The sequence below is a fragment of the Nesterenkonia natronophila genome, assembly GCF_003595215.1.
Taxonomy (GTDB): domain Bacteria; phylum Actinomycetota; class Actinomycetes; order Actinomycetales; family Micrococcaceae; genus Nesterenkonia; species Nesterenkonia natronophila.
In genome coordinates, this window is sequence record NZ_QYZP01000001.1 from 285,575 (window position 1) to 399,984 (window position 114,410).

A 114,410-nucleotide genomic window follows, 5' to 3' on the forward strand; every position below is an offset into this window, starting at 1 on the left:
GGGGCAGATTCGAATCACGCAGAAGGGCGAATCGGTCGGGATCGATGTGCGCGGCCCAGTCCGGCTGGGAGCCGGAGAGCAGCTCAAATCCTAGGTCGACGCCCCGCTGCGCTCGCAGGCCTTCAGTGAGCTTGAATCTTCAGCCTGTTGTCGAGCGACCTCACGATGGAGGACGCCCAGGTCGCTAGGCCTGCTTGTTTCTTCTCGGCAAGGGATCCGACGTGCCCGGTGAGGATGGCAGTATGACCGATAATGGTGATGCGGATGGCGCTGGAATCGAGCATTGGATTACGCAACATGGCATGCCGTATGTGCTGCTCAGCGTTCTTGATGGGGGAGCGGATGATGAGGGTGATGCGGTTGTCCACCGACTCCACGTCATCTAGTCGCCGTATCGCTTCTTCGGCCGCGTCGCGCTGCAGGTAGGAATCCACCGCGCCGGTCAGTGTGACATGGCGACCGCTGATGTGCGCCATGACAGCGTTGGGGACCATGGGAGAGCGTCTCAGAGTGCGGTTGACGATCTCCGTGAAGTCACCATCAGTAATCCTCTGCGAGGTCGTCGGGGTGGGACTGTTAAACATGGGGCAATAGCCTCCTGTGGTCCTCGGTCTGGATTAGGGTGCTTCCAGACTGGACCAGTTTGGGCGGGGTTGAGTAGGGTCCAAAGTCCCATGGGCCGTCGGGTCGTCAGATCAGCCGCCCTCGGAACCCTCTCTGAGCTTCCGCTCCGGATACGCCCCCGTCGAATCCTCCCTGAGTCACTTCTGGTGGGATGTGGGGACCACCAAGACAGGGCAGGCTGAGCGGTTTAGTACCGCTTGGCTCACGGAGCCGAGCAGCAGCCCGGCGAACCCGCCGTGCCCTCGAGTCCCGACTGCCACGAGTGCTGCGGTCCGAGAGGCCTCCGCAAGGACCCCTGCCGGTGATCCGTTGAAGAACTGCCATCTGACCGCCATTCCGGGGTTCTTGTCCCCCAGCTCGCCTGCAAGTCTCTCCATGTGGTCGATGTATCCGCGGCGAATGTTCGACACTTCGATGCGGTGGTGCTCAGCATCGGGGTACCAACCGTGCGCATTCAAGGTCTCTGCGGCGATGAGGGTCAGTGGGCGATCTGTCAGCGCAGCAGCTTCTGCGGCCAGGTGCACAACCTCCGTCGCTGCGGCTCTGACATCGACCCCGACCACAATTTCGGAGTCAAAGTTGAGCTCCTCGGCCACGTTGGCGAAGGTGCGGCGGTGATCTTGCTGGGGGACGGACTGCTCCAGCACAGAGAGCGGCTCGTCCGCGGCCTCGTCCCCGCTGGCCAGGTGTTGAGAGGGGGCGAGCAGCTCTTCGGCGAACTCACTCTCCCACTTCTCCGGCACAACAAGTGTGGGACAGTGCGCGTGCGCGGCGAGCTTTGCTGAGGAGCTGCCCAACAGTCTTCCGGCAAAGCGATTCCGGCCTCTCTTGCCCACTATGGCCAGATGCGCGGAGCGACTTTCCTCGACTAGGACTCTGCCGGCATCCCCTTCAAAGGTTCGGGTGGTGGCATCGACGCCTGCCTCCGATGCTCGCGCGGAGTAGTGGTCTAGGCGGGCCTGCACCTCGTCGGCGGCACCGTGCAGGTAGTACTCCAGGGCTCGAGGATTGTATTCGTCGATCACCACTGGTCTCATAAAGGCTCCCACCAGGCGGAGCGGCCAGTTCCGCTGTTGGGCCACCATCAGCGCTGCGACAAACGCGCGATCCGCGGCGGGCGATCCGTCGAGGCCCACCAAGACGCCAGGTGCATGGTCCTCATCCATTCCATGTGTGTGTGCCATACCGTAACGATACGACTGCAAGAGGAACTTGGAAAGAGTTTCTTACCAGCTTCTGTGGGATTTATAGAATGACAATTATTGCGATGTCGCCTTCATCGATTGTCAGTGGGGGCAGCACGTCCATCAATGGAGTTGGTGGCTGCGTCTATTCGCGCCATGGCGTCATCGAACCGGTGGACAGTAGTCCAGAGTTCCGGGTGTTGCTCCCGGACCTCCTCTAGATTCAAACCGCCAGCCCGGAGGGTCCCCAAATCGAAACTCACGTTGGTGCGGGCACCTGCCACGGCGGCCCGCAGCGCACCGAAGGCGACCACGACGTCGGCGACCAGAGCGGAGTTGCCGTTCTCGGTGAGCCAGGTCAGGTCGTCGATCGCGCCGATCGCGTGCTCCCCCAGCACCGCCGAAGACTCAGCTGCCTCAACAGAGGCCTTGCGGATCGCTTCGTCGCGTGCCCGGCCGCGCTCCAGCTTGAAGGCGGCTCCAAAGGCGTGGGATGCCGCGGCGTCGTCGTCAGCCAGCTGCAAAGCTGTCTGCCTCAGGTTCTGCGCTCTGATGAGGACACTGTTGAGCTGATCCTCCTCACCAGCGTCCGGTTCGGTGTAACCGGCCACCATGGAAGTCAATGATGCGGCGAGGGAGAGCATGACCCCGGCCCCCGCCCCGCCACCGGGGGCACCGATGGGTTCTCCCAGGGCGCGAGTCCAATCCGCGACCGTCGATTCCTGTGTGGTGATCTGCTCAGAGGTACCCATCACCCCAGTGTGTCAGAGGACCGGACGCAGAGGCTTCAGTGCCAATTCCGTCACCCTCGCCATGGGGTGGCGTGCTCGCCACGCCTGGGGCCGGACATCCTCGCAGTGTGCCATGTCGCTGCGAAAGACTCTCTCCATCTCCTGGGCGAACCCGGGATCAACGACCTCAACATTGGACTCGTAGTTGAATGACAGCGAGAGGCGGTCGATGTTGGCGGTGCCGATAGTGGACCACTCTCCATCAATGGTGGCGGTCTTTGAATGCATCATGCTGCTGGCATAGAGCAGGATGGTGATGCCGGCGTCGAGCATCTGGCCGAAGAAGCCTCGGGAGACCCAGTCGGCAATCACATGGTTCGACTCCTTCGGCACCATCACTTGGACATCGACGCCTCGCTCTGCAGCGAGAATCAGCGCCCTGAGGATCTGCTGATCCGGAATGAAGTACGGTGTGGAGATCCAAATCCGGTTCTGCGCTCGCTCGATCGCCTTGAGGTACATGTTCCGAACCGGGTAGACGAGGTCCACAGGCATATTCGCCACCACCCGCACTGTGGGGTTCCAGCTGTCCGGGGCTGTCCAGGGCACTTGATCCGCGGGGTCGCGACCCTCATTCCAGAGCCGAGCGACCGTCTGCCGGAGTCCCCAGACTGCTGGTCCGGCGGCACGCAGATGAGTGTCCCGCCATTTCCGTGCGTAGAGGCGGCCGATGTTGTAGCCCCCGACGAACCCGATTTCGTCGTCGACAACCAAAATCTTGGAGTGGTTGAACCCTGTGGAGCGCAGCGGCGCCTTCCAGAAACTTCTCCCAGCGGCAGGCATGCGGTAGATGTGGACGTCATCAGTCAGCTGACGGTAGAACGATGGAGGTACCACCAGGTTGGCGAATCCGTCATAGATGATGAAGACATCCACGCCGCGCGCGGCAGCGGCGTTGAAGGCATCGATGAACTGCTGCCCCACCTCATCGCTCTTCCAGATATAGGTCTTCATCAGGATCGAGTGCTGTGCGGCGTTTATGGCCTTCAGCATGTCCCCGTAGAGGGCTTCGCCGTCGGTGTAAATGGTGAGTGATGATTCTTCCACGTGGGACTCAAAGGTGCCGGGCCGGGGCGCGTTGCGCTCTTTGCGTTTGCTCCGCTTCAGCAGGTCCAGCGTCACCACGGACACTGCGGCACTCAGTGGCACCCCTACCGCCGTTCCCGCCAGGGCCAGGCTTAGTGACTTGGGCGAACTCTTGCGGCGGCCGAGGCGCCTTCTCATTCTGGAACGACTCATGAGCCCACCCTAATGTGCCGGAGTGAAGACGCCGGGTGAGTGGCATCGGAACCGGCCCTGACCCCTCTTTGTGGCTCCGCCAGGTTCGCAGCCAAGGAATGATGCAGGACGCCGAGAGGTTGACTGTGGAGAAATGTCTCGAGGAGTTCGTCCGTTGCGGGCTTCCCGTTCAACCATAGGTCGGAGAACAACATGAACCTTTCCACACTGGCACTGCGCACTCTTCCCGGCGCCTTCATTCTCAACGCGGGTATCAGCAAGCTGAAGTTGGACACTGAGTCGGCAGCCGGCCTGCAGGGCATGGCAGCGACCGGCGTCCCCGCCGTAGAGAAGCTTCCCCCCGAAACGTTCGGGAAGGCCGTGGCTTGGGGTGAGATCGCGGTCGGCACTGCGCTGCTGACCCCCTTTGTGAGCAACCGGCTCGCTGGTCTGGCACTGGGCGGTTTCTCAGCCGGGATGCTCAGCATGTATTTCCGCAATGACGACATGACCCAGTCTGACGGTGTTCGGCCGTCACAGGACGGGACTCCCCTGGCTAAGGACATCTGGCTGGCGGCCATCGCCATTGCGCTGGTGACCAAGCGACGCAAGAGCTGAACTCTCGAAGCGCTCAGGGGGACTCAGTGCGTGAGCAGCTGAATCCCGTCGAGAATTGCCTCGTGGACGCGGTCGTCACCAAGCGGAAGGAAGTGCCCACGGGTCTCCAGCTGAACATTGTGCGCCCCGTCCAGATGACTGCCGCCCGGGATGTGCGGGTCGAAGCGTCCGTAAATGGAGACGATCTCCCGATGCACGTGGTGGTTGGAACCTAGTTCAGTCAACTCTGGGGAACGCGGCAGGAATGTGCGAATGGCTGGCAGCGGCAGCAAGCGGGCAAGCGGTGACCCTTCGAAGGGTGTGTTGAGCGTTACGAGCCCGTTAATCAGACCAGGCTCATTGTGGCGAGCCAGCATGAGCTTGCCAATCAGCCCGCCTTTGCTGTGTGCGACCAATACGCAGTTGCGGATGCCCGCTTCGCGAATGTGTTGCTGCACCAGGTTCGTCATGTCCTCGAGCGTGCCACCGTTGTATCCCAGCTCGACGACGGCGCGGACGTCATATCCGTGCGCCCGCAGTAAGTCTGCCACCGGGAGCATGAAAGCCCAGGTTTCGTAGATCCCTGGGAGCAGAACGATCGCAGGCTTGTCCGGAGTGGGCATACGGTACTGTTCAGGGTCTGGCGGGCGCACCAACCCGTTGGCCTGCCAGCGGAGAGCGTAGCCATAATCCCGGACCCAGAAAGTGAGATTGGTGGCGGCCTCAGAGAGCCGCTCCGGCAGGAGACTCCGGCCCCTGGAAAATGGGGCGTCGTCCTGATCCATGGAACTCGTCAGCTGTCCCGTGAGGTCGCACGCGGCACGGCGCCGGGGCCGGTGCGGGCGGCGATGAAGGGCGCGCAGGCCTCCGCCAGCGCCTGGGACTGATTGTGCTGGAGGGCGTGAGGACCCTCAGGTACCTCCCGCAGGCTGGCGTCTGGAGCAAGACGCACTAACTGGCGCACCCATGCGGCGGAGGCTATGGGGTCGCGGGCTCCGCGAACCACAAGCCCCGGAAGCCGGCACTGTCGAATGGTCTCCTCTGGTCGGTCGGCGAACATGTATCGAAGCGTCCGCAGGTATCGCAACGGGCCCATTCGCAGGTAATTCCGGAAGACCACTGCATTGGTGGCGAAAGGTTCGGCCAGGGTGTCGCGGAACAGACGCCAGGCTTGGGCGGGGAGGCTGCGCGCGGCTGGGTCTACGGTGGGCCCGATCAATACGTAGCCGGCGCCGAGGCTGGGATTGTTCGCGACAGTGTTCGTCACGATCTGACACCCCATGGAGTGGCCTATGAGAACTGGCGCCTTCAACCCCAGCTGTGCACACACTTCTGCGACCACCTCACCGAGTTCCGCAACCGTCAACGCACGGGGTGGATTGGGAGTGCTGCCGTATCCCGGAAGGTCGAGGGCATATACGTCATAGGTCGCTGCGAGCACGTCCGCGTAGGGCAGGAAATACTCGCCTGACATACCGATCCCATGCACCAAAACCACCGCCGGGCGCTGCAGATCGAAGGATCCCCGCACATCCACCGCATGGGCGCCCACGTACAGACGCTGAGTCTGGAACCCGGTGTCATGCTGAGGCGTTCGGGGCAACGTCGTCGCTTTCGCTTAGTTGAGCAGTGTTGAACAGGAACTCGCGGCGCGGATCCTTGGGAACTTGAGGTTACTGACAAGTCACACACCGACGCAAGATGGGTTCCATCCAGTGCCGTAGGAGTCTGCCAGGCAAGTCCTTGGTCAGAGCGGGGTGGTGTAGGCTCCCGAGATGCCTCCGTCGACGAGAAAAGTGGAGGCGGTCATGAAGGAGGAGTCGTCGCTGGCCAGGAACGCCACGGCGGCGGCCAGCTCCTCCGGTTCGGCGAATCGCCCAAGCGGCACGTGCACCAGGCGACGGGCCGCTTGTTCCGGGTCCTTGGCGAACAGTTCCTTCAGCAGGGGAGTGTTCACCGGCCCGGGGCACAAGGCGTTGACCCGGATGCCCTGACGGGCAAACTCCACCCCCAGTTCACGACTCATGGCCAGCACTCCGCCCTTGGAGGCACTGTAGGAGATCTGTGATGTGGCAGCCCCCATGACCGCTACAAAGGAGGCGGTGTTGATAATGGAACCTTTACCCTGTTTCTGCATGTAGGGGAGCGCGTATTTGCAGCAGTGGTAAACAGAGGTCAGATTGACCTCCTGGACCTTGCGCCACGCATCGATTCCGGTCTCGAGTATGGAGGCGTCGTCGGCGGGGGAGATGCCGGCATTGTTGAAGGCGATGTCTACGCTGCCAAATGTCTTGTGGGTTTCAGCGTAGAGATTCTCGACCTCCTCGGCGTTGCTGACGTCGGTCCTGACGAACAATCCCCCCAGTTCGGAAGCTGCTGCCTGGCCAGTGACTTGGTCGATGTCGGCGATGACCACGTGGGCTCCTTCGGCGGCCATCCGGCGAGCCGTGGCCAGCCCAATTCCACTGGCGCCCCCGGTGATGACGGCGCTGCGGTCGATCAGACGGGAAGCGTTCACGTCCATGGAGTCTCCTATGTCTTTGGGGGTGGGGATCATACTTTTTCAGCCGATCTGCGGCTTGGATCGGGCTCAGGTGTTGGAGATGAAGACGTTCTTGGTCTCTGTGAACGCCTCGGCCGCATCGGGGCCCAGTTCCCGGCCGAACCCTGACTGCTTGAAGCCACCGAAAGGCGTCCAGTAGCGCACCGAGGCGTGAGTGTTCACCGATAAGTTGCCCGCCTCGACCCCGCGCGAGACGCGAAGGGCGCGTCCGACGTCGCGGGTCCAAAGGGACCCAGATAATCCGTAGTCGGTGTTGTTGGCCAGTCGCACCGCGTCGGCTTCGTCCTCGAAAGGCAGCACAGCGATCACGGGACCGAAGATCTCCTCCTGAAATGCCCGTGAGTCCGCGGTGGGAGTGATCACCGTCGGCGGAAACCAGTACCCCGGACCTGCCGGGGCTGAGCCCTGAAAGGCGATGGGGACGTCGTCGGTGAGGTAAGAGGCCACAGAGTCGCGGTGGGAGGAAGAGACCAGCGGGCCCATCTGGGTTTCCTCCTGGTGTGGGTCCCCACAGGTGAAGTCCCGCACCGCTGGTTCGAGCAGCTCCAAGAAGCGGTCAAGTACAGAGCGCTGCACCAGGACCCTGGAACGAGCGCAACAGTCTTGGCCGGCGTTGTCCAAGGCTCCGCCGGGAGTGGCGGCGGCGGCTTCTTCAAGGTCGGCGTCTGCGAATACGATGTTGGAGTTCTTCCCGCCCAGCTCCAGGGTCAGGCGCTTGACCTGGTCCGCACATCCGGCCATTATGCGCTTGCCCACCGCGGTGGAGCCAGTGAAGACTACCTTCCGCACGGCCGGGTGGGTGATGAAACGCTCCCCTACCACCGAGCCCTTGCCGGGAAGCACGGTGAGTACGCCTTCAGGCAGCCCGGCCTCCCGTGCTAGTTCGCCCAGGCGGATGGCGGTCAGCGGCGTAATCTCCGCCGGCTTCAGCACCACGGTATTTCCGGCGGCCAAGGCTGGAGCGAAGCCCCAGGCAGCGATGGGCATCGGGAAGTTCCAAGGAACGATCAAGCCGATGACTCCCAGGGGTTCGTGGAAGGTGACGTTGACCCCTCCGGGGGCTGGAATCTGGCGGCCCGAGAGCCGTTCCGGGGCTCCTGAGTAGAAGGTCAGCACGTCGCGGACATTTCCTGCCTCCCACCTCGCGTTACTGATGGTGTGCCCTGCATTCTGCACTTCCAGGGATGCGAGGTTTTCCAAGTCGGCGTCAACGAGGTCGGCGAAGCGGCGCAGCAGACGTGCCCGGTCGGCTGGATCTACGGTGCGCCAGGACTCAAACGCCCGTTGGGCGCGGGTGATGGCGGCGTCCGTCTGTTGCAGGTCTGCCAGTTCGATGGTGTCAATGATTTCTTCGCTGGCGGGATTGATGATGTGAGTGATGGTCATGGGAGCGCGTCCTTTCGGTCGTGGGCGAACTGCCGGGCGACGTCGATGAACCCTTCGAAGAGGCGTGAATCCCTGCGGTTCTCCTCGGGGTGGAACTGGACCCCCAGAGTCCAGCTTTCGGTGGTGGTCTCAACGGCCTCGATCGTGCCGTCCGCGGCCCGCGCGGTCACGACGAGCCCCTCCGCCAGCTCGTCGAGTGCCTGGTGGTGATAACACGGGGATTCTGCAGTCTCGCCCAGCAGTTGTGCGCAGCGGCTGCCCGGTTCGGTGGTGAACCGAACTTTCCCAAACTGGCCGGGCTTGGGCTGGTACTGATGTGCGTGTGGGTTGATGTCGGGCAGGTGCTGGACCAGGGTCCCACCGAGGGCCACGTTAAGGATCTGGGCTCCCCGACAGATGGCGAAAAGCGGCAGACCCAGATCCAAAGCTGCTCTGGTGAGCGCGATATCGTGCTCATCCCGAGAAGGCTGTGAGACGGTCCGCTCGTGCCGTTCGGCGCCGTAGAACTGCGGATCGACGTCAACTCCGCCGACCACAATCAGCCCATCTACCAGTCCGAGCACTGTGGTGTCCGTACCGACCGGCGGTAACAACACCGGGGTCCCACCAGCTGCGGCAACACCCTCCACGTAGGCCCCGGGCACGATCGCGGCTACGGAGTTCCACACGCCCCAAGATCCCTCCTGATAATAGGTGGTCAGGGCAATACGGGGCCGGTAGCCGGGTGTTGACTCGGTCGTCTCAGAGGCGCTCGAAACCACGGCGCAGCTCCCAGTCGGTGACGGCGGCCTCGAAGGCCTCCAGCTCCACATCGGCGTAGTGGAGGTAGTGCTCGACCACGTCTGAACCGAACAGCTCGCGGGCCAGCTGCGAGCTCGCCAGAAGGTCACGGGCCTCCCGCATGGTAGCGGGTACGATCTGTGCCCCAGACTCGTAGGCGTTGCCCTCCATCATGGGTTCCAGCTCCAGCTCGTGCTCTATGCCGTAGAGGCCTGAAGCCAACATTGCCGATAGGGCTAGGTAGGGGTTTACATCGCCACCGGGGAGACGGTTCTCCATCCGGGCCGAGTGCCCCGTCCCCACCAGTCGCACGGCGCAGGAGCGATTGTCGATGCCCCATGCCACGGCAGTCGGGGCGAAGCTGCCCTTGGTGAATCGTTTGTAGGAGTTGATGGTCGGGGCGTAAAAAATGGATAGTTCCCGCATGCCGTTCAGCACCCCGGCGATGAACCGGTCGTAGGTGACGCTGCGCTTCCCGCGCTCCTGATCCCAGAAGCTCAGCTCACCGTTGAGACCGCGCAAGGACATGTGGATGTGACATGAGCTGCCCTCGCGCTGGTTGGGTTTCGCCATGAAGGTGATGGACTTACCCTGCTGGTGAGCGATCTGCTTGGACGCCAGCTTGTAGACCACATGGTTGTCTGCGGTCACCAGGCCCTCGTCAAAGCGAAAAGCGATCTCGTGCTGACCAAGGTTGCATTCACCCTTCGCGCTCTCCACTGTCATGCCAGCGTCATACATTGAGTTACGGATTTCTCTTATGAGCGGCTCGACGCGCTGGGAGCCGAGAATGTTGTAGTCCACGTTGTACTTGTTGGCTGGTTCCAAGTTCTGGTAGTTGGCATCCCAGGCCGACTCATAGCTGGTGTTGTAGACGCAGAACTCCAGCTCGGTGCCAGTGAGCATCTGGTAGCCCATTTCCCGGGCGTGGTCTAACTGGCGACGGAGCATGGCTCGCGGGGACATCGGAATCAGCTCCCCGTCGTGGCCGGTGAGGTCGCATTGGATCATGACCTGCCCGGGGTTGTGGGGCATCAGCCGGATGGTGTTCAGATCCATGGCGAAGCTCATGTCTCCGTAACCGGAATCCCAGCTGCTAATGGCGTAACCTCCCGGTGTGTTCATTTCGGTGTCCACCGCCAAGAGGTAGTTGCAGCCTTCCGCGCCCTCATCGAGCATGGAGTCGAGGAAGAACTGACCGTGGCAGAGCTTGCCCTGGAGTCGGCCCTGCATATCGGTGAAGGCAAGCACCACGGTATCGATCTCGTCTGCGGTGATCTTTTTCCGCAACTGTTCGACAGTGAGCATGCGGTCGTTGCGGGGATGTTTGGATGATGTGGTCACGTGATCTGATCCTTGGATTGGCTGTCCACCTCTTAAGGTAGGAATCGACGAGAACAACTCCAAAGGACTAGTTTCAGTCCATGTCGCTAAATGGAAGTGTCGCACCTCACTATAGGCTCGTCAAGAGGTGACAACATGGCAGCGTCCCAGTTTCTGGACACGTAGCCCGTGGTGCACTGGGAGAGTCGACGGAGGATCAGGATGACGACGGAGAACTTTGGGCACCCCTACGCGGTCCTGCGCCCAGTGCGTTTGGGCAACGCGTTCGAGGAGACGATTGAGCGCCTGCTTCAAGCGATCACGGTCGGCCTATTTCCCCCGGGTCAGAAGCTGCCATCCGAGCGCGACCTTGCCGGGCACCTGGGGGTCTCGCGAGCCACCCTGCGCGAGGCCCTGAGTGAACTTCAGAAGGCAGGTTATCTGGAGGTTCGCCGTGGGCGCTATGGCGGAACATACCTCCTTCAAAACGCGGGGGTGGCGTCCGACGGGGCGGCACACATCGATCCGGAAGAGCGTTGGGATGTTCTGGTCTTCCGTGGTGTGATTGAGCCGGCTGCCGCTGAGTTGGCCGCCGAGGCTGACTTGCCGGCATCTGCCCGTCAGCACCTGCAAACCTGTCTTACAGATCTTCTGGAAGCGGATCACGCTACCTACCGCACCCGGGACGCCAGATTTCACATTGCCGTCGCTGAGCTGACGAGCTGCCCTTCGCTCATCACCGCCGTCACTGAGAATCGCGCCCGAGTCAGCGCGCTGCTTGACGAGATTCCGCTGCTGACGGCCAACCTCGAGCACTCCAACCAGCAACACTTGGCGATCACAGAGGCGATACTGCGCGGCGACGCGGCTGGCGCAAGGGCTCTGATGATCGACCACCTCGAGGGGACAGCCGCCCTGCTCCGCGGGTTCCTTCACTAGCAACAATGGAGCTGGGATCATCTTCAAAGGTTCACCTAAAGACCTTTGAATACGGTCTTAGGGTGGACTCTTGCGCTGCGGTCAGTCTTCCGGTCACTTTGGTGTAGCCGATGAGGCCCTCGCATTCTTTTGCTTGCCGATATATCGTTAAGTGTGATCGGACTCAGTATGGGCCCGGCGCTTGAGGAGGTTGTCATGAGTGATTCAACTAGGGGAGAGCCACGCGGCAGGGGTCTCTTCGGGGACTGTCGACCACCCGTGGGAGGCCCCCCGGGAGACATCTGGGACGCTCTGGACCAATTGCGTGGTGCCTTCAAGAACAAGACGACTCCGCGAGCCAGCCGTGGTGATGTCCGGGCCGCAGTTCTTTCCCTCCTGACCGAACGGTCTATGCACGGATACCAGATCATCCACGAGATCGACCAGCGCAGCGGAGGATCATGGAAGCCCAGCCCGGGCTCGGTATATCCCACTCTTCAGCTTCTCGCCGACGAAGGTCTCATCCGCGCAGAGGCAGAGGGCGGACGCAAGACATATTCGCTGACCGAAGAAGGACGTGAAGCCGCAGCCGCAGCCGATCAGTGGCCAGCACAGTGGCACGGCTCGGATCACCGCGGACATTCTGTGCGGTCCCTGTCTAAGGCTGGGATGGAATTGGCTCAGGCTGCGGCACAGGTCGGTCGCTCCGGCTCTCCTGAACAGATCCACCAGGCGGAGCAGGAGATAGACCAAGTAAGACGCAAGCTGTACTCCATTCTTGCTCAGGACTGAACGGCGTGCCCGCAACATATGAGCAGTGGGGTTGCGGCCTCCAGGATGTCGAGTGAGGTCTCCGGCCAAGCCGCTGCGTACCCGGTACCGTCGAATTCTGCGATTCGCCGCGCTTCACCTGATCCAGGTGTGGTGGTTTGAACTTCTCTTGCCACGCATAGGATTGTCCTGGGTCGCGGCTCAGGGACGGTCACAACGAATGCGTCGGTTCGCGCAGCGCTTTCATGCCCTCGCCGTTGATCTTGGTGGGCTGATGATCAAGGTCGGCCAGTACCTCTCCTCACGTTTAGACGTCTTGCCTCCAGAGATCACCAAAGAGTTGGAAGGGTTGCAGGACGAGGTAAGTCCTGTGGCGTTTCCGGCCATCAAGGAGGTCGCGGAAAATGAACTCGGAGTGCGCCTTGAGCACGTGTACCCACACGTTGATCCGACCCCAGTGGCGGCTGCCTCACTAGGTCAAGCACACCGTGCCACACCCACGGCCGAGGATGCCGCGTTGGCGGGGTTCAACGTCGCGGTGGTAAAGATTCAACGCCCCGGAATTGAGGAAGTAGTCGATGTTGACCTGGCCGCGCTCCGGCGGGTGAGCCGCTGGTTGTCGCGGATCCGTCTGGTGAGGGCCCGGGTGGACGCGCCTGCCCTGGTTGAGGAGTTCGCCGCGACCAGCCTGGAGGAAATCGACTACCTCCAAGAGGCGTCCAACGCTGAACGGTTCGCCGCGAACTTCACCGACGATCCGCGCGTCTTCATCCCGGAGGTGATGTGGGAACGCACAACTCGAAGGGTCCTCACGCTGCAGGACGTCACCGCGATCAAGGTCAATGATGTCGAGAAGCTCAAAGCTGAGGGGATCAATCCATCCGAAGTCGCCACAGAATTCGCGAACGTGATGTTCGATCAGCTGTTCGTCCACGGGTTTTTCCACGCAGACCCGCATCCTGGAAACCTCTTCGTCACGCCATCTTCCCCGCATGAGGAGATCACCACAGAGACCGGCCAGTCTCTGCCCTGGCACTTGACCTTCATTGACTTCGGCATGATGGGGGAAATCTCAGATACTCTGCGCAACGGACTTCGACGGGTGTTTATCGCCGCAGCGTCTCGTGATGGCAAGAGCTTGGTTGAGGGCATCCAAGAGGTGGGGGTGTTGCTCCCCTCGGCTGACACTGCCGAGCTGGAACGAGCGATGACACAGCTCTTTGCCCGATTCGGGGGGATGGGCTTCGCAGAGCTGAAAGAAGTCGACCCCCGCGAATTTCGAGACTTCGCTGACGAATTCGGCGAACTGGTGCGATCCCTGCCATTCCAGCTGCCAGAGAACTTTCTGCTGATCCTAAGAACGGTTTCTCTTACGTCTGGCGTCTGCAGCACCCTGGATCCTCGATTCAACATTTGGGACGCTATCGAACCCTACGCGCAGAAACTCATCCGCGATCAAACCGGGCCCGCGGTTCAGGACGCTGCCCAGCGAGCAGCTGCCCTCGTCACTACCGCGCTTCGGCTTCCTGGTCGGCTCACGGAAGTGGCCGACGGAATCGAAGCCGGTCGCATCTCAGTGCGCACCCCAGACCTTGATCGGCGGATTGGAGGCCTAGAACGCATCGGTCGGCGGCTCATTTCGGCGGTTCTGTTCACTGGCCTGCTGATCACGGGCACACTGCTGGTCCCCGACCATAATGTTGTCGGCTACACCCTGATTGCCGTTTCCCTGGTCCCGCTGCTGCACTCGATCCTCCCGTCGCGGAGAGTCAGAACCTAGCGAGGGTCCTTGCAGAAGAGCTTCCTGAACGATCCTCTCAGAACGGCCCACTCAAGAGGGGAGGGCGGTATCTGAGTCTCGCTCCGGCAGCACGCCACCGTACCAGTGCGCAATCAAGGCATGCGATATGGAAGATCGCGGCGGCAGTGCGATAGCACCACTTAGGATCTCGTGGCGGAGTCTTTCGCGCGTGAACCAGCGGACGTCGCGGATCTCTTCCTGGTCGGCGGTGGCGCAGACATCACCGGTGTGTGCCAGGAAGCCCAGCATGAGGGAGCGTGGAAATGGCCACGCTTGAGAGCTGATGTACTCCACGCGGTCGACGACGACGCCGGCTTCCTCCTTCACCTCACGGACTATGGCGTTCTCCAATGACTCCCCAGCTTCCACGAAGCCGGCGAATGTGGAGTAGCGGCGCCAGTCCCACCGCATTGCCGAACCCAGCAGCAGGCAGTCATCCGCACCAATCACTGCGGTGATCACGGCCGGGTCGGTGCGGGGGAAGTGCACGGTCTCACAACGTATGCATGCTCGCGCCCACCCGGAGCTGCGTGCTTCAGTAACACCACCGCAAGCTGAACAGAACGCCGAGGAGGTGTGCCAGGCGATGAGGGCCGTGGCGTGAGTGAGCAACTCAGCTTCTACGGCTGGCAGCAGGCTGCCTATGCTGCGCAGGCTCTCCCAGATGGCCGTCCGTGGGGGAAGAACGCACTCATTATCTGCTGGGGAGCTGCTCCGTGGCACTGCCACGACGTGACCGGGCCCAGTGCCTTTGGGGTGACGTTCCAAGTCCTCAGCGCCGACTTCGCCAAGATAGACCGCCGTGTCCGGCAGGTCCCCTTGGGGTGCTGTCAGTAGCAGGCGCGGTGCAGTGGTGGGATGAGTATTCGTTGTAGGGTTGCTCGTCTCGCCAATAGGAGCTTTGCCGCGACTAATGCAGAGCACGCGCGTGTTTGGCTGCTGCCATATGCGAGTCAGCCAGTCGCTGTCTTGGCGCTCCTGGTCGTGTCGATGGAGTCGAGGAGCGGACAGTGGGCGGACTCGGGATCGAGAATCAGGCGACACCGCCACACGGTATCGTGCCCAGCTGAACGAACCAATGCTGCAAAGCGGGACGGGGCTCCACGAGAGGGAAGTCCAGTGGCCGAATGCATAGTCCCCTTTGTTGTTTCTTCGCCTATCCAGGTTGCTTAGACGGGATAGCGAAGCAAGGCTGCGACCTGCGTGGTTGTTGGCATATCTTCTGCGCGGACGGCGAGAACCCGAGCACCAGTGGCCATGGCGCGGCGTACGATCTCGTCACCGACACCGTAGGTGTTAGTGCCTTCTGCGCCGAATGTAATGGTCCCGGTGGACTCTTCCAGAGTCCCGGGCTCATGGGCATCGATATCAGCCAACAAGACGTCGATGGCCCCGAATGTTGCCGCTCGGGCGACCTGTTGCAGGTCTAGGGCCACATGGTCGCGAGGATAGTCGTCGGTGATGTGTCGGCGAATCTTACCGAGGTCTTCCCTGTATCCCTGATCGAGAATTTCTCGAGCTGCCTCAGCAAGTTCGGCATCCGAATGTGCTTCATGGTTACCGTGGATGACCCCTTGGGCCAAGTTTGGCAGGGAACTGACGGAGCGGAAAATGCTGGCTAGGGGTTCGGCTGCGGCGAGGATCACCGGGGTGTCCCCGCTTGAAGCCAGCGGACGAAGTGCACGGTCCACCACCCGGGAAAACTGTTGAAGCCGGACCTTGTGACGCTCACTTGCTGTTCCCCGGTTGAGTTGCGAGCGTTCCTCGCTGACGCCAGGGACAGCCTCATCGATGGTTCGAGGCAAGCCCGGGATGCGGGTGTCTGCAGGTGAAGAGTCTGGGAAGATTTCCACGAGGCGCACTGCGTTGGGTGACAGGCCTAAGACAAATCCCGCGTGAGGAAAAGTCACTGCACGCACTAACGGCTTGAGGTGGAACCTGTCTGAGACCTCGAGATGGCTGCCAAGTTTGTTCGGGAGACGGTACGTCCGAATCTGCCCGGGGGTGATGAAGACAGCGAGACTATTGGATAAGTAGCTCCAAAACCGCTGGTCACTGACTAGGCCTTGAGCGGAGTCCCTGATGGATTGGCTGGCTTCACGACTGAGCCCGTCCTGCTCCGCCTTCGACAAGGCCTCCCAAACGGCGCTCTTGAACTCCAGCCGAGAAATCTCGGTCTCAGTTGAGATAGGCGAAGTGGGCACATAGATCGAAAGAGAGGGGCTCTCACGGTGCAAAGCTAGCTGCTTGATTTCCTCCACACTGGGAACGTCGGTGTGCATCGCCATTAGGTTTCCCCCACTACTTCTCTAGAACTGTGGATTTCTCACGCCGAATAAACATGAACGGACCCTCTCCCTCGCCAGAACTCCGCTGAGGAGTCGAGTCGAACGAGGTCTCGGAGAACTGAGCGCTGTGCAGCGTGTTTGTCGTGGTGTTAGTCGTGGGACACCCAAAGCCAACAAGGAGACTATGCCGCTCGGCTGAGTTGGACGGAATGCGGCTAGGAGTAGCATAAACGGCTTTGTTCATCTCAGCCCTCCTGCAAGGTGACCGGGGTTCGAGTGATCCCCTCCATCATTCTTGATCATATCAACCGCCTTGCGGAACGGAACCAGTTCCGCTTGAGCTGGGCTGATCCCCGGAGAAGGCCCGTGGGGAGGCGCTCCAAGACTCCGGAGGGAGAACGGTTCTTCCCCCCGGGTCAGGCTCAGAACAGAATGAGGAGGCCTGGGATTCGTTACGAGTCTCACGAAGGAGAGTGAGTAACGAATCCCAGGCCTGCTCAGTAATCCTGCCGAGAGGTTACCAGTAGTGGCGCCTCCCTCCGACAGCGCGGCCGAGAGAGCCCAATATCCAGAGAATTGCACCAACCACAACCAATATGATCCCAATGCTCCAGAGGATCGGGATGTCGATGATGGCTCCCAGAATGAGCAGAATGATGCCTAGAGTAATCACGCGGTAGTTCCTTTCTGTGGGGGCTCGGAATTCACCCCGCACCCATTGAGGCTACCCGGTCCCGATAGTCCTTGGGCTCCGTGGGAACATTTGGCGGTGTCGAGCTGGCTTGGCGCGGGTATTCAGCATGTGATGCGGGTCTCACAAGGAGACATCAGGCGAAACTGCCAATTCCGAAACCTTTACAGCACACATCGGTCCATAGTAGGACTAATACTGTAATGCTGGCATAACTTCTACCCGCAGGGGCGGCCATGTCGGATCGAGCCGAAGGTTCACTTGGTCATCCAGAGGGTCGCGGCACCGATTCGGAGGAAGTTGTCGCGGAAGTGCGCGCCGATGCAACCGTGGACAAACAGGCGTTAGTGCAATTGATCCAGGCGAGCCACCTCGTGACAGAGGACCTGGACCTAGATCATGTCCTCCGGCAACTGCTCACAGCCTCTCGCGCACTAGTCGAGGCACACTTTGCAGCGCTCGGGGTCCTCGATGATGATGGCGAGATAGGGCGTTTCATCCACGTAGGAATGTCACCGGAGCTCGTCGGGCGCATAGGAGACCCTCCGAAAGGAGAGGGGCTTCTCGGCGCAGTCCTCAGTGGGGAGACCCTCCGGCTGCAGAACCTCAGTGATGATCCCCGCTCCGTTGGCGCACCGCTGGACCACCCCGCAATGGAGGCGTTCCTCGGGGTGCCCATTACGATTCAGGGAAGCACTTACGGCGCCCTCTACCTCACCAATCCCTCCACGGAAGCCTTCACCACCGAAGACGAGGTTCTGATCGAAGCCCTTGCCGGGACCGCGGCGACAGCGATCACCAATGCCTGCCTTTTCGAGAGGACCCGCCGGGCCCAGAGGCTCCATGCCACGCTGAGCGAAGCCACCGCCAAGTTGCTCGCTGTCGAAGACGGTGAAGTATTTGGCGTTCTGGCGGAGAGTTTGGTTTCTCTTCTAGACGCACAATTGGTCTTGGTGGCGGTCTCTGAGTCTGTGGGCAAGGAACTCTATGTCGATACTGCCCGCGGGGATAGAGCTGCTCAAATCCAGGGTTCCTCAGTCCCGTGGATGAACTGTGTTCTATCACGTGCTATGGAGGGTGAACCTGGAATCACCCCCGTGCGAGGTGATGAACCCGCCCCTTTCACCGATGATCTTCCAAACTCCTCGATGATTGCAGTGCCGCTCACGATCTCCGGGGAACGGGTAGCCGCACTGTGCGCCAATCGGGCCGCGGATGAGACTCCCTTCACCAAAGACGACCTCGAGCAGCTCGGCGATTTCGCCGCTCAAGCCAGTCTCGCGGTTGCCCTGGCCTGGGCCAGGGCTGACCGATTGCGTATGGAGATGGTGGAAGAACGAGCCCGCATTGCCAGGGATCTCCACGACCACGTCATCCAGAAACTCTTCGCCACCGGTCTAGAACTCCAAGCCCTGGCTTCAACGGATCCGGCGCTCACCGACGCCCTCGGATCCCACGTGACGCGGATCGACTCGGCAATCTCAGACATTCGCACCGCGATCTTCGCCTTGCAGACTGAAGCATCGGCCGACGAAATCAGGCACCGTGTTCTTGAGGTCGTCACTGAGATTTCCCCCACCCTCCCCAGCATTCCGCGCGTGACGTTCACCGGTCCTATCGGCCTCATACTGGAAGGCGAACTCGCCGATGATGCCGTCGCAGTGATGCGTGAGTTACTGAGCAATGTCGCACGCCACGCCCACGCCGAGACCGTGTCAGTGGAGTTCGCCGCATCCGACACTCAAGTCATCATCACCGTCGACGACGACGGCATGGGGCCGCCCTCCGAATTGGCCAGACGCAGCGGTACCCGCAATCTAGACGCACGGGCTCAAGCCCACGGCGGTGAGTTCACATTGTCTCCGCGCAGCAACGGAGGCACCCGAGCCCAATGGCAAGTGCCGATCACTCCTGGAAAGATGTCATGATCCGAGTTTTCCTTGTGGATGATCACGAGATAGTGCGCCGCGGCATCGCCCAACTCATCAACGCCGAACCAGGCCTAAGGGTCGTCGGCGAATCCGACACCGTTCGGAGAACCCTCGCTCGCGTCGCGGCCACCCGCCCAGACGTGGCCGTATTGGATGTACAGCTGCCAGATGGAAGCGGTATCGAGCTGTGCCGCCGCATCCGATCATCGCACCCAGAGATTGCGTGTTTGATGTTCACTGCTTACGACGACGATGAGGCAACCATCGCGGCTGTGGTCGCTGGTGCATCTGGGTATGTCATCAAGAGTATCCGTGGCCGGCGCCTGATCGAGTCGATCCAACGGGTCGCTCGTGGAGAGAACCTGATCTCTCGCGATCTCGCCCGTCGGGTGCACTCCACCCTGAACGCGCAATCAACCCCTCCACACGCTCAGCTTCGCCCACAACCACGGCCACAGGGGTCGGACGGATCAGAGGGAAGCCAGAACGTGGAGCTGACTCTTCGCGAAGCCCAAATCCTGAAGCTCATCACCGAGGGACTAACCAACCGTCAAATCGGTGAACAGCTGAAACTCAAAGAGAAGACAGTGAAGAATTACATCTCTGGGCTGCTATCAAAACTCGGGATGACCAGCCGCACCCAGGTTGCCGTCTACGGTGCGACCAAGAACAACAACGCTTCTAAGTGACTTCGTCTTAATAAGATCCCCTGATTGCCGGACCATCACGGGTCCCCTTCCCAACTACAGCCGGGCGTCTGACCACTTGGCGCGATGTTTCTCAGGTGCGGAGGGTCTGGCTAGGAGCAGCAGCAAACCGATCCAGCCAAGGACAGGGATTGCAACGAGAAAGAATGTGGGCCCGGGGAGACCGACGTCATGAAGACGCCGCCACGTCACGGCGATAAGCGGCATGATTGTCACGACACCGATGATCACGTGCAGGCCTACCAGCCCGAAAGCGAACACTGCGCCGGCGCCTTCAATCCCAATATTGAGCAGTATGGGGTCGGCGCCCAATGGAATGCTTGTATGACTGACCAGATCATCGGCGAATGTCGTGCCGATAACAATAAGACCCGTTGCAGCGATGGCCAAATGAAGCGTCAATATAAGAACGAACGGCCACCAGAACTCTGCACGAGTGGCGAACCCTTTGAACTTGGCGAAGTCTTCAAGGAAGAGGGTCAGTGTCCTGTCAGGACCGTAAGGCAGGGCAGCGTGGGGCAGGGCAGCGTGGGCGTGATATGTCATGCAGTGTCATCGGTTCTCTGTGAGCTATTGGACGTGTTTGAAGTGCGAAGCGGTGGTAGAGGTCCGCTACCTTTGTGCCGATCAGGCGGGAGCTAGGGCTTGGCGACTCATTGCTTGTTGGTAGTGTTTGCTTCCACAGCCTGCATTCTTGTGCGGAGTACCCGGAGAATATCCTCCTCGGGTACATCACATCGGGGAACTTCCATCCCCAAGAAGCTGTCGAATCGCACCAGTGTTTCTGTCATGCCAAGTCCTAGTTTCTTGTGACGTTGAACCGGCCTAAGGCTCGGGGTGGCCGGAGGGTGTTGTGAACCCACATTCAACTCTCCGTCTTGGGGCGCAAACTCACTAGGGCCATAGGTCCCATGACCTGGGCGAGCCGTACAAACCCCGACCTCGGGATCAGTCTGAGTCCCTCGGTCATGGGATTTCCTTGAGCATCCCCGGCGAACTGAAACCGCGAACTTGATGGTCACCCAGGAAGGACCCCCAGAGAGGCAGGGCTTCGGCGAGTTAGTGGTTGATGGCGTCTGCGGCTCACTCACTTCGGCTGCCTTCCAGGTATGGTGGGACGATTGTCTTGATTAGCGCCCTCCAGTCGTTCCCCAATGAGGAGCACATTCCACAGAGAGAGCACCTTTGACCGACGCAGCTGGTTCTTCACGTTCGCCCCGTCCTGTGCGAAACCGCAACCCACGCCCTGGGCCCTACCTCGGCAAGAAGTTCGATCGTCGTAGTGCGCTTGGATTGCTTGGTGTCGGTGCTGTAGCTTCAGTGGTCGTTGCCTGCTCGGAGCCGACCACCGGTAAGACCTCGGGCCCTGTTGCTGCTAAGACCCCTTCGCCCTCGGCCAGCCCATCACCGTCTGGGAACCCGTCGCCTTCTGGTGTTCATGGCGATGGAGAGTCAGGCAGTGACTCGCTTCCTTCGCGAGACCAGATAGTTGAGGAGTATGAGGGTGTTTCTCCTGGCGCGTTCGGTTTGGAGGTCTCCGGGGTCAAGCTCTCTCTGCCACAGGGCAGTGAGGCGGTGGCTCTGACCCTGGATGCCTGCGGTGGCCCCCAGGGATCTGCTGTCGATGAGGCCCTGCTGGAGACTTTGCGTGATTTGGCGGTCCCGGTGACGCTGTTCATCAATCAACGGTGGGCACAAGCCAACCCCACCACCATGGAGGGCCTTGTTGCCGAGCCACTTTTCGAGATTCAAAACCATGGCACCGACCATCTGCCACTATCGGTGAACGGCCGCTCCGCATATGGGCTGCAAGGCACAACCTCGGTGGCAGGCGTCTATGACGAGATCATGGGCAACCAAGAGTTTCTCTCCGCAGAGTACGGTGTCACGTGCCGATACTTTCGCTCTGGGACAGCCCACCTAGATGAGGCCTCTGCCCAAATCTGCCACGACCTTGGAATCACACCCGTGAACTTCACCATCAACCTGGACAAAGGGGCCACTCTCCCCGCCCAGACCGTGGGAGCCCAGGTTGCGAGCCTCTCTTCAGCGGATATTGCACTGGGCCACGTCAATGACCCCGCCTCCGGCACCGGACCTGGCCTCGCACAAGCCCTACCTCAACTGCTTGCCGATGACGTCCGATTCATTACCTTAGAAGAGGCGCACTGACGAAGATCTGTGTGTGCCACATCGGCGCCCCTGGACACATCCGCCCCTGACCATTCATAACGTCAACGGCACAACCTGGACGTACCGTACGAACCGTCCGGTGAAATCTTCGATGACGGGGGCCTACGCTGGACTCGTTGGGATGCGTCGAGATAACTCTTTGAGTGGAATTGCTACTCGCCCAACGCTGCAGAGACGGTGCCGGCGGCTCTCACCAGTGCCTCGCCGCAGGCGGAGCGCCTTTGCTCGCTGAGTCGGTATGTGGGCACTAGTGTGCTCATGGCAGCGACCACTCTGCCCCCCGCGCTGATGGGGGCGCTGATGGCCGTGACATCTTCCTCGATCGTGTTCTCCAAGGCCACATAACCAGATTCGGGGGTTTCAGAGCGCAGCACCTTTCCCGCAGCGGAGCCTTCCAACGGAACTGTTCTACCGACCCAGTTGGTGTGGCGCACTGAAAATGTGCCTTCCTCGATGCTGATATAGAGCGCTGTCTCGTCAGCGCCAGGCACTGACAGATACACCGACTCGCCAGTTGCCGCCACCACCTCTTGCATGGGTTCACGACTCAGCGGCACCAGCATCTCCCGCGAAAACGCTTTAGCCCCCAGCTGGATGAGACGGGGTCCCGGCTGATAGTTGTTGTCGTCACCCCGGGATAGAAATTCCGCTGTCTCCAGGGTTCGCATCAGGCGCAGGGCGGTGCTGGGAGGAAGGTCAGCTTCGCGGGCCACCTCAGCCAGAGTCGTACTGCCGCGGTCACATACCGACGCCAGCAGGGTAAGCGCCCGCTGAACGGTCCGCGTAGAGGGTTCAGTCATTCTGGAATCCGTTGTGAGGCTCGACCATCAACACAGTCCGCACCGCCTCGTCGATTAGTCGGGCGGCCGTCCTGGCGGTGCGCCCCTGCTCGTCGAAGGGGGGGTTAAGCTCGACAACGTCGACCAAACGGAGTTTCCTCGTAGCCGCCGCTGCCCGTACTGCAGCGAGCACGAGTGCGGTGTCGACCCCGAGGGCGGCCGGGGCCGAAACTCCGGGGGCTACTGCTGCCGGCAGCAGGTCTAGATCGATGGTCAGGTAGAGCACATCCAGGTTGGCGGCGAAGTCGGCTATAAACCGGGCAATTCCACCCGCCCCGGCTCCAGCGCATTCAACATCTGTCATCCATCGAACGCCCAGCCTACGGGCTTGGGCGAAGAGTGCGCCTGTGTTGGCCGGTTCAGCGATGCCCACGACCGCATAGCGCAGATCCGGAAACCCGGCCGCCTGTTCGGCCTGGGCGATCTGTAGGAAGGGGGTGCCGGAGGTGGGCCGTGACTCCTGCCGAAGGTCGAAGTGCGCATCGAGATTCAGCACTCCCCACTGTGGCCTGCGACCATCCTCAGCGCGCATGTGGGCCGAATTCATCAATCCCTGGTACGAAGCCCAGGCGGTCTCATGCCCTCCACCGAGTACCACAGCGAGTTCAGCGCCTGGAGCGTCCAGCGCCCCAGTGATGGCCTGCGCCGCCGCGGCCTGCCCAGCCTCCAAATCCTCACCCTCGGTGACGACGTCTCCGTAGTCGGTGAGGCGCACCTGGCCGTCCGCCATTTGACCGTGCAGCGCGAATGGCGCGAGGGCTCGGCGCAGGGCGGTGGGCCCATCGGCGGCGCCCACGCGGCCATTGTTCCGTCGAATACCCTCATCGGTTCTGAAACCGAGCAGACTGACTTGCTGGGCAGCGTAGGAGTCGTTGTCAGTCTGGTGAGGATCCTTGACCCGCACTGCTTCATGCCAACGGGTGTGGTGGGGTCCCTCTCCGTCCTGGCGACCTGTCCAAAGTGCCGAAACAGGCTCCGTGTCCATCGGTTCAGCTCCTGGTCGTGGGTGTTGTGCGGCCCCGATTCTCGGGGCGTCGCTCTGAATGTATCACCCCAGAGGGGTTGCATATGTGACAGATCACAGTTTTACTGGATGAAACTCACACACCAACTAATGAAACATTCATGGTGAGTGATGACAAGTGCCGCCACCCATCGAATAGGACCTCGAGATGACGCAGAACTTCACCCAGCACGACCCCGGTCGCAGGATCCAAGCTGCCCGCGGCACCGAACTGACCGCCAAGTCCTGGCAAACTGAGGCGCCCCTGCGCATGCTGATGAACAATCTCGATCCGGAGGTCGCTGAACGGCCCGAGGACCTGGTCGTCTACGGGGGGACCGGGCGGGCAGCGCGGAGCTGGGAGGCATATGACGCGATTGTGGAGACCCTGGAGGGTCTTGATGACGATGAGACTCTGCTGGTCCAGTCCGGCAAGCCGGTCGGGGTAGTGCGCACCAACCGCTGGGCGCCCCGCGTGCTGCTGGCCAACTCCAATCTGGTCGGCGACTGGGCCAACTGGCAGGAATTTCGACGCCTGGAGGCGGAAGGTCTGATGATGTACGGACAGATGACCGCCGGCTCTTGGATCTACATCGCCACTCAGGGGATCCTGCAGGGCACATTTGAGACCTTCGCCGCCGTCGCCCAGAAACGCTTCGGTGGGACTCTTGCCGGCACACTCACCCTGACCGGAGGTTGCGGGGGCATGGGCGGGGCCCAGCCGTTGGCGGTCACGCTCAACGGAGGTTCGGTGCTCATTGTCGATGTTTCCGAGGATCGGCTGCGCCGCCGCCAGAGAAAACGCTACTGCGACGACGTCGACACTGACTTGGACTCCGCCCTTGAGAAGCTGATGTCGGCCAAGCGGCAGAAGCAGCCCCTCTCAGTGGGCTACGTCGGCAACGCCGCCGAAGTCTTCGAGGAGCTGCTGCGCCGCCACCATGCCGGTGATATTGAGGTCGACATTGTCACGGATCAGACCTCAGCCCACGATCCTCTCGCCTACCTGCCGGTGGAGTACACCATTGACGAATGGGAGTCTGAGGCGGCAGCCGATCCCCAAGGATTCACCAAGAAGGCCCAGGAGTCGATGGCCCGTCAAGTGCAAGCGATGGTGGAGTTCCAGGACGCCGGAGCTGAGGTGTTCGACTATGGCAACTCCATCCGCGATGAGGCTCGAACTGCAGGTTACTCCAGAGCCTTCGAGTTCCCCGGATTCGTTCCGGCCTATATCCGTCCGCTGTTCTGTGAGGGCCTTGGGCCTTTCCGATGGGTCGCCCTCTCTGGTGACCCTGAGGATATCCGCGTCACCGATCAGGCCATCAAGGACCTCTTCCCGGAGAACACCCATCTGCACACCTGGATCGACGCCGCCCGAGAGCACGTGGAATTCGAGGGACTCCCCGCTCGAATCTGTTGGTTGGGCTACGGCGAGCGTCACCAGGCTGGGCTGCTGTTGAACCAACTGGTCGCCGAAGGCAAGGTCAAAGCCCCAATCGTAATCGGCCGCGACCACTTGGACTCCGGTTCAGTGGCCTCCCCCTACCGGGAGACCGAAGCAATGCTGGACGGTTCTGATGCCATCGCGGACTGGCCTCTGCTCAACGCGCTCACTGCCGCCAGCTCTGGAGCTACCTGGGTCTCGATCCACCACGGCGGCGGGGTGGGCATCGGGCGTTCCATCCACGCCGGACAAGTAGGTGTGGCTGATGGTACCGATCTGGCGGCAGCAAAGTTGGAGGCGCTGCTGACCAATGACCCGGCGATGGGAATCTTCCGCCATGTCGACGCCGGCTATGAGAAGGCCCAAGAGGTCGCCGTGAACCGCGGCGTACAAGTACCCATGAACCCCAAGGGTTGAGTTCCGCAACTCTGACAACATTCTTTGCCAGGAGAAGTGTATGAGCAGAAGCGCCAGCAGCCCAGACCAAGCCGAGCAGCCTCACACTAACCGCGATCCTGAAGAGACCGGCTACGCGCAGCAGAATCGGCCGAGACCCCGAGGCACCTGGAGATTCTTCCTCTACTCCGGAATTGGGATCTTCATGTTCTTTGTGCCGATCCGCATCGGTGACGACACCACGATCCCGCTGGATCACTTGGTCAACTGGATCCGGGACCTTCTCGGCGACGCCGCGCCCTGGGTGGTGTTAGTCATCATTGCTGGTGGTGCTGTCTATCCCTTTGCCACCGGCCGCTGGCGACGCAACACCACATACCTGATCTTCGCGGTGCTGAACGTGGTGGGCCTAGCGGCTGCGGTGATGCTCGTGTTCGGCTTCGGACCAGCATTTCTCTTCAATCCCGACCTTGGACCGTTCCTGTACGACTCGTTAGTGATACAGGTTGGGCTGATTGTGCCCATCGGAGCAATCTTCCTGGCCCTACTGGTCGGTTATGGGCTCATGGAGTGGATCGGCGTAATGGTCCAACCGTTGATGCGTCCACTGTTCAAAACTCCCGGCCGCTCCGCTGTGGACGCCGTGGCCTCATTCGTAGGCAGCTACGCACTGGGCCTGCTGATCACCAACCGCCTGTATCGAAACGGCGGCTACACCGGACGCGAGGCCGCAATCATCGCCACTGGCTTCTCCACTGTCTCGGCCACATTCATGGTGATCGTGGCGCGCACCTTGGAGATCATGCACCTGTGGCTCTGGTACTTCGCGCTCACCCTTGTGGTCACCTACGCAGTTACAGCTATCATCACCCGGCTGCCTCCACTGACCAGGATCACGGATGAGTGCTTCCCCGGCACAACCCACCGGCCGGAACAGTCGCCGCGGGGCGGTCGGTTCCAGGCCGCCTGGCGCGCGGCTGGTGAGACCCTCCAAGGCGCCCCCAGCCTGCCACGGAACCTCTATACCACTGTGCGCGACGGTCTGATCATGGTCATGCAGATCTTGCCGTCGATCATGTCCGTGGGACTGATCGCTCTCTCGGTGGCCATGTTCACTCCGATCTTTGAGTGGATCGGATACCTGTTCTATCCCTTCACCTGGCTTCTGCAGATCCCGGAGCCGCAGCTTGCTGCCACTGCCTCAGCGCTAGGTGTGGCTGAGATGTTCCTGCCGGCGACCCTAGTGGCTGGGGCGGAGTCTGAGGTACTGCGCCTGGTCATCGCTGTTATCTGCGTCTCTGCAGTCATCTTCTTCTCCGCTGTCGTTCCATCCATTCTGGCCACTGACATCCCGCTGAAGGTATGGCAGCTTGTCGTCATTTGGGCTCAGCGGGTGATCCTGTCACTGATCATTGTTGCCCCGCTAGCACACCTGATTGTCTGGATTACCTGAGCGGCCAATGACCGTCGTCTACTGCTGGACCCACGCTGAAGAAGGAGCACCTAGTGACAACCACCCTGATCACCAACATCGGCGAGCTGAGGACTGTCGACCCCGAGCAGCGGGTGATCCGAGACGGCGCGGTAGTCATTGACCGTGAACAGATCGCCTGGGTCGGTCCGGCCGTTCATGCGCCCGCGGCCGACAAGCGGTTCGACGCCGCAGGAAGGGCACTGCTGCCCGGTTGGGTGGATTCACACACCCACCTGGTATTTGCCGGGGACCGCAGTGCCGAGTTTGAGGCTCGCATGGCGGGTCAGTCCTACGCCGCCGGTGGGATCAACGTGACCACAGAAGCTACCAGGAATGCCTCGGACGCAGAGCTCGCTGATCTCATCCGGCAGCGAGTTGCCGAGGCTGTTGCCGGGGGCACCACTTACCTGGAGACGAAGACCGGCTATGGGCTCGGCGTTGAGGAGGAGGCCCGGCATGCCCGGTTGGCCGCCGACTATGTCGACACCGCTACTTTTCTGGGGGCGCATCTGGTGCCGAAAGGGGTTGATGCGGCTGCCTACATCGACTCGGTCACCGGACCCATGTTGGAGGCCGCGCTGCCCTATGTGGACTGGGCAGACGTCTTCTGCGAGACGGGCGCCTTCTCCGAGGAGCAGTCGCGCACGGTGCTGCGGGCCTGTGCTGAAGCCGGGCTGGGTCTGCGCGTTCACGGCAACCAGCTGGGGCAGGGACCCGGCGTGAGATTGGCCGCCGAGATGGGAGCGGCCAGCGTCGACCACGTCAACCACCTCAGCGAGGATGACGTTGCCGCGTTAGGCGCCACCTGGGCCGAATGGGACAGCGCCACCGCCTCCGGTACGCCCGGAACCGTAGCCACCTGCTTGCCTGCGTGTGACCTCTCCACTCGGCAACCGCTGGCTCCGGCCCGCCGGCTCCTAGATGCCGGGGTGGAGGTTGCGTTGGCCTCAAACTGCAATCCAGGCACCAGCTATACCTCCTCGATGAACTTCAACGTCTCCACAGCGGTGCTCCAAATGCACATGAGCCTGAGTGAAGCCGTACGTGCCGCCACGCTTGGGGGTGCATTGGCCCTGCGTGCACAGGAATGGGTCGGCTCCATCGAGGTCGGCAAGCGAGCTGACCTGCATCTGCTTAACGCCCCGGCTGCCATCCACTTGGCCTACCGGCCCGGCATGCCTATGACCGCCGCAGTCTGGCGCGCCGGCCGTAGGGGCTGAATCCCCTCTGACTCAGTGAAACCCCACAGAAAAGGACAACTATGACCACCGTCGCCCTTGATCCCGACACGCTGAGCCTGACAGATGTGATTGCCGTTGCCCGGGATGACGCAGAGGTGATTCTGACAGCTGAGAGCATGCAGCGCGTCGCACGCTGCAGGTTTTCAGTGGAACAGCTGGCTGGGGCGCAGCGCCCGGTCTACGGTGTCTCCACCGGATTCGGGGCACTGGCTCAGCGTCACATCCCGCACGCTCTGCGCGCCCAGCTGCAGAAGTCGCTGATCCGGTCCCATGCCGCCGGGATGGGGGAGCCGGTGGAGCGTGAGGTGGTTCGCGCCCTGATGCTGCTTCGCGCCAGGACCTTGGCCACCGGCCGAACAGGGGTCCGCCCGGAAGTTTTGACCACCTACGTGGAGATCCTCAACGCCGGAATCACCCCGGTGGTCTACGAATATGGTTCGCTGGGCTGCTCTGGAGATCTTGCGCCTTTGGCTGCCTGTGCGCTGGTCCTGATGGGGGAGGGTGAAGTCCTCGACTCCAGCGGTCGGGTCACTGACTCTGCGGAGGCACTCGCCGCTGCCGGGATCACCCCGGTAGAACTTGCGGAGAAGGAGGGGTTGGCACTGACCAACGGCACCGACGGGATGCTGGGCATGCTCCTGCTGGCCCTGGCTGACCTTGAGAACCTGCTGACGGCAGCCGACCTTTCAGCGGCGATGAGCGTTGAAGCTCTCCACGGCACGGGCCAAGTCTTTCTGCCCGAACTCTTCCACCCACTGCGACCGCACCCCGGTCAGACCCTCAGTGCGGCCAATATGCTGACCGCACTGAAGGACTCCCCGATCGTCGCCTCGCACCAGGATTCTGATCACCTGGTGCAGGATGCCTACTCGCTGCGCTGCGCCCCGCAGGTCACTGGCGCTGCCCGTGATGCATTAGAGTTCGCCCACCAGGTCGCCAGCCGGGAGCTCAGAGCCTCCATCGACAACCCTGTGGTGCTGGACTCAGGAATGGTTTCCTCCAACGGAAACTTCCACGGCGCGCCGCTGGCTCACGCCTTGGACCTTCTGGCCATTGTGTCTGCCGACGTCGCCTCCATCGCCGAGCGACGCACTGACCGGATGATGGACGTTCACCGCAGCCAGGGGCTGCCGCCGTTTCTGGCCGACGACGCCGGCGTCGATTCTGGGCTGATGATCGCCCACTACACTCAGGCCGCCATGGTTGCGGAAAGCAAACGGCTGGCTGCCCCCGCCAGTGTGGACTCTATCCCCAGCTCTGCGATGCAAGAGGATCACGTCTCCATGGGGTGGGGTGCTGCCCGGAAGCTGCGTCGTTCGTTGAGCAGCCTGACCTCAGTGCTTGCAGTGGAGCTCTATGCGGCCGCCTGGGCTATTGAGCTTCGCGAGGAGCCCGGATCCCCGGTCACAACCGCCGTGGTGCAGCAGCTCCGCACCCGCGTGCCGGGCCCCGGACCGGACCGCTTCCTCTCACCTGAACTGGCTGCTGTCACCGAGCTGACCGCCGACGGGTCGGTGGTTGCCGCAGCTGAAGCTTTAGCTTCAATGGAGCACACCCTCCCGATTGAGGCTGCGGGGCCGAGTTGAGGCGCCACGAGCGAGCTGCTGAAAGCGTTAGTCATATCGGTTCTGGTGCTGGTTGTCACACACACGTCCTCCTGCCCGCCCAGACGACTCAGACGGGCTGCGTTGGGCGGCAGGAGGTGACCCCGCTGAGCCGCCGAAGAATCTGACGGTTTCCGATCGCCGTGCTCGTGGTCAGCAGCAAGGTTGCTGGCAGAGCACAGACGACTCCCTGGACGCCGCAATATGACTGGCCGGGTGCGGAAACGCCTATACCTCGGTGCCCATGCCAGCTAGGCGGTCGCTAGTCCGGGCCGACGAGCGGTGCAGGGCATCCTGCGCGTCAGACGAATCGCATAATCCGATTCAGCATGTCGACGCTGGGGTAGAGGTCAGCATTGACCCGGTCCATGAGCATCTCTACGTATGCCGGCAACTCGTCCGGCACCAGCAGAGACTCGATCTTATCGAGCATGGTCACAGACGGATAAGGCTCTGCCTCGATTCTGTCCAGCAATTGTTGGACAAGGGTCGAACGAAGGTCGTTCAGCTCAGCGGTGGGCATGTCGATCTCCTAACGCGCGCGGATCATCCTCTCTGTCACTCGTCATGCTATATCCACGGGGCGAACGCCGTCGAGGTTCGTCGACCGAACGGTCCCAGATCGGGGAGGGGGTGCTAATCGTCTGCGCGGGGAACAAGAACGTTGCCCTTAGTCTGCTGGAGGGCCATCAGACGAGTCGGCAAAACCTGAGGGACCGAACTCCAGAGGGTTAGTTCTCGTGGATGATGTCGAAGCCCTCGCCACCGTCGGTGCTGTGCAGAATGCTCCCCCCAACAGCGGCCCATACTTCGTCCTGGTCCACAGCGTGGAGCGCCTCAGGGTGGCCCTCCACACCCGCATGGACCTCCCCGACGTGTTCCCAGGTGACGCCGTTGTCCTCACTTCGGTGTACCCCGGCATCGGGATCGAGTGCGAAGATCGTTCCGTCCGGGGCCCAATCCACATGGTGAAGGATCGGAGCGTCAGCCTTAGTAGTGAAACTTTGTCCCCCGTCGGTGCTGATGACTGGACCACTCTCGGTGGTACCCAACACGGTGTCGGCATCGCGAGGATCTATGGCGAGGCTTGCCATCGCAGGCGCACCCGAACTCTGCCAGGTTTGGCCGGCATCGTCACTGATCAGCAACTCTTGCCCTGAGGCGGCATCCACCCCGTAAACGCGGTCTCCCATCGCATCCAGCGCATGGAAGTCTGCTTCACCGCTCAGTGAGACCTCCTCCCACGTGGCACCTCCGTCCGCGGAGGAAATCAACCCCAGGTTGGCTGGAGCGTCCTGCCCTTCGCCCGGGTGGCCGCTGGCCAGCAGCATGTCCTCATCTACCACCGTGAAGCCCATGAAATCCTGGACCTCGGAGACGCGGCGGGGCCCATCATCGTGAAGCTTAAACAAGCCGTAGTGGCTGGCGATCATCAGCGAACCATCGGAAGGGTCGACGTCCAAACCATGTACATGCTCCAGGTTCTCACCCTCCCCGCCCTCCGATGGACCTGCCGGATCGGCACTGTCGGTTTCAGCACCGCACGAGGTAAGCGCGAGAGTCGAGACGGCGACTAGCGTCACTGCCCGCGCACCCGACCAACCTGTTGGGTTCCACAAAGATGCGGGCCTCCGGCCGGGTGCTTTGCTGCTCATGATCAGCTCCTCCATCTGGGGACGTCCGATCCCCAATTCTATGCAGCGTAGAAAACACCATCCACTTCCAGGCTGATTGACTGATCAGCAGTCTCCGGGCCCGCGCCCTCTCTGACGGTGCGGCTGAACTAACTGTTAGAAGGAACGCGGACGCACACGAAACAAGCCTAGCGTCACTCAAGACTCAACAATTGCGGAGACTGAGATGCGGGTGCCACGAAACTAAAAATACGACGCGAAGTCCTAGAACCCACAACAAGTGTAGAATCCCGCGGATCTTGTCACACGCGATAGCCGCTGACATGGGGAGTGACATTTCGTTGAGACGCGGTCTGTCTCACGAACTTGTCGTAATCCTTAGAGATGTTGGCGCCGGTCCCGAGTTCGGAGATCGGATTTGTCCAGCCGGGGACCAATTCGAGCATGACGAAACAGTGGACCTCGCCATCACGAAGGAAGATCTAGGCACTCATGGGCAAGGCGCAAAGAACCGGGTTGAAGGCCTCGGGATCGTCGTCATTGCTTTCCTGGGCACTGACGAAGGGATCTCCTCACCCGAACGCTCGCTCTTCTCGCTAGGTTCCCTGTTCTCAAGGGACCTTCGGCAACGATTTCACCGGGTCAGCAACCTAGCTGTTCTCGTAGGAGCGCAACGTCAGCCCTTCCACGGTCTCCCACGGCGTCGCTGAAGTGACTCGGAGCTCGAGGTCGCCCGTGCCGAAATGCCCGATGTTTCTGACGTCTCGGGTGAATCCCTCCGTGAGTTCCACGCTTGGGGGATGGACTTTCAGGTAGATCAGCAAGTTGCCGCTACTGGGGTGGACCTCCACGCAGGCGAAGTTCTTTATCCGCCGGAAGGCGAAGTAATTGTGCCGAATGTTCTTCACGACGTCATCGCCTAAGCTCAACGCATATGCCTCGTACTTTTCATAGAGCCGTTGGATGTCCGGGGACGCTCTGCTTAGCAGGTCCGATACGCTGCTTCCGCGTGCCGTGTTGGGCTTTGTGACGGCGGGGATGGTGTTGTGTGCTGTGGCCGTCTGCTCTGTCGATGTGGTGGTCACCAGCTCGATGCTGATCAGGTCGGAGTTGAAGTCTCGGTAGCGAACCAGTTCCACGTTGCGGTCAATCTGCCTGACGGCGTACTCGTCGTAGCGGGTGAAGTCGTTGGCCACGCAGATCAATCGGGGGGCTTCCCAATCCACCTGGTCCGAGGCGTCAGGCCCTAGTTTCTGAGCGACGATTTTCTCGAAGTCTCCGCGGTGATCGACCAACCAGTCCAAATAGAACAGTCCCTGGTTGATGACGTTCTCGTTTGTGCTGCGCTTGTACTCAAAAATGACGGGTGAGTTGTTTTCGTCTAAACCCAACGAGTCAATTCGGCCCCTGTGAATTTTTCCTGTTGAGTGCTCACTGGCCAGGAAGCGGACACCAAACATTGCCTCCATGTTGCTCTCGATTAGTTGCTGGAGGTGCTTTTCGAGCACGACTGCTCGTGAGGGTAGCTCTGAAACTGCGCCGTCGGAGATTCTGAAAAGCTTAAGATCCGCCATGATGCAAGTTTGTCAGACGTGAACGTGCACCTCACCAAAGGCGCTACGGCGCTGGACCAATGACATCGCAAGGGTCCGCAGCATAGCACTCTGCGTAGACCAGAGTCTCCATCAAGCCCAGGGCGGTTCACACCGTGGTGTTGGGCAGAGTCAGGTCCTGCATGATGTGCAGGGAAGTGAACGTCTTAGCGGTCCCGCAGGCCATGATCAGCTTGCCCCGGTCAGAACTCTGGAAGCCGGCGGCCACATCAGCCATAGCTTGGCGCTGATACGGGAAGGGGGTCTTCTTCCCTCCTTTCTGCACCATCCTGTCCGGGTACTCAACCTGGAACTCCGCCCAGCGGATATCCGCCCGGTCCATCTGATGCGGATCCAGCACTCGCACAGGAGGGTCCTGCGACTGCAAAGTCTTCTGCGCGGTGGGGCCGATCTCAGCGGTATGGGCCAAGAGTCGGGTGGAGAACTCCGGCTTAGGCGAAGCGGAAATAAACGAGTCAATGTCGCCCTTGGACACCGTGTTCTCGGGGTCTAAAAACTTGCACTGGATCGCTGTTAACTCGCCGGTGAACTTGTCTTTCGCGACCAGATCCACGCCCGTATCCGTGCGGGTCCCGCGGTCTGGGTAGTCCTGCCACAGCCACACATCAGAAAATTGGAACGCCCACGCCGGATCAGTCGTCAGATAAGACCGCACCAGCCGTTCGAACTTATCCCCACGGTCACGGTAGTCATTGGACTCCCGGTAATAGGTCTCTAGCAAGTGCCCGAGCGTGATCTCCTGCGTCCCCATCAGGCCATTATCCAGGTTGTCTGGCACATCACAGAAAGACGTTACGGCTCCTGTGTGACTCGTCGAAGACCTTGCTACCGTCCGAGGGGTTACGGAATAACGGCGGTGCACGTAAAGTTGAGTATCAGTGACTCAAGTTTCGTTCAGCGTTGAAAGGGGGCCGCGAGGCCATGGACATCAAACTCACCACAAAGTCCCAGGAGGCCGTCAGTGCGGCGGCCATGAACGCCAACACTGCAGGTAACCCGCAGGTCGAACCCGCCCACCTGCTGAAGGCCCTCATGGACAGCCGCGAATCCGTGGCCGTTGCCGCTCTGAAGGCAACAGGTGCCGATCCGGACGTTGTTTCCACCCGTGCCTCAACAGCCATCAAGGACCTTCCCTCATCCACTGGCTCCTCGGTCGCCAATGCGCAGTTTTCCCGCAACGGACTCAGCGTCATGCGCAACGCTCAAGCAGAGGCCGAACGGATGGGCGATGACTATGTCTCCACCGAACATCTTCTGCTGGGTATCGCCGGAGGCAACGACCCTGCCGGCCAGGCTCTGAAGGACAACGGTGCCGAGGTCAAGGCGTTGCGCTCAGCCGTAGACTCAGTCCGGCAGGGCCGCAAAGTCACCACCGAGGATCCTGAGGGCACCTTTGAGGCGCTTTCCAAGTTCGGCAGCGACCTCACCGAGCTCGCCAAAGAAGGCAAGCTTGATCCGGTGATCGGCCGCGACGCCGAAATCCGGCGCGTGGTCCAGGTCCTCTCCCGCCGTACCAAGAACAACCCCGTGCTCATCGGCGAACCCGGCGTCGGCAAGACCGCAGTGGTAGAAGGACTCGCCCAGCGCATTGAAGCCGGTGACGTCCCCAACGCCCTGAAGAATAAGCGGCTGATCTCCCTGGACCTGGGCGCCATGGTGGCCGGCTCCAAGTACCGCGGCGAATTCGAAGAGCGGCTCAAGGCTGTCCTGGACGAGATCAAAGCTGCCGAGGGCGAGATCATCAGCTTCATTGACGAGGTTCATACTGTCGTTGGCGCTGGAGGCACCTCCGACGGGTCAATGGACGCCGGCAACATGCTCAAGCCCATGCTCGCCCGCGGAGAGTTGCGCATGATCGGTGCCACCACCCTGGATGAGTACCGCGAAAACATTGAGTCCGACGCCGCCCTGGAACGCAGGTTCCAGCAGGTCTACGTGGGAGAGCCCTCAGTAGATGACACCGTGGCGATCCTGCGCGGCATCAAAGAGAAGTACCAGGCCCATCACGGGGTTGAGATCTCTGACGCCGCACTGGTGGCGGCCGCCGAGCTCTCCGACCGTTACATCACCGGACGCCAGCTGCCAGACAAGGCAATCGACCTGGTGGACGAGGCTGCCTCCCGGCTGAAGATGGAGATCGACTCCGACCCGGTGGAGATCGACGAACTTCGCCGTGCCGTGGACCGGCTGGAAGCCGAGCGCCAGTGGCTGACCCAGGAGACGGACGCCGCCTCCAAGGAGCGGTTGGCCGCACTGGAGGAGGAGCTGGCCAATAAGCGTGAGGAGCTCGATGCGCTCAATGCCCGGTGGGAACGCGAGCAGGGCGCACACAACCGCGCCGCCGAGCTCCACCGGAAGCTCGACGAGCTGAAATCCGCCGCCGAGCGCGCCGAGCGTGAAGGTGACTTCGGTGAGGTCGGACGTCTGCGGTATGGCGAGATTCCCCAGGCAGAAAGGGCGCTGGAAGAGGCAGAGGCCCAAGAGGCCGAACCCGAAGCTGAAGACCGGATGGTCTCTGAGAAGGTCGACGCCGACGCCATCGCCGAGGTCATCTCCGCCTGGACCGGCATCCCCACCGGCCGCCTCATGCAGGGCGAAACCGAGAAGCTGCTGCAGATGGAGGAGCTCATCGGCTCCCGGCTGATCGGTCAGACCAAAGCCGTCACTGCGGTCGCCGACGCTGTCCGCCGGGCACGCACCGGAATCTCCGACCCTGACCGTCCCACCGGCAGTTTCCTGTTCCTGGGCCCCACCGGCGTAGGCAAGACCGAACTGGCCAAGGCGCTCGCCGAGTTCCTGTTCGAGGACGAACGGTCCATGATCCGCATCGACATGTCCGAGTACTCGGAAAAGCACTCAGTGGCCCGGCTGGTCGGTGCCCCTCCGGGCTATGTGGGCTTCGATGAAGGCGGTCAGCTCACCGAAGCGGTGCGGCGGCGTCCATACTCAGTAGTGCTGATGGACGAGGTGGAGAAAGCCCACCACGACGTTTTTGACATCCTGCTTCAAGTCCTCGACGACGGCCGGCTCACAGACGGCCAAGGCCGCACAGTGGACTTCCGGAACGTGGTGCTGATCCTCACCTCCAACCTGGGCTCACAGTTCCTGGTGGACCAGTCCACCGACGACCGCACCAAGCGCGAAGCCGTGATGGGGGTGGTGAACTCCAGCTTCAAGCCCGAGTTCCTCAACCGTCTCGATGACATCGTCATGTTTGACGCCCTCTCCATGGAGCAGCTGACCAAGATCGTGAACCTGCAGATCCACGGCTTGGCCGAGCGGCTCGCCACTCGGCGGCTGACTCTGGAGGTCACCGACCCCGCGAAGGAATGGTTGGCGCTGACCGGTTATGACCCTGCATATGGGGCCCGCCCGCTGCGCCGGCTGGTTCAGCGGGAGATCGGCGACAAGCTCGCGAAAGCCCTGCTGGCCGGCGAGATTGAAGACGGATCCACAGTGGTGGTTGACCGCGAAGACTTCACAGTCGAAGGTGACGCGCTCCAAGGGTTGAGCGTGAAGCAGCTCGCTTGAGCGATTGTGGGGAGGTCAGTCGTCGTCTGAGTCTTCATCTGACTCGGCGTCGCTGTCCTCCCCATTCGCACTGTCTTCCTCACGGTCTTCATCGACCACATCGACATCGGCGTCCTCCGCGTCGGTGTCGGAGTCATCGACAGCGAGGAAGTCGCCGCTGAGCCGTTCACCATCAGCGCGGGAAAGGAAACAGCTGACCAGGCGGTCGTCGTCATTGTTCCAGGTGGACTCAGAGGGGTGCCACAGTTCAATCTGCAGCTCAGCGTCCACCGCTTCCACAGCCTCAGGGCTGAGTTCGATCTCCTCATGGCACCACTGATTGGCATTCCCAGCCACAATGTCTTCGCCCGGGTACTCGCCATCAGTGACGTCGTCGTCCATCTCACGCCGTAGGAGAACTTGGACGTCATAGTTGCGCTCACAGCTGATCACATTGGCCGGGGAGTCCTCATCAGAGAAACCGGTCAGACACCATCCAGCTTCCCAGTCCTCCGGGGGCACATCGCGGGCGTGGACCCCATCAGCGGGCTCCTCCGTCCAGGTCCACTCTGATGCCTCTTCAGCGTCTTCGCGGCCCAAGAACCACCACAGCGCCCCTACTGTGAGAATGACCACCACCACGCCGGCAATCACAAAGGGCACCGCGTTGAGCCGGAATCCAGTGTCACCGGCAGCCGCGCGGCGTTCCCGCCGTGACAAAGGCTGCTCAGGGGCATCGTTGCCCTGCGGTGTCTCGCTCATCGGTGTGCGGCCTTCCCCGTTCGGTGCGACGCCATGCTGGCACTCATGTTAACCTAGAGAGCACCAACCACTTCATCCAAGAGTCAAGCCGGCGATGAATGTTCATCGTGAGGCCATTTCGAGACGACGTTAAGGGGGTCCCGCTCATGGGGCGTGGCCGTCAGAAGGCGAAAGCTACGAAGCAGGCGCGGGAGATCAAGTACTACACCCCGAACACCGATCTGTCCGCCCTGGAGCGGGAGCTTGCCCAGGCACGGGGAGAGATCCCAAGCCCAAGCAGCGACGACGCTGACGAAGATCCCTCTGGGGATTGGGACGATGACTACGACCGCTGAACGGTCAGGTGCTCAACCAACAGGCTGAGCGGGCCCACCGCGCGGCGCTGAGGTCTATTGCGCGCACAGTGGGTGAATCCGCGCCGCCGCATGATCCTGAGACTGCCAAAGCTGGCATCCTTGAACAGCTGCGCAGCGGTTCGGTGCTGTGTGTCACCGGCGCTGGAATCTCCACCGACTCCGGTATTCCTGACTACAGGGGGCCTGCCGGATCATTGAAGAAGCACAGGCCCATGACGTACCAGGAGTTCAGGTACGACGCCGCTGCTCGCCACCGCTACTGGGCTCGTTCTTTTGTGGGCTGGCGACACCTGGGGCAAGCCAAGCCGAACCGGGGCCACGAGATTCTGGCTGGTTGGCAACGGTCAGGACTGCTCACCGGTCTGGTCACTCAAAATGTTGACGGTCTGCACGCGGCGGTAAGCGCTGCCGATTCCACCCTGGTGCCGCTGCACGGGGATCTCTCCCAGGTGGTGTGCCTGACCTGCGGTCATTATGAGTCACGCACCGCATTGGATGAACGGCTGGAGGAAGCCAACCCCGGCTACGCAGAGGCCGCCGCCGTGGCGGCGGAGAACGTCAACCCGGATGGGGATGTCACCTTGGATGAGCAGTGGGTGCAGAGCTTCAATCTGGTCACCTGCTTGGTGTGCCGAGCGGCCACCCTTAAGCCGGACGTCGTCTATTTTGGGGAGAGTGTTCCCGCAGAGCGCAAAGCCGCGGTGGACCGGCTGGTCAACGAATCGTCCTCGCTGCTAGTGGTCGGCTCCTCCATGGCAGTTATGAGCGGGTACTCCATAGCGCTAGGCATGGACCGCGCGGGCAAACAGGTCACAGTGATCAATGGAGGCCCCTCCCGGGTTGATGCCAAAGCCACCTGGCGTTGGCGCACTCCCATCACTCCCGCGCTGCAGAGCCTGGGCGTCGAACTCTGAACAGCCCCTTCAAACTGTACCGAACGTACGGTACAGTTTGGTGAGTGGTGGTGAACAGAAGACTGCACGGCGACCCGACTACCGACACTGGAGCGCTGCGTCTGGCCGGGCTCGCTGAGACGACGTCCGCACCGGACCGCTCCCTGAGCCGGTGGCAGCGGTGGATGGTGCTCGGCATCGTCTCCTCTGCACTGCTGCTGATCGCCCTGGACAACACCATCCTCTACACCGCGCTGCCGATTCTCTCCAATGAGCTGGGCGCCACCAACTCTCAGCAGCTGTGGATCATCAACGGATATCCGCTCACCATGGCGGGGCTGCTCTTGGGCTCCGGGGCCCTCGGCGACAGGTTCGGGCATAAGCGAGTCTTTCAGATCGGGCTGCTCATCTTCGGGTCTGCCTCCTTGGCGGCCGCTTTCTCCGCCAATCCGGAGGCGCTGATCATCGCGCGTCTGCTCAAAGGCGTCGGAGCAGCGGCCATGATGCCGGCCACGCTGGCCCTGATCCGAATCAGCTTCGCCGCTGAGCGTGAGCGCAATGTCGCCATCGCAATTTGGGCAGCCACCGCCACTGTCGGCATGGCTGCCGGACCGGTGGTATCCGGGGCACTGCTGGAATGGTTCTGGTGGGGGTCGGTCTTCCTCATCAACGTTCCCATCGTCGTCGCCGCCAGTATCCTGATCATCGTCATCGGACCGCGCAACCTCACCAACCCTGCCCGTCGCTGGGACGCGGTGTCCTCTGCTCAGGCGCTAGTCGGCATGGCGGCCACTGTGCTGGCTCTCAAGACTTGGGCCGAGGCGCCGCTGAATCTCCCCCTTGCGGTGATTTCCTCAGTGATCGGCGGGATAGTGCTCACCCTGTTTGTGCGGCGCCAACTGAGGCTGATGCGCTCGCCGACCGAACCCCTGGTCGACTTCACCGTGTTCCGCAACCGCGGATTCAGCGGCGGCGTGGTGGCAGCAGGGGCGTCCATCTTCACCATCATGGGGCTCCAACTGGTCATCACGCAGCGCTACCAGCTGGTGGAAGGGTTCACTCCCCTGGAGGCGGGCATGCTGGTCACCGCGCTGGCAGTTGCCTCCATGCCCTTCGCTATCTTCGGTGGCGCGGTGCTGCACCGTGTGGGACTGCTGGTGCTCATCGCCGGGGGCATCGGCACCGCCGCGATCGGTTCAGGAATCGTCATTGCCGCAGCGCTGGAGGACTCAGTGCCCATGCTCATTGCAGGGCTCGTGGTGTCCGGTATCGGGTTGGGGGCCTCTATGTCGGTGGCCTCCACCGCGATCATGGGCAATGTGCCGCCCCGCCGCGCAGGAATGGCAGCCTCCCTGGAGGAGGTCTCCTACGAATTCGGCGGACTGGTGGCTGTGGCGACCATGGGCTCCCTGCTGACCTTGGTGTACTCCCGCGCACTCACCCTCCCAGAGGGAAACCCGGACATGGTCGGCAGTGCCCCGGCCATAGCACTCTCCAGCGACGACGCCGCGGTGGTCTCTGCGGCCACAGCTGCCTTCGACTCCGCGTATCTCGCGGTTCTGGTGGCCACATGCGTCGTCGTCACTCTGGGTGCTTTTGGCTGCGCGTGGCTGCTGCGGCGCTACACTCCTGGCACAGAATCACAGGCGTATCCAGACAACCACTAGGGTGGAGGACCAATGAGGGAGTCCAAACGGGAAGCAGCGCTCGAGGCTGCCAAGCGCATCGTCCAACGGGAAGGTGTCACCGCATTGTCCTACGAGGCAGTCGCAGCGGAGGCTGCACTGACCAAGGGTGGACTTCTCTACCACTTCCCGTCCCGTGAGGACCTGCTGCTGGCGCTGCATCAGTATGTGGCCGACCAGTGGGAGCAGTGCATGGTCCGCGAAGTGGGACAGGACACCGTCACTGGACTGGATGAGGACACCAGAACGGCAGCCTACGTGCGGGCCTCACAGAACCCTGACCGGGCCGAACTGCTGCTGACCCTGGAAGCAGCCACACAGAACACGGCCGCCAACCAGGTGTGGAACGGGGTCTACCAGCGCTGGGCCGCCCAGGAGCCGACGGCCGCCGAAGATGACGAGGCGGTGCGCCGCTTCATCGCCCGGCTGGCCGCCGACGGTCTCTGGTTCTACGAGTCAATCGCTGACAGCGAGCTCAGGCCGGAGGTCCGCGCGCGATTGGTGGAGGAGATCATTGCCCTGGGTCAGGAGCCCATCCCGTAGCTGGGCTCGCGGGACTTCAGCATCCGCACTACACCATAGGTGAGTGGGAACAGCAGGAACTCCACCAGACACTTGTAGATGACGCCGAACACAAAGTAACTGGCGAACTCTGTCCAACTCATCATCACGAACAGGTCTACTCCGGGCAGCACGTTGAGGAACAGTGGGAAAGCAGTAAAGGCGATCAGCCCGAAGACGAAAGTATCTGCGACTTGGCCGAACACCGTGGAAGACATGATGCGGGCCCAAAGGTTGGATTCGCCGAAGCGTTCCTTAACCTTAACGATCACGATGGAATTCATCACCTGCCCGAGCACGAAGCCGATCAGAGAGGCTGCCAGGATCCGGATGTATACGCCGTCCCAGCCAAAGAGGATCTCGAAGGCTTCCTGGTTGTATGAGTCGCCCAGCGCCGGGGAGATCGTCACCAGGCCGAAGACGACTGCACCGACCACCATCACGGCGAACCCGACGAACACCGCTCGCATCGCAGCCCGGAAGCCGTAGACCTCAGAGATGATGCCGCCGAGCAGATAGGTCAGTGGGAAGAGGAAGACGCCGCCGTCCACGACCCAGCCGCCGAAGTCCATCTGTTTGGTGGCGGCGATATTGGAGATCAGGTAGAACGCGGCGAGCAGTGAGACCAGAACTGCGAAGTACTGGCTACCGGGGTGGGCAAAGCGGGCTTTTCGGGTTTCTCCGGGGGCCGCAACGTGTGCGGACCCCTGCCCAGATCCGTTATCGGGCGTGATCATAGGTCGGTCCTCTCGTCAGGGTGGTTTCCAGGTGATGAAGAAAGCTCTCCGCATCGATCCGGCGAACAAGCTCGGCATTGGGGGCAGCGCCCCAGCGTCCCAGCCAGTCTGCCACAGTCTCGCCGCGGGTCAGCGAACCCTCCAGCTCCACATCGATCGCCGCACGGGTGCTCTCCGCCCACGGAATCGGGACCGTGGGATCGGGGTGGCGAGCCCATTGCAGGGCGGCAGCCAGCACATATGGGTCATGGACTTGGGCCACATAGCCGTGGCCGTCGGAGGCGTGGAACTCGAAGTAGAAGCGCAGAGCTTCCCCCAGGTGCTCCAACCAGGTCCGCCAGCGGGGATCGCTGGTCCCGGTCAGGATCCGCCCGAGGCGTTCTGGCGTGATCACAACGGCCTCGGTGGCTTCGATCGGCCCCACCACTGGGAGGTGCTGCGCAGCAGCGAACCTGTTGAACACGCAGGCTGCCGCCTCCGGATCGTGGTCGATGTTCCACTCGGTGGTCGGTTTGGTGTTCCCGCGGTAGTTGAACGCCCCTCCCATGACAAAGATCCGCTTGGTCAGTCGCGGAAGATCAGGCTCCAGCTCCAATGCCATGGCCAGGTTGGTGCACGGGCCGGTGACGACCCCGATCAGCTCACCAGGGTGGGTGTGGGCGGCATTCACCCACGCTTCTGCAGCGGAGACGGGCGGGGGCGTCGTCCTCGGAGTGGGCAAGGCCGCGTGGCCTGTGCCGACGGGCCCATGAGTGTCATCCGCGTAAACCGGGGGAGTCAGGGCACTCGACCGGTAGGGGGCCTTGTGCGCCAGGGGCAGCTGGGCACCTGGGTGGACTGCAATATTGCTGCGCCCGGCAAGCTCCAACCAGCTCAAAGCATTGCGCACGGTCTGTGCGGTGGGAACATTACCGCCTGTGGCAGCGATGCCCACCACCTCGACATCCGTCTGGCACACCATGTAGCCCAGGGCGACGGCGTCGTCGATGCCCGGATCGCAGTCGAGGAAGAGGGGAATCATGGGTCCATTCCATCTCCGGCGCGCAAGCCGGGAACTTGAGTCAGCGTGCGTAGTGACCAGTCAGCAGCACACCGCCGCCGTCCACGCCCTTGGCGCCCTGCACGAAGTCATCGCCCGCCCCCGCTACATCCTGCGGTGAGTATTCGCTGACCTCACCCATCACCCACGCACGCTGCCCCGCAGTGTTCAGATGCGCGACGACGCCGCTGGCCTCTTCAGCGGCCACCACAGCTATCATTCCCACGCCCAGATTCAGTGTCCGTTCCAGGTCCGCCTGCGGGACCCGACCGAGCTCAGCCATCACAGAGAAGACCTCCGGCCAGGCCCAGCTGGACCGGTCCACGGTGGCCATCAGGCCATGGGGCAGTACGCGGGCAAGATTCGCGGCCATACCGCCGCCGGTGACATGGCTGAAGCCGCGCACTGGAGCATCGGGTGCAATCTGCTGATCCGCCGGGTCTCCATTGAAGGTGGTCACCAGGTCCAGGCAGGGCGCCGTGTAGAGCTTGGTGGGCTCCAGCAGCTCCTCACCCAAGGTCCGGCCGAACTCCGGGACATCCCGAGTGAAGTCCCAGCCAGCGTCCCGGACAATACGCCGGATCAGTGAGTACCCATTGGAGTGAATACCGGAGGACGCCATGGCAACAATGACATCACCGGCCTGCACCCGCTCGGGGCCCAGCACGGCGGAGGCGTCCACCACTCCGGTGGCTGCCCCGGCGACGTCATACTCATGCTCGCCCAGTAGGCCCGGGTGCTCCGCTGTCTCGCCACCCACCAGGGCCGTTCCGGCCTCGGCGCAGGCTTTGGCGATCCCAGAGACGATGCCTGCAATGCGGGCAGGCTCCACCTTCCCGCAAGCGATGTAGTCGGTCATGAAAAGGGGTTTGGCGCCGGCGACCACAATGTCATCCACCACCATGCCTACGAGATCAAACCCGATGGTGTCGTGGATATCCATGGCCTGGGCGATAGCTACTTTGGTGCCGACACCATCTGTGGAGGTCGCCAGCAGCGGCCGCGGCAGGCGCTTGAGCTCGGACGCGTCGTAGAGTCCCGCGAAACCGCCGAATCCGCCGACCACCTGTGGGGTATGAGTAGCCTCAATATGGGCTTTCATCAGTTCCACGGCGCGGTCGCCGGCCTCCACATCCACGCCTGCAGCCGCGTAAGTGATGGGTGAAGTGTCAGTCACCGCTTGCCCTTCCTGACAGCGTCGGCTCGTAGATCCCGGTCTCTTCAGCCTCGAGGTCCGTCTCCTGGGTCAGCGGGATCTCGGTTTCGTCCAGCTCGAACTCCGCGTCCGGGCCGGGCTCGCAACCTGTTTGCGCTCGTCGGTGCGGCATACCCGGAAGTGCGGGCTGCTCCAGCAGCATCTTTCCCCGGCGCTCTTCAGGAGGCAGCTCAATGGGGTACTTCCCGGAGAAGCAGGCCGTGCAGAGGGTGCTGCGTGGCTGTCCGGTGGCGGCGACCATGCCCTCTTCGGAAATGTACGCCAGGGAATCGGCCCCCACTGCGTTGGTGATCTCCTCCAAGGTGGCGCCGTTGGCGATGAGCTCGGCCCGGGTGGCGAAGTCGATGCCATAGAAACAGGGCCACTTGATGGGTGGGGAGGAGATCTTCACATGGATCTCCACTGCGCCGGCCTCCCGGAGCATCCTGACGATCGCACGCTGAGTGTTGCCGCGGACGATCGAATCGTCCACCACCACCACTTTCTTGCCGCGCACCACATGGTCCTGGACGTTGAGTTTCAGCCGAATGCCCAGTTGCCGCAGTGTCTGGCTCGGCTGGATGAAGGTTCGGCCCACATATGCATTCTTGATGAATCCTTGGGCGAACGGAAGGCCGGAAGCCTCTGCGTATCCCACCGCGGCAGGTGTGCCGGACTCGGGCACCGGGATGACGATGTCGGCGTCGTTCGAGTCCTCCCGCGCCAGTTGCCGGCCCATCTCAACCCGGGATTCATAGACGCTGCGGCCGTTGATGTTGGCATCAGGCCTGGCCAGGTAGACGTACTCGAACACGCAGCGGGCCGGTGCGGACTCAGCGAACTGATGGGAGCGCACGCCGTCGGCGTCAATGGCGATCAGCTCACCCGGTTCGATCTCCCGAATGATGGAAGCGCCGACAGTTGCGAGTGCTGACTGTTCTGAAGCCACAACCCAGCCGTTGTTGAGCCGGCCAAGCACCAAGGGACGAACCCCCTGGGCGTCACGGGCGGCGTAGAGCGTGTTCTCGTCCATGAAGACCAGACAGAAAGCGCCCTTGAGTGTCGGCAGCAGCGCCAGGGCCTGCTCCTCCATAGAGTCCCCGGGCTGATCCCTCAACAGTGCGGTGACCAGGGCGGTGTCGGTGGTGTTGCCCTGGGCCAGCTCCCCGGACTTGGTGGCGTCGGGACGGGAGGTCACTTGCTCGTAGAGGTCCGCGGAGTTGGTCAGGTTGCCATTGTGGCCCAGAGCGACTGTTCCGTGGGGGGTGGCTCCGAGTGTGGGCTGAGCGTTGGACCATTGGTTTCCGCCGGTGGTGGAGTAGCGGCAGTGACCGATTGAAATGTGCCCGCGCAGGGCATTGAGCGTCGCTTCGTCGAAGACCTGGGAGACCAATCCCACATCCTTGTAAACGTGGATGTTGTTCCCGTCTGAGGTGGCGATGCCGGCCGACTCTTGGCCTCGGTGCTGCAGGGCAAAAAGCCCGTAGAAGGTCAGCTTAGCGACCTCTTCACCTGGTGCCCATACGCCGAAGACCCCGCACTCGTCCTGGGGGAGGGGGTCCTCGTCAAGAAGGTTGTGATTGAGGCGACCGTCTGCACGGACCATGCTCAGCGCTCTCCTGCCGGTTTGATGTCATAGGTGGTGCTGCGCCGTCGGAGCACCTTGTCCAACACCAGCCAGGCCGTCGCCGCGAGCGCCAGGGCCGGCATGCAGAGCACCAGCGTGATGTATCCCAGCGAGGATGCGCGGGAGTAGTTGGGGTCTTCCGGCGTGTTGTACACCACGATCACCGCTGTGGTGAACGCCACCAGAACCGCGCCTACCAGGAACGGTACGAGTTTGGGGGCGGTACGCACGCTCACCTTGCGGTGCTGCGTCTCAGAAGGCATGTGTCAATTCTACAGGGGAAGCACAGGGCTCAAATCCGCCCGAGTGCCTGAGGATGAGATCCTCCCCTCCCGCTGTGCCTGCTCCCAGCTGCTTGCGCCTGTCGCCACCTCCAGCCACGCAGTGGGGCTCAGCTCCACCACATTGGGCGGAGTGCCGCGGCAGTGCGCCACGCCTGTCATGCACTGGGTGACACCGAAGGGTGGCACCCGCACCTCCACGGCGCCTCCGGGCACACGATCACTCAGTTCCTCAAGAAGGTAGCGCACAGCCGTAGCGATACTGCCACGGTCCGTGTGGCCTGCAGTCCAGGCCTGCACCGCTGCCCGGCCGTCCTGGTGGGTGATGCGGCGTCGTGCCATCACTCTCCCTCAATCAGGTGGTTGTTGGGATATCAGGTTCCTATAGGGTGCTGAAAAATCAAAAGAGACCTGACAATTGGGGCTGCTGGTGCAGGCAGTGTCGGCTCGCTGCTGCGCACAGGGCTCAGCCAGGACACAAGATCACAGTTGGGAGGTCACGGCCTCGGACAGTCGCAGGTCACCGGCTGGTCGTTTGTCTGCGCCCCCGGTGATCGGGGGGACTAGGATCTTCAGCGTCCGATCCAGGTCGTCCAGGTCAACCTTGCCCGCTGCGGCCAGCAGACTCAGTGCCACCAAGTGGTTGGGCCGTCCAGAGCCGTCCAAGGTCTTCACCGCAGCGGTGGTGCCGTCGGGTGCCGCGACGACCAGGACACCTTCGGCCCCTGATTTGGTGAGCAGGCCGAGCTGCTCTATGACCACGGTGTCCGGTTCGCCGACACCTCGCACAGCCCACGGATAGTCGAGCATGGCTTGGGCGACGGTGAATGCGTGCACTTCAGCATCGCGCTTGGTGAGTGCCGAACTGAGCCGCCCGATGCCGCGGGCGAGGGAGGTCAGGCTCATGGCCGCTGCAGGGGCGCCGCAGCCGTCGACCCCCAGGGTAGTGGGCGCTTCACCGCAGTACTCGGTGTAGACCTTGGTGACCATCTGCTGGAGCGGATGCTCTGGGTCGGTGTAGGTGGCCAGACGAGAGCCCTGTGTGCGGGTGGCAGCTAAGAACACTGCGTGCTTTCCGGAGCAGTTGTAGGCCAGCGGCGTCTCGATCCTATCGGCACGGATATGGGCCTCGAGGTCCGCACTGCGCGCAGGGTAGGCAACCGGGCACTTCAGATACGACTCATCCAGACGCTCTCTGGCGAGGATGGTCGCGGCAGCATTCTGGTGCCGCTCAGAGCCCACGTGCGACCCGCAAGCCAGGGCAACCGCCTCCGGGCTGACCAGCGCGCCGACCCTCAGCGATGCCAACGCTTGCAGAGGCTTGAGGGAGGAGCGCGGGAACATAATGCCCTCTGGCGCCCCAACACGTGTCATGACCTCCCCGTCGGGGCCAACCAACACCGCGGACCCCACGTGACGGGACTCTGCGAGACCCGCCCGCGTCACCACGGCGAGTTCGGCGGACTCAGCGGCAGTGGTGGTATGGGGCGCAGTCGCAGCATGGGTGCTCATAGCTTCCACCATACGGCCAGTCGGCCGAGCCCGCACCAGTTATGCCGGTGCTGCGCGGCTCCTCCACGCTGCGGCTGGAACGCTTTTGAGCGGCGGACTGCACGGTAAGGTAAGGAACCGTGAAGATCTTGGTGCTGGGCCCCGGGGGTCGAGAACATGCCATTGTCCGTGCGCTGCTGCGCGACCCGGCGGTCGAGACAGTGGAGGCCGCTCCGGGTAATGCCGGAATCGCCCGGGATGTGACCTGCCGTCCGGTGGACGCCACAGACCCCGAATCGGTGGCCGCGCTTGCGGCTGCCGGCGCATACGATCTGGTGGTGATTGGGCCCGAGGCGCCCCTGGCTGCAGGAGTAGCCGACGCCGTCCGCGCCGCTGGAATCCCCGTCTTCGGTCCTTCCCAGGACGCCGCCCAGCTAGAGGCCTCCAAAGCATTCGCCAAGGAGATCATGGCGGCCGCCGCCGTACCCACCGCGGAAGCCATCCACATCACCACAGCCGCCGAGGCCGCGGACGCGCTGAACCGATTCGGACCCCCCTACGTGGTCAAAGATGACGGACTCGCCGCCGGCAAAGGTGTGGTGGTCACCGAAAACCGCGACGAAGCCCAAACCCACGCGGAAGCCTGCCTCACCGGCGGAAGCACCGTGGTCATCGAAGAGTTCCTGGACGGCCCCGAGGTCTCCCTATTCGTCATCTGTGACGGCCAGAACTTGGTGCCGATGTCACCCGCGCAGGACTTCAAACGCATTTATGACGACGACGCCGGCCCCAACACTGGTGGCATGGGTGCCTACACACCGCTGGACTGGCTGGAGGGTTACACCGAAACCCACGGGGGAGTGCCCCGGAACTTCACCGAAATCGTGGTGGACCGGGTCGCGCGCCCCACGGTCGAGGAGATGGCTCGCCGCGGCACACCCTTTGTCGGCGTGCTCTACTGCGGCCTGGCGATCACCTCCCGAGGTGTTCGGGTGGTGGAGTTCAACGCCCGCTTCGGCGACCCAGAAATCCAGGCCGTCCTGGAACGCCTCGCCACCCCGCTGGGAGCGCTCCTGTTCGACGCCGCCACCGGCCAGTTGGGCACCGGCCGTCACCTTCGGTGGTCCGACGGCTATGCAGCGGATGTGGTGATGGCTGCCGAGAACTACCCCGAGGCGCCCCGCAAGGGGGATGCCATCACCGGCATCGCGGACGCTGAAGCACTTGATGGGGTGGCTGTCCTGCACGCTGGCACCGCTGAGAAGGATGAGGGACTGGCGACTGCCGGAGGCCGCGTCCTGGCTGTGGTCGGCACAGGAGGCACGCTGCGCGAGGCCGTGGACCGCGCCTACGCCGGTGTGGACCGTATTGAGTGGTCTGGTGCCCAGCACCGCACGGACATTGCGGCCAAAGCACTCGCCGGCCAGATCAACCCTGGCAGCCCAGCGCCTGAAGGGCCTCAACAGTGACCGCGACCGGCCTCCCAGGGTGGCGGCATCTGAGCTCCGGCAAGGTCCGGGACCTCTACACCCCGGACGCTGGCTCCCCGTGGGATGGGGAAGATGTCCTGCTCATGGTCGCCACCGACCGGATCAGCGCCTATGACCATGTGCTCAGTCCCGGCATCCCCGGAAAAGGCATCATCCTCACGCAGCTCAGCCTCTGGTGGTTCGAGCAGCTGGCCGCTGAAGGAATCGGGAACCACCTGGTCAGTACTGAGGTGCCGGAGGAAGTGGCGGGCCGCGGCGTCGTCGTGCGTTCCCTGGACATGGTGGAAGCCGAAGCGATTGTGCGCGGCTACCTCACCGGCTCCGGTCTGGCCGAATACCGTGAGACCGGCACTGTGACCGGCATTGTGCTCCCCGGAGGACTCACCGACGGATCCGCGCTTCCCGAACCCCTCTTCACTCCCTCCACTAAGGCGGAGCAGGGTGACCACGATGAGAACATCAGCTTCGAGCAGCTCCAGCAGAGCATCGGGGCGGACCTGGCGCGGCGGCTGCGGGATGCGGCCCTGCGGGTGTACGCGCTCGCCGAGGCGAAGGCACGTGCCGCCGGGATCATCTTGGCCGACACCAAGTTCGAGTTCGGACTTGATGACCAGGGCGCCCTCGTGCTCGCTGATGAGGTGCTTACCCCAGACTCGTCGAGGTTCTGGCCGGCAGAGGATTGGGCGCCGGGTAAGGCGCAGCCCAGCTTCGACAAGCAATTCGTCCGCAACTGGCTCACCAGCGACGCCTCAGGGTGGGACAGGAATTCCGACGACGCCCCACCGGAGCTTCCGGCGGACATCGTCGCCGCGACCCAGGAACGCTACCTGGATGCCTACCGGCGCCTCACCGGCACAGAGCTCCCGAACTTCATTTAGCCGGGCCCGAAGCCCGATGCTGGGGGCTCACTTGTGCGTCCGCTGCGTGGCCTCAGCCGTGCCGATCGGCACCTTTGAGCTGGGCGGAGAGCTCGGCGACGTCGGCGCGGAGCTCTCTGATCTCCCGGTACAGCAGATGGTGGTCGTCGGATGCCACGCTCGGATCGCCGGTGGAGGTCCGGCGTTCACCTGAGGTGTCGTCGTCATACTCATTACCAGTGCTTAGGACGGCCGCCGAAGGCATATCGTGCAGGGTGTTCATGGCGTCCACAATCACAGCGATGATGAGGTTCAAAGCCGTGAAGGCGGCGAGAATGATGAAAGGTATGAAGAATGCCCACGCCCAGGGATGTTCCTCCATGGCGGGCCGGACGATCGTCTCCCAGCTGGACAGGGTGGCAATCTGGAACAGGCTGAACAGCGAGGCGCCGAAGCTGCCGAAGAACTCCGGAAGAGTCTCACGGAAGAACGTGGTGGCCATGACAGACGCCACGTAGAAGATCAGCGCCAGCAGCGCGCCTGTGGACAGGATTCCGGGCACCGCGTGCAGCAGCGCGCTGACCACTTTGCGCAGCTGAGGTAGGGCGGAGATCAGTCGCAGCACGCGCAGGACGCGCAGGGTGCGGAGCACCTCGAACCCTGCACCTGCTGGCACCAGGGCAACCCCCACCACGATGAAGTCGAAGACGTTCCACGGATTGCGGAAGAACTTCCACCCGAAGGCCACGAGCTTGAGGCTGATTTCCAGCACGAAGATCGCCAGGCAGGCGGCGTCGATCCCGATGAGCAGGCCTCCGAAGGCGTCCATCAGCGCTGGAGAGGTCTCCATGCCGAGCACCACAGCGTTGATCAGAATCACGGCGACGACGAACCGCTCCACGGCGGTGGATTCAACCCAGGTGCCCAGCCGCTGTCGCCAGTGGGGGACGTCCGTGGAGGTCACAGGGGTGACAGGGGAAGCAGCTTCTGACATTGCACCAATGGTACTCGGTGGAGATGTGCGCAGATTCTACGAGCCCATGGTGGCTGACCATGCGGAGTGCAGCTTGGAGAAGTAGCCGCCAGCGGCGATGAGCTCATCCGGTGACCCATCCTCCACCACGCGCCCCTCATCAATCACCAGCACCCGGTCGGCGATCGCCACAGTGGAGAGCCGGTGCGCGATGATCAATGCCGTCCGTTCGCCGAGCAGCCGCTCCAGGCCCTGCTGCACCAGCTGCTCGGAGGGAAGATCCAACGACGACGTCGCCTCGTCCAGAATCAGCACGGCAGGGTCGGCAAGAAACGCCCTGGCGAAGGAGACCAGCTGGCGCTGACCCGCGGAGATCCGCCCTCCGCGCTTATTGACGTCTGTGTCATAACCCTCTGGGAGACTCATGATGAACTCGTGGGCGCCGACGGCCTTGGCAGCCTGGATGACCTGCTCATCCGTGGCATCCGGCTGGGAGAGTGCGATGTTCTCACGGATGGATCCGGAGAACAGGAAGGCTTCCTGAGTCACCATGGCCACATGCCGGTGGTGGTCATCCTCAGCGAGTTCGCGCAGCTCGACTCCGTCCAGTGTCAGCGATCCGGAGGTGACGTCGTAAAACCGGGCCAGCAGCTTCACCAGAGTGGACTTCCCAGCGCCGGTGCGTCCCACCACAGCTAGGGTTTGGCCTGCCGGGATGTGCAGGTCCAGCTTCTGCATCACCACTGGGCCGTCGGCGCTGTACTTGAACTCGGCGTCACGGAACTCAATGTCTCCGCGGCACTCCGGCAGCCGCTTCGGTTCCTTCACCTGACGGACATTGGGCGTCTCCTCCAGCAGTCCGGACACCTTCTCCAGGGCGGCGGTGGCGGACTGCAGCGAGTTGTAGAACATGGCGATCATGTCCAGCGGCTGGAAGACGCGCTTGGTGGAGAGCACTATGCCCAGCAGCAGCCCCGGCCCCAGATCGCCCTCCAACACCCGGTAGCCGCCCCAGAGGAGCACGGCCGCCACCGAGAGGTTGCCGATCAGCATCAGGGAAGGTTGCAGCACACCGAAGAGGCCGATGGAGCGCACCATGTCATCGCGGTAGATCTTGGCCAGTTTCCGGTACTGCCGGGACCGGGCGTCTTCGCGACGGAAAGCCTGTACTGCGCGGATGCCGGTCATGGACTCCACGAAGTGAACGATCATGCGGGCTGAGGAGATGCGGGTGCGTCGATAGGCAACCTCGGCGTTCCTCTGATACCAACGACCCAAGAAGTAGATGGGGACTACCGCGCACAGCAGGACCAGCCCGGAGCGGATGTCGCTGATCCAGATGTACACCGTGGTGAAGAGCATGAACATCACGCCCTGAACCAGCTGGTTCACCCCGCCGTCTAGGAGCTCCCGCAGCGCCTCCAAGTCAGAGGTCTGCCGCGAGATCACTTTGCCTGAGGTGTAGTCCTCATGGAAGTCCAGACTCAGTGCCTGCGTCTTCCGGAAGACCTCGTCACGAAGCTTATAGAGCATGGCCTGCGAGGCTTCGGCAGTCATCCGGGTGTACCAGTACAACAGGCTTCCGGCTGTCACCGCGCATATGAGGTAGAGCGCAGCGGGGACCCATAGGCCCGATGTGTCACCGTCAAGTAGACGTGGAAGTCCCCAATCGATGGCAAGACCACCAGCGATGAACGGGGTGGCCGCCTGTGCTGCCTGGGAGATCACCACCGCGATGGCGGTGAGCAGCAGTTTGCCGCGCACTCCGCCCGAGGCTCTCCACAACAGAGCAAGCGAACGGCGGCGAATGAATTTCCGCTCCGCTTTGTCGAAGGAGACATCTTCTTCCGCGGCAGTGCCGCGCAGGTGAGCGAACTCATCCTCCTCGCGCGGGGGAGCCATCTTGGAGAGGTCCAATGCCGCTGTGTCATTCAGCAGGGTGGCGTCATCAAGAGGGACTGGGCGTCCGTTGCGGTCCTGCTCGCTCACCGTTTGGCCTCCTGAAAGTCAGCGGGGGCAGCTGAGGCGGCCGCGTCGTCGCGCTGGTCTGCCGGAATGGCATCCATAAGTTCTTCGCCACTGGGCGGGGTGGGTCTCATAATGCCGGCATAGATGCTGCTGCGGGCCAGCAGCTCGGTGTGGGTGCCTACGTCCACCACCCGCCCCTGATGGAGCAGAGCGACGCGGTCGGCCATGGCCACCGTGGAGGGCCGGTGCGCCACAATCAGCGTGGTGGTGCCTCGGAGAACTTCTCGCAGCCGGTTGGTGACTCGCTCCTCAGTGCGGACATCCAATGCAGACAGCGGATCATCCAGCAGCAGGACCGAGGGCTTCGCGGCGATGGCGCGAGCCAGGGCCAAGCGCTGACGTTGGCCGCCGGAGAGGCTCATGCCCTCTTCGCCGATACGGGTGTCGAGACCCTCTGGAAGATCGTGCACGAACTCTGCATCGGCAGTGTGCAGTGCCTCCGTGAGGGTTTCATCCAACTGCTCCGAACGTGGTGTCCTCTCCCGCTGCGGCTGGGGAGCGTTCACTTCCTCAGATGGTGCGTCATTCCTCTGGTGATCGGTGCCCAGCAAGACATTGGATTTCACCGTGGCGGAGAACAGGGTGGGGTCTTCGAATGCGACGGCGATGCGCGACCGCAGGTCAGGCAGGCTGTACTCGCGGACGTCCACGCCGTCGATGAGCACGCGGCCACCGGTGACATCGTAGAGTCGGGGCACCAGGTTCAGCAGCGTTGAGGTGCCTCCACCGGTGGCGGAGACCAAGGCCATGGTTTCGCCCGGCTCCACCCGCAGAGTGGCGCCCCTGATGAGGTCGTCCCCGGCGTCCGGGTAGCGGAAGTGAACGTTCTCCAGCTCAACGAGACCCTGCTCCGGGGCGGTGCGAGACCGGTCCGGGGAGACAACGTCGGGCTCAACATCCATGACGTCGATGTGCCGGTCAATCGAGGTCTTGGCCATGAACACCATGCCGATGAGCATGCCGATGCCCTCAATGGGCTGCTTCAGGACCACAGCCATGGCGAAGAAACCCGCGAGCGAACCGGGCGTTATGTCTCCCTGGGCGGTCAGGTAGAGGCCGGTGAAGATGCACAGCGCGAGCACTGACTCAGGCAACAGCACCATGAACATCTGGAACTTGGCCAGGGTGCGCATCTTGGACACTTCAAGATCCCGCAGGGTGGCAGCTTCCTCTTTGAAGCTGGAGCGAGCCCAGTCGCCGCGTCCAAAGGCTTTCAGCACACGGATGCCGTGGACGGACTCTTCGACCTTCGTGGCTACCTGGCCGGCTTGGTCCTGCGCTGAGCGTGAGTAGTGAATGAACTTCTTGCGGAAGGCGGGTCCCAGCACGATCACCGGGATCGCAGCACAGAGGAATAGGCCACCAAGAATCGGTGACCAGCTGAACATAACGCCTACCCCCACCAGAACAGTGATGGATGAGGTCACCAGCATCAGGGAGCCGAAGGCGAAGAAACGCCGCAGCATGTTCAGGTCAGCGATCGCGCGGGACTGCAGCTGGCCAGCTTCCCATGCGCCGTGGAACGAGGCCGATTGGTGGATCAGTCGGGTGAAGAGGGAGACGCGCATGTTGGTTTCGGCGTCTGATGCTGGAGGAATGACGAAGAACCGGCGAAGGAAGACGAAGAAGGCCTCAAGCACGCCGAGCCCCAGGACTATGGCGAAGGCGGTCCACACCACCGCAGTGGCTGCATCGGCAGCTGCGATGTCATCCACCAGGCCACCGAGGACTACCGGGACTGAGAGCGCAATGATGCCAGCGCCGATGGCTGCGAGCATGCCAAAGAACCACCGCAGCTTCAGTCCCTCAAGGTAGGGGGTCAGGCGTGCGAGAGCCTGGATGAGAGTGCGGCGCTGCCCCGACTCCACGCGTTGCCGGGCCGCCCGTTCCTGGGCTCCGAGCTGGCGGGCCGCATCGACGCTGCTCTTCTGATCAGATTGTTGCATGCTGCAACTACTTTACTCCTCGATGCGGGGATGACCAAACGTCACTGGTCAGCTGCCTCGTACGGTGAGCAGCGTGGCCTCAGGGGGGCAGAACAGACGGACAGGGGCTTTGGCGGAGGTCCCGAGTCCGGCCGAAACATGGATGTGAGCGTCCCCGCCGTCAGCACGACGCCGGGTGTGGAGCCCCTTGGCATGCCGGACCGGAAGGTCGCAGTTGGTGACCAGGGCTCGGCCGTGGGTCTTGGTGAAGGTCGGTAGACAGACCTGGCCTCCGTGGGTGTGACCGGCGAAGATAAGGTCGGCGCCGGCATCAGCAAAGGTCTCGAGCACCCGGAGTTGGGGCGCGTGTGCCACGCCGATCTTCAGCTGTGCCCCGGTCTTTGGCCAACCGGAGAATGCGTCGAGTTCCAAGTGTGGATCGTCCACGCCAGAGAACTCGAGGTCTAGCCCAGCCACATTGGTCGCTGAGTGGGCATTGGAGAGGTTAGCCCACCCGGCTGATTCGAACGCTCCAAACATGTCCTCCGTCGGCAGAGTCCTGGCGGCAGGGTGGAGGGTGGAAGGGCCCCTGAAGTACTTTAGGGGGTTCTTCCACCGCGGAGCATAGTAGTCATTGGACCCTGGGACGAAGCATCCCGGCAGGTCCATCAGGGGTTCGAGTGCGCTGAGCACTTCCGGGACCGCCCGGTGGTCGGAGAGGTTGTCTCCGGTGTTCACCACTACATCGGGTTCCAAGGTGGCCAATTTCTGCAGCCAGTCGTACTTCTGCCGCTGCCCCGGCACATAGTGGAGGTCAGAGATGTGCAGGATTCGCAGCTGACCCTCCAGCTTCGGAACCGTCACCTCGGCACGCTGCAGGGTGAAGCGGTTCAGCTCAACCCGATTGGCATACGCCAATATGCCCAGGCCTGCGGCTCCGAGGACCCCAGCCGAAGCGGTCAGTCCAGGCAGCAACGGTCGTCGCCTTCACAATCCCTGCCCGGCGGGCACGCACTAGTCATCGTCGTCATCATCATCATCATCGTCGTCGTCGGAGCTGCTGCCGCTTCCGGGGCCCAGTTCGGACATGGCGTAGCGTTCACCGTAGCCGGAGCGACGGTCATCGAACGGTGAATCATCGGCCTCAGGGAAGTCTCCGGTTGCTCGGGTAGGAGCAGCGTCCCGCATGAAGTCGTACCAGAGGGGGAAGGCCACAGAGCCGGCGTACGAATCGTCGGGCACGTTCCCTTCATCCCACATCCGGTTGTTGTCGTTCATACGCGTGACATACGCGCTGGTGGCCACTCCTTCGGTGTACCCCTGGAAGGACATGCCTGACACGTTGTGGTTGGTACCCGTCTTGCCAGCCATGGGGAAGGGCGCATCGCCGTCGCGTTCTCCGACGTAGAGGTTCTGCTCAGCGATGTTGATCATGGTGTCGTTCACCTGCGCCACAACATCCGGCTCCACAACCTCCTCACAGTCCGCATTCGGAAGGTCATACTCGTTTCCATGAGCGTCCGTAACCTCGAGGATTGAGCGTGGAGTGCACACGGTGCCATCGTTGGCGAAGGCAGCATAGGCGCGGTTCATGACCAACGGTGTGATGGATGCCGATCCCAACACAAAGGATGGTGTGTCGGGGCGGAGTGGTCCTAGTTCGATTCCCTCACTGGTTCCCACAATGCCGAGCCGGTCTGTCAGGTCCGTGATGGCGCACAGGTCCATATCATTTGCGGTGGCCATTGTGGCGGTGTTGATGGAGTGGAAAAGTCCCCAGTCCACCGTCATCTCACGCTCGGTGTCGTCCAACACGTTGGAAATCCTGTAGGCGTCTGGCTCGCCTTCTCCCTGCAGCAGAGTGACGGAGCCTCTGGGCATGCAGCTTGCCTCCCACCGTTCCCCGTATCGGTACTCGGTTCGGTCCGCGTCGACGTTGTCGTCCATTGAGTTGCCCTCTTCAACCCAAGCTGCTGACACGAAAGGCTTCAGGATGGACCCTCCCTGGAACCCCAAGCCGCCGTTGTGTGAATTACCCACATTGAGGTTCAGCGAGGTGGAATTCCAGTCCTCAAGCTCGTCGTTCGGGTCGTAGGTCGTGGACTGTGCCATCGCTAATATGTCGCCCGTCTCGGGGTCCATTGAGTTGAGCAGCGCAGCCGCTTGACTACCACGTGGCTGGTGATCCCAGACGGTGTCTTCAGCTTGGCGCTGCATGTCCGCATCCAGAGTGGTCACTATTCTCAACCCTCCGCGTGCGAGCAGCTCAGCGCGATCACCAGGGTCTTCGCCGAAGGCGTCGTTCTGCAGAAAATCCTCAGTGACGTAGTCACAGAAGTACTCTGCGAAATCGGCAGCAATGCAGCCCACCTCGTTGGACTGGATGTCCAGGCTCTCACCCAGATCCACTGCCACTGCTTCCTCGTACTCTTCCTCGGTGATGAAGTCGTGGATCATCATGTTGCGCAACACGGTGTTGCGCCGAGTCTCCGCGCGCGCCACATTGTCCTCAAGGTCCGGACGGTAGTAGTTCGGCGCCTGAACGATTCCGGCCAGGGTGGCGGCCTGCTGATGATCGAGCTCCGAAGCAGTAGTGTCCCAGTAGTACTGCGCGGCGGCCTCAACACCGTAGTTCCGACCGCCGAGCATCACGATGTTCAGGTAGCCCTCAAGGATCTCGTCCTTGGTCATCTCCTGCTCCACCTGCACTGCCAGCTTCATTTCCCGCAGCTTATCGGCGTAGGTCTTCTCTTGGATGCCGGCGGCCAAGAAGTTCCCCTCACCGGAAACCACTGCCGCATTGTTCAATACATTGTTGACGTACTGCATGGTCAGCGTGGAGGCGCCCTGCTGAGTGGAGGCCGTCACATTGTGGACCGCGGCACGGGCCACACCCTGGGCGTCGACGCCGCCGTGCTCATAGAACCGCTCATCCTCAATGGCGATGAGCGCGTCCCGCATCTCCTGGGAGACATCCTCGAGGTCCACCGGTACGCGGTTTTCCTCATAGAAGGTGGCGATGCGGGTCTCGCCATCACTGGCGTACATATGCGACGGAGTCGACAAAGGCTCCTCCTGCAGCTCTGCAGGTACCTCGTGGAGAATGTCGCCTCCCGCTGAGGCGGCAGCCCCACCGGTAGCCGCTAGGGGGAAGACAAGCCCAGCTGCGAGCAAGCCGCAGAGCGCGCTCACGCCCAGGAAAGACATGATTTTGCCCACGGTGGTAGCCGTGTCAAAAAGGGGGGATTTGCGGGACGCCATGATCTATATGATATCGAGGCCGTCAAACTGTGCTGAGCAGAGGCTCAATCCCAACCTGAACGCACGGTGACAGGTGCTGAAGTGGCGAGCTCCCATGGCGTCCCCCTGCCGATTCGGCGCATCCCATCAGCACACCCGGCGCCCCTCCGTTAGCATGAGTCGGTGACTTCACACGATGTTCGAGCGGCTCAGACTGCAGGTTTCCTCCCCATCATCCTTGGGACAAATATCCACGGATACACCCACGCCAGGAGTTTCCACGAAATCTACGGCGTGAAGCCGCTAATGATCGGAAAGATCAAACTGGGGTTCACCTGGGACAGCAGCATTCTTGACGTAGAACTGCATGAGGACATCACAGACGACGCCGCCTTCCTCAGTATCCTCACCGAGAGGGCTCGTCAGCTCAGCGCCGAATACCAGGTGCCGCTGCTGCTGGTGCCCAGCACAGACATCTACGTAGAGCTGGTGACTCGGCACCAGCAAGTGTTGTCGGACCACTACCGGATGAACACCCCCGCTGAGCCGGTACGGCAGAAGTTCATGGACAAGGAGCGCTTCTACGAACTGGCGGCCGAACACGGTGTGGACATCCCCGATACCCAGGTCCACCAAGTGGGCGAACCTTTCGAGCTCGAAGTCGATCGATTCCCGGTCATCATCAAGCCCGCCAACCCCAACCAATGGTGGATGAACCAGCACAAGATAGCTGGCCACAAGAAGGTCTACCGACTCAACACCGCCGCCGAGGTGGCCGATGTGGTCTCAGCAGTGGAGGCCTCCGACTACCGCGGTGCGCTCATCATCCAGGAATTCATCCCCGGCGACGACACCAACATCTGGGACTCCGTGCTGTACGTCAACACCGAAGGAGTCTGCGAGCTGGTGACCTTGGGGCGGGTCGCTCTGCAGGAGCATGAGTCGCACCTAGTAGGTTCCTACACCGCCATTGTCTCTCGCTACAACGAGCAGCTCATGCGGATCTACAAGGATTTCCTCGAGGCCGTGGGGTACACAGGCGTTGCCAATGTGGACATCAAGTTCGACCCGCGTGACGGGAAGTACAAAGTGATGGAGATCAACGCTCGCCCCGGCCGGTCCAGCTACTACACGGCACTCCTGGGTCACCCCGTGATGCAGTACCTGGTGGATGATCTGATCTACGGCCGGCGCAAGGAACTGACATTGGCACAGGGTGATGCTCTCTTCCATGTGGCGCCGCGTTACATCCTGCGCAAGTACGTGACGAACCCGGAAGTCCGCAGTGAGGTGAAAAGGCTCATCAAGCAGGGCAAGGCAACAAATCCCCTGTGGTACCGGGCAGACCGTTCGCCCAAGCGGGTTGCCTACCTCGCTGGGCGGCACTTCCGCCAAGGCAAGAAATACTCTGCCTCCACGTGGAGGGACGGTCTGAGTTAGGCTGAGGCTATGGCTGAACAGACACAGTGGGAGTACGCCACCATTCCGCTCATCATTCACAACACCAAAGGCATCCTTGATCAGTGGGGAGACGACGGCTGGGAGCTGGTGACGGTGTTGCCTGGACCGGATGGGAATGCTCCGGTGGCATACCTGAAGCGACCCAAGCAGTAGATCAGGAGACGGTTATGTCCACGGTAGAAGAACGTCTTGCCGAGCTGGGACTCACCGTCCCTGAGGTCGTCCCGCCGGTGGCTTCCTATCAGCCTGCGGTCCTCGTAGACAAAGTGGTCTACGTCTCCGGGCAGCTGCCGCTGGTCGGAGGCGAGCTGCCCGCTGAAGGCCGGGTGGGTGCCGAAGTCACCCACGAGCAGGCCTACGAGATGGCCAAGCAGTGCGGCCTGAATCTCATCGCGGCGCTGAAGACGGTCGTTGACCTGGACAGCATCACCCGCATCGCCAAAGTTGGGGGTTTCGTGGCGTCTGCGCCGGACTTCAAAGGACAGCCGCAGGTTATCAACGGAGCCTCCGAGGTTCTCGGGCAGGCATTCGGCGACGCAGGGATTCACGCCCGCAGCGCCGTCGGAGTGTTGGTTCTGCCGCTGAACACCCCTGTCGAAGTGGACCTGATCGCGCACATTGGCTGAACATGATTTCCTCCCGGTGATCATCGGGACTGACCTCAACGCATATCACATGGCTGCCTCCTTCCATGAGGCCTATGGTGTGAAGCCGCACGTGATCGGAAAAGTGCAACTAGGATTCACCCACTATTCGACCATCATCGCTAGCACCACGTTCGTTGAGGATCTCGACAAACCGGAAGTGTTCGTCCCGGCTCTGCGTGACTACGCCGAGGCCCTGCACACACGGCAGCACGCAGGGGGCACGGCCCCGACGCCGCAGCCTCCACTTCTGCTGGTGGGCACCAGCGATCACTATGTACGGCTGATCATTGAGAATGCCGCGCAGTTGGAAGACCTCTACCGCTTCAACTATCCCACCGAAGAGCTGCTCAACGCACTGCACGTCAAGGACGCCTTCTACCCTTTGGCCCAGAAGCATGGTTTGGACATTCCTGAGACCCAGATCCACCATGTGGGCGAGCCAGTTGGCGAGCTTGAGCAGGCCATCACTCGATACCCGGTGATTCTCAAACCCGGCAACAGCGTGGAGTACTACCGCAACAAGTTTCCTGATCAGGAAAAGGTCTACCGACTGAACTCTGCAGAAGAGGTGGCCGAGGTCGTCGCCCGAATCAGTGACTCCGGCTACCGGGGCACCTTGATTATTCAAGACTTCATTCCCGGTGATGACACCTTCATCTGGGATTCGGTCCTCTATCTGAATACTGCGGGTCGGGCTGAGTTTGTGAATTTTGGGCAGGTGCTGCTTCAGGAGCATGAAGCTTCAGCGATCGGCAACTACACCGCGATCATCTCTCGGTTCAACCGGGAGGTCATGACGCAGCTGAAGGACTTCCTGGAGGCCATCGAGTATACCGGGATCGCCAATTTCGACATCAAGTACGACCCCCGGGACCAGGTGTTCAAAGTGTTGGAGGTCAACGTGCGCCAGGGCCGCTCCAGTTGGTACGCCACCGCGCAGGGGCACAATTTGGCCGGGTACCTTGTGGAGGACCTTATCCATGGCAGGCGTCGGGAGCCCGGGGAGTGCGCCTACGTGGATCACGACGTGCTGTTCACCGTGGTTCCGCAGTACATTCTGCGCAAGTACGTGACCGCTCCTGGGGTGCGCGACGACGTCGCCCGCATGATGCGTCAGAGGAAGGTCAGGAACCCGCTCTACTACAAGGGGGATACCTCCCTGCTGCGGCGCGCGTGGCTGGCCGTCAGGGCAGTGCGATACCGCAAGAAGTACGCCAATGCCACCTGGGCAAACGCGATATAGCTCAACGGTCACTCAGCAGAAGCGCTGAGTTGATGCGCGCGGAAAGGCTGGACGCGGCCCCAGTGGGGCAGCGGATGTCTAGCGGGAGCGCTGGCGGATTCGCTGGATGTCGAGGATAACCACCGCTCGAGCCTCCAACCGCATCCAGCCTCGCTGAACGAACTCGGCGAGCGCCTTGTTCACTGTCTCGCGAGAGGCTCCTACCAGCTGAGCGAGCTCTTCCTGAGTGAGCTCGTGAGCCACCAGGATGCCGTCTGGGGCCGGACGCCCGAAGCGGTCGGCCAGGTCCAACAGAGCTTTGGCCACCCGGCCTGGTACGTCGGAAAACACCAGGTCCGCCAATGATTCATTGGTGCGGGTCAGCCGTTGCGCCAGCGCCTGCAGAAGCTGAACTGAAATTTCCGGGTTATCCGTGATCAGATCGCGGAGGTCCTGGTGTTTGAGACCAGCCAACCGCGTCTCAGAGACAGCCGTCGCCGTGGCGGTTCGTGGAGCCGGATTGAAGAGTGCCATCTCACCGAAGATTTCTCCAGGGCCGAGGACTGCCAAGAGATTCTCACGGCCGTCGCTGGTGGAGCGGCCCAGCTTGATCTTGCCGGAGACGATGAAGTAGAGCTGATCGCCTTGATCTCCCTCGTGGAACACGGAGGCTCCGCGGGAGAGCTCCACTTCCGCGAGCTTGTTGCTGAGTGCTACGAAGACGTCATCGTCTAGCGTGGCGAACAGTGGCGCGCGGCGCAGCACTTCGAGATCCATAACCGTTCCGTTCATGAGGTATGAGGTTGATCAATAGGTTTGGCATAGAAGTTACCAGGTTGGAGTCCTGTCAGGCTAACCTAAGGGATCGTGACTTTACTGGACATCATCCTGGTGTTTGTCGTGCTTCTCTTTGTGCTCGCTGGGTTCGCTCGCGGAGTCTGGGCCACTGTGGGGGGCGCCGCAGGCTTCCTCGTAGGCGCAACCGCCGCATTTTTCGCGATCCCTCTGGTGGCTTCCTGGGTGCCGGACTCTCCGTGGCAAGTGGTGGCGGTGATCGGCTGCGTACTGGTGCTGGTTGTTGCCGGCCATGCCCTAGGTTCAGCTGCGGGCGCAGAGGTTCAGCGCATGTTCCGTTCGCCCGCCATCCGGACCGTCTCCGCATTGGTGGGAGCAGTGGTCAACCTTGCGGTGGCATTCCTCGTCATTGCGGCGCTCAGCTTCTCTGTGCAGGCTATGGGATTCCCCCAGGTGAATCAGCAGATGAAACAGTCCACAGTGCTGCAGGGCATCAACGCGGCCATGCCTGATCAGGTCGAGTCGGTCTTCGCCGACCTCCGCTCCACGGTGATGGCCTCGGACATCCCAGAGATTGCTCAGCTGCTGGTCCCGGAAGCTGAGGAGGCCCCGGTGACCGGTGAGCTGACTGAGGCTGCCTCCGCCACCGTTCAGTCGGTGGCCCGGATCACCGGCGTGGCTCAGCAGTGCGGTCAGTCCCAATTCGGCTCAGGGGTTGCCGTCTCGCCCAACCGTGTGATGACGAATGCGCACGTGGTGGCGGGAGTCAGCGAACCCTCCGTAGAGATGCCCGATGGGCAGGTCGCCACTGCGCGGGTAGTGCACTTCGACCCTGGCAAGGACCTGGCGCTGCTTGCGGTAGATACGCTGAATGCTCAGCCTGCTGAGGTGGGGGACGCTATGGATCCGAATGCAGAAGGATTCGTGATGGGCTATCCCTCCGGTGGGCCGTTCGCGGCAGGGCCTGCGGTGGTGCAGGCCCGGGACGTCTCCCAGGTGAACAACATCTACGGGGCGTCAGCCGCTGACTTGGAGATTTACCAGCTCAATGCGGACGTGCGGAGAGGAAACTCCGGCGGTCCGCTGGTCGACCAGGACGGAAACGTAGCCGGTATCGTTTTCGCTCGCGCTTTGGAAGGCAACGCAGTGGGCTTCGCGGTGACGGCTGAAGCTGCCGGAGAGCCCCTCACAGATCCCGATATGTTCACCGAGACCGTGTCCACCGGCCAATGCCTCGACCGGTCTTAGGCGAAGTACTCGGCTTCCAGGTCTCCCCGGTGCACCGGCAGCGGAAATACCCTGCGTTTTCGTCATCACCCTGCGCTATGACGCCGGGTGAGGCCTAGAACCTGAAGGGCTCCGAGCAGCACGCGCCAGGAGGCGCCACGAGGTACCAGTTGGCGGCAGAGTCTAGTCGCGAAGCAGGGCGGTCAGGTGCTCCACCGCGAACCGGTACCCCTGAATGCCTGCGCCGGCGATCACGGCCGAGGCGTGCGGTGAGACGTAGGAGTGGCTGCGGAACGGTTCGCGGGCGTGCACGTTGGACAGGTGCACCTCCACTAGGGGCAGCCCCACAGCCGCCAATGCATCGGCGATCGCCACCGAGGTGTGCGTGTATGCCGCCGGATTGATGACAATCCCCTCGGCGGTCCCCTGGGCGGCCTGGATGGCGTCCACCAGCGCACCTTCGTGGTTGGACTGCACAATGTCCACGGCAAAGTCTGCCGCATCGGCAGCCGCGCGGCACACCTCGTTGGCGTCTTCCAATGTGGCTGGCCCGTAAATGGCCGGCTCGCGGGTCCCCAGCAGGTTCAGGTTCGGCCCGTGCACGATCAGTAGTCGCCCAGTCATGATTCGCTCACTTTCCAAGTCTTCAGCAGCTTCACCGGGAACCCGGTACGCCTTTCGCTCAGACTACTCGACACGCAGTGGGGCGCCCGAAGGACTCGTCCTCCGTGCGCCCCACTGCGTGTGACCGGATCTCAGCTCGCGTGCTTGGCCCGCATATCTTCTGCGATCTTCTCCATGACGGACGGATCGGCCAGGGTTGATGCGTCACCGACTTCATCGCCGTTGGCGACGTTCTTCAGCAGGCGGCGCATGATCTTGCCCGAGCGGGTCTTCGGCAGCTCTGGCACTACCAACACATTGCGTGGCTTGGCGATGGGACCGATTTCCTGACCCACGTGCTGGCGCAGCTGCTGCTCCAAAGCCTCGATGTCATTGGTGGAGTCAGAGGCTGAGCCGGTGAGCATCACGAAGGCGACCACAGCCTCGCCGGTGGTGGCATCCTTCGCCCCGACCACGGCTGCCTCAGCTACGGTCTCGTGCGCCACCAGGGCGGACTCGATCTCAGTGGTTGACATGCGGTGGCCGGAGACGTTCATCACGTCGTCGACTCGTCCCATGAGCCAGATGTCACCGTCGTCATCGTACCGGGCGCCGTCTCCGGCGAAGTACAGGTCGCCGAACCGTGACCAGTAGGTCTCTTTGTAGCGCTCGGGGTCCTTGTAGATGCCGCGCAGCATAGCCGGCCACGGCTCGTTGAGGACCAGGAGCCCGGCCTCACCCTTGCCGAGGGGCTTGCCCTCTTCGTTGACGATGCCCACTTCCACACCAGGTACCGGGGTCTGGGCCGAACCCGGTTTGGTGTGTGTGACTCCGGGCAGTGGAGCGATCATATGGGCCCCGGTCTCGGTCTGCCACCAGGTGTCTACGATCGGTGCTGGGTGCTCCTTGGGAGGTTTGCCAGGCCCGTTGTTGGAGCCGATCACCTCACGGAACCACATCCATGCCTCTGGGTTGATTGCCTCACCCACGGTGCCGAGGACACGCAGTGAGCTGAGGTCGAACTCGTCGGGGATCTCCCGGCCCCACTTCATGCAGGTGCGGATCATGGTCGGTGCTGTGTAGAACTGGGTGACACGGTACTTCTGCACGATCTCCCAGAGCCGCCCTTTGTGGGGGGTGTCGGGGGTACCTTCGTAGATCACCTGGGTGGCGCCGTTGGCCATCGGTCCGTAGACGATGTAGCTGTGCCCGGTGACCCAGCCGACGTCTGCAGAGCACCAATAGACGTCCTGTTCGGGTTTCAGGTCGAAGCTGTCCCGGTGAGTGACTGCGTTCTGAGTCAGGTAGCCGCCGGTGGTGTGCAGAATGCCCTTCGGCTTACCCGTGGTGCCTGAGGTGTAGAGAATGAACAGCGGATGCTCAGAGTCGTGAGGAACATAGGCGTGTTCGGCGGACTGCTTAGGCACCAGGTCGTGCCACCAGATGTCGCGTCCGGACTCAAAGTCCACATTCTCGCCGTTGCGCTGAACGACGACCACGTTCTCCACCGTGTGCCCTGGTCTGGCCAGCGCGGAGTCCACATTGGGCTTCAGCGGGGATGGCTTGCCGCGGCGGTATGAACCGTCGGCGGTCACCACCAGCTTGGCTTCGGCGTCGTCTACGCGGGAGCGCAGGGCATCGGCGCTGAACCCGCCGAAGACCACAGAGTGGATGGCTCCGATGCGGGCGCAGGCGAGGATGGTGACGATGGTCTCGGGGATCATCGGCATGTAGATCGCTACTCGGTCGCCCTTGGCCACCCCGAGGGACTCGAAGGCGTTCGCGGCACGGGCCACCTCGTCCTTCAGCTCTGCGTAGGTGATTTCCCGGGTGTCGCCGGGCTCTCCCTCAAAGTAAAGTGCCACGCGGCTGCCGTTTCCGGCGTCAACGTGCCGATCCACACAGTTGTAGGCCGCGTTGAGCTTGCCGCCGACGAACCATTTGGCAAATGGGGCTTCCGACCAGTCAAGGGTCTCGGTGAAGTCGGTGTCCCAACTCAGCGTGCTACGAGCCTGGTCAGCCCAGTACCCAAGCCGGTCGGATTTGGCAGCCTCGTACTTCTCAACCGTGGCTACGGCGTCTCGGGCGAACGCATCGCTGGGTGGGAAAGTCTGAACGCTCTCATCATCATGCGTGGTGGTCATGAACGTACCTCCTTGAGCTTCACGGCTGTGTCTAGGCTCACAATAGCGCGGGGGCGCCTCTTGGGGCGAGAGTGATATGGCGGAGTGTCCGGCATCACAGGTGAACGGTTGATATACGACGACGAGCGGCAACCAGTGATGATGCTCGCCGGGGCTGAAGTCTCCATGATCCCGCTTAGGATGGGGGTGATGGATAAGACACTGATCGGGAAGAAGCGCCGGGTGCGCAAGGTCAACCGGATTTTGGGAGAGACGTATCCCTATGCGGTAGCTGAGCTGGACTTCGGAAACCCGTTTGAGCTGCTGGTGGCGACCGTACTGTCGGCCCAGACCACTGATGTGCGGGTCAACTCCATCACCCCGGAACTCTTCTCCCGATACCCAGACGCCGCCGCAATGGCCGCAGCGGAGGAGTCGGAGCTATCCGAACTGATTCGTCCCACAGGCTTCTACCAGGCCAAGACTCGGTCCTTGCTGGGATTAGCTCACGCTCTGGTGGAGGCTCACGACGGCGAGGTTCCTGCTGATCTGGAGGCGCTGGTCAGACTTCCCGGAGTGGGCCGCAAGACAGCGTTCGTGGTGCTGGGGAATGCGTTTAATAGGCCCGGGCTGACCGTGGACACGCACTTTGGGCGGCTGGCGCGGCGACTGGGCATGACGGAGCAGACCGATCCGGTCAAGGTGGAGCATGCTGTGGCGGAGCTGTTCGAACCAAAGGACTGGACAGACCTGAGTCATCGTTTGATCTACCACGGCCGGCGGGTCTGCCATTCGCGGCGCCCGGCGTGTGGGGCGTGCCCTGTGGCGCACCTGTGCCCAAGCTACGGCACTGGAGAGACTGACGCGGAGGCCGCCCGCCAACTGTTGAAGTACGAGCTCGCCCCGGGTCGTGAGGAGCTGCACCACAAGCTGATGCAGGGGTTCACACGCCGCCAGCTCCGGTCTGAAGGGTATCCGCTCAGTGCCTAACAGGTTCCCGAACGACGACGCCGGAGCGAACCAAGATGCCAGGGGAGCCGAGCGCCTGCCACGGAGTCGTGCCGAACTCACTGACTCGTTGAGCGGACTGGTGGGTCTCGGAAACGAGTATGTTGCGCAGAATCCGGAGCAGGCGTCATCGGGCGTGTGGTGGTGGGGGGTGCCGTCCACCGAGGTGCACCGACACGTGAAGGTCACCGAGCCCTCCCGTGAAGCGGCAGTCCTAGCCCTGTTCTGGGTGGGAGAGGGAGGGCCCCGGGTGCTGCTGACAGAACGCAGTCCCGCATTGGCCAAGCACCCCGGACAGATCGCGTTTCCTGGTGGCGGAGCAGAACATTCTGACGCGGACTTGCCGGAGACTGCACTTCGCGAGGCTCATGAGGAGACAGGATTGGACCCCGCCCGCGCGAGGGTGCTGGGCACGCTGCCGGTGGCTCCCATCCTGACCAGCGGGTTCAATGTCACGCCGGTGATCGCCGTGGCCGAAGATCCCGGTCTCCTGGCTCCGCAGACGGGGGAGGTCTCCCGAGTGTTGAGAACCCGGGTAGCGGACCTCGTGGAGCCGGCGCATCGCTACACCGCTGTGGTGGTGCACCGCGGACCGCGCCTGCCCTCTCCGGCATTCCTCTACGGGGTCCAGCAGCCCGGACAGCAGTCCTCGATCAATGCTCGGGCCCATGCTGAGACCGGATCGAGGACACACGAACTCGACCAGACCGGAGCTTTCGTCTGGGGGTTCACAGGAACCCTTCTGGACCGGATGCTCACCCAGTTGGGCTGGGCAGGGGAGTGGGACCGGGCGCGCGAGATCGACCCCCGGCACTTTCGGCGTCACCCGCTGGACTGACCCAGGGCTCTCCACAGGTACGCACGTCGGAGATTGACGCGCGTGACTCTCCGCAGCGGGGGCTCTGGGCTCGTTGCTCGTGCCACACACCCGCCAGGCTTCTTGCCATGACACGAAACGGACGAGTCGCCCCGCGTCCGGACTCACCCAAACGTCAGTCCAGCGGAGAGCCTCTTGTAGTCCTTGTCGCGGAGGACCAGCGCCTCCGCGACGACATTGCCCTGATCGCGGCGGTGGTGGGTGCACGTTTAGAAACCTTCAAGGACTGGACGCAGGTGGCGCATTCCACCGTTGATTCGGCTGTGGGCGTCCTCTGTTCACCACGCTCGGTGCCGCAAACCGCCCTACGGGTTGAGCAGTGCCTCTTGGTAGGGCATGAGGCTGAGTCGGTGTGGTTGGCGGCAGCGAAGACTCCGGGTCTGCGGCCGGTGCCTCTGCCAGCGGGGGAGAAGTGGCTTACAGAGCATCTCGCCGCCGAAGTCCTCCATCGGGCCCAGGGCCGTATCTTCGCCGTTGCGGGGCCCACAGGCGGAGTGGGGGTGACCACGTTCGCCTATCTCTGTGCTGCTGAATTGGTTGCCCGCGGAATGACCCCGCTGTTGTTGGATGCGGCTGGCGGGCCCGGCAGCGGTCTCGCCGATCTGGTCCGCACGGCCCGCAGCCGGGGTCGAGTGAGCGGGGGCGCGCTGGATTGGCAGGAGCTGGAAGCCGTTGAAGGGGAGTTGTCGGCCCCCCAGCTGCGGGACGCTCTGCCCATCTGTGAAGGAATCAGCTATCTCACCGGTCTGACTGCGGGTCCTCGGAGGGACTCCACCCTCCGCGCAGCGGTGGGCGCGGCCCGGCGGACCTACGACGTCGTCGTCATTGACAGCGGCCATCAGGTTGCACCGCTGGAGAGCCTCGCCGAGCAGGTGGAGGACCTGTTGGTAGTGGTGCGGGCGTCCCGCAGAGGAGCTGAAGCAGCCCGGGAGCTGATTCAGGCTGTCCCACAGCGCCGAACGTATGTGGCGGTCAACGGCTCTGCGTCACCGGGATGGTGCGCTGCCGATGTAGGCAAGGCACTCGATCTGCCTGTGGTAGCCGACTTGCCCCAGCAGAGGTGGCTTGCCCGCAGCGATGAGCTGGCCCAGAGCTATGAGTTGTTGCGCAGTCGTCGGGGTGCAGAGCTGCTGAGCGGGCTTCTGAGCGGCGTGGGGATGGCGGATGCGTGAGCAGCAGCTCGAGGCGGTTCGGGAAAGGTTGACCTCTACGGCCGAACCAGTCACCGTGGAGCGGATTGCCGAAGCGGTTCGCGCCGAAGGTCTGGCGTTGGGCACGGGGACGACGGCGCAGCTCGTCAAGGCTCTGCGGAACGAGCTGGTTGGGCTGGGGCCTCTGCAGCAGTTCGTCGAAACGCCTGGCGTCACTGATGTTGTGCTCGACGGTCAGGGCCGGATTTGGACCGACGGGGAGCAGGGGCTGACCAATACCGGGGTCCAGGTCGGCTCCGAGGAACAGGCCCGTGCACTTGCGCGACGGTTGGTTTCTGTCGCCGGTGGTCGGCTCGACGAAGGCCACCCGTGCGCAGACGGAAAGATAGGCAGCTGTCGCATCCATGCGGTGATCCCGCCGATCGCCGTAGAGGGAACCATGATCTCGGTGCGGGTGGCTCGCGGCTCTACCGCGGGACTTCACGAGTTGGCTCGACACTGGAGGGAGCCTCACCATTGGTCCTCGGCGCTTCGTTCTCTGGTGTCCCAACGACGAAATTACCTCGTCTCCGGGGCTACAGGGTCCGGCAAGACCTCTTTGTTGGCGGCGATGCTCAGCGAGGTCTCCAGCGGTGAACGAATTCTGATCGTCGAGGACACTACGGAGCTGGCGCCGGACCATACCCATGTGCTTCATCTGCAGAGTCGGGGCGGCAATGTGGAGGGCGCCGGTCGGGTGGATATGGGGCAGCTGGTCCGTGAGACGCTGCGGATGCGGCCTGACAGACTCATTGTGGGTGAGTGCCGCGGCGCTGAGCTGCGCGATTTCTTAGCCGCGATGAACACCGGGCACGCCGGAGCCGGAGGAACCGTGCACGCGAATTCTCCACAGGCGGTGCCGGCCCGCCTGATCGCGATGGGCGCGCTCGCTGGCCTGACCCCGGAGGCCGTGGCTGTTCAAGCCGCTGCAGCTTTGGACGCGGTCGTCCACGTTGAGCGCCGTGCTGGGCGCCGCATGCCGGTGGCGCTCTCTGCTTTGCAGTACCACGACGGCAGACTCGCCATGGTGCCCGCGCTGACCACCGGTGGTGATGGGGTTGAGCGGGGGTCGGCATGGGAGGAACTGCTGGGATGATGCCCGTGTTGGTCCTCACCGCTGCAGGCTTCGCGGCTGCGCTGGTATTGGTCGTTGTTCCGGCTGGTGAGCACCCGAATACTGCCTCCCCCAGTTCGCCGAGCCTATGGCGGAGGTGGGGAGGGCAGCTGGAAAAGCGCTTCGGGCCCAGACCCGCACGGATGCGTAAGGAAGTTGCGGAGCTACTGCGGCAGTTCTCCGCGCTCCTGGTCTCAGGCCGCGGCGAAGGCCAGGCTTGGGAGGATCTGCGCCGCACTTGGCGGAGCAGAGACCCGGACCACACGTTGTTTCGTGTGAGCGCGCAGATTGCGGCCTCTGAAGCAGCCGGAACTGGCACCGCCGAAGGGCTCCGCCGCTATGTGGCGACACACTCCGACTCAGACCCGGAGCTGACTCGTCTGCTCAATCGACTCATAGCGGTGACGGCCCTCTCTGAGCAGACCGGCGCGCCGCTGTCGGAGTTGGTAGAGCAGCTCGCGGACTCCATTGACGAGGCCGCCGAACTCGCCGCTGCGGTGGAGACCGCGACGGCCGGTCCCAAGCTCACCCAACTGATCCTCACGCTTCTCCCTGCGGGCGGGTTGGTGTTGGGTCAGATCATGGGCGCCAGCCCCCTGGCGACACTTCTCGGCAGCAGCGTAGGCATCCTGTGCTTGACCGCGGGTCTGTTCCTCTTAGGTACAGGGAGACTGTGGAGTCGGCACATGATCCGGAAGGTGACGCGACGTGCCTGACCTTTTGGTTCTGCTGGCATCCCTAACCGCAGGGGTGGCTGCGTTGTTCGTACTGCCACCAGTTTCAGTCTCCAGAAGCTCTGTCAACCCCCTGAAGAGACTTCATCGGCGACGCCGGCGCGGTGGGAAATCTGGCGAGATGGCTGATGCTGGACTGCTGCTCGAGCTCACCGCGGCGCTTCTCTCGGCAGGGGTGGGCATTGAGGCGGCCCTGGCACGGCTTTCTGCCACCGTCCCAGGCACGGAGCCTCTGGCCGGTGTGCAACGGGCGCTCGCGGCGGGGGCCTCCTGGGAGCAGGCGACTGGAATGACTGCTGAGTACCCGCAGCTCCGTGTTTTCTGTGATCACCTGGGTTTCGCCTACGCTACCGGTGCTCCCAGTGCGCGCATGCTTCGAGCCGCCGCCCGCAGGGTCAGGTCCGAGCTCCGCCACGAGGCAGAGGCTGAAGCAGAAAAACTCGGGGTGAGAATGATGCTCCCCCTAGGTATGTGCTTCCTGCCGGCGTTCGTGCTGGTGGGTGTGGTGCCGGTAGTGGCGAGTATGCTCCCTGATGCCCTCGGATTCTGAGCCCAGAGGTCCAGTCACCAAGTGCACAAATCATGGTACTGGCCGCCTGCGAACCGGCATTACCTCCGGTATCGATCAGAAGCGGGATGAACAGGGCCAGCACCACTAGCCACATCGCTCGTCTTCGGGCCAGTCCGAGGACGGTAGCAGCCAGATAGGGCCTGGCAAGCGGTTCTGCACCACCGGCAGGGTAGGCGTTCTCAGCCCATAGGAGCCTTCATCGCGTCTGACTTGGGGATTACTATGAGAATTAGGACTGTTTGCGCGAGACGGGGGAGGACTCAACTGTGTCGAGATCCTTTCCCGTGGAAACGTCCTGTCCCCGCACCAGGTCCTTTCGGCCGTGGTGGTTCCTGGCTCTTACCTTTGTATGGACGTGGTCTTTCTGGTGGGCTGCTGTCTTGTCGGGTGGGAGTTGGGCCGATCCCCTTAGCTTTGGGCTTTTTGCGCTGGGCGGGGCGGGGCCGCTCCTGTCGGCCGCACTGTTGTTGCGGGTTGCTGGACGACGGCGGGAGGAGATGGACTTCTGGCGTCGGGTGGTCGATGTGCGCGTACTTGGGGTTCGAGAGTGGAGTCTCGTCGCAGTGGTGGCGCTCTTGCCTTCCGTGGTGGGGCGGGTCGTCTCCGGGAGTGACGGCCGCACGATCGTTCCCGGGGCCGTGCTGGTCTTGGTCGCTGCTGTGGTCGCTGGGATCCTCGAGGAGCCCGGGTGGCGCGGGTACGGCCTGGACGCATTCAATGACCGACACGGTGCTTTGGTCGCGGCGGGCATCATAGGCTGCGTCTGGGCTCTGTGGCACCTGCCGCTGTTCTTCCTCCCCGGGTCTTACCAAGCGGGGCTGGGCCTCGGGTCGGGCGGTTTCTGGTTGTTCGTATTTGGGCTGTTCGCGCTGTCATTCGTTTACGCGGCCGTCTATTTCGTTACCGGACGCAGCATCCTGGCGGTGGTCGTGTTGCATGCGGGGTCAAACGCGGCAGGGGAGTTAGTTTCCGCACCGGGTGAGCGGACTGTCGAGTCGGTCGTCACGTTGCTCATGACCCTGGTGGCAGTCATTGTGCTGGTGCGCCGTGTCCCGGGGTGACCGCGGCCCCGAGGCGCGCGGAGTCGCCCCGAGGTCGGAGAGGTGATGAGGATGAGGCCCTGCGCGCCAGACACCGGGTGGGTGCCGTGGTTTGGTCTGAGCCTGTTTGTGGCCGCCGCCTCGGCTGGGTATTTCTACAATCTCACCTTTGTGCAGCTGGGGTTGGTCGACCTGGGTGCACGGGTACTTGAACTGTCGGAGGGGAGAATCGCCCGGGCGATGGCCCTGTTGGCAGGTGTGACTCTATTCGTGGCGGTGGGCACGGGGTTGGTGATGCACCGTCGACGCTGGAGTGAGAGCTTCGAAATCAAGTTGCGACTGTTGGCTGTCGTGGTGGTTCTGCAGACACTTCTGACCGCCTTGGCTCCACTGCTGAGTAGTGAGGTGGGATTGATCGTTTGGATCGTGATCGCTTCGGTTGGTTTGGGTCTCGGAGTACCCAGCCTGTTCGGACTCACCTGCGACCTGGTGCCCACCCGTCACCGCGGCACTGTCGCAGCCGCGGTCACATCGGTGGCATTCCTGCCTGCTGCGGTCTTCTCCTCAGACTGGCGAATCGAACAGTTCGCCGCCCAGCTCTTGTGGTTAATGGTCCCCAGTGCGGTGGCCTTGGTTATTCTTGCGTTCGTTCCGTGGCCGGTGACGGCTGCACTCTCTGGACAGCACCGCTTGCCCCGTTACGGGCCCGGGCGTTTCGTGACTCAGGACGCGCGCGGAGGGCTGAGACGTGCGTTCACACTCTCCCTGGTGCTCATGTTCGGCCTTTACTTCGTCGACAGCTTGGGGTTCTTACGCGTTGTCGATACCCCCGTCTACATGGGTTCTGCATGGCACTCGACGGATTCTGGCACACTGTGGGCGATCGGAATCACGCACGTGATTGCTGCTGTACTCGCCGGAATTCTCTATCGAGCTCTGCCTCAAAGAGTCCTGCTGGGTTGGGTCTTCGGACTCTTCGCGCTTGTCCAACTCAGCTACGTGTTGCACGCGCTGACCACCCCGGAACTGCCACCCACCCTGGGTCTCCCACTGCTCTACGCAGTGGCGGTAAGCATCTACACTGTGCTGAACTTCTCGCTCTGGGCGGATTTTTCCACCCCGGCCACGATCGCGCGCAACACCGCCATCGGGGTCGGGGTTTCTGGCTGGCTGGCGACGTTTCTGAGCACCTCATTGTCGATCTGGTGGTCCGCGATTGAGCTTCCGTTCGCCGAGCACCTGAGGGCGGTGGCTGCGATCAGCCTGCTCTTGTTCAGCCTTTGCGTCCTTCTGTTCCTCCTCCCGGAGCGGCAGCGATTTCATCAGGAGGAGTCTTCATGACTACGGTTCCAGGCCCTCGCCTGCGGCCTCTACTTTCGATAGTGCTGGGGCTGGGGTTCTTGCTCGCTGGATGCGGGATGCCCGCAGAGGCAGGCCGTTACTCAGTGACGGTGATTACTCAGCAGCACCACGTGGTCGAAGGCGGTCAGGTTCTGTTCGGGGATACCGTGGTGCTCGGCGGGACGGTGGTTCTAGCCGAGGGGGCCGAGAACCGAGGGCCCGTGACCGTCCTCGCGGGTGAAGCGCGGATCAGCGGGGAGGTTAATGGGGACCTCACGGTGCTTGGCGGGGACGCGATTCTCACCGAAACCGCGGAGGTCAGCGGTGACGTCACAGCGACCGACGGTGCCCTCACCCTCGACGCCGGGGCCGTCATCGGGGGGAGCACCACAGACCAGCCCAGTCCGGTCACGGCGTTGGAAAGCAGCAGGCAACCTCTCGCCCCTGCGGAACGGGTGCTGAGGTTCGTGATTGTCATGATGGTCATGGCGGGTTTCGCTTGGCTCGTCGCTCACCTCGCGCCGCGACCGCTGCGCCGCACGGCCTCCGCAGCGACGGGTTTTCCGCTGACCAGCGGGGCGTTGGGTGCCCTGGTGCTTATCTCAGCCCTTCCACTCGTGGTATCGATGGTATTCACTCTGTTTCTAATCCCTGTCGCCGGTGTCGTGCTGATCGGCTTCGGGTTGACGTTGGCTTACGGTCTACTGGCCGTCGGATGCACGCTAGGAGCCCGCATCGCCCGCCATCTCGGGTGTTCTTTGTCGGCCCCCTGGGCAGCGGCGCTGGGCACCGCAGGACTTGTCGCGTGCCTGCAGATAATTGGTCTCATCCCGTTCCTGGGAGTTGCCGTAACAGGGATCGTGATCGTGGTCTCCATAGGGGCGGTCTTCCTCACTGGCTTTGGTATTCGCGGATATAACCCTCCTGATGACGAGCTCGAGCAGGGCAGCCCACGAGGTGTCAGTTCCTGATGGCACAGGAATCACGCTACCGGCTTCGCCAAACTCACTTGAGAGTGGCGAAGCCAAGGAAGCGCTCCGAACATCCCCCGGTCCCAAGATGGTGATCGAGCTCGCACCTACGTGGAGGGTGGAGATGCTGCGGCTGGAAGAGGCACGGTGGGGAGCACCCGAGGGAGTCTGCGAACTGGTGCAGGGACTCGTATCCGCGTCAGATGGGTGCTCCTAGTCGAGACTTTCCCTGGGTATGTGCTTCCTGCCGGCGTTCGTGCTGGTGGGTGTGGTGCCGGGAGTGGCGAGTATGCTCCCTGATGCCCTCGGATTCTGAGCCCAGAGGGCCAGTCACCACGCTCCGGCTACCAACTGTCTCCGCCCATCCATGAGCCTGTCGCTTACCACACCGCCAATGCTGAGGCGGCAGTGGCCAGCTGGTCACCTAGTACTGCGTTGGCGATCAGGAAGTAGATGATCAGACCGGTTGCGTCCACCAAGGTTGTCACCACTGGTGCGGAGAAGACCGCCGGGTCAATCTTCAGCCGCGTGGCGATCAGCGGCAGGATGCCTCCGACGCTGGAAGCCCAGAAGCAGACCACCAGCAATGTGAGCGAGATGATCAGCCCAATGTCAGTCCCATAGAAGATCGAGGCGATCGGGAACCCGATGGCTGCCAACATCACGCCTAGCAGCACTCCTACGCGGGCTTCCCTCCACAGGATTCTTGGCAAGTCTCGGAAGCGAACTTCACCCACCGCCAGTGCACGAATCATGGCACTGGCCGCCTGGGAACCGGCATTGCCTCCGGTATCGATCAGCAGCGGAATGAACAGAGCCAGCACCACCATCGATTCGAGTGTTTCCTCGAAGAACTCCAGGACGTTGACGGTGAGCACTGCGGCCAGAACCAGCACCAACAGCCACACCGCTCGGCTTCGGGCCAGTCCGAAGACGGTAGCAGCCAGATAGGGCCTGCCAAGCGGTTCTGCACCGCCGGCACGGTAGGCGTCCTCTGTGACTTCTTCTTCCAACGCTTCCATGGCGTCGTCCACGGTGATGATTCCGATGACTCGGTCTTCAGAGTCCACTACTGGCAACCCGAGAAGATCAGCATCCTGGATGAGTCGACCGGCGACTTCCCGGCTCTCATTCGCGGTGACGCTGTAGGCATCAGTGAGCATCACGTCCTGGACCGGGGTTCCCTGAGGGCTGGTGACAATGTCACTCAGTGAGACAATGCCTACGAGGCGCCGCTGCTGGTCAGTCACCGGCAACACTGAGTACTCATCAGAACGCCCGGGACGGTCCTGAAGCTTCTGCAGAGCTGCCTCACGAGTGCTCTCTGGAGAGACTGTCACCACAGCGGGGACCATCATGCGCCCCGCTGTGCCCTGCTCATATCCCAGCAGTTCAGCTGTAGTGTCTCGCTGGTCCCTGGAAAGACCTTCCATCAGCCGTGTCGCGACCTTGGCAGGGACTTCATCAAGGAGGCGGGCTCGACGATCGGCTGGCATCGCTTCGACCAGCTCTCTGACTCGTTCTTCCTTGAGCCCTTCGAGCAGGGTTCTCTGGTGTTCAGGATCCAGGCGTTCAAAGACCTCCAGGGCCTTGTCCTTCTCCATGAGCCGAAATGCGACGGCTTGCTCAGATGGATCAAGACGGCCAATCTCTTCGGTCACGCGAACGGCGTGGTTTCCATGGACCCAAGTGCGGACTTGGTCGGTGGCATTGGCGCCGATCAGGTCGCTCAGGACATCGGTGGACATGACAGTACTCCCTAAAACATCAGCCCAGGGACACGACTCTCCCCGGCTATATGGACTACGGGGCAAGCGACCATGCGCTTCTTCAACGGTGGATCAAGAACAGGTGACTAAGGACGCCGAACGTCAGCGATTCTGCCCCTCTAAGTTCCCACATTGGAGGCGCCACTGAGTATCCACACAGCATCCCCGATACGGGGCTACAGCAGCGAGATGGCAGTCAGCGACCGGGCTCAGAACAGTCGAGAGGAAGGAGGAAACGCGCGGTCGCCGCCCGGACTAGAAGATTCGTCCATGCCAGACTCCCCCCCCCCTCTCATCGATGCGGGGCCACAAAGCCACCGTGCTGCGGGACAAAAAGAATGTTCGCCTAAGAATGACATCACCAAATAAGCGCCTCTTGCGCGAACCGTTCTCAAACTAACATAGGCACTGATCTGAAACCAACCGCAGAAACACGACACGATCGACGCGAGGAAGGGAGCGCCGAGTCGCGTAATCTCACGTTCCACAAAATGTTCGGTAAGGGCCAAAGTTCGCAGGCGCTGGAGAGGCATAGCGAGTGAGGCCATCGCGCTCGTGGTAAGGATCGATCACAACCTCCAGGAGGCGGTGAAAAGGTACGAAGTCGCCTTCGGTTGCCGCGTCAAGGGCTTCTTCCACCAGGTGGTTTCGCGGAATGTATACAGGGTTGATCCTGTCCATCTGCTCTGCGTTCGGGGAAAGCTGGCGCCAGCCCTCCAGCCAGGTGTCGAGTGCCTCGACATCTAACGCCGTCTGTCGGACAGGTTCCATATCACCACGGGCGGCGTGATTGAGCGCCCGGAAAAAGGAGGTGTAGTCGACTGATTGTTCCTGCATGAGAAGGACCAGGTCATTAATCACCGGTGAGCTCACCTCCTCACTGAGGTCCTGGGACAGCCCGAGCTTGCTATTCATGCCGCGCAGCCAGGCAACGCTGTATTCACGTTGGAAGCCACCAAGGGCTTCCTGCGCCAGGGTGATGGCACGCTCTTCATCGTCGTCGAACAACGGAAGCAGTGTCTCGGCAAAACGGGCGAGGTTCCACTGGGCGATCGCGGGTTGGTTGCGGTAAGCGTAGCGGCCGTTCTGGTCGATAGAGCTGTAGACCGCAGCCGGGTCGAAGGTGTCCATGAACGCACAGGGGCCGTAGTCGATGGACTCCCCGGAGATGGCCATGTTGTCCGTGTTCATCACCCCGTGGACAAAACCGACCAGCATCCACCGAGCCACAAGCTGGGCTTGAGCAGAGGCCACCGAGGCAAAGAGTGCACGATACGGGTTCTCAGCATGTGCGGCCTCAGGGGCATGTCGGGTGATGGCATGATCGGCCAAGCGGCGGACCAGATCGGTTCCACCCGTGGCGCGGGCGTATTGGAAACTGCCTACGCGCAGGTGGCTTTTTGCCACCCGGGTAAGCAACGCACCCGGCAACGGTTTCTCGCGCTGCACCACCTCCCCGGTGGCGAGCACCGCCAGAGAACGAGTGGTAGGAATGCCGAGGGCGTGCATGGCCTCACTGATAACGTATTCGCGCAACATCGGACCGAGCGCAGCCAGACCGTCGCCAGCGCGGGCAAAAGGGGTCCGCCCTGATCCTTTGAGATGAATATCACACAGCTGGCCTCCACCGTCGGTGAGCTCGCCCAAGAGCAGAGCGCGGCCGTCACCCAGGCGCGGAGAGTACGAGCCGAATTGGTGGCCCGAGTATCCCTGAGCTACTGGCGCAGCACCGCGGGGCACTCTGTTGCCCGCCAGCAGTCGGAGGCCATCAGGGCTCTGCAATTCCGCGGGGTTCAGCCCCAGGTGTTCAGCCAGCGGTTTGTTGAGCGCAATCAGTCGTGGGGCGGTGACCGGCTTAGCTGACCACGGGATGGACAGCTCCGGGAACTCCCGAGCGAACCGGCTATCCACTGCAATATCAGGTCGTGCTGGGGCGCTCATAGGTGCGACACCTCGGATCCTTCTGCACATTAGAGAACTGACCTTATATGTCCAGCATATGTGGCAACACTGAAGTTTCAGCTTCAACCAAGAGGTAGCGACATCTGCGTAGGCCAAATGTGAAAACCTGGAGCACTACCAATGGAGCTGAGAAGAGCTCGTTTGCGTGAAGAAACGAACCAGGGAGACGGAGAATACAAGATGACTGCCACGCCCACGGTCCGACATGTAGAAGAAACAGAAGAAGAAAGATGGTCTGACACTCGCGCCAAGATCTCGTTCAGAACCACCATAGGAGACGGCGAAACTCCAACAGAAGGTCTGTGCTCAGGTGTGGCGCGCCTCGAACCCGGCGGATGGTTGAGCCTCCACCGTCATCCCGTGACAGAGGTGTACCAACTTCTCACGGGTCAAGGAGTTGTGACATTGGAAGACGTCGACCACGCGGTACGTGCCGGTTCCTGCGTGTATATCCCCCCAAATCGAGAGCACGGCATCCGAAACACCGGAAACGTTCCTCTTGAGTTTATGTTCGTGTTCCAGGCGGACTCCATCAACGACGTAGAGTACATCTGGTCTGAGAACTGACCTCTTCCACTTCATAGCGGGGCAGTCAGAGTGAGGCCTCCGGCGGCCCAGCCCGCGAGGATACGGTCGCGGTGAGCGGCCCCAGCGGGAGCGCATCAGGAAGGAGCGCAGACTCGACCTCGCGCGCGACAGTCACGGTCACTTCGGTGGGGAACTCGCCGCCCACAGTACACTCTGCCAACATCGAGCCGTTCCGCTGGGCGACCTGCTCAGCGACCGTGCAGGGATCGCCGGAGTTGAGGCCGCGTGCGGTGTCTGCGGCGGCCAGGGCCGCCAGGTCGGAAGCCCGGCCTGCCTGGGTCTTTGCCGCTGAAGCCGCCCCTAGGATCACCACGAGGGCAAGCAGCGTCATCAGAGCCGCGATTAACCCCAGCGCCACGATGGTTCCGGACCCTCTTTCCCGGCCGAGAAAGCGGCAAATCACCTGGAGGCGCCCACTCCGGCGAGGTGCTCTGTGCGGGCGTGCGCCTCGGCGCTCTGCTCGGCACTGAGCTCAATGAGCCCAAGCACGCGTATCGGCTGAGTGACCACCACAGCGGTGTACTGGCCCTCAGCAGCAATCGTGACGTCTAGCTGATCACCGGCTGTCTGCCGGAGTGTTTCCTCGGCCGTGGCTGCAGACTCTCCCCGGGCCAGCTCCCGGGCTGCGGCTCGTGCCCCCTCTTCCAGGGCTATCCGCGCCGCACCCTGCATCGCCAGGGAGAGAACAAGCAGCATCACCAACACGACACCAGGTATCGCAAGAGCGAATTCTGCCGTGACAGAACCTCGCTCTGAACTGTTGGCACCAAGATTTCTCTGCGCTGTCATGCTAGGCGTGTCTGCCTCACCCGGCGCCGAGGGCTTGCTGCACGATAGCCTCGAGCCAGCCGCGAACGGTATCTGACGTGAGGATGGCTGTAAGCAGGCCTGCGAAAGCCACCGCAGCCAGCATGACTATGCCATATTCGGCGGTCGCCAACCCTTCCTCCTCCTGATGCAGTGCGACCAGAAAACGCTCGGTGGAACCGTCATTCATGGTGTACTCCTTTCCGGAAAATGCCACATGCCGATCAGCAGCGGCTGATTCCACGGTGGACCAGCTAGTACCGAGGCTGAACCTCGCAGCGCAGCTGTGTGCACTGTCCGGAGTGTCAGTGAAACGCTGAGCCCTAGTGGGAAGAACCCTCCGATCACCTGCCTCATCCGTTAGTTGACCTAGGCAACTATGCTGGTCTCATGCATGAGTCAACACGCCCCGAACTGCTCGGCGACTTCGGAATGGTCGCCTCCACCCACTGGCTGGCGTCGCAGACAGGAATGAGCATCCTGGAGCGCGGCGGCAACGCCGCAGATGCGGCCGCAGCGTCCGGGTTTGCCCTCCAAGTGCTCGAACCCCACCTCAACGGCCCAGGTGGTGAGGTGCCCATTCTGGTTTGGTCGGAAACAGACCAGAAAGTAGAGGTCATCAACGGTCAAGGCACCGCTCCTCAGGCCGCCACCGTGAAGCGGCTGAAGGAGATGGGGTTGGACATCATGCCGGGCACGGGTCTCCTCTCCGCGGTGGTCCCCGGTGCGTTCGGCGCATGGCTGACTCTGCTTGAGCGCCATGGCAGCATGAGCCTCCGGGAGATCCTCAGCCCTGCCATCCGTTTCGCTGAGAAGGGGCACCCTGTGCTGGGGCGGGTGAGTCGCACCATCGAAACTGTGCAAGAACTCTTCGCTCAGGAGTGGCCGACCTCTGCCGCCACATGGTTGCCGGGAGGCGAAGTTCCAGCTCCCAACACCCGGTTCCGCAATACAGTGCTGGCCCGGACCTACACCAGACTCGTCGAGGAGGCCGAGGCTGCCGGAAGTCGGCGCGAAGCACAGCTCGACGCCGCCCAGCGGGCCTGGTATTCAGGGTTCGTAGCCGAAGCTATCGAATCGTTCTGCCGCGACAATCACGTCAAGGACACCAGCGGCCGGCGGAACCCTGGTCTGCTCACCGGTCAAGACCTCGCTGGCTGGCAGGCCCAGGTGGAAGAGCCCGCCACACTGGACTATCAGAACTACACCGTCTGCAAGACTGGCCCGTGGGGGCAGGGCCCCGTCATGCTTCAGCAATTGGCCATGCTGGAAAGCTATGGGTTGGATTCGGCGCCTGCGGGCTCCGCGGACTGGGTGCATGGGATCGTGGAGACCGGAAAGCTGGCCTTCGCAGACCGAGAGGCCTGGTACGGGGACCCCCGGTTCACAGATGTACCGCTGCAGGACCTGCTCAGCCCAGAGTACGCCCGGCAGCGTCGCACCCTGATCGACGACGCCACGGCCTCCCGTGAGCTGCGGCCTGGGGCGCCGGGCGGCCGCCAGCCGCAGCTGCCCCAGTACCCGGCTGCGAGTGCTGGCGGTGAAACCGCCGGTGTGGGCGAACCCACGGTGGCGCATAATGGTGACACCCGCGGGGACACCTGCCATGTCGACGTCGTCGACTCCGGGGGAATGATGGTGGCCGCGACCCCTTCCGGGGGGTGGCTGCAGGCCTCGCCCACTATCCCTGAACTGGGGTTCTGCCTCAGCTCCCGGGCACAGATGTTCTGGCTCCAGGAGGGCCTGCCCAACTCGCTGCGTCCAGGTGCACGTCCGCGCACCACGCTTTCTCCGTCGTTCGCTCTGCGGGACGGGAAACCGTGGATGGCGTTCGGCACGCCCGGTGGGGATTCGCAGGATCAGTGGAACCTGCAGTTGTTCCTCAACGTCGTACACGGTGGAATGAACCTCCAAGAAGCGATCGACGCGCCAGCATTACACTCCACCCACATCCCCAGCTCGTTCTACCCCCGGGAGTCGTTCCCCGCACAAGTGATGATCGAGGACCGGTTCCCGACCGCTGTGCTGGACGAGCTCGCCCGCCGGGGTCACGACCTCAAGATCGGAGGGCCGTGGACCGAAGGTCGGCTCTCCGCAGTGAGCAAGGAAGGTGAGTGGCTCCGCGCCGGTGCCAACCCCCGGGGTGCGCAGGGCTACGCAGTGGGCCGATAAGCAGCGTCTCTACTGCAAGAGGGGAGACTCTGCTCGGCGAGCGGGATCAGATGGACGGGGAACCGCTGAGCACCGCGCGGAGCAGATTGAGAGCTCCCTGCTTGTGGAGCGGAGAATTACGGTTGCCGCACTTGGGGGACTGTACGCAGCTGGGGCAGCCGTCTGGACAGCTGCAGGCCTCGATCGCAGCCGCGGTGGCGGCGATCCACTCCTGGGCAGTCTGGAAGCCCCGCTCCGCGAAGCCGGCCCCGCCCGGATGCCCGTCGTAGACGAAGATTGACGGAAGCTCCGTGTCACGGTGAAGCGCCGTGGAGACACCTCCAATATCCCACCGATCTGAGCTGGTCAGCAGCGGAAGCAGGCCGATCATCGCGTGTTCGGCAGCATGCAGCGCACCAGGGACATGCTCAACAATCACCCCCGATTGCTGCAGCGCGGTCTCTGGAGCGGTGATCCACATCGCTTGGGTGTGCAGCGTCGACGGCGGAAGGTCCAGCGGCTCGTCGGAGAGAACCTCTGAACTTCCCAGTGCTTTGCGCTGGAAACCGACCACCGTGCTGGTGACCTCTACTCTGCCGAAGTGCAGACCGAAGGCTCCCCAGGAGACGCACTTCAAGTCGTCCACCACGGAGATAGACGTGGTCTCCCGGGCCTGGGTGTAGAAGGGCGGATTCGCAGGGCTCACCAACACGGCGTTCTGCTCAGCGTCCAGCTCCTCCACGATGAAGCTGCGTCCCTGGTGCACGTAGACTGCCTGCGGATGGGCCTGCGGCTGGACCTGGGATGCCCCCATCTCCCCGATTACGGTGCCGTCCTCAGAGTTGACGATCGTGTACGGGCCATCCCCGTCGGAGCGAATCTTCACCCAGGAGGAGGCGGAGACGTCGTCATGGGCGAAGAACCAACCCCGGGGGCGGCGTCGCAGATGTCCCTGGTCAGTGAGAGCGTCCACCAACCAGCTCAGGCCGCTGAAGAGCCCGGTCTCTGCTACGTCCTCGGGAGTCAGCGGGAGCTCCTGCGCGGCGGCCAGCAGATGAGGAGCTGCCACGTGCGGGTTGTAAGGATCGGTGACGGCGTCTTCCACGGGGGTGTCGAAGATCGCCTCAGGATTCTCCAGCAAGTACGTGTCCAGCGGATCGTCGCCAGCGATGAAGAACGCCGCACTGCGCTGGTTCGTGTCCGCGGCCCTGCCTGCACGCCCCAGCTGTTGGAAGAACCCCGCTCTGGTTCCGGGCCAGCCTGCGATCACGACCGCATCGAGACCCGCGATATCGATCCCCAGTTCCAGGGCGGGTGTGGACGCCACACCCAGCAGCGCCCCTGACCGCAGGTTCTCTTCCAGCTCGCGCCGCTCCTCCCTCAGATACCCGGAGCGGTAGGTGGCGACCCGGTCTCGCAGAGCCGGGTCCACCTCGAATAGATGATCACGAGCCACGGCAGCAATGGTCTCCGCCCCGCGGCGGGACTTGATGAACGCCAGGGTCCGGTGCCCGGCGACCACCAACGAGGAAAGCACATCTGCAGCCTCCACAGTCAGGCTGCGCTTCAGCGGGGCACCATTGTCACCGGTGTTTTCCGAGGGGCTGGATTCCCAAAGGTAGACATCCACCGGGCCATGTGGCGACGCGTCCTTAGTCACCGGAAGCACGCTTGAACTCGCCTCACCGATCAGTCGGGAGAACGACGACGCCGGGTCACCGCTGGTGGCTGAGGCGCCGACGAACACTGGGTCCGCTCCGTAGGAACGCGCTGTCCTGCGCAGTCGACGCAGGAGAAGCGCCGTGTGCGAGCCGAAGATCCCACGAGCTGTGTGCGCCTCGTCGATGATCACGTAGCGCAGCCGGGAGAGGAACCTGGCCCAGCCTCGGTGGTTCGGCAGTATGCCGGCGTTGAGCATGTCCGGGTTCGTCAGCACCACGTTGGCATGCTGGCGCACCCACCGGCGCTCCTCCGGATCGGTGTCCCCATCGTAGGTGGCCGGTCTGATCCCCCCGGACGGGCCGATAACCCCGACTGTTTCGCCCAGCTCCTGCAAGGCATCGAGCTGGTCAGCAGCCAGAGCTTTGGTGGGGGAGAGGTAGAGGACTGTTGTGTCACCGGTCGGGTGTGCGGTGACTGTAGCTCCTGAGGGCGGTGCGCCCAGGATCGCGGCAAGACCCGGCAGCTGGGTCGCCAATGACTTCCCAGAGGCCGTCCCGGTGGCCACAATCACATGACGCCCGGAGTGCAGGGCCTCTGCGGCCTGCCGCTGGTGCAGATATAACTGCGGGACTCCCACCTGCCGGTAGGCGGCCCGCAGCTCTTCCGAAACCCAGTCCGGCCAGTCCGCAGTGGCGGCTTCGCGGGCCGGGAGACTCTGGATGCGCTTGATCGGGGAGCCCTCACCCACGCGCAGCGGGAGTCCGGCTGCGCGCAGCAGCTCAAACGCGGCGTCGTCGTGGGTCACCGCACCAGAGTAGACCGTTGCTGAGGTCGGCTGTGCTGCCGCCTACTCGTCCTCGTTGAACTCCTCATCAATCTGCGAATGCGAGGCGCGCGGCTTGCCGGGCGCAGAGGGAGAGCCGAAGACATGCACGTTGCCCAGGTGCGTCCAACCGAGGTACTCATACAGCTCTTTGCCATCGCCTGTGGCGACCAGAAGCCCCTCTGAGACATCGTGCTCGTGGGCGATCGCCAGCAGCGCGCGGGTCACGAACGTCCCCAGGCCCTGACGCCGGTAGTCCGGAGAGGTATAGATCCGATCCAGAATGCAGTAGTCGTCAACCACCGCCATCCGCCCGCGGGCGGCCACCTCATCCCCGTGGTTCACCGTGAAAAGGGTCCACCCGTCAAAGTCCTCACGTTCGGTGGTGTACGCCTCCGGTGTGATGGGGTCCTCCACGTCTTGAGTGCCCATATCTACCACCATCAGCTTCTCCTCATCGCTGATCAGCTCCAGGCCGTCGATCTCTTCGGCGCCGAGGATGTCCGAATCCGGCTCTGCTATCACAGTCAGCAGCCGTGAGGGACTCTTGTTCACCGCCGCGGAGACCTTGCGCAACTCAGTCTCCGCTGGGTCGAAGACCACGTACTCCCACTTCTCGGCATCTGCGCCCAGCCGTGCCGAATGTACTGCCCCCTCATGGCGCACTTCATATCCGTGGGTGCGGGCCCACCCGGTCACCCAGGTCTGGACAAGCAAGTCGCTCAGCTCGGACGTCATTATTCGCTCCATTCGTTCTCGGCCTGAAGAGAATCATGGCGATAGTCCTCAGGTCGGGGTCACCATCTAAGCCAGCTCGTGTTCACCCGAGCGATGCGGCTCCGGGAGGCTCCGACCGTCACGCCGAAGCCTGATTGTCAGAGTCCCTGCTCTATCTGTCCACTATCCAACATATATGCAGGATCACTAGTGCCGGTAGAGGACCCACGTAACAATCTGGTGAGCAAGGGCTGAGATGGCCCAACGCATCGTGCTCACGCCGCGTCGTCGTACCCTTAATACCGTGACCCAGTCCCGCATAGTTCTCTACTACAAGTTCGCCCCCATCAAAGACCCCGAGGCAGTGAAGCTCTGGCAGCAGGCGCTGTGCCGTGAGTTGGGGCTCTTGGGCCGCATCATCATCTCCGAGCACGGCATCAACGGCACTGTAGGAGGTGAGCTCAGCGCGGTGAAGAAATACGTCAAGCAGACCCGCAGCTACACCCCCTTCCGCGGCACGGAGTTCAAGTGGTCGGAGGGTGAGGCCGATCAGTTCCCGCGGCTGAGTGTGAAGGTCCGGCCCGAACTGGTGGCTTTCGGAGTCCCGGAACAGGTCAAAGTCAATGCCGAGGGGGTCGTCGGCGGCGGTGAGCACCTGAAGCCCGAGCAGGTTCACGAGCTGGTGGAGGCCAAGCAGAGCGAAGGCATAGAGGTGACGTTCTTCGACGGCCGCAACGCCATGGAGGCGCAAATCGGCCGGTTCAAGAACGCGGTGGTGCCGGAGACCGAAACCACCCGAGACTTCATCACTGAGCTGGACTCCGGGAAGTACGATCACCTGAAGGACCAGCCTGTAGTGACCTACTGCACCGGCGGCATCCGATGTGAGGTGCTCTCCGCACTCATGAAAGACCGGGGTTTCGAGGAGGTCTACCAGCTCGACGGTGGGATTGTCCGCTACGGCGAGACCTACCAGGATTCTGGTTACTGGGAGGGTGAGCTCTATGTCTTCGACGGGCGAATGAATACGCGCTTCAGTGGGGACGCGAAGACCCTCGGCGAATGCGTGAACTGCGCAGCGGCTACGTCGCGCTTCCACAACTGCGCGGACCGCGGCTGCTCCACGCTGCAGCTCTACTGCGAGGACTGCAGTCATATCCCCGCCTCCACCCGCTGTGCGGGGTGCACGGCCCGTGTGAAAGCAGAGCCGGAGCACCCCAACCAGGGGCACCTCGGCAAGAAACGACGCCGCCTCACCTCGGCCTGAGGTCTCCTGCCGCTCATCTGGCCCCGTCATCAGGCGTTTGTTGGATGGCCAGGTTCCTTGAGGGTGCTGATCCCCCAACAAGGTGCTGATATCTGGCAGCGAGAAGCGCAGGCACCCGCCGGGGCGCGCCCCGACTGCCCCCCGGCATAGGCTGAGACGTATGCCGAGCCCTGACCCTGCACCCGCCACTTCGACCCCGGCCCCGCCAGCGTCGGAGGATCTGCCGCTGATCGCCGCGCTGCGTGAGGACTTCTTAGAAGCCGGCTTCACCAATGATGGTTTAGTCGAACTGCTCGGCGCCGATGTGCTCTCCGCGCTGCATCGTGAACAGATAGTTCCCGGGCAGCTGTGCGTCTCCGAGCTCCTGCCCCGCGACAGCCCCGCTCCTCAGCAGACGTCACCGTCGCAGAAGCGCGCGGTGCTCACAGCTCTGTGGCTGGTCGCGACCGCAGTCAGTGCCGAACAGCTCAATGCCGCGCTGCCCCGCACTGGGGTGGAGGGCCTGCAACGGTTGAGGCTGGTGCAGGTAGCGCCCTCCGGTGTGGTGGTGCCGCGCAGCGAGCTCCAGCCCTACCAGGTGGAGACCACGTCGGGCATGCGGGACATGTGGCTCAGCAGCGATCTCAGCTCCCACCAGGTCGACGGCGCGCTGCCACACGATCATGTGCTCGGTGTCGGCCAAGCCAGCCTCACCCTCGCTGGGGTGATCCACCGCCGGCCGGTAGAGGCGGCGTTAGACATCGGCACCGGCTGCGGGATTCAGCTGCTGCACCTGTTGGACCACGCAGACCATGTGGTCGGTACCGACCTCTCGGCACGTGCACTGGAATTCGCGCGCTTCAACCTGCTGCTCAATGCGTCGGCGCTGGACCTTGACCCTGGGCACTTGGAGGAGCGAGTCGAGCTGGTGCACGGTTCGCTTCTGGAGCCGGTGGCTGGCCGGCGGTTCGATCTTGTGGTGTCCAATCCACCCTTCGTGATCACCCCTCGCAGCGACACGGAGACCGACGCCGAGCGGTACATGTACCGGGACGGAGGGCGTCAGGGGGACGCTCTGGTGCAGGAACTCATCAGTGGGCTGCCTGAGGTGCTCAACCCCGGTGGCACGGCGCAGCTGTTGGGCAACTGGGAGAGCATGGAGCACGACGACGCCTGGGAGACCCGGCCCAGAGCTTGGGTTGAACAGACCGGACTCAGTGGGTGGGTGGTTCAGCGTGATGCCCAGTCTCCGGCCGAGTACACCGAGACCTGGCTGCGGGACGCGGCTGAGGAGCGCAGCGGCACCGAGTATCGCCGGCGGTACGCCGAGTACGCGGCGGACTTTGCCGCCCGTGGCGTGCAGCGGATCGGTTTCGGATTTATCTGGTTGCACGCTGCAGGTACGGACCACCCTTGGCGAAGGTTCGAGGAGCTGCTGGGCGAGGTTCAGCAACCGCTGGGTCCGGTCATCGGTGAGACTGCACGCCGCGCCCACGAGGAGCCGCACGCCGTGTTGGGGCACGCCCTCATAGTTCCCGAGACGGTCACCGAGGAGCGCTACCAACGTTTTGGTGCCGAACACCCTGAAATCATCATGGCCCGGCAGGGCTCAGGCCTCCGCCGAGTCCGCCCCATCAGCTCAGCGGCGGCCGGGTTCATGGGAGCCACCGACGGAGAGTACACTGCCCATCAGCTCATCATCGCAGTGTGCTCGCTCACCGATGCGGACGAGGAAGCGCTCGCCGCCGAGATTTTGGATCTTTACACGGAAGGCTTCCTGGACAGTACCGGTGGTGCGCCTAATGAGTCAGGGCCGGGCGCTTGAATCAGGTGCTCTGACTGGATCATTGTGCACGTGTGGCTGTGAACACCACCGCCCCTTGCGCTGAGTGATCCGCTGTTATAGTGAGCACTCGATGGCGCACCGACTGCCATCTGCACGCACGTGCCAACGCTCTAGGAGTTCTGTGTCAGGCAAGAAGCTCGTGATTGTCGAGTCCCCGGCTAAATCCCGTTCAATCGCCAAATACTTGGGCGATGACTTCATTGTGGACGCATCTGCGGGTCACATACGTGACCTGCCGCAGCCCTCCGAACTCCCCGCAGACATGAAGAAGGGGCCTTTCGGCAAGTTCGCGGTGGACCCGGACAACGGCTTCGAGGCCTACTATGTGGTCTCCGACTCCAAAAAGTCCAAGGTGCGTGAGCTGAAGAAGCAGCTCAAGGAAGCCGACGAACTCTACCTCGCCACTGACGCCGACCGTGAAGGGGAGGCCATCGCGTGGCACCTCTACGAGGTCCTCAAGCCGAAGGTCCCTACTTATCGACTCACCTTCACCGAGATCACCAAAGAGGCGATCCAGCGGGCTATGGAGAACCCGCGGGAGATCGATTCCCACCTGGTGGACGCTCAGGAGACCCGCCGCATCCTGGACAGACTCTTCGGTTACGAGATCTCCCCGGTGCTGTGGCGCAAAGTCGGCAAGGGGCTCTCCGCCGGGCGTGTGCAGTCGGTAGCAACCCGCATGGTGGTGGACCGTGAGCGTGAGCGCCTGGCATTCGTCTCCGCTGATTATTGGGACCTCACCGGCAGCTTCGCCACTGACAGCGCAGAAACCTTCACGGCCAAGCTGACTGCCGTTGATGGAGACCGTATTGCGGCTGGCTCTGACTTCACAGACAAAGGCGAGCTGAAGAAGACCCGTCGCGACGTCGTCGTACTCACCAAAGATGACGCCGAAAGCTTGGCCGAAGGTCTCACCGGCACACGGTTCAGCGTTGATTCACTGGAGGACAAGCCCCACACGCGGCGCCCGCAGCCTCCGTTCATCACCTCCACTCTTCAACAGGATGCTGCGCGGCGCCTGCGTTTCTCATCCCGGGTGACCATGCAGGTGGCCCAGCGGCTGTATGAGAATGGTTACATCACCTATATGCGTACCGACTCCACCACCCTGTCGAACCAGGCGCTCACCGCCGCCCGGCGGCAGGCCAGCGAGCTTTACGGAAAAGATTCGGTGCCGGAGAAGCCCCGCGTCTACAGCAGGCGCAATGAGACCGCCCAGGAGGCGCACGAGGCGATCCGCCCGGCCGGTGACTCCTTCCGCACTCCCAAACAGGTCAGGGGCGAGCTCTCCGCTGATGAGTTCAAGCTCTACGAGCTGATCTGGAAGCGGACGGTGGCCTCTCAGATGGCAGACGCCAAAGGATTTACCGCCAGCGTCCGGCTCACCGGCAGCGCCGCCGATGGCCGCACCGCCACTTTCGGCGCCTCTGGAACGGTGATCACTTTCCCCGGTTTCCTCTCCGCCTACGAGGAGATCAAGGACAACGATGACGCCTCCTCCTCAGAGAAGACCAGCGATAAGCGGCTGCCCGAGCTGAAAGAGGGGCAGAACCTCACCAGTGAGGATATTGCCGCCAAGGGACATGAAACCTCGCCCCCGGCTCGCTACACCGAGGCCACCATTGTGGCTGAGTTGGAGAAGCGGGAGATCGGCCGTCCCTCCACCTACGCGCCGACCATTTCAGTGATTATGGACCGCGGATATGTCACCAAGCGCGGCTCGGCGCTGGTGCCCTCTTGGACGGCGTTCAGCGTCATCCGTCTGCTGGAGGACCACTTCGGTCGCTACGTGGACTATGACTTCACCGCCCGGTTGGAAGATGACTTGGACCAGATCGCCCGCGGAGCGATCGAACGGGAGGCCTGGCTGCAGGGCTTCTACCTTGGAGCATCCTCCGGCGAGGAAGGTCTGAAGAATGTGGTGGAGAACCTCGGAGAGATCGACGCCCGCGCGGTGAACACCATTGAGGTCGCCGAGGGAGTTGAGGTCCGGGTTGGCCGTTATGGCCCCTACCTGGAGCGTCCCAACCCCGATGGTGAAGCGGATGAGAAGGGCGAGCTGAAGCTGGACCGGGCCAATATTCCTGCGGACCTTGCTCCGGATGAGCTGACCAAGGCCCGCGCTGAGGAGCTCTTCGAACAGGCTGCCCTGTCCGGCAGGGTCCTGGGCACGGATCCGGAGACCGGACGGGAAGTCGTGGCCAAAGACGGCCGCTACGGTCCCTATGTCACGGAGGTCATCCCGGAGCCGACAGAGGAAGAGATCCAGGCGGCCATGGATGCTCAGCCCACTGAGTACTACAAGAACGGCAAGCCGAAGCCTAAGAAGAAACCGCCCAAGGAAAAGCCGCGCACCGGGAGCCTGCTGAAGTCGATGACCCTGGAGACCGTCACCATCGACGATGCCCTGAAACTGCTCTCCCTGCCCCGCACTGTCGGCACCGATGAGACCGGGGAGGAGATCCTCGCACTCAACGGCCGGTTCGGCCCGTACCTGAAGAAGGGCTCCGACACGCGGCCGCTGCAGGATGAGGAGCAGCTGTTCACCATCACTGAGGAAGAGGCGAGAAAGATCTACGCCCAGCCCAAACAGCGCGGGCGCGGTGCAGCTAAGCCTCCTCTGGCGGAGTTCGGCAACGACCCCACCACGGAAAAGCCCGTGGTGGTCAAGGACGGCCGGTTCGGTCCCTACGTCACCGACGGTGAAACCAACGCGACGGTCCCACGCACCGTCTCACTGGAGCAGCTCACCAAGGAGCAGGCGTACTCGCTGCTGGCGGAGAAGCGCGCTCAAGGTCCGGTCAAGAAGAAGAAGGCCTCCGGCGGGCGTTCGCGCGCGGCGGCTAAGGCCTAACGGATCACTCCGGGGGTATCGACGTGCGACTCGGCGTTCTAGACATCGGCTCCAATACCGTGCACCTGCTGCTGGTGGACGCCTACATTGGAGCTAAGCCGGAGGCGTTCGCTTCGCACAAGCGGCCGCTGTCACTAGTGAAGCACCTGGACAGTTCAGGTGCTATCACAGAGGCGGGCCAGCAGGAACTCATTGGTTTCATCTCCGAGGCTGTGCGCTTCGCTGCACGACACCGGGCGGAGGACATGCTCAGCTTCTGCACTTCAGCCATCCGAGAGGCGCCCAATGGCGCGGAGGTGATCAGCCGGGTTCAGGCGGCAGCAGATGTTGAACTAACTGAACTTACCGGCTCGCAGGAATCAGCCATGACATTCTTCGCGGTGCGCCGTTGGCGCGGATGGTCGGCCGGCCACATCCTGAACTTCGACATTGGTGGTGGTTCCCTGGAGCTGGCCTACGGTCAGAATGAGATGCCCTCCACAGCTCTCTCTGTCCCCCTTGGCGCAGGACGGCTGACGCGGGACTTCCTGCCCAGCACCATGGATCACGGCTCAGCCCCGGACAAGGGTGAGGTCAAAGAGCTGAAAGCATATGTGCGGGAGGAGATCGAGGCTGCCCGGCGCGAATTCCCCCAGCTGAAGCAGCAGCTGGAAGTGACAGCCACCTCCAAGACATTCCGCTCCCTGGCCCGGCTGACTGGGGCTGAACCCTCAGCTGAGGGCCCCTATGTGCGGCGCACCCTGGCGTTGAAACAACTCAAACCGCTGGTCAAGCAATTGGCAGAGCTGTCTTCCCAGGAGCGGGCCAAACTTCCCGGAGTCTCTGAGATGAGAGCGGACCAGGTGTTTGCAGGTGCTTTGGTGGCAGAGACTGCCATGAAGACGTTCGGAATTGAAGAGCTGACCATATGCCCGTGGGCGCTGCGTGAAGGCTTGATTCTGCGCCGACTGGACACTCTGGCGCGGGAGGTCAATGTGCAGATTTCTCATGCGCCTGCGGTGGGTCACGTGGACCTGGCGAGGGAGCTGCGCCGCCCGACCCATAAGGACGTGAAGGCGATCGCCGTGGAGCATGCCCGTGCCTGATGTCCCTCAGATCCCAGTGGCACTGTCCTCGTCCTCCATGTATCCGATGGGGGTCGCCGAGACGTTCTCCATAGCGGAAGACCTCGGGTACGACGGCGTCGAGATCATGGTCACGCACCGGGCGGAGACCCAACAGGCTGATCTGCTCAACGAATGGGCCTGGCGGTTCGGTATGCCGGTGAAGGCCATCCACGCCCCCACTCTGCTGTTGACCCAGCAGGTGTGGGGATCGGCCTGGGACAAGATCCGCAAGTCGGCTGAGCTGGCTCGGCAAGTCGGTTGTGACATCGTGGTCGCGCATCCCCCGTTCCGGTGGCAGGGGACCTACGCGTCTGGGTTCGCCGAAGGAATAGCGGAGATCGAAGAGCGCACTGGGGTGATGATTGCGGTTGAGAATATGTACCCCTGGCGGGCCGGGGGACAGGAAGCCACCATGTACCTCCCGCACTGGAATCCGGTGCCGTATGACTACAAGCACGTGACCTGGGATTTCTCACATGCGGCCACGGCAGAAGACGATTCCTATGAGGCAGTGAAAGCCCTAGGGTCCCGACTGCGGCACCTCCACCTGACCGACGGCTGGTCCAACGGGTTCAAGGATGACCACCTGATGCCCGGCCACGGCAACCAGCGGGTGGTGGAGGCAATGGAGTTGGTTGCACAGTCTGACTTTGGCGGCAACGGCTTCAACGGTGCGGTTGCGGTGGAGGTCTCCACGAGGGCCGCCAAGAAGGAAGTCGGCGAACGCGAACGCATGCTTGCGGAATCGCTTGCCTTCGCCCGCAAATACCTCGGACAGGAGTGACACGATGACCAAGATCGCCATGCTGGGGCTGGGCTCCATGAACGGGGCCGTTTTGTCCGGGTTGTTGGCCTCCGGTGTGTCCGCCGAAGACGTGGTCGGCACCTCGCGGTCTGCTGAGTCGGCGCAGCAGCGCTCGCAGCAGTACGGTGTCACAGTCCTCGCCGAGGAGCACGACGCCGCCGCCAACACCACCGCAGCAGCCCAGGCGGACGTAGTGTTCCTGGGGGTGAAGCCCCACCAGGTCGTGGACCTTTGCGCGGAGATCAAAGAGGCGCTCCGACCCCACACAGTAGTGGTCTCAGTCGCCGCCGCCGTCACTATCGCCATGATGGAGTCAGCCCTCGCTGAAAGGCAGCCGGTCATCCGCGCGATGCCCAACACCCCAATGTCGGTCGGAGCGGGCGTGGTCGGACTCGCGGCGAGTTCGGCCGTGAGCCCACAGCAGACCCAGACGGTAGCTCAGCTGCTCGGAGCCTCAGGGTCGGTCCACGTGCTGGAGGAGGAGCAGATTGATGCGCTCACCGGCGTGGCAGGATCAGGACCGGCCTATACGTTCTACCTAGCCGAGCATATGGCGGCCGCAGGTGTCGAGATGGGCCTGGACCCCGAGCTTGCAGCGGACCTTGCTGCCCAGACCGTTTATGGGGCTGGAAAGATGCTCATTGAGAATCGAGGGGATAACGACGTCGCCCAGCTGAGGCGCAACGTCACCAGCCCCAACGGGACCACCCAGCGGGCAATCGAGACATTCGACGCCGCCCAAATGGGTGCCACGATCCGCGCCGGGGCCCAGGCCAGCGCCGCGCGTGCCGCGGAGATCACCGCCCAGCTGCAAGGCTGACTGGCCGATTTTGCCGCTTTAGGCGGCGCGACGGCACTGAAATAACGGCAGAATCGGCCACTCAGCCTTTGGGACCGGCTTCGGCAAGCAACCGACGCAGCCGCACTGGGTCGATCTTCCAGAAGTCCCGGACCTTCCCATTGATGCGCAGAACTGGGATCTCCTCGGCGAACTGGGCGCGCAGGGCGTCGTCGTGCTCAATATTGATCTCCTGATACGTGATGCCGAACTCTGCGCATACCTCACCGGTGACCCGGAGCGCCTCAGCGCAGAGATGGCACCCAGGGGTTGTGAGCACTTCCACTGAAACGCCGGGGGACTCAGGCATAGCCTTACTCCTGTGCACAGATCGGGCGGACACGCGAAAGCCCCGGCCGGAGCCGGGGCCGTGCGTGAAGCTGCTACTTCTTGTTGCGCCGCTGGTGGCGTGTCTTCCGCAGACGTTTGCGGTGTTTCTTCTTCGCCATGCGCTTACGGCGCTTCTTGATCACTGAGCCCATAGGGTGAACAGTCCTTACATCGGTAGTTGGAGCAGGTACCTGCCCCGTAGGCCAAAAAGGTCTTGGGGAAGTCTACCGACTCTGATGGTGTAGGGCTAACCGCGCGGCATCGTACGATAGCCGAAGGCAGCGTGCTCATGCCCAGACGCTCATCTTGGACCCGTGACTGGGCCAACCGTTCGCAAGGCTTGAAAGGGGGGTGGGGAGCAGGATCGCTCAGCGGCACCTGCCCCCTGACTAGCAATGGATTCTCCCATCGAGGAATACCTTCACCGGGTCCATGCAGAAATCTCTGAACTGCGGGACGGCCAGCCGTACTCTGTGGCGCCGAAGGGACGGAGTGTCGACCCTGAGGATTTCGGCATCTGTCTGGCAACAGTTGACGGTTACGTCTACGAAGTCGGCACCACCAGCAAAGAGTTCTCCATGCAGTCGCTGTCCAAGCCCTTCAGCTACGGACTGGCGCTGACCGAGCACGGCCTGGAAGCTGTCGATGCCAAAGTCGACGTCGAACCCTCAGGAGATTCCTTCACTGAGATCTCGCTCGCCCCGAAGACTGGGCGACCGGCGAACGCCATGATCAACGCCGGGGCTCTGGCAGTGGCTTCTCTGATTAAGGGTTCTGGCGGAAAAACCGCCCTCAACCGGATCGTGGACTTCTACTCGGGGTTCACCGATCGTCAACTCACCAGTAGTAAGGGCGTCTATAACGCTGAACGGCGCAACAGCGATCACAACCATGCGCTGGCTTTTCTCATGAGCTCCTTTGGCCTGCTTGAGTCCCTTCCGACTACCGCCCTGGAGACGTATCTGCGTCAGTGTGCTGTGCAAATTACCTGCCGGGACCTTTCACTGATGGCGGCCACCCTGGCCAACAGTGGTACCAACCCGGTCACCGGACATGAGGCACTGGGGGTCGAGGCCGTGGAACGTGTGCTCTCAGTCATGATGACCTCCGGGATGTATGACAACGCCGGCGACTGGGTGGCCTCCGTAGGGATGCCCGCCAAGTCAGGAGTCGGAGGAGGAACCCTCGCAGTCCTGCCAGGACAGGCTGGCCTGGCAGTGTTCTCACCGCCGCTGGACGCCCATGGCACCAGCGTGCGTGGAGAAGCGGCCTGCCGACGCATGTCCGCTGACATGGAGATGCACTTCGTTCGTTCGGCTCGGGCCGGGCGTTCGGCGATCCGCGCCATCCACTCCATAGCCCAGGTGCCTTCAGCTGTTCGGCGCACAGATGAGGCAGCAGCTGTTCTGCGTGACCTGGGAGACCGTGGGATCGTCATCGAGCTCACCGGTGACCTCCTGTTCGCCGGAACTGAGTCGATGATCCGGGAGCTGAGCACCCTCAACGATGACGTTGAATTTGTTGTGCTGGACGCTCGCCGAGTGGACGAGGTCAGCCGCATGTCACACACCATGCTGGCTAACCTTGAACAACAGTTGCGCCACACCCACCGTCAGCTGCTCTTCGTGGACCCTGAGGACCGCCTGGCTACGGCCGTCTCAGCGACTGAAGGTTCGACTTTTGTTACCCGCAGCACGGCGATTGCCCATTGCGAAGACCAGTTGCTGCAGCGCCACTCTCCGGAGCTCTCCACCCCCAGCAGAGTTGCCGTTTCTGAGGCCCCGGCACTGTCCTCGTTGCCTGCTGGTGATGCCGAAGAGCTGGAGAGGCTCATGGAATCACGTAATTACCAGGACGGAGAGGTGGTGCGCCGAGTCGGCCAACGGTTCGACGGCGTGTACTTCATCGTCTCCGGCAGGATCACCACCACCGCACGGGATGCAGAGGGCAACCGAGTTGGGCTCGGTACCCTCAGTGCAGGAATGACCTTCGGTGAGTTGGCACTGGGACGCGAGCAGCGCCAGGAACTTACCCAGCGCGCCCAAGGGTCGGTGGAAGTCAAGGTCCTCAGCGCCGCCACGATTGACCATCTTGAGAAGGAGGACCCCAGGCTGGCTGGGGAGATGTGGCGCGCTCTGACGCGCGAGGCCTTCACACGGGTCGATCAGTACATGCGTGAGGTCACCTCGCTGATTCGGGACTACTACTGACGCTATTACCAGATAGCCTGTTCAGAAGATGTCAAGCAGATCACTGAGAATCGAGGAGAGGCAGGGCCTTTGAGTTTTCTTGAGTTCCTCGAGACGCGCTCGTCCGACATGGTTGAGTTGGGACTTGAACACGCTGCTGTCGTGGGTCTCTCAGTGCTGCTGGCCACCATCATCGGTGTCACCCTCGGAGTCGCCACCTACCAGCGCGCCCGCGCTCGCGGAATGGTCCTGGCCATCACCGGAGCAATTCTCACGATCCCCTCCTTCGCTCTTTTCATTCTGCTGCTGGGCCCGTTGGGGCTGGGTTGGCCGCCCACGGTGGTGGCGCTGACCCTATACGGTCTGATGCCGGTGGTGCGCAACACCATCACGGGACTCCGCGGAGTTGACCCGGCCGTTCTGGAAGCGGCCAAGGGCATGGGGCTCAACCGCCGTCAGCGCCTGCTCCGCATAGAGCTGCCGCTGGCTTGGCCGGTCATCATCACCGGAGTCCGGGTGACCACGCTTGTGCTCCTGGGCATCACCGCCATTGCCGCGATTATCAACGGCCCCGGTTACGGGGAGTTCATCTTCACCGGCTTGGCCCGAGTCGGAACGCCCGTGGCAGTCAACCTGGTGCTGGCAGGGGCACTGGGTGTAATGATTCTGGCGGTGCTGTTCGACATCTTGTTCTACACCGTCCGGAAGTTGACCACGTCCAAAGGAATCCAATGACCTCCGCAGACTCACACGAGACCCGCCAGGTGATGATCCGGCTCGAGAAGCTCACCAAGCATTATCCGGGGCAGCAGCGCAACGCCGTCGATGGTTTGGATCTGGACATCAACGAAGGTGAGATCGTGGTGCTGGTGGGCCCCTCCGGGTGTGGCAAGACCACCACGATGAAGATGATCAACCGGATCATTGAGCCCACCTCTGGGCGCATCATCCTCAACGGCGAGGATGTCACACGCACCGACGCTGATCAGCTGCGTCGACGAATCGGCTATGTGATTCAGCAGACCGGCCTCTTCCCGCACATGACGATTGGGGAGAACGTAGCCACCGTTCCGAAACTCCTGGGTTGGGACAAGAGCCGGACCGATGCGCGGGTCGACGAGCTGCTCAATATGGTCAATATGGATCCGGAGATCTTCCGGCACCGCTACCCCAAGCAGCTTTCAGGCGGCCAGCAGCAGCGCATCGGTGTGGCCCGTGCCCTGGGGGGAGACCCCACCGTGCTGCTGATGGATGAGCCTTTCGGAGCGATCGACCCGATCACCCGTGACCGTCTGCAGAATGAGTTCCTGCGGGTGCAGAGCGAAGTCCGTAAGACCATTGTCTTCGTCACTCACGACATTGATGAGGCCATCAAGATGGGTGACCGCATCGCGATCTTCAAGGAAGGCTCCCAACTCGCTCAATACGACACTCCCGAACAGATCCTGACCGCACCAGCTGACGATTTTGTCGCCGAGTTCATTGGCCGCGGCGCATCCCTGAAACGCCTGAACCTGAGCTATGTCGGTGATATCGACCCGCGACCCTGGCCGACGGTTTCAGTGAGCACCAGCATCGCGGAGGCCAGGGAGACTCTGCGGAACGCTGCTGAAAGTGCACTGATCGTGGTCGATGAAGCGGGCCGCCCACACAGTTGGGTGAGCCCGGAGGAACTGAACCGCGCAGGGGAAGGGTCGTCGCTGAAGGAGATCGGACAGACCCCGCGGGCGATAGTCGAACCGCGGGCCACCCTCAGTGACGCGTTGAATGAACTCATCGCCGCCCGTTACGCCGTGACGCTGGTGGTTGACGACACCGGCAAGCTGCAGGGCGTGGTGGACATCGAACAGATCAATGACTCCATCCGTTCGATGCGTGCCTCTGCGGTGACCGAAGCGCGCGCCAGTCTCGGGGGTGAGCCATGAGTACCCAAGCACCTCACTTGAAGACCGCCAACCAAGAAACCGGAGTGGCTGGTTCTCGCGGCCTGAGTCAATATTTGGTGATGCCGGTAGTGCTGGGAATCGCGCTGCTGGCGCTCTACGTCTACGTCTCTCTCCAAGAGCTGGACTCCATCGAGGAGCGTTCCCTCAATGCTGCTCGGCTGACCAGAGCGGTGTGGGAGCACATCCAACTCACTGCCGTGTCGACTCTGCTGACGCTGCTGATCGCCATTCCGTTGGGCATACTGCTGACTCGGCCCTTCACCCGCCGGATCCGCCCGTACATCGTCACCGTGCTCACCGTGCTGCAAGCCGTTCCCACAATCGCCATCCTGGTTCTCTTAGCCGTGGCTTTCCTCTTCCTGGGCTTTGCGGCTGCCATCGTGGGATTGGTGCTCTACGCCATTGTCCCGGTGCTGCTCAATACCATGGTGGGCCTGGAGCAGGTCGATGACGCTGTGTTGGAGGCTGGACGCGGCATGGGGATGTCACGGACAACCGTGCTTCAGAAGATCGAGCTGCCGCTGGCCATCCCAGTGATGCTCGCCGGGATCCGCACTGCCCTGGTCATCAACGTGGGAACGGCGGCGTTGGTGACCTATATCAACGCCGGCGGACTGGGAGACATCATCGTGGCAGGTTTGTCGACCAACCGAATTGTCGTGCAGATTGTCGGGGCGGCACTGACCGCCATTCTGGCGCTGCTCATCGATTACATTGCCGGTCTGATTGAGGACCTGCTGCGTCCACGTGGACTATGAAGCACATCGACGTGCTAGAGCGTACGACCATACGATGGGCCCTTCCAGTGGCCCGCAGAGGAGGAAAGAGATATGACGAACAAGAGAACTTGGGCACCCGGAGTCGCTGGCGGTGGTCTAGCGATGCTGCTGGCCCTGACTGCCTGCGGAGATGCCGGCAATGGCGAGGACGACAACGGCGGCGAGTTGGCCGGCGAAACGTTCACCGTGGGCTCCAAGGAGTTCACCGAGTCTTATGTGCTGGGGTATATCTCTGCCCTGCTCTTGGAGGACGCTGGAGCGGAGACTGTGGATCAGACGGGGATCTCCGGCACGGCCACGGTCCGGGCGGCGTTGGAATCTGAGGAGATCGATCTCTACTGGGACTACACGGGTACGGGTTGGGTCGATATTCTCGGCAACACTACTGAGGACTTGCCGGATGATCTCTATCAGGCAGTGGCGGAAGCTGACGAGGAGAACGGGATCGCCTGGCTGGAGCCGGCGAACTTCGAGAACACTTACCGGATCGCCACCACTGAGTCTTTCGCCTCCGAACAAGGTCTCAGCACCATGACCGAAGCGGCGGACTACATAAATGAGAACCCCGACGAGAATGGCCTATGTGCTGCCTCAGAGTTCATCAACCGCGATGACGGGCTGCCCGGTTTGGAAGAAGCCTATGACGTTGACTTCGACGCCGTGGAGCTGGACCTCAACTTGATCTACCCGCAGGTGGGTGATTCTTGCGAGTTCGGCGAGGTCTTCTCCACTGACGCGCGGATCGAAGCCAACGACCTGATCGTCCTTGACGACGATCAGGACTTCTTTGTCCCGTACGAAGGCGCACTAACTCTGCGTCAGGAGACGTTGGATGAGCACCCCGCGATCGAAGAGCTCCACCAGCCGGTCAGTGAAGCGCTGACTGATGAAGTCGTCATGGAGCTCAATGGCCGAGTCGACACTGGTGGTGAGGACCCACGCGACGTCGCCGAGGACTGGCTGATGGAGCAGGGCTTCATCGACTGAGAGTAAATCAGTCGACGGTGTGAGCGCAGGAGCGGGTCTTAGGCCTGAACGAAGCGGCCAATGGTGCGGCCCACGTTGAGACCAGGCAGGGTATCGGTGAACATCCGATAGTAGGCCAACTCTTCCCTGGTCCTCAGCGGCGGGTCCACCGCGGCCGCTTCTGCATGCAGGTCCTGCTCTGTGACGGTCTGCCCATAGTGTTCACGCAGCACCTCGTTCATGCCCGTGCCCTCACCGAACTGTTCCTTTCGCCGCCACAACACCTCATCCGGCAGCCAACCGTCGAATGCTCGGCGGAGCATCCACTTGGCCGGCCTATCAGTCCCGGTGAGCTTCCACTCTGGTGGCAGCGCCAGGGCCAGCTCCACCACATCCAGGTCCAGGAACGGCACCCGCGGTTCCAGTCCATGGGCACCTGCCACACGGTCCACCCGCTGCAGACCACCGATATGCATACCCTCGATGGTGGACAACAGGTCCTCATGGAGCGCGGCACCGGTTTCGTGCTGGCCGTAGTGGGCGTAGCCAGCGAACAGCTCATCAGCGCCTTCGCCAGCCAGTACGACCTTGACATGCTCCGCGGCCAACTCACTGACCATATGGTGAGGCACTGCACTGTGGACAAGGGTGGGGTCGAATGATTCCAGCTCTGCAATAATCTGTGGAACCAGCTCGATGGCGTCCTCAGCCGTATAGATGAGTTCCTTGTGCTCTGTGCCGGCATGCTCGGCAACCAGGCGTGCAGCCGCCAGGTCGCCGCTGCCTTCCATCCCCACGGCAAAGGTAGGGATCGTCTGTCCGCGGTCAGCAGCAAGTTTGGCTGCGATAGCCGTGACGATGCTCGAATCCACCCCACCGGATAAGAGCACCCCGAGGGGAACGGCTGAATCCATGCTGCGCTCCACTGAGCGGATGACCGTCTCTCGGAGTGCATCGAAGACCCAGGCGGGAGGTTCTTCGTACGGAGCGCGGCTCTTGAGCAGTGCCGGGGCGGTTACGGGAAATGTGGGTCCGGTCACCAAGCCGCCGTCCGGGGTCCATATATGTCCTGGCGGGAAGGGCTCGACGGCTGGTCGCCAATCCTCGTCGAAAGCTTTCAATTCAGAGGCGAAGAGGGTAGTCTCTCCACGCTCAGCCCAGTACAGCGGGGCGATTCCCAACGCGTCACGAGCGGCCACGAACCTTCCGTCTTCAGCGGCGATCACCAGTGCGAAGTTTCCCCACAGCTGGCTGAAGGCCGCGAGACCGCGTTCCTGGTAGAGCTGCAAGGCGGTTTCCAAGTCGGAGCGGGTACGGAATCGCTCTTCGCCGAGCTCCTCGCGGATTCTGCGATAGTTGTAGATCTTTCCATCCCCCACCAACCACACCGCCTGTTGGGCCTCCCCTAAGGGTTGGGCGCCATCGTCGGGGTCGGTGATCGACAGGTACTGTGAACCCAGCCACGCCTGACCGACCTGATGAGTCTGCGATCCGTCGGGGCCCCGGTGTGCCATTCGCTTCAGCATCCGCTGGCCGAGTTCAACATCAATGGGTCCGTGCGCGGCGACGATCGCTGACATGTCCTCCCCTAACCTTAGGTTCCCCGCTGCGGGGCTGTGTGGGCTGCGTCCCATCCAGCCTATCCGGAGAACGTTCCCGACAGTAGAAACAGGGCGTCTCGGCATTGTGGAAACTCCATCGAAAATCTGGTGAGTTTCCCACATCCAGAGACGCGCTGAGGCGGCGGGACCTCAGGACGGAGCCCGGGCGGCACTCAGCGAGAGTTGAGCGGGCGTGCGACTGCCGCCCGGATGAGCTCAGTCGAACCAGGGGTCGAGTCCGTGCAGAGGGAAAATCTCTTTGCGGGTCTGAATAATCGCGCGGTCCACTGAGTCCTCGGGGTCGTAGCCGAGTTCCCAGGTTCTCCACCAGAGTTGGGTGTCGTCGTGCATTTTCTGCGGCGCTGTCACACCGAAGGTGCGGTGGACGTACTCCCTCCAGCTCACAGGCGTGGGCGTGTTCAACGGAATTGGAGCCCCTGCAGCCACGGCAGTCAGATGAGCCCAGGCGCGCGGGACGACCTGGTAGAGGCTGTACCCCCCGCCTCCGGTGGCGATCCAGCGGCCTTCGGTGAACTCCTCGGCGAGATGGCTGATATCGAGTTCCAGCTGACGTAGACCGTCCACACTCATAGTGAGGTCCGTCAACGGATCATTGATGTGGGAGTCGCATCCATGTTGGGAGACCACCACCTCTGGGTCGAAGGCCCTGACCAGCGCCGGCACCACCGCATGGAACGCGCGGAGGAACCCGGCGTCTCCTGTGGTGGCAGGCAGAGCGACATTGACCGAGGTGCCGATCGCCTCACCCTCACCTGCCTCGTTAGGAAACCCGGTGCCCGGGTAGAGGCTCACTCCGCTCTGGTGGACGGAAATTGTCATGACTCGCGGATCGCTGTAGAAGATGCCCTGGGTTCCGTCCCCGTGGTGGGCGTCCACATCGATGTAGACCACCCTCCTGGTTCCGTTGTCGAGCAGGTGCTGGATGGCCAGGGCAGCATCGTTGTAAACGCAGAAGCCGCTGGCTCGAGCACGCGAAGCGTGGTGCATGCCGCCGGCGAAATTTACCCCGTGCACGGCACGGCCGGCCAGCATCTCTTGGGCGAGGTGAAGGGTGCCGCCGGCGATACGAGCGGCGCTGGTGTGCATGTCTGCGAACACGGGAACATCGTCGGTGCCGAGCCCGTGCTCTGCCGAAGGGCCTCCGGACTCAGAGCTGGACTGTACCGCAGAGATGTAGTCGCGGTCATGGATGGTGGAGAGGACGTCCTCGGCGGCGATCTCGGGGGCAGAGAGGGTGACATTGGTGGCGTCGAATACGCCCAGATCACGGGTGAGTCGCTCTGTGAGGTCAAGCCGCACCGGATCCATGGGATGGGCCTCTGCGAATCGGTGCTTCAGCAGTTGGGGGTCCCAGACCACAGTGGTCGGTGGAGCAGGCGAGGTGCGGGTCACAACTCAGTAGCCTACGCGTGGTCGGCGAAGTATTCGAGCCGTGAGACGTCCCCACTGACCACGATCGTGTCTCCGGGCGAGACCACAGTGTCCGGCTGGGCGTAGACGAAGTCCTTCCCCGGCGACTTCACGCCCACCACGTTGACCTGGTGCTGCTTGCGTGGCTGAGACTCATCGATGGTCTTGCCCTGCAGTGCTTTTGGTGGCCGCATCTTCACGATGGCGAAGTCGTCGTCGAACTTGATGAAGTCCATCATTTGGCCGCTGACCAGGTGGGCGGCCCGGACTCCGGCATCGTGCTCAGGGTAGATGACATGATGACAGCCGATTCTGGTGAGGATCTTCCCGTGCGTGGGGTTGATGGCCTTGGCCCACACCTGGTTCACACCCAGGTCCACCAGGTTGGCGGCAATCAGGACACTGGACTCGATCGAGGTGCCCACGCCCACGACCGCGGAGTCGAACTCGTCAGCTCCCAATTGGCGCAGTGCCTCCATGTCGGTGGCGTCGGCCTCCACGGTGTGCGTAAGGGTGTCAGCATATTTCTGGACCAAGCTGCGGTGCCGGTCCACAGCCAGGACTTCCTTATCCTGGTCCACCAATTGCTGGGCTAGGGCAATGCCGAAGCGGCCCATGCCGATGAGGAGCACCGGCTTGTTGATACGTTGATTCCTAGCCAATGATCGGCCTTCCTTCTGGGTAACGGTAACGAACTCGCTTCTGGCGGACGGTGAGCGCGGCCGCGAAGGTAATGATGCCGACGCGTCCGGTGAACATCAGTGCCGCCAGAACGTAGAGACCTGAGGGAGGCAGCTGTTCGGTGAGCCCGGCGGTCAGTCCTACGGTGGCGAAGGCGGACACGGATTCATAGAGCGGCCGTCCCATATCCTCGCCGCTGATCGTCATCAGCGCCAGGGTGGAGAACAGGACAGCGGTGGCGCCCATCGCGACCACAGAGACGGCGACGCGGCCGACCTGTGCGGGAATGGTGCGACCGTGTGCGGTGGTTTCTTCATGACCGCGGGCTTCAGCGAGGAACGCCAGGAAGATCACCGCGATCGTCGTAACCTTGATGCCACCTGCGGTGGAGGCTGACCCTCCACCGGCGAACATGAGGGCATCGGACACCAACATGGTCTCGGAGTGCTCCAAGTTTGACTCCACCACGGAGAACCCTCCGGAGCGCATATTGACGGACGCGAAGAGGGCACTCTGAAGTTTCTCCAACCACCCCATATCGCCGATGGTAGCGGTGTTGTTCCACTCCAAGAATGCGTAGGCTGCCGCTCCCACGAAGAGCAAAATGGTGGTGACTTCCATAGTGAGTTTGGTGTGGAGGGTCCAGCTCTTGATGTGCCACCGGTACCTCCACAGCACGTAGAGGACCGGGAAGCCCAAACTGCCCAGAAACACTCCGAGCATGACGGTCCACACCACGACGGAGTCATTGTCCACACCGCCGAGGCCGTCCGCATGGATGACGAAACCTGCGTTGTTGAACGAACTGATGGCGTAGAAGAGCCCGTACCAGGCTCCGCGCACGGCATCACCCTCTAACGCAATCAGGCGAGGGATCAGTATCACTGCCAACGCAGTCTGCACCACCACGGAGCAGATGATGACGGTCTTGAGCAGCTGGCCCACTTCCCCGAGTCCACCGGTCGACATCCCCTCCCGGGCGATCAGCCGGGTACGCAGCCCGAGGTGGCGAGTCACCGAGACTGCCAGCAGTGCTGCCATGGTGACGATGCCCAGACCGCCAACCTGGATGCCGATGAGAATCACGATCTGCCCGGCGAGTGTCCAGTCATCTGCAGTGTTGACCGGCGTCAGACCCGTCACGGTGACCGCGGACGTCGCAACGAAGAGAGCATCATGTACGGCGGCTGAGCCTCGGCCCGGCGTGGCCCACGGCATCATCAGCAGAGCGCTGAACAGCGCGATGACCGCAGCGAAGATCAGAAGTGCCGTCCGCGGAGGGGAGGACTGCGAGAGCTTAGCAAGCTTCCCGGTGGTCCTCTTCCAGAGTGAGCGCTCGAAATGCGGCTTGACGTCCCCTTGTGACACGGGGCCATAGTACGCCTCTAGACGGGTTGAGGCCCGGCTGTTTCCAGCCGAGCCTCAACCTTCAGCGATCAGCGGCCGTGGCGCCGCCGCCGAGTCGTTCTAATCCTCTTCGACGATGAGGGGGTACACGCCGTCCTCATCGTGGACCTCGCGGCCTGTGACCGGTGGATTGAATACGCAGACCATACGCAGCTCTTCCTCCACCTGCAGCCGGTGCTTCTCGTGACCGTTGAGGAGGTAGAGGAACCCGTCAGTGACCTTGTGCTCCTCGCCAGTCTCCAGGTTTGTCAGGGTTCCTTTGCCGCCCACACAGTAGACAGCCTCCACGTGGTTGGCATACCAGAACTCGTTATCGGTTCCGGGGTGGAGGGTGGTTTCGTGGAGAGAGAAGCCGACCTTCTCCTTCCCCAGTACCATGCGGCGCGAACGCCAATTCGGGGTCTGGATATCACGATCGGTCCCGTTAAGGTCATCGATGTGGAGTGTGTACATGGATTCTCCGTTCAGTTCAAGACAGTGGGGGTGTGGTGAGCTCAGTGTGGCGGGCGCAGCCGGCTGGGTTCACCGAGCTGACCGGTGGCGGCCAGGACTGATTCCTCGAGGATCTGCAGACCTTTTTGTAGGTCGTCGGAGCTGATGTTCAGCGCAGGCATGAGCTTGACTACTTCATCCTTGGGGCCGGAGGTTTCTACCAGCATGTTGCGCTTGTATGCCTCGGCAGCAACCTTGCCCGCAGTATCCGGCTCAGGGAAGCAGATGCCGGAAAGGAAACCCCGACCGCGGATGCTCGCGCCTCTGACGTGTTCCGCGATCTTGGCCATGCCGGTGTGCAACTCTTCTATCTTTCCGGCGAGTTCCTTCTGGAACGAATCATCGGCCCAGAAGAGCTCCAAGGCACGCGCTGCGGTGACGAAAGCCAAGTTGTTGCCGCGGAAAGTGCCATTGTGCTCACCGGGCTCCCACACGTCCAGCTCCGGCTTGAACAGGGTCAGAGCCATGGCGAGGCCGTAACCGGAGATGGACTTTGAGACACATACGATGTCCGGGACGATGCCCGCCTCTTCGAAGCTGAAGAAGGTGCCGGTCCGGCCGCATCCGGCTTGAACGTCATCGACAATAAGCAGAATGTTGTGGCGGCGCAGCAGGTTGGCCAATTCTTTCAGCCACTCCAGACGAGCTGCGTTGAGACCGCCTTCACCCTGGACTGTCTCCACGATGACCGCTGCCGGTTTGTCGACCCCGGAGCCGGAGTCCTCCAGAACCTTTTCCAGCCAGATGAAGTCCGGAATGTCGCCGTCGAAGTAGTCATCGTACGGGATCTTCGAGGAGTTGGTGAGGGGGATACCCGCACCTTTGCGTTTCATTGAATTGCCAGTCACGGACAGTGCGCCGAGGGTCATACCGTGGAACGCATTGGTGAAGGACAGGATGTGCTGCCTCCCGGTGACTTTTCGGGCCAGCTTGAGTGCGGCCTCTACCGTGTTGGTGCCGGTAGGTCCGGGGAACATCACCTTGTAGTCGAGGTTCCTAGGTTCCAGAATGACGCGCTCGAATGTTTCCAGGAACCGCCGCTTGGCTGGGGTGTTCATGTCCATCGAGTGGGTCACGCCCGAGTTGGACACGTAGTCGACCACCAGGTCCCGCAGCTCGGGGAGGTTATGTCCGTAATTGAGTGCGCCGGCTCCGGAGAAGAAGTCCAGATAACGCGAACCGTCCTCGGTGAACTGGTAGCAGCCTTCCGCCTTGTCGAAGACGGCCGGCCAGTTCTTGCTGTAGCTGCGCACCTGGGATTCGCGGGTCTCGAAAATGTCAGTAGCCATAGTCTCTCTCAGTCCTCAGTTACTTGTGGTGAACGATGTGATGTCAGCGGTTCAGGGGTTCTACGATGTAGAGGTCCTCTGCCGCGTGAGCCTCGCCGGATTCCTCTTCCGCAGGAAACAGGTCCTCGGTGAACAGGGACCGTCTTTCAATTTCCGTCCCGTGCTCCCGTGCCAGTGCCGTGAACAAAGCGATTGATGCTTCATTATCCGCGGTGATCGTCGTCTCCAGGCGGGAGGCGCCGGTGCGTTGGACCAGCTCAAAGAGCATCTTCTTCGCCAGTCCTCGACCGCGGAACGCCGAGTCCACCGCTACCTGCCAGACGAACAGGGTCTCTGGGTCTGACGGCTTGCGGTAACCGGAGATGAATCCTGCGGGTTCAGCTTCCACGTCTGCAATCACGCTGGAGGAGGCAAAGTCACGTGCCCACAGCAGGTAGGCGTACGGGGGGTTGGTGTCCAGCACGCCAGTCCCCTTGGCAATTCGCCAGAGGTCCGCACCGTCGGCCACCGTGGGGGCGCGAAGGATTATGAGTTCGTCTGCGCGGGCAGAGGTATCGTCGGCATTCATCTCTCTCCACATTAGCAAGTTCCGCGCGGCGGTGAGGAGGCGTTGCTCTTTCGCGTACACGCATGCCTGCGGAAACAGACCTCGTCGGCATAGCTTTGTGTAACCCGGAGAATCACTCACGATTGACTGTGAGTCTGTTCTGACCTGGTGACATGCACTTGGAGCGGCTGTAGGGTCGCACTTGTACCGTTCCCGAGTGAAAGGAAGTACCCATGGGTGCCGGAGATAAATTTGATGCTGCAAAAGACAAGGTCAGCGGTTCCGCAAAGGACGCCGCGGGCAAGGTCACGGGCAATTCCGAACTGCAGGGCGAAGGCAAGGCCCAGAAGCTCCAGGGCAAGGGCAAGGACGCTGCTGAGTCGGTGAAAGACACAGCTAAAGGCGCCGCTGGCCAGGCCGAGGGAGCCATAGGCGGCCGCGACGACAAAGAGAACCAAAGGTAGGCGAAACCGCCACACCGATCAACGGTGCCGGGTCCGTATTCAGATGGACCCGGCACCGTTGTCTTTCTAGTCGGCCATAGTGGCGGCCAGAGCCAGCAACTGCTCCTCGGTGCCATATTTGCCAATAAGTTGCACGGACCAGCTCATCCCGTCAGCGCTGGTGTGCACCGGCACGTTGACTGCTGGGAGGCCCAGTACATTGACTACGGAGCTGTAGGGAGTGAACCGGCACTGCTCCACGTAGTTGTCTTCAGGCGCCATCGAGGAAAACCAGCCCAGGTGCGGGGGTGCCGAAGCGAGCATCGGCGTCATGAGGAGGTCCCACGGCCCAAAGATGTCGTGGGCATCGTCGGCGAACTCCTGCAGGGCAGCGACGGAAGCACGGGTCACAGCCTGTGGGCGGGCACGGGCGGACTCCAGGAAGTACCTGGTCAACGGTTCGAGGTGCTCTTCCTGCTTGCTGCTGAGGTTCAGATCCGCCAGTCGTGCAGTCCACAGCGCCTGGAAGTTTTGATGGTAGTCCTCGGCCCAGAAGCGTTCGGGACCGGTGCAGTTCTCAGTACCTTGTATTTGGTGCCCATGCCTTCCCAGCATTGAGATCCCCGTCTCTAGGGCCCGCACAGCGTCTTCAGCGAGGACTATGTCGAGGTCCGGTGAGAACGGAGACTCGGTCGTCACCCCGATCCGCAGCGGGGCTAGGCCTGTGGCAAGTGCCTCCTGGACGATGGACTGCGCGGTCGGCCCCTGCTTCGCCATCACATCAAACAGGAGTGCGGCGTCTTCGGCGATGGTGGCAATGGGACCGGAGGTCACCAGGTTCTGGACGGAGCGGGACTGATCGTCGTCTGGAATCCTGCCGCGACCCGGTTTGAGTCCCACGAGTCCACAAGCCGCTGCGGGTATGCGGATGGACCCACCACCGTCACTGCCAGGAGCAACCGGCAGGATTCCCGCAGCCACAGCGACCGCGCCACCACCCGTCGAACCCCCGGCGGTGCGTGTGACGTCCAGGGGGTTTCGTGCAGGGTCCGCCACTTGATTCTCTGAGTAGCACGGAAGGCCGAACTCCGGCACCTGGGTTTTTCCGATGCTTATAGCCCCTGCGTGGTGAACCGTTCTGGCCAGCGGGGCATCCTGGGAGGGGACAGTCACCGGAGAGGCGGCAGTGCCCAGGGTCAGTGGTAGTCCAGCGACGGGCACGAGGTCCTTGAACGCCGTCGGCAGCCCAAGCAGGGGGGCTGCATGGCGGAGCTCACGCGCAGTCATATGGTCTTGCAGGAGGTTGAGCGTTGTGTCCTGCTGCTCTGCTCTTGTCAGTGCGAACTCCGGGTCCAGGTGGATGAACGCGCCCAGCTCGCTCATGGTGCCGGCAGCGGTGAGCGCAGTGGTGGTCAGTTCCACACACGAGACCTCCCCGGTCTCCACCGCTTGGCGCCACTGTGCCGCGGTGGCAACCCTGAAGTCAGCCTTAGACAGATCAGTGGTGTGCTCTGCACGGGGGCTGGCCGATTGTGGAACCCGCGGAGGCACGGCCATGCGTCTGCGTTGCATATCAGCCGTGTGCTGCGCCTGCTCCACTTGTTCCATGACCTCACCCTATGGAATTTCGTGGATCCGCGCAGACACCCGGTGAAATCTCGGACTACTGTGGTGGCATGGCCGATTTCGAAACCATTCCTGCCTCAGAGGTTCCCTCCGGGGCCCTCGTGCTGGACGTTCGCGAAGAATATGAATACCAGCCCGGGCATGTGCCGGGTGCTCTGCACATCCCAGTGGACCAGATTCCCGCACAGTTCGAACACGAATTGGACCCAGATGAAGATTACTACGTGATCTGCCGCACCGGAGGCCGGAGTGTGCAGATCGCGGCCTGGCTCACGGCCCAAGGTTACTCAGTGTTTCTGGTCGGCGGTGGCTATGATGCCTGGCTGACTGCGGGACACCCGCTGGAGTCATCCACGGGCGAAGAGCCTCGAATCCTGTGAGGTACTCGTATCTGGGTCCTGCGGGGACCTTCACGGAGGCTGCGCTGCTGCAGATGCCGGGCGCCGAAACTGCCGAGCGGGTTCCGGCTGCCAGCGTGCTCTCAGCGTTGGCCATGGTCCAGGACGACGAAGCCGACGTCGCCGTGGTGCCCATAGAGAACTCGGTCGAGGGCGGGGTCACGGCCACATTGGATGCTGTCTCGGTGGCTCACAATCTCCACATCACCGCGGAGACTCTGGTTCCCATCACGTTCGTCCTCGCTTCGGCCGATCCTATGCCGATGGAGCAGGTGCGCTCCATCGCGACCCACTCCCACGGATGGGCACAGGTGCGCCGCTGGGCTGAAGCCACGGTGCCGCATGCAGAGTTTGTTCCGGCGTCGTCAACCGCCGCCGCAGCGCACGGGCTCACCCGCGATCCGGCCATCGCCGACGCGGCGGTCTGCGCTCCTCTGGTCGCGGCGCAGCTGGGACTGCACGTACTTGCACGCGAAATTGAAGACGTGCCCGGGGCAGTCACGCGGTTTGTGATGGCTGCCAAGCCGGGCCCTGTGCCGGTGATGACCGGAGCGGACAAGACTACGGTGATGATCCCGCTGCCGGAGGATCACCCCGGAGGGCTGATGGAAATCTTGGAGCACTTTGCCACCAACGGAGTGAACATCTGCCGGATTGAGTCACGGCCCACCGGCTTCGGCATGGGCGACTATTTCTTCTCCATGGATCTGGAGGGACACATTGCTGAGGCGAGGATTGCCGATGCGCTGGCTGGCATCCACCGAATCTCCCCCCGGATCAGATTTCTCGGCTCCTACCCGCGCGCGGACAATAAGTCGCAACAGGTGGGCCCAGAGGTCTCCGAGGCTGCCTTCACGTCGGCCCAGCGGTGGATTGAGTCACTGCGCGGCTGACCGACAGCGGCCTCAGAGAGTCGTTCTCTCAGTGGTGCGGGTGTTCAAGCACCGCCGGGGAGACACCGTGAACCACTAGTGATTCGTGTGCCACGCGGGCGGAGACGCTGATGACGTCCCCGACCGCGTCACCGTCAATCTGGAAGCGCATCGGTTCAGCCATGGTCAGCCTTCCGGTGCGAGCCTGCCGCACCTTCATCACTGGAATATCCGCCGAATAACGGAAGGCAGTCTTGGCGATCACTCTGGCCCAGTCCAGCGCGTGGCGAGGCGTGAACAGGGCAACATCCATGTGCCCGTCGTCGAACATGGCCTCCGGGATGAGCCTGATTCCAGCCTGCAGGGTCCCGCAGTTGGCCAGCAGCACGGAACGTACTCGGTAGGTCTCCGGCTCGGCGTCATCGAGTTTTACGGACAAAGTCTTGCGCGCACCCAGGACGTGTCGGAGGCCTGCCTCGCCGTAGGCCAACCATCCAGCCCGGGCCTTGAGGACCTCGCGGGTGTCCTCCATGACCTCGGCGTCCAATCCGCCTCCTGCGATCACGAGGCTGATCTCGTGCTCGGAGCGTCCGCCCGGGCGCCTCAGCTCCAGCTGCAGAGTATCAACTTTGTGCCGAGTGCCGTGGATGGCCTCCGCTGTGCAGGCGGTGAGATCGTGATAAGGGAGACCGATGTTCCGAGCAAACAGATTGCCGGTTCCCAGCGGGATGATGCCCAGTGCCACATCAGATCCCGTCAGGGCCGTCGCCACGGCTCGGACGGTCCCGTCGCCGCCGGCAGCTATCACCACATCACAACCCATCTCCACTGCGCGATCAGCCATAACCCTGCCGGGGTCCTCTGCGGTGGACGCCTGGATGAACGGATCCGGCATACCCGCCTCGGCGCACGCTTGGTGGACCAGTTTGGTCACGTGGTCAGCGTTGTCTTTGCTGACGTTGACCACCACGCCGATCAGGCGGTCCTCGGGGCGTTTAGGATGCGCAGCCAGGGACGCGGTGACTTCCGCACGCTGCTCGAGCTCGGTCACCTGGTTCTTCAGCAGGCGCACTCGCTGACCCAGCCGGATGATCGCAATCACCAGTACAGTGACAACGGCCGCAACCGCAGCGATTACCCACCCGTATTCTTCAGCCATGGAATAGAGCCTATCGGTCCCCACCGAGACTCGAGACTGGTGACTTCCCGGCGCCTCGGCAATCTTCCCGCTGCAGGCGCAGTAGGCTTACCACTGTGATTGACATCAAGGACCTCATCGCCGAACCCGAAAAGTACCGCGCCAGCCAGCGAGCACGCAGGGCCGACGAGTCCGTAGTGGATGCTCTCCTAGAGGCGTCTCAGGCTCGCTCCAGTGCGCTCACGCAGTTTGAGACGCTGCGTGCTGAGCAGAAGGCGCAGGGGAAGAAGGTGGCCAAGGCACAAGGTGAGGAGAAAGAGGAGCTGCTCGCCCAAGTCAAGCAGCTCGCTTCTGATGTGAAGTCGGCTGAAGCCGCGGCCGATGACGCCGCCGCCCGGCTGCGCACCATACAGTCCTCATTCCCCAACCTCATTCATGAAGGAGTGCCAGCTGGCGGGGAGGAGGACTTCGTCACTCTTCGTACTGAGGGCTCACCGCGGGACTTCTCCGCTGAGGGCTTTGAACCGAGGGACCACCTGGCCCTTGGGGAGCTCTTGGGTGCGGTTGACATGGAGCGTGGAGCGAAGGTTTCCGGCTCGCGGTTCTACTTCCTCAAGGGGATAGGCGCCCGGCTGGAGCTGGCGATCATGCAGATGGGCCTGGATCAGGCTGTGCAGGCCGAGTTCACGCCGATGATCACGCCCACTCTGGTTCGCCCGGAGACCATGGATGGCACCGGGTATCTTGAGGCGCACGATGATGTCTATCACTTGGAGCGGGACGACCTGTACTTGGTCGGGACTTCAGAAGTTGCCCTGGCCGGCTATCACGCTGACGAGATCCTAGACCTCTCCGCCGGGCCCCTCCGTTACGCGGGGTGGTCTAGCTGTTACCGGCGTGAAGCCGGTTCGCACGGTAAGGACACCCGCGGGATCATCCGAGTCCACCAGTTCAACAAGCTGGAGATGTTCGTCTACTGCACGGCCGAGGACTCTAAGGCCGAGCACGAGCGTCTGCTGGCCTGGGAGGAACAGATGCTGGGCAAATTGGAACTGCCCTACCGTGTGATCGATACTGCGGCCGGAGACCTGGGGCTCTCTGCAGCAAGGAAGTTTGACTGCGAGGCGTGGGTCCCCTCTCAAGACACCTACCGGGAACTGACCTCCACCTCCGACACCACCACATTCCAGGCTCGGCGTCTCAATATTCGTGAGCGCACCGTGCGCGCCGATGGAGCCAAGGGCTCTACTCAGCCTGTGGCAACCTTGAATGGGACGCTGGCCACCACGCGCTGGATCGTGGCCCTGCTTGAAAATCACCAGCAGGCAGATGGTTCGGTGCATGTCCCTGAGGCGCTTCGCCGGTATCTGGGTGGCCTGGAAGTCTTGGAACCGCAGTAGGGTTCATCCAGTGGGCAGTCAGGTAATGCTCATCTTCGCTCGATAGCAAAGAGTGTGAGAACTCGAAGATCGGCCAGGGAAGGCCAGCCTCATCTTGCTGGCGCCGCTTCTTGTGAGTTTCTAAGATTTAGATGTGACGTCGACAGAGCGCCGGCGCACCGTTCGCGCATCGAAGGAGTGTCGAGATGACCAAGACTGCTGATTACACTGTTCCCGGACTAGGGAAAGAAAACGGCGAGGAGATCGCGGGCCTTCTGCAGGACCGTCTGCACGCACTCAATGACCTGCAGCTTGTGCTGAAGCACGTGCACTGGAACGTCGTGGGCCCCAATTTCATCGGTGTCCACGAGATGCTGGACCCGCAGACCGAAGAGGTCCGGGGACACGTTGACGAAGTCGCTGAGCGGATTGCCACCCTCGGCTCCGCACCCTCAGGGCTCTCCGGAAACCTAGTCGCTGATCGTCGGTGGCAGGACTACCCACTTTTCAAGGCCAGCGTCGAGGACCACCTCGCTGAGTTGGATAAGGTCTACACCGGTGTCATCGAGGATCACCGCCAGCTGATCAGCAAGGTGGGCGACACCGATCCCATCACAGAAGACCTCCTCATCGGTCAGGTCAAGGCGCTGGAACTCTTCCAGTGGTTCATTCGCAGCCACGTGGAGAAGATCTCCGCCTAGGGGCTTGATCTGAGATCTCAGAGGGCGACGACGCAGCCAGGGACATGGCGGTGTCGTCGCCCTCTTTGTGCCGTGGGCAAATTGAGCCGCTTGAGTGTATCTTCGGCCGCATTCCTATTGGCTCCGAGAGCGAGCCGGAAACTCTCTACCTCCGCCGTTGGCCCTGACCGAGCCGGCGCTTGTGAACCGCGCAGAACCTAGGCTCTGCCAATCTTCCCACTAAGTTCTCTTGGGGAGTCCTGGGTCCAAGGTCCGATTGCTCGGCTTCAGCCGAGCCTGCATGCATACTCGGCTGTTCGGATGTCAGTTATGAGGACATCGACCAGCTCTGACCGGAGCACAGCAAGTACAGCATCATGCTTTCCATGCCCGCCTCCAATGGCAATTTTGTGAGGCACTGATGCTAGCTGTTCAGTGCTAATCCCGATTGTGC

The 114,410-nt window shown here is 62.3% G+C and carries 106 protein-coding genes (2 of these 106 running past the window's edge); 51 read left to right on the plus strand and 55 right to left on the minus strand.

Going from position 1 to position 114,410, the window contains the following annotated elements; translation table 11 throughout:
- Positions 1-94, plus strand: partial view of a DUF3253 domain-containing protein gene (locus D3250_RS01365; RefSeq protein WP_119901568.1) — the end only. 389 nt of this gene lie to the left of the window's left edge; 94 of the gene's 483 nt are visible here — the last part of the coding sequence; its start codon lies off the left edge, out of view; it ends in the stop codon at positions 92-94.
- A gap of 28 nt (positions 95-122) precedes the next feature.
- Here D3250_RS01365 and D3250_RS01370 read toward each other — a convergent pair whose 3' ends face one another.
- From D3250_RS01370 to D3250_RS01385, 4 genes are all read right to left on the minus strand, one after another.
- Positions 123-584 (minus strand): BON domain-containing protein, encoded by a 462-nt coding sequence (locus D3250_RS01370; protein WP_119901569.1) that lies wholly within the window; start codon positions 582-584, stop codon positions 123-125.
- Positions 585-761: 177 nt separating this feature from the next.
- A complete protein-coding gene (locus tag D3250_RS01375) occupies positions 762-1,808 on the minus strand; it encodes a universal stress protein (RefSeq protein WP_225973075.1) in 1,047 nt (348 codons plus the stop codon).
- A 92-nt stretch (positions 1,809-1,900) separates the two neighbouring features.
- Positions 1,901-2,560, minus strand: a complete 660-nt coding sequence (locus tag D3250_RS01380; RefSeq protein ID WP_119901570.1) for a cyclodeaminase/cyclohydrolase family protein — start codon at positions 2,558-2,560, stop codon at positions 1,901-1,903.
- 12 nt (positions 2,561-2,572) lie between these two features.
- Positions 2,573-3,838, minus strand: coding sequence for a phospholipase D-like domain-containing protein (locus D3250_RS01385; RefSeq protein WP_119901571.1), 1,266 nt, complete (start codon positions 3,836-3,838; stop codon positions 2,573-2,575).
- A 192-nt stretch (positions 3,839-4,030) separates the two neighbouring features.
- Here D3250_RS01385 and D3250_RS01395 point away from each other — a divergent pair, with 192 nt between their 5' ends.
- Positions 4,031-4,435 carry a DoxX family protein gene (locus D3250_RS01395; protein ID WP_119901573.1) on the plus strand — a complete coding sequence of 135 codons (405 nt, stop codon included), beginning with the start codon at positions 4,031-4,033 and terminating at the stop codon, positions 4,433-4,435.
- Between the two features lie 23 nt (positions 4,436-4,458).
- Here the strand turns inward: D3250_RS01395 and D3250_RS01400 are convergent, their stop codons facing one another.
- From D3250_RS01400 to D3250_RS01425, 6 genes are all read right to left on the minus strand, one after another.
- Entirely contained in the window at positions 4,459-5,199 is a 741-nt protein-coding gene (locus D3250_RS01400; RefSeq protein WP_119901574.1) for an esterase/lipase family protein, read from the minus strand.
- 8 nt (positions 5,200-5,207) lie between these two features.
- Positions 5,208-6,017, minus strand: coding sequence for an alpha/beta fold hydrolase (locus tag D3250_RS01405; RefSeq protein WP_147383452.1), 810 nt, complete (start codon positions 6,015-6,017; stop codon positions 5,208-5,210).
- A 144-nt stretch (positions 6,018-6,161) separates the two neighbouring features.
- Positions 6,162-6,938 carry a 3-oxoacyl-ACP reductase gene (locus D3250_RS01410; RefSeq protein ID WP_119901576.1) on the minus strand — a complete coding sequence of 259 codons (777 nt, stop codon included), beginning with the start codon at positions 6,936-6,938 and terminating at the stop codon, positions 6,162-6,164.
- Positions 6,939-7,004: 66 nt separating this feature from the next.
- Entirely contained in the window at positions 7,005-8,363 is a 1,359-nt protein-coding gene (locus tag D3250_RS01415; RefSeq protein WP_119901577.1) for an aldehyde dehydrogenase family protein, read from the minus strand.
- Positions 8,360-9,124 (minus strand): gamma-glutamyl-gamma-aminobutyrate hydrolase family protein, encoded by a 765-nt coding sequence (locus tag D3250_RS01420; RefSeq protein ID WP_225973076.1) that lies wholly within the window; start codon positions 9,122-9,124, stop codon positions 8,360-8,362. The genes D3250_RS01415 and D3250_RS01420 overlap by 4 nt, the downstream gene beginning before the upstream one ends.
- Positions 9,105-10,451: a glutamine synthetase family protein gene (locus D3250_RS01425; protein ID WP_119902229.1), complete on the minus strand. Its 1,347-nt coding sequence runs from the start codon at positions 10,449-10,451 to the stop codon at positions 9,105-9,107. Before D3250_RS01425 ends, D3250_RS01420 begins: the two co-directional genes overlap by 20 nt.
- 237 nt (positions 10,452-10,688) lie before the next feature.
- On the opposite strand from D3250_RS01425, the gene D3250_RS01430 reads away from it, so the two are divergent.
- From D3250_RS01430 to D3250_RS01440, 3 genes are all read left to right on the plus strand, one after another.
- Positions 10,689-11,405 (plus strand): FadR/GntR family transcriptional regulator, encoded by a 717-nt coding sequence (locus tag D3250_RS01430; protein ID WP_119901579.1) that lies wholly within the window; start codon positions 10,689-10,691, stop codon positions 11,403-11,405.
- 195 nt (positions 11,406-11,600) lie between these two features.
- Complete coding sequence (locus D3250_RS01435) at positions 11,601-12,176, plus strand: helix-turn-helix transcriptional regulator (protein ID WP_119901580.1); 576 nt, start codon at positions 11,601-11,603, stop codon at positions 12,174-12,176.
- Between the two features lie 52 nt (positions 12,177-12,228).
- Positions 12,229-13,935 carry an ABC1 kinase family protein gene (locus tag D3250_RS01440; protein ID WP_225973077.1) on the plus strand — a complete coding sequence of 569 codons (1,707 nt, stop codon included), beginning with the start codon at positions 12,229-12,231 and terminating at the stop codon, positions 13,933-13,935.
- A 51-nt stretch (positions 13,936-13,986) separates the two neighbouring features.
- On the opposite strand, the gene nudC is transcribed toward D3250_RS01440, so the two are convergent.
- The 3 genes from nudC to D3250_RS11840 all read right to left on the minus strand — a co-directional run bounded on the left by nudC (position 13,987) and on the right by D3250_RS11840 (position 16,917).
- Complete coding sequence (nudC, locus tag D3250_RS01445) at positions 13,987-15,000, minus strand: NAD(+) diphosphatase (protein ID WP_158583033.1); 1,014 nt, start codon at positions 14,998-15,000, stop codon at positions 13,987-13,989.
- A 125-nt stretch (positions 15,001-15,125) separates the two neighbouring features.
- Positions 15,126-16,238 carry a baeRF11 domain-containing protein gene (locus D3250_RS01450; RefSeq protein WP_119902230.1) on the minus strand — a complete coding sequence of 371 codons (1,113 nt, stop codon included), beginning with the start codon at positions 16,236-16,238 and terminating at the stop codon, positions 15,126-15,128.
- Positions 16,239-16,761: 523 nt separating this feature from the next.
- A complete protein-coding gene (locus D3250_RS11840) occupies positions 16,762-16,917 on the minus strand; it encodes a DUF6131 family protein (RefSeq protein ID WP_192892541.1) in 156 nt (51 codons plus the stop codon).
- 254 nt (positions 16,918-17,171) lie between these two features.
- Here D3250_RS11840 and D3250_RS01455 point away from each other — a divergent pair, with 254 nt between their 5' ends.
- Positions 17,172-18,863 carry a sensor histidine kinase gene (locus tag D3250_RS01455; RefSeq protein WP_119901583.1) on the plus strand — a complete coding sequence of 564 codons (1,692 nt, stop codon included), beginning with the start codon at positions 17,172-17,174 and terminating at the stop codon, positions 18,861-18,863.
- The gene (locus D3250_RS01460; protein ID WP_119901584.1) at positions 18,860-19,555 is read left to right on the plus strand and encodes a response regulator; all 696 of its coding nucleotides are present in this window, start codon (positions 18,860-18,862) and stop codon (positions 19,553-19,555) included. Before D3250_RS01455 ends, D3250_RS01460 begins: the two co-directional genes overlap by 4 nt.
- A 54-nt stretch (positions 19,556-19,609) precedes the next feature.
- Here the strand turns inward: D3250_RS01460 and D3250_RS01465 are convergent, their stop codons facing one another.
- Positions 19,610-20,119 carry a DUF805 domain-containing protein gene (locus D3250_RS01465; RefSeq protein ID WP_119901585.1) on the minus strand — a complete coding sequence of 170 codons (510 nt, stop codon included), beginning with the start codon at positions 20,117-20,119 and terminating at the stop codon, positions 19,610-19,612.
- A 639-nt stretch (positions 20,120-20,758) separates the two neighbouring features.
- Between D3250_RS01465 and D3250_RS01470 the strand changes: the two genes are divergently transcribed.
- Positions 20,759-21,745 (plus strand): polysaccharide deacetylase family protein, encoded by a 987-nt coding sequence (locus D3250_RS01470; protein ID WP_225973078.1) that lies wholly within the window; start codon positions 20,759-20,761, stop codon positions 21,743-21,745.
- A 173-nt stretch (positions 21,746-21,918) separates the two neighbouring features.
- Here D3250_RS01470 and D3250_RS01475 read toward each other — a convergent pair whose 3' ends face one another.
- On the minus strand, positions 21,919-22,566 hold the full coding sequence (locus D3250_RS01475; protein ID WP_119901587.1) for an IclR family transcriptional regulator: 648 nt from the start codon (positions 22,564-22,566) through the stop codon (positions 21,919-21,921).
- A complete protein-coding gene (hutG, locus tag D3250_RS01480; protein ID WP_119901588.1) occupies positions 22,559-23,590 on the minus strand; it encodes a formimidoylglutamase in 1,032 nt (343 codons plus the stop codon). Before hutG ends, D3250_RS01475 begins: the two co-directional genes overlap by 8 nt.
- A 187-nt stretch (positions 23,591-23,777) precedes the next feature.
- Between hutG and hutU the strand changes: the two genes are divergently transcribed.
- Genes hutU through hutH form a run of 4 tightly spaced genes read left to right on the plus strand, consistent with a single transcriptional unit; the run spans position 23,778 to position 29,749 of the window.
- Entirely contained in the window at positions 23,778-25,469 is a 1,692-nt protein-coding gene (hutU, locus tag D3250_RS01485; protein WP_119901589.1) for a urocanate hydratase, read from the plus strand.
- 40 nt (positions 25,470-25,509) lie between these two features.
- A complete protein-coding gene (locus D3250_RS01490) occupies positions 25,510-26,901 on the plus strand; it encodes a YjiH family protein (protein WP_119901590.1) in 1,392 nt (463 codons plus the stop codon).
- Positions 26,902-26,954: 53 nt separating this feature from the next.
- Entirely contained in the window at positions 26,955-28,142 is a 1,188-nt protein-coding gene (hutI, locus tag D3250_RS01495; RefSeq protein ID WP_119901591.1) for an imidazolonepropionase, read from the plus strand.
- 41 nt (positions 28,143-28,183) lie between these two features.
- Positions 28,184-29,749, plus strand: a complete 1,566-nt coding sequence (gene hutH, locus D3250_RS01500) for a histidine ammonia-lyase (RefSeq protein ID WP_119901592.1) — start codon at positions 28,184-28,186, stop codon at positions 29,747-29,749.
- Between the two features lie 319 nt (positions 29,750-30,068).
- Here hutH and D3250_RS01505 read toward each other — a convergent pair whose 3' ends face one another.
- The 4 genes from D3250_RS01505 to D3250_RS01520 all read right to left on the minus strand — a co-directional run bounded on the left by D3250_RS01505 (position 30,069) and on the right by D3250_RS01520 (position 33,765).
- Positions 30,069-30,290: a hypothetical protein gene (locus tag D3250_RS01505; protein ID WP_119901593.1), complete on the minus strand. Its 222-nt coding sequence runs from the start codon at positions 30,288-30,290 to the stop codon at positions 30,069-30,071.
- A 208-nt stretch (positions 30,291-30,498) separates the two neighbouring features.
- Positions 30,499-31,422, minus strand: coding sequence for a F510_1955 family glycosylhydrolase (locus D3250_RS01510; RefSeq protein ID WP_158583034.1), 924 nt, complete (start codon positions 31,420-31,422; stop codon positions 30,499-30,501).
- A 629-nt stretch (positions 31,423-32,051) separates the two neighbouring features.
- Positions 32,052-32,975: a DUF5655 domain-containing protein gene (locus tag D3250_RS01515; protein WP_119901595.1), complete on the minus strand. Its 924-nt coding sequence runs from the start codon at positions 32,973-32,975 to the stop codon at positions 32,052-32,054.
- Positions 32,976-33,102: 127 nt separating this feature from the next.
- Positions 33,103-33,765 carry a restriction endonuclease gene (locus D3250_RS01520; RefSeq protein WP_147383453.1) on the minus strand — a complete coding sequence of 221 codons (663 nt, stop codon included), beginning with the start codon at positions 33,763-33,765 and terminating at the stop codon, positions 33,103-33,105.
- Between the two features lie 170 nt (positions 33,766-33,935).
- On the opposite strand from D3250_RS01520, the gene clpB reads away from it, so the two are divergent.
- Positions 33,936-36,545 carry an ATP-dependent chaperone ClpB gene (clpB, locus tag D3250_RS01525; RefSeq protein ID WP_119901597.1) on the plus strand — a complete coding sequence of 870 codons (2,610 nt, stop codon included), beginning with the start codon at positions 33,936-33,938 and terminating at the stop codon, positions 36,543-36,545.
- Positions 36,546-36,560: 15 nt separating this feature from the next.
- On the opposite strand, the gene D3250_RS01530 is transcribed toward clpB, so the two are convergent.
- Positions 36,561-37,286, minus strand: a complete 726-nt coding sequence (locus D3250_RS01530; RefSeq protein WP_119901598.1) for a flagellar basal body-associated FliL family protein — start codon at positions 37,284-37,286, stop codon at positions 36,561-36,563.
- 146 nt (positions 37,287-37,432) lie between these two features.
- Here D3250_RS01530 and D3250_RS01535 point away from each other — a divergent pair, with 146 nt between their 5' ends.
- From D3250_RS01535 to D3250_RS01550, 4 genes are read left to right on the plus strand one after another with little or no spacing between them, the layout of a single operon-like run.
- A complete protein-coding gene (locus D3250_RS01535; RefSeq protein ID WP_119902231.1) occupies positions 37,433-37,621 on the plus strand; it encodes a DUF3073 domain-containing protein in 189 nt (62 codons plus the stop codon).
- Positions 37,622-37,629: 8 nt separating this feature from the next.
- Complete coding sequence (locus D3250_RS01540) at positions 37,630-38,556, plus strand: Sir2 family NAD-dependent protein deacetylase (protein ID WP_119901599.1); 927 nt, start codon at positions 37,630-37,632, stop codon at positions 38,554-38,556.
- A gap of 50 nt (positions 38,557-38,606) precedes the next feature.
- Positions 38,607-40,202: an MFS transporter gene (locus D3250_RS01545; RefSeq protein ID WP_318778938.1), complete on the plus strand. Its 1,596-nt coding sequence runs from the start codon at positions 38,607-38,609 to the stop codon at positions 40,200-40,202.
- A gap of 12 nt (positions 40,203-40,214) precedes the next feature.
- A complete protein-coding gene (locus D3250_RS01550) occupies positions 40,215-40,763 on the plus strand; it encodes a TetR/AcrR family transcriptional regulator (protein ID WP_119901600.1) in 549 nt (182 codons plus the stop codon).
- Here the strand turns inward: D3250_RS01550 and D3250_RS01555 are convergent.
- The 7 genes from D3250_RS01555 to D3250_RS01585 form a co-directional block, all read right to left on the minus strand.
- Positions 40,745-41,518 carry a queuosine precursor transporter gene (locus D3250_RS01555; RefSeq protein WP_119901601.1) on the minus strand — a complete coding sequence of 258 codons (774 nt, stop codon included), beginning with the start codon at positions 41,516-41,518 and terminating at the stop codon, positions 40,745-40,747. The two genes, D3250_RS01550 and D3250_RS01555, sit on opposite strands and share 19 nt — an antisense overlap.
- Positions 41,502-42,539, minus strand: coding sequence for a nucleoside hydrolase (locus tag D3250_RS01560; RefSeq protein ID WP_119901602.1), 1,038 nt, complete (start codon positions 42,537-42,539; stop codon positions 41,502-41,504). The genes D3250_RS01555 and D3250_RS01560 overlap by 17 nt, the downstream gene beginning before the upstream one ends.
- 40 nt (positions 42,540-42,579) lie before the next feature.
- Entirely contained in the window at positions 42,580-43,734 is a 1,155-nt protein-coding gene (gene purM / locus D3250_RS01565; RefSeq protein ID WP_119901603.1) for a phosphoribosylformylglycinamidine cyclo-ligase, read from the minus strand.
- Positions 43,727-45,358, minus strand: coding sequence for an amidophosphoribosyltransferase (gene purF / locus D3250_RS01570; protein WP_119901604.1), 1,632 nt, complete (start codon positions 45,356-45,358; stop codon positions 43,727-43,729). Before purF ends, purM begins: the two co-directional genes overlap by 8 nt.
- 2 nt (positions 45,359-45,360) lie before the next feature.
- Complete coding sequence (locus D3250_RS01575) at positions 45,361-45,642, minus strand: hypothetical protein (protein WP_119901605.1); 282 nt, start codon at positions 45,640-45,642, stop codon at positions 45,361-45,363.
- A gap of 9 nt (positions 45,643-45,651) precedes the next feature.
- Positions 45,652-46,002 carry a sterol carrier family protein gene (locus D3250_RS01580; RefSeq protein ID WP_119901606.1) on the minus strand — a complete coding sequence of 117 codons (351 nt, stop codon included), beginning with the start codon at positions 46,000-46,002 and terminating at the stop codon, positions 45,652-45,654.
- Positions 46,003-46,143: 141 nt separating this feature from the next.
- Positions 46,144-47,172, minus strand: coding sequence for an asparaginase (locus D3250_RS01585; RefSeq protein WP_192892542.1), 1,029 nt, complete (start codon positions 47,170-47,172; stop codon positions 46,144-46,146).
- 119 nt (positions 47,173-47,291) lie between these two features.
- On the opposite strand from D3250_RS01585, the gene purD reads away from it, so the two are divergent.
- A complete protein-coding gene (gene purD, locus D3250_RS01590; RefSeq protein ID WP_119901608.1) occupies positions 47,292-48,620 on the plus strand; it encodes a phosphoribosylamine--glycine ligase in 1,329 nt (442 codons plus the stop codon).
- Positions 48,617-49,519, plus strand: a complete 903-nt coding sequence (locus D3250_RS01595; protein WP_119901609.1) for a phosphoribosylaminoimidazolesuccinocarboxamide synthase — start codon at positions 48,617-48,619, stop codon at positions 49,517-49,519. The genes purD and D3250_RS01595 overlap by 4 nt, the downstream gene beginning before the upstream one ends.
- A 52-nt stretch (positions 49,520-49,571) precedes the next feature.
- Here the strand turns inward: D3250_RS01595 and D3250_RS01600 are convergent, their stop codons facing one another.
- The 5 genes from D3250_RS01600 to D3250_RS01620 form a co-directional block, all read right to left on the minus strand.
- Complete coding sequence (locus D3250_RS01600) at positions 49,572-50,492, minus strand: ion transporter (RefSeq protein WP_119901610.1); 921 nt, start codon at positions 50,490-50,492, stop codon at positions 49,572-49,574.
- A 36-nt stretch (positions 50,493-50,528) separates the two neighbouring features.
- Positions 50,529-52,373 carry an ABC transporter ATP-binding protein gene (locus tag D3250_RS01605; RefSeq protein WP_119902233.1) on the minus strand — a complete coding sequence of 615 codons (1,845 nt, stop codon included), beginning with the start codon at positions 52,371-52,373 and terminating at the stop codon, positions 50,529-50,531.
- 83 nt (positions 52,374-52,456) lie between these two features.
- On the minus strand, positions 52,457-54,445 hold the full coding sequence (locus tag D3250_RS01610; RefSeq protein WP_119901611.1) for an ABC transporter ATP-binding protein: 1,989 nt from the start codon (positions 54,443-54,445) through the stop codon (positions 52,457-52,459).
- A gap of 48 nt (positions 54,446-54,493) precedes the next feature.
- On the minus strand, positions 54,494-55,399 hold the full coding sequence (locus D3250_RS01615) for a metallophosphoesterase (protein WP_119901612.1): 906 nt from the start codon (positions 55,397-55,399) through the stop codon (positions 54,494-54,496).
- A gap of 39 nt (positions 55,400-55,438) precedes the next feature.
- Positions 55,439-57,685, minus strand: coding sequence for a transglycosylase domain-containing protein (locus tag D3250_RS01620; protein WP_119901613.1), 2,247 nt, complete (start codon positions 57,683-57,685; stop codon positions 55,439-55,441).
- Positions 57,686-57,847: 162 nt separating this feature from the next.
- Between D3250_RS01620 and D3250_RS01625 the strand changes: the two genes are divergently transcribed.
- The 4 genes from D3250_RS01625 to D3250_RS01635 are packed head-to-tail and all read left to right on the plus strand — an operon-like array spanning position 57,848 to position 61,015.
- A complete protein-coding gene (locus D3250_RS01625) occupies positions 57,848-59,104 on the plus strand; it encodes a carboxylate--amine ligase (RefSeq protein WP_147383454.1) in 1,257 nt (418 codons plus the stop codon).
- A gap of 9 nt (positions 59,105-59,113) precedes the next feature.
- Positions 59,114-59,278 (plus strand): Sp36 family protein, encoded by a 165-nt coding sequence (sp36, locus tag D3250_RS11845; RefSeq protein WP_192892543.1) that lies wholly within the window; start codon positions 59,114-59,116, stop codon positions 59,276-59,278.
- A 14-nt stretch (positions 59,279-59,292) separates the two neighbouring features.
- Entirely contained in the window at positions 59,293-59,751 is a 459-nt protein-coding gene (locus D3250_RS01630) for a RidA family protein (RefSeq protein ID WP_119901615.1), read from the plus strand.
- Positions 59,744-61,015, plus strand: a complete 1,272-nt coding sequence (locus D3250_RS01635; RefSeq protein ID WP_225973079.1) for a carboxylate--amine ligase — start codon at positions 59,744-59,746, stop codon at positions 61,013-61,015. The genes D3250_RS01630 and D3250_RS01635 overlap by 8 nt, the downstream gene beginning before the upstream one ends.
- A 78-nt stretch (positions 61,016-61,093) precedes the next feature.
- On the opposite strand, the gene D3250_RS01640 is transcribed toward D3250_RS01635, so the two are convergent.
- Positions 61,094-61,771: a Crp/Fnr family transcriptional regulator gene (locus tag D3250_RS01640; protein ID WP_119901616.1), complete on the minus strand. Its 678-nt coding sequence runs from the start codon at positions 61,769-61,771 to the stop codon at positions 61,094-61,096.
- Between the two features lie 90 nt (positions 61,772-61,861).
- On the opposite strand from D3250_RS01640, the gene D3250_RS01645 reads away from it, so the two are divergent.
- Entirely contained in the window at positions 61,862-63,037 is a 1,176-nt protein-coding gene (locus tag D3250_RS01645; protein WP_119901617.1) for a MarP family serine protease, read from the plus strand.
- 162 nt (positions 63,038-63,199) lie between these two features.
- Here the strand turns inward: D3250_RS01645 and aroQ are convergent, their stop codons facing one another.
- Entirely contained in the window at positions 63,200-63,640 is a 441-nt protein-coding gene (aroQ, locus tag D3250_RS01650; RefSeq protein WP_119901618.1) for a type II 3-dehydroquinate dehydratase, read from the minus strand.
- A gap of 131 nt (positions 63,641-63,771) precedes the next feature.
- Positions 63,772-65,763, minus strand: a complete 1,992-nt coding sequence (acs, locus tag D3250_RS01655; RefSeq protein ID WP_119901619.1) for an acetate--CoA ligase — start codon at positions 65,761-65,763, stop codon at positions 63,772-63,774.
- Positions 65,764-65,952: 189 nt separating this feature from the next.
- Here acs and nth point away from each other — a divergent pair, with 189 nt between their 5' ends.
- The 9 genes from nth to D3250_RS01700 all read left to right on the plus strand — a co-directional run bounded on the left by nth (position 65,953) and on the right by D3250_RS01700 (position 74,588).
- Positions 65,953-66,732 (plus strand): endonuclease III, encoded by a 780-nt coding sequence (nth, locus tag D3250_RS01660; RefSeq protein ID WP_119902235.1) that lies wholly within the window; start codon positions 65,953-65,955, stop codon positions 66,730-66,732.
- On the plus strand, positions 66,725-67,588 hold the full coding sequence (locus D3250_RS01665) for an NUDIX hydrolase (protein WP_158583035.1): 864 nt from the start codon (positions 66,725-66,727) through the stop codon (positions 67,586-67,588). The genes nth and D3250_RS01665 overlap by 8 nt, the downstream gene beginning before the upstream one ends.
- A gap of 107 nt (positions 67,589-67,695) precedes the next feature.
- Positions 67,696-68,799 (plus strand): CpaE/TadZ family protein, encoded by a 1,104-nt coding sequence (locus D3250_RS01670; RefSeq protein WP_119901621.1) that lies wholly within the window; start codon positions 67,696-67,698, stop codon positions 68,797-68,799.
- Entirely contained in the window at positions 68,792-69,913 is a 1,122-nt protein-coding gene (locus D3250_RS01675) for a TadA family conjugal transfer-associated ATPase (protein WP_119901622.1), read from the plus strand. Before D3250_RS01670 ends, D3250_RS01675 begins: the two co-directional genes overlap by 8 nt.
- The gene (locus D3250_RS01680; RefSeq protein ID WP_158583036.1) at positions 69,910-70,647 is read left to right on the plus strand and encodes a type II secretion system F family protein; all 738 of its coding nucleotides are present in this window, start codon (positions 69,910-69,912) and stop codon (positions 70,645-70,647) included. The genes D3250_RS01675 and D3250_RS01680 overlap by 4 nt, the downstream gene beginning before the upstream one ends.
- A gap of 139 nt (positions 70,648-70,786) precedes the next feature.
- The gene (locus D3250_RS01685) at positions 70,787-71,215 is read left to right on the plus strand and encodes a type II secretion system F family protein (protein WP_147383456.1); all 429 of its coding nucleotides are present in this window, start codon (positions 70,787-70,789) and stop codon (positions 71,213-71,215) included.
- A 518-nt stretch (positions 71,216-71,733) separates the two neighbouring features.
- The gene (locus D3250_RS01690; protein ID WP_119901625.1) at positions 71,734-72,297 is read left to right on the plus strand and encodes a CPBP family intramembrane glutamic endopeptidase; all 564 of its coding nucleotides are present in this window, start codon (positions 71,734-71,736) and stop codon (positions 72,295-72,297) included.
- Between the two features lie 51 nt (positions 72,298-72,348).
- A complete protein-coding gene (locus tag D3250_RS01695; RefSeq protein ID WP_158583037.1) occupies positions 72,349-73,617 on the plus strand; it encodes an MFS transporter in 1,269 nt (422 codons plus the stop codon).
- Positions 73,614-74,588 carry a bactofilin family protein gene (locus D3250_RS01700; protein ID WP_119901627.1) on the plus strand — a complete coding sequence of 325 codons (975 nt, stop codon included), beginning with the start codon at positions 73,614-73,616 and terminating at the stop codon, positions 74,586-74,588. Before D3250_RS01695 ends, D3250_RS01700 begins: the two co-directional genes overlap by 4 nt.
- Before the next feature lie 380 nt (positions 74,589-74,968).
- On the opposite strand, the gene mgtE is transcribed toward D3250_RS01700, so the two are convergent.
- Both mgtE and D3250_RS01710 read right to left on the minus strand, forming a co-directional pair.
- Positions 74,969-76,336, minus strand: a complete 1,368-nt coding sequence (gene mgtE, locus D3250_RS01705; protein WP_119901628.1) for a magnesium transporter — start codon at positions 76,334-76,336, stop codon at positions 74,969-74,971.
- A 498-nt stretch (positions 76,337-76,834) separates the two neighbouring features.
- Entirely contained in the window at positions 76,835-78,298 is a 1,464-nt protein-coding gene (locus D3250_RS01710) for a protein adenylyltransferase SelO (RefSeq protein ID WP_119901629.1), read from the minus strand.
- A 201-nt stretch (positions 78,299-78,499) separates the two neighbouring features.
- On the opposite strand from D3250_RS01710, the gene D3250_RS11750 reads away from it, so the two are divergent.
- Entirely contained in the window at positions 78,500-78,886 is a 387-nt protein-coding gene (locus D3250_RS11750) for a cupin domain-containing protein (protein ID WP_225973080.1), read from the plus strand.
- A gap of 25 nt (positions 78,887-78,911) precedes the next feature.
- Here D3250_RS11750 and D3250_RS01720 read toward each other — a convergent pair whose 3' ends face one another.
- From D3250_RS01720 to D3250_RS01730, 3 genes are read right to left on the minus strand one after another with little or no spacing between them, the layout of a single operon-like run.
- Positions 78,912-79,310 carry an Rv3654c family TadE-like protein gene (locus D3250_RS01720; RefSeq protein ID WP_225973081.1) on the minus strand — a complete coding sequence of 133 codons (399 nt, stop codon included), beginning with the start codon at positions 79,308-79,310 and terminating at the stop codon, positions 78,912-78,914.
- Positions 79,307-79,696 carry a TadE family type IV pilus minor pilin gene (locus D3250_RS01725; protein WP_119901631.1) on the minus strand — a complete coding sequence of 130 codons (390 nt, stop codon included), beginning with the start codon at positions 79,694-79,696 and terminating at the stop codon, positions 79,307-79,309. The genes D3250_RS01720 and D3250_RS01725 overlap by 4 nt, the downstream gene beginning before the upstream one ends.
- A gap of 16 nt (positions 79,697-79,712) precedes the next feature.
- Positions 79,713-79,904: a DUF4244 domain-containing protein gene (locus D3250_RS01730; protein ID WP_119901632.1), complete on the minus strand. Its 192-nt coding sequence runs from the start codon at positions 79,902-79,904 to the stop codon at positions 79,713-79,715.
- A 200-nt stretch (positions 79,905-80,104) separates the two neighbouring features.
- Between D3250_RS01730 and D3250_RS01735 the strand changes: the two genes are divergently transcribed.
- Entirely contained in the window at positions 80,105-81,886 is a 1,782-nt protein-coding gene (locus D3250_RS01735; RefSeq protein ID WP_119901633.1) for a gamma-glutamyltransferase family protein, read from the plus strand.
- Positions 81,887-81,932: 46 nt separating this feature from the next.
- On the opposite strand, the gene D3250_RS01740 is transcribed toward D3250_RS01735, so the two are convergent.
- The gene (locus tag D3250_RS01740) at positions 81,933-84,332 is read right to left on the minus strand and encodes a DEAD/DEAH box helicase (RefSeq protein WP_225973082.1); all 2,400 of its coding nucleotides are present in this window, start codon (positions 84,330-84,332) and stop codon (positions 81,933-81,935) included.
- A gap of 42 nt (positions 84,333-84,374) precedes the next feature.
- On the minus strand, positions 84,375-85,088 hold the full coding sequence (locus D3250_RS01745) for a GNAT family N-acetyltransferase (protein WP_158583039.1): 714 nt from the start codon (positions 85,086-85,088) through the stop codon (positions 84,375-84,377).
- A gap of 283 nt (positions 85,089-85,371) precedes the next feature.
- Here D3250_RS01745 and trhO point away from each other — a divergent pair, with 283 nt between their 5' ends.
- The 6 genes from trhO to proC all read left to right on the plus strand — a co-directional run bounded on the left by trhO (position 85,372) and on the right by proC (position 93,744).
- Positions 85,372-86,334, plus strand: a complete 963-nt coding sequence (gene trhO / locus D3250_RS01750) for an oxygen-dependent tRNA uridine(34) hydroxylase TrhO (RefSeq protein WP_119902238.1) — start codon at positions 85,372-85,374, stop codon at positions 86,332-86,334.
- Positions 86,335-86,494: 160 nt separating this feature from the next.
- Entirely contained in the window at positions 86,495-88,138 is a 1,644-nt protein-coding gene (locus D3250_RS01755; RefSeq protein ID WP_119901635.1) for a DUF7059 domain-containing protein, read from the plus strand.
- Positions 88,139-88,229: 91 nt separating this feature from the next.
- Positions 88,230-91,013, plus strand: coding sequence for a type I DNA topoisomerase (gene topA / locus D3250_RS01760; protein WP_119901636.1), 2,784 nt, complete (start codon positions 88,230-88,232; stop codon positions 91,011-91,013).
- A 23-nt stretch (positions 91,014-91,036) separates the two neighbouring features.
- On the plus strand, positions 91,037-92,098 hold the full coding sequence (locus D3250_RS01765) for a Ppx/GppA phosphatase family protein (RefSeq protein WP_119901637.1): 1,062 nt from the start codon (positions 91,037-91,039) through the stop codon (positions 92,096-92,098).
- The gene (locus D3250_RS01770) at positions 92,085-92,903 is read left to right on the plus strand and encodes a sugar phosphate isomerase/epimerase family protein (RefSeq protein ID WP_119901638.1); all 819 of its coding nucleotides are present in this window, start codon (positions 92,085-92,087) and stop codon (positions 92,901-92,903) included. Before D3250_RS01765 ends, D3250_RS01770 begins: the two co-directional genes overlap by 14 nt.
- Before the next feature lie 4 nt (positions 92,904-92,907).
- The gene (proC, locus tag D3250_RS01775; RefSeq protein WP_119901639.1) at positions 92,908-93,744 is read left to right on the plus strand and encodes a pyrroline-5-carboxylate reductase; all 837 of its coding nucleotides are present in this window, start codon (positions 92,908-92,910) and stop codon (positions 93,742-93,744) included.
- A 61-nt stretch (positions 93,745-93,805) separates the two neighbouring features.
- Here the strand turns inward: proC and D3250_RS01780 are convergent, their stop codons facing one another.
- Positions 93,806-94,072, minus strand: coding sequence for a glutaredoxin family protein (locus D3250_RS01780; protein WP_119901640.1), 267 nt, complete (start codon positions 94,070-94,072; stop codon positions 93,806-93,808).
- A gap of 73 nt (positions 94,073-94,145) precedes the next feature.
- Complete coding sequence (locus D3250_RS01785) at positions 94,146-94,244, minus strand: 30S ribosomal protein bS22 (protein WP_081652675.1); 99 nt, start codon at positions 94,242-94,244, stop codon at positions 94,146-94,148.
- 243 nt (positions 94,245-94,487) lie between these two features.
- On the opposite strand from D3250_RS01785, the gene glsA reads away from it, so the two are divergent.
- The 5 genes from glsA to D3250_RS01810 all read left to right on the plus strand — a co-directional run bounded on the left by glsA (position 94,488) and on the right by D3250_RS01810 (position 99,993).
- Entirely contained in the window at positions 94,488-96,302 is a 1,815-nt protein-coding gene (gene glsA / locus D3250_RS01790) for a glutaminase A (RefSeq protein ID WP_119901641.1), read from the plus strand.
- Positions 96,303-96,371: 69 nt separating this feature from the next.
- Positions 96,372-97,016 (plus strand): ABC transporter permease, encoded by a 645-nt coding sequence (locus D3250_RS01795; RefSeq protein WP_119901642.1) that lies wholly within the window; start codon positions 96,372-96,374, stop codon positions 97,014-97,016.
- Positions 97,013-98,206, plus strand: a complete 1,194-nt coding sequence (locus tag D3250_RS01800) for a betaine/proline/choline family ABC transporter ATP-binding protein (protein ID WP_119901643.1) — start codon at positions 97,013-97,015, stop codon at positions 98,204-98,206. The genes D3250_RS01795 and D3250_RS01800 overlap by 4 nt, the downstream gene beginning before the upstream one ends.
- Complete coding sequence (locus tag D3250_RS01805; protein WP_119901644.1) at positions 98,203-98,985, plus strand: ABC transporter permease; 783 nt, start codon at positions 98,203-98,205, stop codon at positions 98,983-98,985. The genes D3250_RS01800 and D3250_RS01805 overlap by 4 nt, the downstream gene beginning before the upstream one ends.
- A 72-nt stretch (positions 98,986-99,057) precedes the next feature.
- Positions 99,058-99,993 carry an ABC transporter substrate-binding protein gene (locus D3250_RS01810; RefSeq protein WP_119901645.1) on the plus strand — a complete coding sequence of 312 codons (936 nt, stop codon included), beginning with the start codon at positions 99,058-99,060 and terminating at the stop codon, positions 99,991-99,993.
- Between the two features lie 38 nt (positions 99,994-100,031).
- Here D3250_RS01810 and asnB read toward each other — a convergent pair whose 3' ends face one another.
- The 7 genes from asnB to ectA form a co-directional block, all read right to left on the minus strand.
- Positions 100,032-101,552, minus strand: a complete 1,521-nt coding sequence (gene asnB / locus D3250_RS01815; protein WP_119901646.1) for an asparagine synthase (glutamine-hydrolyzing) — start codon at positions 101,550-101,552, stop codon at positions 100,032-100,034.
- Positions 101,553-101,789: 237 nt separating this feature from the next.
- On the minus strand, positions 101,790-102,935 hold the full coding sequence (locus D3250_RS01820; protein ID WP_438830128.1) for an acetoin utilization protein AcuC: 1,146 nt from the start codon (positions 102,933-102,935) through the stop codon (positions 101,790-101,792).
- 62 nt (positions 102,936-102,997) lie between these two features.
- Positions 102,998-103,666: a potassium channel family protein gene (locus tag D3250_RS01825; RefSeq protein ID WP_438830122.1), complete on the minus strand. Its 669-nt coding sequence runs from the start codon at positions 103,664-103,666 to the stop codon at positions 102,998-103,000.
- Positions 103,659-105,053, minus strand: a complete 1,395-nt coding sequence (locus tag D3250_RS01830; RefSeq protein ID WP_225973083.1) for a TrkH family potassium uptake protein — start codon at positions 105,051-105,053, stop codon at positions 103,659-103,661. The genes D3250_RS01825 and D3250_RS01830 overlap by 8 nt, the downstream gene beginning before the upstream one ends.
- Before the next feature lie 99 nt (positions 105,054-105,152).
- Positions 105,153-105,545, minus strand: a complete 393-nt coding sequence (locus tag D3250_RS01835; RefSeq protein WP_119901647.1) for an ectoine synthase — start codon at positions 105,543-105,545, stop codon at positions 105,153-105,155.
- 41 nt (positions 105,546-105,586) lie between these two features.
- Positions 105,587-106,873, minus strand: coding sequence for a diaminobutyrate--2-oxoglutarate transaminase (ectB, locus tag D3250_RS01840; protein ID WP_119901648.1), 1,287 nt, complete (start codon positions 106,871-106,873; stop codon positions 105,587-105,589).
- A 43-nt stretch (positions 106,874-106,916) separates the two neighbouring features.
- On the minus strand, positions 106,917-107,441 hold the full coding sequence (ectA, locus tag D3250_RS01845; RefSeq protein ID WP_119901649.1) for a diaminobutyrate acetyltransferase: 525 nt from the start codon (positions 107,439-107,441) through the stop codon (positions 106,917-106,919).
- A gap of 212 nt (positions 107,442-107,653) precedes the next feature.
- On the opposite strand from ectA, the gene D3250_RS01850 reads away from it, so the two are divergent.
- Positions 107,654-107,884 carry a CsbD family protein gene (locus tag D3250_RS01850; RefSeq protein WP_119901650.1) on the plus strand — a complete coding sequence of 77 codons (231 nt, stop codon included), beginning with the start codon at positions 107,654-107,656 and terminating at the stop codon, positions 107,882-107,884.
- A 66-nt stretch (positions 107,885-107,950) separates the two neighbouring features.
- Here D3250_RS01850 and D3250_RS01855 read toward each other — a convergent pair whose 3' ends face one another.
- Positions 107,951-109,471 carry an amidase gene (locus D3250_RS01855; protein WP_225973084.1) on the minus strand — a complete coding sequence of 507 codons (1,521 nt, stop codon included), beginning with the start codon at positions 109,469-109,471 and terminating at the stop codon, positions 107,951-107,953.
- A gap of 68 nt (positions 109,472-109,539) precedes the next feature.
- On the opposite strand from D3250_RS01855, the gene D3250_RS01860 reads away from it, so the two are divergent.
- Positions 109,540-109,869 (plus strand): rhodanese-like domain-containing protein, encoded by a 330-nt coding sequence (locus D3250_RS01860; protein ID WP_119902243.1) that lies wholly within the window; start codon positions 109,540-109,542, stop codon positions 109,867-109,869.
- Positions 109,866-110,780, plus strand: a complete 915-nt coding sequence (pheA, locus tag D3250_RS01865; protein ID WP_119901651.1) for a prephenate dehydratase — start codon at positions 109,866-109,868, stop codon at positions 110,778-110,780. Before D3250_RS01860 ends, pheA begins: the two co-directional genes overlap by 4 nt.
- Positions 110,781-110,808: 28 nt before the next feature.
- On the opposite strand, the gene D3250_RS01870 is transcribed toward pheA, so the two are convergent.
- Positions 110,809-111,918 carry a diacylglycerol/lipid kinase family protein gene (locus D3250_RS01870; protein WP_119901652.1) on the minus strand — a complete coding sequence of 370 codons (1,110 nt, stop codon included), beginning with the start codon at positions 111,916-111,918 and terminating at the stop codon, positions 110,809-110,811.
- 95 nt (positions 111,919-112,013) lie between these two features.
- On the opposite strand from D3250_RS01870, the gene serS reads away from it, so the two are divergent.
- Positions 112,014-113,297 carry a serine--tRNA ligase gene (gene serS / locus D3250_RS01875; protein ID WP_119901653.1) on the plus strand — a complete coding sequence of 428 codons (1,284 nt, stop codon included), beginning with the start codon at positions 112,014-112,016 and terminating at the stop codon, positions 113,295-113,297.
- Between the two features lie 185 nt (positions 113,298-113,482).
- Positions 113,483-113,977 carry a Dps family protein gene (locus D3250_RS01880; protein ID WP_119901654.1) on the plus strand — a complete coding sequence of 165 codons (495 nt, stop codon included), beginning with the start codon at positions 113,483-113,485 and terminating at the stop codon, positions 113,975-113,977.
- A 266-nt stretch (positions 113,978-114,243) separates the two neighbouring features.
- Here D3250_RS01880 and D3250_RS12160 read toward each other — a convergent pair whose 3' ends face one another.
- Positions 114,244-114,410 carry the 3' portion of a sugar-binding transcriptional regulator gene (locus D3250_RS12160; protein ID WP_119901655.1) on the minus strand. The gene runs 769 nt beyond the window's last position, so only the last 167 of its 936 coding nucleotides appear in the window; its start codon lies off the right edge, out of view; its stop codon occupies positions 114,244-114,246.

What these genes read in the sequence shown, in the direction of transcription:
- D3250_RS01370 (WP_119901569.1), bottom strand. Translation starts at nt 584, where the DNA reads ATGTTTAACAGTCCCACCCCGACGACCTCGCAGAGGATTACTGATGGT.
- D3250_RS01375 (WP_225973075.1), bottom strand. Translation starts at nt 1,808, where the DNA reads ATGGCACACACACATGGAATGGATGAGGACCATGCACCTGGCGTCTTG.
- D3250_RS01380 (WP_119901570.1), bottom strand. Translation starts at nt 2,560, where the DNA reads ATGGGTACCTCTGAGCAGATCACCACACAGGAATCGACGGTCGCGGAT.
- D3250_RS01385 (WP_119901571.1), bottom strand. Translation starts at nt 3,838, where the DNA reads ATGAGTCGTTCCAGAATGAGAAGGCGCCTCGGCCGCCGCAAGAGTTCG.
- D3250_RS01395 (WP_119901573.1), top strand. Translation starts at nt 4,031, where the DNA reads ATGAACCTTTCCACACTGGCACTGCGCACTCTTCCCGGCGCCTTCATT.
- D3250_RS01400 (WP_119901574.1), bottom strand. Translation starts at nt 5,199, where the DNA reads ATGGATCAGGACGACGCCCCATTTTCCAGGGGCCGGAGTCTCCTGCCG.
- D3250_RS01410 (WP_119901576.1), bottom strand. Translation starts at nt 6,938, where the DNA reads ATGGACGTGAACGCTTCCCGTCTGATCGACCGCAGCGCCGTCATCACC.
- D3250_RS01415 (WP_119901577.1), bottom strand. Translation starts at nt 8,363, where the DNA reads ATGACCATCACTCACATCATCAATCCCGCCAGCGAAGAAATCATTGAC.
- D3250_RS01425 (WP_119902229.1), bottom strand. Translation starts at nt 10,451, where the DNA reads ATGCTCACTGTCGAACAGTTGCGGAAAAAGATCACCGCAGACGAGATC.
- D3250_RS01430 (WP_119901579.1), top strand. Translation starts at nt 10,689, where the DNA reads ATGACGACGGAGAACTTTGGGCACCCCTACGCGGTCCTGCGCCCAGTG.
- D3250_RS01435 (WP_119901580.1), top strand. Translation starts at nt 11,601, where the DNA reads ATGAGTGATTCAACTAGGGGAGAGCCACGCGGCAGGGGTCTCTTCGGG.
- D3250_RS01450 (WP_119902230.1), bottom strand. Translation starts at nt 16,238, where the DNA reads ATGCACACCGACGTTCCCAGTGTGGAGGAAATCAAGCAGCTAGCTTTG.
- D3250_RS01455 (WP_119901583.1), top strand. Translation starts at nt 17,172, where the DNA reads ATGTCGGATCGAGCCGAAGGTTCACTTGGTCATCCAGAGGGTCGCGGC.
- D3250_RS01460 (WP_119901584.1), top strand. Translation starts at nt 18,860, where the DNA reads ATGATCCGAGTTTTCCTTGTGGATGATCACGAGATAGTGCGCCGCGGC.
- D3250_RS01465 (WP_119901585.1), bottom strand. Translation starts at nt 20,119, where the DNA reads ATGACATATCACGCCCACGCTGCCCTGCCCCACGCTGCCCTGCCTTAC.
- D3250_RS01475 (WP_119901587.1), bottom strand. Translation starts at nt 22,566, where the DNA reads ATGACTGAACCCTCTACGCGGACCGTTCAGCGGGCGCTTACCCTGCTG.
- hutG (WP_119901588.1), bottom strand. Translation starts at nt 23,590, where the DNA reads ATGGACACGGAGCCTGTTTCGGCACTTTGGACAGGTCGCCAGGACGGA.
- hutU (WP_119901589.1), top strand. Translation starts at nt 23,778, where the DNA reads ATGACGCAGAACTTCACCCAGCACGACCCCGGTCGCAGGATCCAAGCT.
- D3250_RS01490 (WP_119901590.1), top strand. Translation starts at nt 25,510, where the DNA reads ATGAGCAGAAGCGCCAGCAGCCCAGACCAAGCCGAGCAGCCTCACACT.
- hutH (WP_119901592.1), top strand. Translation starts at nt 28,184, where the DNA reads ATGACCACCGTCGCCCTTGATCCCGACACGCTGAGCCTGACAGATGTG.
- D3250_RS01505 (WP_119901593.1), bottom strand. Translation starts at nt 30,290, where the DNA reads ATGCCCACCGCTGAGCTGAACGACCTTCGTTCGACCCTTGTCCAACAA.
- D3250_RS01510 (WP_158583034.1), bottom strand. Translation starts at nt 31,422, where the DNA reads ATGAGCAGCAAAGCACCCGGCCGGAGGCCCGCATCTTTGTGGAACCCA.
- D3250_RS01515 (WP_119901595.1), bottom strand. Translation starts at nt 32,975, where the DNA reads ATGGCGGATCTTAAGCTTTTCAGAATCTCCGACGGCGCAGTTTCAGAG.
- D3250_RS01520 (WP_147383453.1), bottom strand. Translation starts at nt 33,765, where the DNA reads ATGGGGACGCAGGAGATCACGCTCGGGCACTTGCTAGAGACCTATTAC.
- clpB (WP_119901597.1), top strand. Translation starts at nt 33,936, where the DNA reads ATGGACATCAAACTCACCACAAAGTCCCAGGAGGCCGTCAGTGCGGCG.
- D3250_RS01530 (WP_119901598.1), bottom strand. Translation starts at nt 37,286, where the DNA reads ATGAGCGAGACACCGCAGGGCAACGATGCCCCTGAGCAGCCTTTGTCA.
- D3250_RS01535 (WP_119902231.1), top strand. Translation starts at nt 37,433, where the DNA reads ATGGGGCGTGGCCGTCAGAAGGCGAAAGCTACGAAGCAGGCGCGGGAG.
- D3250_RS01550 (WP_119901600.1), top strand. Translation starts at nt 40,215, where the DNA reads ATGAGGGAGTCCAAACGGGAAGCAGCGCTCGAGGCTGCCAAGCGCATC.
- D3250_RS01555 (WP_119901601.1), bottom strand. Translation starts at nt 41,518, where the DNA reads ATGATCACGCCCGATAACGGATCTGGGCAGGGGTCCGCACACGTTGCG.
- D3250_RS01560 (WP_119901602.1), bottom strand. Translation starts at nt 42,539, where the DNA reads ATGATTCCCCTCTTCCTCGACTGCGATCCGGGCATCGACGACGCCGTC.
- purF (WP_119901604.1), bottom strand. Translation starts at nt 45,358, where the DNA reads ATGGTCCGTGCAGACGGTCGCCTCAATCACAACCTTCTTGACGAGGAC.
- D3250_RS01575 (WP_119901605.1), bottom strand. Translation starts at nt 45,642, where the DNA reads ATGCCTTCTGAGACGCAGCACCGCAAGGTGAGCGTGCGTACCGCCCCC.
- D3250_RS01580 (WP_119901606.1), bottom strand. Translation starts at nt 46,002, where the DNA reads ATGGCACGACGCCGCATCACCCACCAGGACGGCCGGGCAGCGGTGCAG.
- D3250_RS01585 (WP_192892542.1), bottom strand. Translation starts at nt 47,172, where the DNA reads ATGAGCACCCATGCTGCGACTGCGCCCCATACCACCACTGCCGCTGAG.
- D3250_RS01600 (WP_119901610.1), bottom strand. Translation starts at nt 50,492, where the DNA reads ATGTCAGAAGCTGCTTCCCCTGTCACCCCTGTGACCTCCACGGACGTC.
- D3250_RS01605 (WP_119902233.1), bottom strand. Translation starts at nt 52,373, where the DNA reads ATGGCTCCCCCGCGCGAGGAGGATGAGTTCGCTCACCTGCGCGGCACT.
- D3250_RS01610 (WP_119901611.1), bottom strand. Translation starts at nt 54,445, where the DNA reads ATGCAACAATCTGATCAGAAGAGCAGCGTCGATGCGGCCCGCCAGCTC.
- D3250_RS01620 (WP_119901613.1), bottom strand. Translation starts at nt 57,685, where the DNA reads ATGGCGTCCCGCAAATCCCCCCTTTTTGACACGGCTACCACCGTGGGC.
- sp36 (WP_192892543.1), top strand. Translation starts at nt 59,114, where the DNA reads ATGGCTGAACAGACACAGTGGGAGTACGCCACCATTCCGCTCATCATT.
- D3250_RS01630 (WP_119901615.1), top strand. Translation starts at nt 59,293, where the DNA reads ATGTCCACGGTAGAAGAACGTCTTGCCGAGCTGGGACTCACCGTCCCT.
- D3250_RS01640 (WP_119901616.1), bottom strand. Translation starts at nt 61,771, where the DNA reads ATGGATCTCGAAGTGCTGCGCCGCGCGCCACTGTTCGCCACGCTAGAC.
- aroQ (WP_119901618.1), bottom strand. Translation starts at nt 63,640, where the DNA reads ATGACTGGGCGACTACTGATCGTGCACGGGCCGAACCTGAACCTGCTG.
- acs (WP_119901619.1), bottom strand. Translation starts at nt 65,763, where the DNA reads ATGACCACCACGCATGATGATGAGAGCGTTCAGACTTTCCCACCCAGC.
- nth (WP_119902235.1), top strand. Translation starts at nt 65,953, where the DNA reads ATGGATAAGACACTGATCGGGAAGAAGCGCCGGGTGCGCAAGGTCAAC.
- D3250_RS01670 (WP_119901621.1), top strand. Translation starts at nt 67,696, where the DNA reads ATGACACGAAACGGACGAGTCGCCCCGCGTCCGGACTCACCCAAACGT.
- D3250_RS01675 (WP_119901622.1), top strand. Translation starts at nt 68,792, where the DNA reads ATGCGTGAGCAGCAGCTCGAGGCGGTTCGGGAAAGGTTGACCTCTACG.
- D3250_RS01680 (WP_158583036.1), top strand. Translation starts at nt 69,910, where the DNA reads ATGATGCCCGTGTTGGTCCTCACCGCTGCAGGCTTCGCGGCTGCGCTG.
- D3250_RS01685 (WP_147383456.1), top strand. Translation starts at nt 70,787, where the DNA reads ATGGCTGATGCTGGACTGCTGCTCGAGCTCACCGCGGCGCTTCTCTCG.
- D3250_RS01690 (WP_119901625.1), top strand. Translation starts at nt 71,734, where the DNA reads ATGGACTTCTGGCGTCGGGTGGTCGATGTGCGCGTACTTGGGGTTCGA.
- D3250_RS01695 (WP_158583037.1), top strand. Translation starts at nt 72,349, where the DNA reads ATGAGGCCCTGCGCGCCAGACACCGGGTGGGTGCCGTGGTTTGGTCTG.
- D3250_RS01700 (WP_119901627.1), top strand. Translation starts at nt 73,614, where the DNA reads ATGACTACGGTTCCAGGCCCTCGCCTGCGGCCTCTACTTTCGATAGTG.
- mgtE (WP_119901628.1), bottom strand. Translation starts at nt 76,336, where the DNA reads ATGTCCACCGATGTCCTGAGCGACCTGATCGGCGCCAATGCCACCGAC.
- D3250_RS01710 (WP_119901629.1), bottom strand. Translation starts at nt 78,298, where the DNA reads ATGAGCGCCCCAGCACGACCTGATATTGCAGTGGATAGCCGGTTCGCT.
- D3250_RS11750 (WP_225973080.1), top strand. Translation starts at nt 78,500, where the DNA reads ATGACTGCCACGCCCACGGTCCGACATGTAGAAGAAACAGAAGAAGAA.
- D3250_RS01725 (WP_119901631.1), bottom strand. Translation starts at nt 79,696, where the DNA reads ATGACAGCGCAGAGAAATCTTGGTGCCAACAGTTCAGAGCGAGGTTCT.
- D3250_RS01730 (WP_119901632.1), bottom strand. Translation starts at nt 79,904, where the DNA reads ATGAATGACGGTTCCACCGAGCGTTTTCTGGTCGCACTGCATCAGGAG.
- D3250_RS01735 (WP_119901633.1), top strand. Translation starts at nt 80,105, where the DNA reads ATGCATGAGTCAACACGCCCCGAACTGCTCGGCGACTTCGGAATGGTC.
- D3250_RS01745 (WP_158583039.1), bottom strand. Translation starts at nt 85,088, where the DNA reads ATGACGTCCGAGCTGAGCGACTTGCTTGTCCAGACCTGGGTGACCGGG.
- D3250_RS01755 (WP_119901635.1), top strand. Translation starts at nt 86,495, where the DNA reads ATGCCGAGCCCTGACCCTGCACCCGCCACTTCGACCCCGGCCCCGCCA.
- topA (WP_119901636.1), top strand. Translation starts at nt 88,230, where the DNA reads ATGGCGCACCGACTGCCATCTGCACGCACGTGCCAACGCTCTAGGAGT.
- D3250_RS01770 (WP_119901638.1), top strand. Translation starts at nt 92,085, where the DNA reads ATGCCCGTGCCTGATGTCCCTCAGATCCCAGTGGCACTGTCCTCGTCC.
- proC (WP_119901639.1), top strand. Translation starts at nt 92,908, where the DNA reads ATGACCAAGATCGCCATGCTGGGGCTGGGCTCCATGAACGGGGCCGTT.
- D3250_RS01780 (WP_119901640.1), bottom strand. Translation starts at nt 94,072, where the DNA reads ATGCCTGAGTCCCCCGGCGTTTCAGTGGAAGTGCTCACAACCCCTGGG.
- D3250_RS01785 (WP_081652675.1), bottom strand. Translation starts at nt 94,244, where the DNA reads ATGGGCTCAGTGATCAAGAAGCGCCGTAAGCGCATGGCGAAGAAGAAA.
- glsA (WP_119901641.1), top strand. Translation starts at nt 94,488, where the DNA reads ATGGATTCTCCCATCGAGGAATACCTTCACCGGGTCCATGCAGAAATC.
- D3250_RS01800 (WP_119901643.1), top strand. Translation starts at nt 97,013, where the DNA reads ATGACCTCCGCAGACTCACACGAGACCCGCCAGGTGATGATCCGGCTC.
- D3250_RS01805 (WP_119901644.1), top strand. Translation starts at nt 98,203, where the DNA reads ATGAGTACCCAAGCACCTCACTTGAAGACCGCCAACCAAGAAACCGGA.
- D3250_RS01810 (WP_119901645.1), top strand. Translation starts at nt 99,058, where the DNA reads ATGACGAACAAGAGAACTTGGGCACCCGGAGTCGCTGGCGGTGGTCTA.
- asnB (WP_119901646.1), bottom strand. Translation starts at nt 101,552, where the DNA reads ATGTCAGCGATCGTCGCCGCGCACGGACCCATTGATGTTGAACTCGGC.
- D3250_RS01835 (WP_119901647.1), bottom strand. Translation starts at nt 105,545, where the DNA reads ATGTACACACTCCACATCGATGACCTTAACGGGACCGATCGTGATATC.
- ectB (WP_119901648.1), bottom strand. Translation starts at nt 106,873, where the DNA reads ATGGCTACTGACATTTTCGAGACCCGCGAATCCCAGGTGCGCAGCTAC.
- ectA (WP_119901649.1), bottom strand. Translation starts at nt 107,441, where the DNA reads ATGAATGCCGACGATACCTCTGCCCGCGCAGACGAACTCATAATCCTT.
- D3250_RS01850 (WP_119901650.1), top strand. Translation starts at nt 107,654, where the DNA reads ATGGGTGCCGGAGATAAATTTGATGCTGCAAAAGACAAGGTCAGCGGT.
- D3250_RS01855 (WP_225973084.1), bottom strand. Translation starts at nt 109,471, where the DNA reads ATGGAACAAGTGGAGCAGGCGCAGCACACGGCTGATATGCAACGCAGA.
- D3250_RS01860 (WP_119902243.1), top strand. Translation starts at nt 109,540, where the DNA reads ATGGCCGATTTCGAAACCATTCCTGCCTCAGAGGTTCCCTCCGGGGCC.
- D3250_RS01870 (WP_119901652.1), bottom strand. Translation starts at nt 111,918, where the DNA reads ATGGCTGAAGAATACGGGTGGGTAATCGCTGCGGTTGCGGCCGTTGTC.
- D3250_RS01880 (WP_119901654.1), top strand. Translation starts at nt 113,483, where the DNA reads ATGACCAAGACTGCTGATTACACTGTTCCCGGACTAGGGAAAGAAAAC.